The following is a 115,343-nucleotide window of genomic DNA, read 5'->3' as shown; positions in this document are numbered from 1 at the left end:
GCTTCAAACTGCTGGGCAACTGACATGGATTGACTACAGACCTGCGTTGGAGAAAAGACACAAGATAGTGTCATGCGTGCATGACAAATTTATGAATTGAGACTCCCGGCGAATTAACAAATAGATACAATCTATTAAACATATTGCTTTGCCAGCCGATGACAGAGACGACTATATTGACACCCCTCTTTAGCATGATAGGCTGCGGGTTACGCAATAGGAGACGTATTACATTGCAAACAATTGTCAGAGCCCAGCAGCACGAGGGCGCTACGGGTTGTGGCCAATGCCGCAAGAGTGCTACAGAATTTGACCTGAGCTTTGCCTTTCAGCCGATTGTAAAAGCCTCCACACGAACGGTCGTGTCTTACGAGGCTTTAGCGCGAGGAAGTAAGGGCCAGGGTTTTGCGCACGTGGCTGCGCAACTGAATGACGATAATCTTTATCACTTCGATCAGCGTTGTCGCGTCAGGGCAATCGAACTGGCGACACGACTTGGTCTTCAGGTCGACCTGAACATTAATTTTTCCCCGAATGCTGTATATCGTCCGGAATTGTGCATACGCACGACGCTGGAAGCAGCTGAGAAATACGGTTTTCCTGTCGAGCGCATTCATTTTGAAGTCACTGAAAGCGAGGAGGTCCGCGAGAAGGCCCACCTGACTACCATTCTCGCCTACTATAAAATGCTCGGATTCACGACTGCCATTGATGACTTTGGCGCCGGTTTCTCCGGGCTCAATCTGCTTGCAGAGTTTCAGCCGGATTACATCAAGATCGATCGTGTACTGATCGACCAGATAGATCTGCACGCCGTCAAACAGGCAATCGTTGATGGCGTACTGCATACCTGCAACAAGCTTGGCATCGGTGTACTGGCTGAGGGTGTCGAGAGACGTGAAGAGTATCAGTGGCTGAAAGGAGCCGGCGTGGACCTGTTCCAGGGTTACTATTTCGCACGTCCAGGGTTTGAACAGCTGCCGCAGGTGCCCGCAGAACTTTTTGATTAGATCTCTTTATTAACCCCCCGCCCGAACTCCGCCTGATCCCCTGCGACAAGCCAGCCTTAAGTTGGTGAAAAAACCCACAAAAAAGCCGCCGGACATAAACTTGTGTCCGGCGGCTTTGTTACGTGGATCAGAACTGCATCAGAACCCGTGCATACAGTCGACGGCCACGACCGTCAAACTGATAGGCATCGTAGTTCAGTGTGCCTGCATAGTGGAACGGCAGCTCTGCGTTGAAGGCATCCAGCGCGCCTACCGTCAGTGTTGTGGTGCCCAGGTTCTGATTGGCCCACTCATGCACGTAGCTGTACTGGATATCGACGCTGTGATAGCTGTCGATGTCACGATTGACAATGGAGCGCACATAGTCGTTACCGTTGTCAAAGGTGTCCTGGTAGGACAGGTTCTGATACTGACCTACGAAGCGGTTGATTACCGCAACCGAGTGTCGTGTATCGGCACTGTTCCAGGACAGCGTGATATTGCCTTTGACATCGGGCAGTGAGCGCACCAGCAGACCATCACCAGTGGTGCCAGCGGCATCGAAGATACCGGTTTCGCGCAGACCCAGCTCCAGGCCCGGTACATCAGACAATGTGTACTGACGTACATAGCTGAAGTCAGAGGCAATGCGGAAGCGGCCCAGATCGGTATCCCACTGATAGCTGGCCTTCAGGTCAACACCGTCAGCAGTCACTTTACCGGCGTTGATGGCAGCAGAACTGATGGTGATCAGGTTGGCTGTTGTGCTGCCTGCCGCACGAACCACACCGGATACCTGGTACAGACGGGGATCCACCACACAATCCAGACGTGACATCGGAATCACCTGGCCGGCAGGCGTCTTCGAGTTGTCCGGATTGCTGCCCCACTGCGCTTCGAGTGCATTTGGGTCACAGGAAGTGTAGGGGTTCATGCCGCCGTAGGCCGCAGACGGACTGCTTGAGACAGTGCCGTTGAAGACATAATTGTTGGGATCCGCTGCCGCCGCCTCGAACGCGGCAATTTCGCCGCTGATCGCGGAAATACCCGGTTGCGGCATCACGCGGTCTTCCACCTCAAAGCGCCAGAAATCAGCACCGATACTCAGACCCTGCAGGGCGCCGGCAGGCGTCCAGATAAAGCCGGCACTATAGGTATCGGCGTACTCATTGCCGATATCCGGTGCTGGAGAACCCACCGTATAGGTAGTTTCCGGCTCAGCATTGTCGTTGTTGGCAGGCACCATGTTGGCGCGCACCGCCTGGTTGCTGATCGGATCACGGAAGGTCACCGAGCTCGACTCCAGGCCTTCCAGCTGAATGCCGATGTTAGGCGCTCTGAACGACTGAGAGAAGGATCCGCGGAACAACAACTCGTCAGTCGGACGCCAGCTCAGCGCAACTTTTGGTGTCAGCTCGCCGCCAATCCGGCCGCCGTAGTCCTCATAACGCAGAGCAATCTGGGATTCGATGCTGTCCAGGAAGGGCAGCGACAGTTCCATAAATGCCGCACGGGTGCTTCGCGTGTGATTGTAGTTAAAGATACATTCGGAACACTCAAAGTTGTTCGATACATAGCGGTATTCGTTCGGTTCGCCGTTGGGGCCAAAGCCAGCGATTGCATTTAGACCCGGCTGGTTCATCGCCGGCGCAATCGACGCCGCGTTCTGCTCCCGGTGCTGCGCACCCACAGCAAACTGGGCCATGCCGCCGGCCATCTCAAACATCTCGCCTGAAACGACGGCATCAAATACGGCAAGCTTGTTGCGCTTGTCTGCCCTGCGAATGGTCGGCATCATCCAGTCGATCAGCTCCTGGGAATTGGCCAGATCCGGGTTGGACTGGCGCGTCAGGAAGGGGTTGTAGAATTCACAACCACCTTTGCCGTGGTTGTTACTGGTCAACGCATAAGACAGCGACTCGTAGGTATTAAATACGAAACCGGGGAAGAACAACTGCGTCATGCTGCTGCCAACAAAATCCCATCCAGTCGGTATGAACGGAGAGATATGTCCGCGAGCGCTGATAAAGTCAAAGTCTGGTACGCCGTTGGGCGTACAGTTGGGCCCACCAAGACCATTGGCCGCCAGGTGTGCGCGATCGCGCTGGAAGGTTTTGTATTCCAGTTCAAAGCTGGTACCACTCCATGAGTAGCTGACATCGTAGTTAAAGCGGCGGTTATTGAACGCGGTAAACTCACCGCGCAGGCCCGCCTGTACCCCGGTCGCCTCAGTGTGACTCATCTGGTTGCCACCACCCATACGCGGGGAACTGCCGATGTTCATATTGGCATAACTCGGCGCATTGATACCGCCATTGCGAATATCGGTAGGTGCGTTGGTAATGTCTGCGGCGGTGGGCCGCGCGAGGCCTATCGCAGGCGCGAAATAACCCAGTTCCATGGGCTGACCAATTGAGTAGCCGCCCCAGGCCGGATTGCCCTGATGTGCGCCGGGCTGGGCCAGAAACATGGTCGGACCCCGGCTGGTATAAGTGCCTGAGTCAGAACGTTCGATGTCGCTGCTGGAGTGCTGGGCGAATGAGTAGAACTCCACGGAATCATTGAAAACATGCTCAAAGGCACCCGCAACACTGTCGCGCTCCATACCTACATTCAGCAGGTCCCACTCGAAACTGTTTTCACGGCAACTGGTGTTGGGGTCACCGCGCTCAGACGTCCTGGTGCCTGTGAAATAAGGAGTGCCATCGGCCGAAGTCAGCGAGTAACACAGCGGGTCAGTGTAGCGAGGGTCGGCAGTACCTCCCTCTGCGATGGCTTGCGCAACCGCTTCCTGATTCAAATAGGCAGGATTGATACGCGTACCAAAAGCCGCATTGGCAATGGGTGTACCCAGCCCACCTACCGTACCGGTAAACTCAGAGCGATCATCAAAGTAACGTGCAGCGCTGACCGAGACCGGATCGCGGCGGAATATTTCCCCAGACAACACAAAGTGCGTCGATCCGGTTTCGTTTGACCAGCCCCAGATGGCACTGAGTGTCTGGTCCTGATTTTCCATCTCTTTTTCGATGGCCTGCACGTCGCCGTAAAGCTCAAAGCCTTCAAACTGGGTACGCATGATGACGTTGGCAACACCTGCCACCGCATCGGAGCCATATAGAGCCGAGCCGCCGTCAGTGAGGACCTCAAGACGCTCCACCATCACCAGTGGGATCGTGTTGATATCGACAAACTCACCGCCTGTCGGCGTCGCAGTCGCTGCTGGGGCGAAGCGCTTGCCGTTAATCAGAGTCAGCGTTGAATTTTCGCCAAGGTTACGCAGGTTGATGTTGGCCATACCGGAGACGTTACCCATCAGGGCATTACCGCCATCGGCACCTTCGTTGCTCACCGAGCCGGAGTTGACTTCCAGGTTTTTCACAACATCCCAGATCTGCGCCGCACCCTGGGCCTCGATGGACGCACGGTCTACTACCTGTACAGGTGATGGAGCATCAAGTGGGCTGCCACGCAGATAGGAGCCGGTGACTACCACTTCTTCTACTTCAGGTTCGGAATCCTGGGCAAAGGCAGGTACACAAGAAATTGCAGATATGATACCCAGGAGTAGAGAATTCTTTCGGAAACCAGGTCTTGCAGACATGGACTGTTCCCCCGTGATTCTTATTGTTAGATCGGAATGTTGCGCTATACGCATCCTGCGCAGTCAATTCGATACTACACCGACCCACTTCCTTGAGAACGGACCGGTACTTCAGGGAATCTCCGTTGACTTTAGCCAATTGAAATAGGCAATGCAAACAAAATTGAATCACTTCATTACTTTGGAGCTCCTCCTGCCCAGCTCTGATAAAGCAGAACAATATTCATCATTAACAAGACTGATATAAGAGTCATGAGACATAAAAAAACGGGCCTTGTCTCAGGCCCGTTTTTTTAAAGGATTGCCAGGCGGCTGTATCAGAACTGCAGCAATGCCCTGGCGTACAATCGACGACCCCGGCCATCAAAAACACTGGCGTCGTAGTTCAGTGCGCCCTGATAGCGGAATGGCAGCTCAGCATTGAATGCGTCCAGCATACCAACGGTGAGCGTGGCACTGCCCAGATCGGGGTTGGCCCATTCATGGCGATAGCTGTACTGCAGGTCAACACTGCTGTAGCTGTCGACTTTCTCCTGCACTACCGATCGCACATAGTCATTGCCTGCCTCGAATGTGCTCGCATAGGCCAGATCATCGTAAGAGCCAATAAATCGGCCGATCACCGAAACACTGTGCGCCAGGCTGTTGCTTGACCAGCCCACAGTTACATTGCCCTTCAGGTCCGGCAGCGAGCGGACCAGCACGCCATCACCTGTAGTACCTGCCGCGTCGAATACGCCGGTCTCCATCAGGCCCAGCTCCAGCCCAGGCACATCAATCAGCTCGTAGCTGTTGACGTAGGTAAAGTCAGAACTGGCACGGAAACGACCGACATCAGTCTGCCAGTCGTAGGCCAGCTTCAGGTCCACGCCATCCGATTCTATTTCACCGGCATTGATTGTGGAGCTCTGAATGGTTATCAGCGCAGCCGTAGTGCTGCCTACCGATCGAACAACATTGGGTACGACATAGGTAGCCGGGTCAACGACGCAGTCAAGCCGGGAGCCCTCTATGACGCCGCCCGCGGCATTGCGTGAATTGTCCGGATTACTGCCCCACTCCGCTTCCAGCGCCGCAGGATCGCAGGCCACGTTGCGCACCGCGGCATCACTGCCCAGTGAGCTGTTGAACACATAGTTGGCAGGATTCTGGGCCGCTTGCTCGAAGGCAGCTATTTCGCCTTCAATTGACGAAATACCCGGCTGAGGCAATACCCGGTCTTTCACCTCAAAACGCCAGAAGTCAGCGCCTACCGACAGGCCATCCAGGGCACCAAAAGGTGTCCACTGAAAACCGATATTATAGGTATTGGCTGACTCGTTACCAACATCAGGCGCTGGTGCACCCACTGAATAGGTCGTGTTTGGCTCGGCGAATTCATTGGTAGCAGGCCGCAGTCCGGCGCGAACCGCCTGATTTCGAATCGGATCACGGAAGGTGATTTCGCCAGCCTCCAGGCCCGCCTCGACCACACCCAGGTTGGGCGCACGGAACGACTGCGAGAAAGAACCACGCAGCAGCAGCTCATCTGTGATGCGCCAGCTTGCTGCCACTTTCGGCGTCAGCTCGCCACCGATGGAACCGCCATAGTCTTCGTAGCGAAGCGCCAGTTGTGTTTCAACGTCTGCCAGAATCGGCAGTGAAAGCTCTGTGAATACGGCACTGACATCACGATCGGTGTCGTAATTGAAAATACACTGAGAACACTCGTAGTTATTGCTGACGTAGTGAAACTCATCCGGCACGCCGTTTTCGTCATACCCCAGAATCGCATTGGGGATACCGGGCAGGTTGATGGCTGGTGCATTGGATTTATTGTTCTGCTTGCGCAGCTGTGCACCCACCGCGAATTGCGCGGTACCACCTGTCATTTCGAACATTTCGCCGGAGACTACTGCATCAAATACCGCAAGCTGGTTACGTTTGTCGGCACGCTTGACGGTCGGCATCATCCAGTCGACCAGTTCCTGAGAGTTGGCCAGATTACTGTCAGTCATCTGTGTCAGGAACGGGTTGTAGAACTGACAGCCGTCCTGCCCCTGGTTGTTACTGGTTAGCGCCAGCGACAGACTCTCGCGAGTCGTCAATACGAATCCTGGGAAAAAGGTCTGCGTCAGACCGGCTCCGTAGGCTCCCCAGAAAGTCGGGATTTGAGGCGCTATCCCAAGCCGGGTAGCCAGGGCATTGGCGGCCTGAAACGCGGCGGGGTGCTGCGCACCCGCGCTGATAAAATCAAAATCTGCGCGCCCGTTGGGAGTGCAGTTGGGACCACCAAGGCCGTTTGCTGCCAGTTCGGCGCGGTCACGCTGGAAAGTCTGGTACTCCAGTTCAAAGCTCGTGCCACTCCAGGAGAAACCAACATCGTAATTGAAGCGACGGTCGCCAAGAGCATAAAACTCACCCTTTAATCCGGCCTGGATTCCGACAGTCTCGGTTTCATTGCGGTTTTTATTGCCGCCCAGGCGAGGCGCATTGCCAATATTGACATTGGCATACATCGGCACATTGGGCCCGCCGTTATAGCCTGCGATCGGCGCATTGGGTATGGAGGAAGGTGCATCCAGACCGATCAGAGGCGCCATGGAGCCCAGCTCGGCATAACGGCCGATACTGTAATTGGCAGGTGCGCCGAGCGGAATCAGCGGATTGCCCTGATGCGCTCCCGGCTGCGCCAACATCACTGTGGGACCACGGGAGCTTACGGCACCAGAGTCAGAGCGCTCAATGTCGCTGTGTGACCACTGCATGAATGAATAAAATTCGGCCTTCTCACTGAAGCTGTGACTGAAGGCACCCGCAATACTGTTACGCTCCATGCCGACCGCCAGCAGGTTCCACTCGTAGGAATACTCGCGGCAGCTTGAGCTGGGCTCACCTCGCGGCGCAGTGTTGGTGCCGACAAAAAACGGTGTGCCGTCTGCAGAGCTTAATTCGCTGCACAATGGATCTGTGTAGCGAAGCGAGGCGTCACCGCCCTCGGCAACGGCCTGATCGATCGCCGCCTGATTGATATAGTCTCTGTTCAGCCTGGCCCCAAAAGAAGACTGATTGATGATGGTGCCAAGTCCACCGACTGTCGCTGAGAACTCAGAGCGTTCATCAAAGTAGCGGGCATCTTCGACACTGACCGGATCACGGCGGAATGTCTCACCTGCCAGGACAAAATTGGTGGCACCGGTCTCGCTCGCCCAGCCCCAGATCACACTGCCGGTCTTGTCAAACTTGTCCCCGGCTTTTTCGATACCCTGAATATCACCGTAGACTTCAAGTCCTTCGAAATCTGTGCGCATGATGATGTTCACTGCGCCGGCCACGGCATCCGAACCGTAGAGTGCTGAACCACCGTCGGTCAGAACTTCCAGCCGCTCCACCATTACCAGAGGTATTGTGTTGATATCAACAAATTCGCCACCGGATGGGGTGGTTGTTGCAGCAGCGACCTGGCGCTTGCCGTTGATCAAAGTCAGTGTGGAATTTTCGCCCAGGTTGCGAAGGTTGATGTTGGCGGTGCCGGACAGGGTACCTAGCGCTGCGTTACTGCCTTCTGCGCCTTCATTGGAAATGGAGCCAGAGTTGATTTCGAGATTCTTGACAACGTCCCATATCTGGGCCGCGCCCTGGGATTCTATAGAGGTTCTGTCGACGACCTGCACGGGGGATGGCGCATCAAGCGGACTGCCGCGCAAGTAAGAACCGGTTACTACGACTTCTTCAACTTCCTGTGCTTCATCTGACTGCTGGGCAAAAGCGGGCATAACAACAGCACCTGTTGTCAAGCCAGCTATCGCGCAAGCCAGACTCTTTTTGACAAGCCATCTGGACATGAGAGACTACTCCTCATTATTGTTATGTAAAAAACCTAAACAGCGGTTACATGTTGCTGATTTCACTAGGCCGTTCAGAACTAAACCGGGTCTTCGGCCAGCAACAGGCAGAGAAAAGACACACGGTACCACTGAGAAAAGCGCTTCAACGATAGCCAAACCCCCAATGCATTGCAAACGAATTAACGGCGAAAATTGTCGCTTTATCCTGTATAAAACCCGAGAATATTGCCTATCATCCTTTGTGATCTTTGCGTGTTGAACCGGTCTGATGAACATGACCTTAAGTAGCGCAGCGCCCAGGCGACAGAATGAGCGGACCGGAAGCAAAATTGAGCAAACTATTGAGAAAAATTCGCAACTTTATACTGACCATCGCATTGCTGGCAGGCTTGATCGCTGTTTCATTACCCGGGCTGATTGGTCTGGGCGTGCGTCATCAGATGTCAGCGCTGTTGACTGCGGCGACCAACAGCAATCCATACAGCGCCCTGCTGTCCGTGCATCTGGACAGGATTGAACCCGGCTGGTTCACCAGCAATTACTACCTGACGATTGCGGGGCCTGTATTGTCCGCTGATGGCTCACAAACCGCCACGCAACGTACACAATTGTCAGTCACTCACGGCCCCATTATCCGGCACTTGCGTGACACGCCTTTGGCAATTGCGGAATTTCAATTGATCAACCTCGATCCAGTTACCGGGCCGGACACACCGCATTTATCCGGGTCAGCGGTGCTGACCATGGAGTCGCCTACTATTGCCGCGCTCCGGGGTATCGCAGGATTCAGCGCCCTCGGCGGTGAACACTGGCTGGAATCACGTGGTCATTGGTCGCTCCCTGCTGTTCTGACCAGGGCTGCAGACGAACCGATACCCGGCAACCTTCAACTCTACCTCGATGCCGATGCCGATGCATTGGGCGCCGGGGCTGGCAAAGACCTGTTGCAGATCATTCAGTTACAGGGCTGGACTCGCATCAGCAATGGCCGTGCGCTAAGCCATATATCTGTCATTGATGGCGCCGTCACGGTTAACGGACAGTCACTGCGACTCAGTGTGGGGCCGGCTGATGGCGAATAATGACCGTACCGACAGACCTATTTGAGGTACCGCGCAATAAGCGACGCAGTTCTCCGGTCAGGTGCGCAATACAGCATAGCGCCAGCTTCAGGCTATCATTCATGTCAGGGCCACAATCGTGTAGAATGGCGCTGAATTTCTCAGGTATCCCGCGCCGACATGTCCGACTCAAGCAAACCGCCACATCTGTTTTCATATCCGCGTTACTGGGCCGAGTGCTTTGGCACCGCTCCCTATCTGCCCATGTCACGGGCGGAGATGGATGCGCTGGGCTGGGACAGCTGCGATATCATCATCGTTACCGCGGACGCTTATGTCGACCACCCCAGTTTTGGCATGGCTGTGGTTGGACGTTTGCTGGAGGCTCAGGGCTTCCGGGTGGGCATCATTGCGCAACCCGACTGGCAAAGTGCAGAGCCGTTTAAAGCCCTGGGCAAGCCGAATCTGTTTTTCGGGGTCACCGGCGGTAACATGGACTCGCTGATCAACCGCTACACCGCGGACCTGCGTATCCGCAGCGACGATGCCTATACACCGAATGCAGAACCGGGCAAGCGTCCCGATCGGTCGGTGATCGTTTACAGTCAGCGCTGCCGTGAGGCATTCTACGACACGCCTATCGTCATCGGTGGCATAGAGGCAAGCCTGCGCCGTATAGCACAGTATGACTATTGGAGCGACCAGGTTCGCCAGTCCATACTCATCGACTCTAACGCCGATATTCTGCTCTATGGCAACGCTGAGCGGGCGCTGGTTGAGGTTGCTCATCAGATCGCAAATGGCAGGGATCTGGCGACGATGACCGATGTGCGTGGTACGGCTATTGTGCGCAGAGATGTACCGGCTGGATGGACCGAGATTGACTCGACCCGCATCGACTGGCCAGGCCGCATCGACAATATTCCGAACCCTTACGAAGTGCCACACGACCAGGCGACCGACACCAAGACACGCGAACTCGCCAAAGCCGGGCAGACTGTGAGCATGGCCGGGGGCGACGCTGTAGCAGTCAAAGCGCCTGTGCCTGATGCTGAAACCGTAACGACGGTCCGCATCATACCGCTGCCGCTGCACCGACAGTTCGACAGCGATCCTGAACGCACATATATCCGGCTGCCGCCATACCACAAGGTGAAAAAAGACCCTGCACTGTATGCGCACGCCTCAAGGGTATTGCACCAGGAGTCCAACCCCTACAATGCCAAGGTACTGGTTCAGAAGCACGGTACGCTGGACGTATGGGTCAATCCACCACCGATTCCGCTGGAAACAGACGAAATGGACGGGGTGTTCGACCTGCCCTATCAGCGTCGCCCGCATCCGTCATATGGCAATGCCCGTATTCCTGCCTACGATATGATCAAAACCTCGGTGAATATCATGCGGGGCTGCTTTGGCGGCTGTACCTTCTGCTCGATAACAGAGCACGAAGGACGCATTATCCAGAGCCGGTCAGAGGGTTCCATTCTTCGCGAGATTGAAAAAATTCGCGACCAGGTGCCTGGATTCACCGGCACGATCTCCGACCTTGGCGGCCCGACTGCCAATATGTACAAACTCAACTGTAAGTCCCAGGAGATCCAGAAGCGCTGCAAACGCCTGTCATGCGTCTATCCGACCATCTGTCAGCATCTGAATACGGACCATAGCCCTACGACACAACTTTACCGCAAGGCGCGCGCCATTCCCGGGGTAAAACGTGTGGCGATCGCCTCAGGCCTGCGCTATGACCTGGCCATCAAGGATCCGGAATACGTTGAAGAACTGGTGACACACCATGTTGGCGGCTACCTGAAGATCGCACCGGAGCACAGCGAAGACAAAACGCTTTCCAAGATGATGAAACCCAGCATCAGCGCCTACGATGAATTCAAACGCATGTTTGATCACTTTTCGGCCAAGGCTGGCAAGGAACAGTACCTTATTCCCTATTTCATTGCTGCCCACCCCGGCTCCGATGATGAAGACATGATGAATCTGGCGCGCTGGCTGAAGAAGTACAAGTTCAAGCCCGACCAGGTGCAGACCTTCTATCCATCACCGATGGCGCTGGCTACGGCGATGTACTATTCCGGCAAGAATCCACTTAAGAAAGTGACCTACAAAAGTGAATCGGTCACGGTCAGCAAGGACATCGAGCAGCGCAGACTGCAAAAAGCCTTCCTGCGCTACCACGACCCCAAGAACTGGCCGATGCTGCGCACGGCCCTGCGCAAAATGGGACGTGACGACCTTATCGGCAGCGCGCCACACTGCCTGGTGCCGGACGACAAACCCGCGAGGGGTGGAAAATCCGCACCGCGCGCTGCGGCGAGACATGGCGCAGGTGGACGGCGACACACTGCTGGTGGCAAGCTGGGCAGAAAGTCCGTCAAACGCCGTATCCACTGATCCTGGAAACCCTCTGAGGCTCATTCTCAAATGCGATTTACGTTGCTAACGAGAATGATTAACACTATGATTGGCGCAATTTTTTGCATTCGTCATGCGCTCAAAGAAATCGCAGGCAATGCGCCAACACCATAGGACGATACTATCCTCAGGGGAGTTATATGAAGATTCGCAACAAGCGTCTGCAATTTGCTGTGTCCGCCATCATCATGGGATCAACTGTCGGCGCCCACGCCTCGAATGTCGAGGAATTCCTGATCATTGGCAGCCGTGAAGACGCCCGCACCGTGGCCGGCTCCGGCGCTGTGATTGATGGAGAGCAGATTCGCATTGAAGCTGCCACAGATATCAACCAGCTTCTGAAAACCGTGCCGGGTGTCTACATCCGTGAAGAAGAAGGCCTGGGACTGCGCCCGAATATCGGTATCCGCGGCGCCACATCCGAGCGCAGCAGCAAAGTCACCATCATGGAAGACGGCATCATGATGGCACCGGCGCCCTACGCCGACCCGTCAGCCTACTACTTCCCTACCGCGACCCGTCAGTCCACCGTTGAAGTCCTGAAAGGCGCGCCACTGCTTCGCTATGGTCCTCAGACCACCGGTGGCGTAGTCAATCTGGTCAGCACGCCCATTCCGCAGGAAAGTGCTGGCAGCGTGCAAACCGTGATTGATGAGCGCGGCAGCGTCGATCTGCATGCCTGGGCAGGTGGACAGGGCGAATCCATGGGCTGGTTGCTGGAAACCGTACAGCGCGATGGTGAAAGCTTTAAGGACACCGATCGCAGCAACGATGCCGGCGACTATCGTATTGAGGATTACGTTGCCAAGCTTGGCTGGCAATCCACAGAAGGACCGGCGCAAAGCCTGCTGCTAAAACTGCAGTATTCAGAGGAAACCTCTCTGGAAACCTATCTGGGTCTGACCGATGCCGACTTCGAAGCCAACCCCAACCGTCGATACGGCCTGTCATCCATTGATGATATGAGCAATCGTCACTCGTCGATCCAGCTCAGCTATGCTCTGGCGCTAAGCGACAACACAAGCTTGAGCGCGAATGCCTACCAGAACAATTTCAAACGTAACTGGTTCAAACTCGACGGCGGTGGTGCGTACATTGATGCTGCCAACCGCGGCGATGAGCGTGCCCAGGCAATTCTGGACGGATCAGGGAACGTGAATGGACTGCGTTACAAGAACAACAATCGTAGTTACGAATCACGCGGTGTTGAAGTTAATCTGACGCATAACCAGGGCGATCACTTGATCGAGTTCGGTGCGCGCACTCACGAAGACGAATCAGACCGCTTCCAGCCCGTTGATGTTTACAACCAGGCCGGCGCAAGACTGATCTACGACCGCCGTATCCAGCCAGGTTCCGGCGACAATCGTGTAGGTTCTGCAGATGCAGTGACCTTCTGGCTGACGGATACCTGGCAGGTCACGGACGCGCTGACCGTCAACGCGGCATTGCGACACGAAAACGTCACCACCAGCGAACATCGTTACGCAACTCTGGACCGCAGCTCGCTGAACCGTATTACCAACAACGAAGCCAGCGAATGGTTGCCAGGCGTGTCACTGACCTATCAGATCAGCGACAGTTTCCAGATCCTGGCTGGCGTGCATCGCGGATTTTCTCCACTGGGTGCAGGCGCACAACCTAACGAAGACCCGGAAACCAGCGATAATTATGAAGCCGGCTTCCGTTTCCAGAGCGGCACCCTGTTCGCTGAACTGATCGGTTTTTACAGCGACTTCTCGAACAAGAGTGAGAACTGCTCACTGGCCAGCCCCTGCAGCAACGGCGAAACTAGTGGCTCTTACACTACTGGTGAAGCAGTGATTCAGGGCCTGGAAGTTCAGTTTGGCAACCGGTTTGCGGTAGGCGACGCGTCTGTGCCCTTCGATTTCAGTTACACCTTGACTGATGCCGAGATCACACGTACTGATGCAACGGCTGGTGTGAACAAGGGTGACGAGCTGAAAGACGTACCACGTAATATCTTCAGTGTCCGTAGTGGTCTGGAGCTGGCCAATGGCTGGAACAACTACATCGTCGGCAAGCTGGTGCACGAAATGTGTGTGTCAATCGGGTGTAACAACTCGGTCAGCCCATACGCTAGAACTGACACTCTGTTCGTTACCGATCTGATCAGCCGCTACACCATCAATAACGGTGTTGAGTTATTCCTTAAAGTAGAAAACCTGTTCGACAAACAGAAGATTGTTTCACGCGATCCCGACGGCGCGCGCCCGAACAAGGCACGTACCGCGTCAGTTGGTTTCCTGTACGAGTTCTGATCAACTCCCAGGTGTTTACCGAACAAAAAAGGCAGCTCAACTGAGCTGCCTTTTTTTTATTCAGACTCATTGTCCAAAAAGTAACACAAGCTATTTCTTGTTCTTGAGAGCCTGCTCAAACAACGCCGCCATCGTACCGGTCTGACGCTTGTTGTCAGCCGCTTTTCCAAAGTCCTTCTTGCCACGGGTGGATGTTGCAGCCCGGGCGCCACCACGCGAGGAACGACTGCCATCGCTTTTCTCGCCAGGTTGCGGCAAGGGATCATCCAGACGCATGGTCATGGCGATTCGTTTTCTTTCACGATCAACTTCCAGCACTTTGACTTTGACAATCTGGCCGGCACTCACCACTTCGTGCGGATCCTTAACAAACTTGTCTGACAGGGCTGAAATATGCACCAGGCCATCCTGATGCACCCCTACATCAACAAATGCACCGAAGTTGGTGACATTGGTGACAGTGCCTTCGAGTATCATGCCCGGCACCAGGTCTTTTATTTCCTCAACACCTTCTTTCAATTCCGCTGTTTTAAATTCGCCACGCGGATCACGACCGGGCTTCTCCAGCTCTTTGAGGATATCCTGAACAGTGGGCAGACCGAATTTCTCGCTGACGTAATCCTGGGCCTTCAGGCCGCGCAGAAACGCAGCGTCACCGATCAGTGACTTCACGTCGCGATTGTTGCGACGTGCGATTTCCTCAACCAGCGGATAGGACTCAGGGTGCACTGCGGACCCATCCAGCGGGTTCTCACTTTCATGGACACGCAGAAAACCAGCTGCCTGTTCAAATGTCTTATCCCCGAACCTGGGCACCTTCTTCAATTGTTCACGCGACCGGAACTGACCATTCTGGTCCCTGAATTCCAGAATATTGCTGACCAGCGACTGATTGAGACCGGACACCCTTTTTAGCAATGGAGCCGACGCTGAATTGACATCCACACCCACTGCGTTCACACAGTCTTCGACCACTGCGTCCAGACTTCTGGCCAGCTTCACCTGACTGACATCGTGCTGGTACTGACCAACACCAATCGACTTGGGTTCGATCTTTACCAGCTCGGCCAGAGGATCCTGCAGTCGGCGCGCAATGGACACGGCGCCGCGGATGGTGACGTCCAGATCCGGCAGTTCCTGTGAGGCAAACTCCGAAGCTGAATACACGGATGCACCCGCCTCGTTGACCATGACTTTCTTGAGCTTGAACTGCGGGAACTGTTTGCAGAAATCACCCACAAACTGGTCGGTTTCACGCGACGCGGTACCATTGCCGATACTGATCAGTTCAACCGGGTATTTATCACAGAGCGCTTTTAATACGGCAGCCGCCTCCGCCTTGCGATGCTGAGGCGCGTTCGGAAAAATTGCACCGTGGTCCAGCACTTTGCCAGTCTGATCCACAACGCAGAGTTTAACGCCGGTGCGCAGACCCGGATCAAGACCGATCGTGACTTTCTTGCCAGCTGGCGGCGCCAGCAACAGATCCTTGATATTGCGGGCAAACACATCGATGGCGCCCTCTTCCGCCTGCTCACGCAATTGAGTCAGAAAGTCCGTCTGCAGGTGTGTATGTACCTTGACGCGCCAGGTCCAGCGCACCACATCTGCCAGCCACTTGTCAGCTGCCCTGCCCTGATCATTGATCTTCCAGTGCGAGGCAATCATACCCTCGCAGGCGTGACGCGCTGGTGGTGCGTTTTCGTCGACCGGGATATCCAGCTTCAGATTGAGGATGCCCTCGTTTCTGGCACGGAACAGGGCCATCACGCGGTGCGAGGGAATGGTCGTAACCGCTTCCGAAAATTCAAAATAATCCCGGTACTTGGCACCTTCCTGTTCCTTGCCCGGCACCAGCTCCGAGATCATATGCGCGTGCCCCCAGAAGAAGTCCCGCAGCTTGCCCAGCAGATTTGCATCTTCGCCAAACTGTTCGATCAGAATGTGACGGGCGCCGTCCAATGCTGCTTTTGCATCGGCGACCCCCTGGTCGGCATCAATGTATTTCTCAGCTTCCAGTTCCGGGTCCAGCGTCGGGTTGTCGTAGAGGCTGTCGGCCAGCGGCTGCAGGCCCGCCTCTCTGGCAATCTGTGCCCTGGTGCGGCGCTTGGGCTTGTAGGGCAGATAGAGATCTTCCAGAGCAGTCTTGGTATCCGCCTGGCGGATCTGAGCTTCCAGCTCCGGCGTCAGCTTCTCCTGCTCGGAGATGCTCTTGAGAATGACCTCTCGTCGATCTTCCATCTCACGCAGATAGACCAGGCGCTCCTGCAATTTGCGCAGCTGTGTGTCATCCAGGCCTCCGGTCACTTCTTTCCGGTAGCGGGCAATAAACGGGACTGTCGCGCCGTCATCCAGCATGGCAACAGTGGCAGTTACTTGTTGGGCTTTCGCGCCGATCTCCGCGGCAATCTGTTCATACATCGCTGTTAACACTGAATAGGGTTCCTGCACTTGATTTTGGGTTGTTGTGTTGGGGGGTTCGATAGTCAAAAGGTCACTACGCAGCGGAGTCATCCCCGGCATCATTGCGATTGGCACGTTTAACGTGATCATCAATGTAGGTCAGCACGCCGCGCAGTATGTTGATTTCCATGGCGTCCGGACGTATCCGACCAAACAGCCTGCGCATACGTGGCATCAGCAAGCGCGGGTTTTTGGGATCGTGAAAGTCCATGTCAGTCAGCACCTGCTCAAGGTGGGCATAGAACAGTTCCAACTGGTGGTTATCTGCCTTGGGCACATCCCAGTACTCATCTTCAACGCTGGCATCGTAAAAATCACCACTGTGAACCGGTTGTGCCGCCTCACCTGCCGACAGCGCATCCAGCATGGCAACCCGCACCTCATAACAGATCACCACCACAGCCGCCGCCAGATTGAGCGAGCTGTACTCTTCATTGGCGGGAATCTGTACGTGATAATGGCAGAGCTGCAGCTCTTCGTTATTCAGACCGCTGTCTTCACGGCCAAACACCAGCGCAACTTTGTTGCGACCGGCGTCTGCTGCCACATGATTCGCGCACTGTCGGGGGCTGAGCACCGGCCATGGCATCCGGCGTGACCGGGCACTGGCGCCAATCACCAGTCCGCAATCCGCAACAGCCGTCTGCAGATCGGGAAACACCTCTGCCCTATCCAGCACGTCAGTGGCCGATGCCGCACGCCAGGTTGCGGTATCACTGGGATAGTCCCTGGGATCGACCAGGCGCAGGTTGGGAATCCCCATATTTTTCAAGGCGCGCGCGGCGGCGCCGATGTTGCCGGGATGTGAGGTATTAACCAGCACGACCTGGATATTGGAAAATTCGGGCAGGCTCAAAGATCTCTCCGCGTCCGTTGATGTTTATAAAATGGGTCCGGATTATAACAGCCTGATAACAAACTATCTGCGTTGCTCTCGTTTTGCTATCATTGGCGGCTGATTCACTCCCGATTGTCGAGACTATGCACCCAGTTATCAATATTGCCCTCCGCGCCGCCCGCAGCGCCGCCGAACAAATCGCCCATGTCAGCGACCGCCTGGATCGCGTCAATGTTGTTGAAGACCATGGCGGCAACCTGGTGACCAGCATGGACCTGGATGCGGAGCGAACCATCCTCTATCACCTGCGCAAGGCTTACCCTGATTTCAGTGTCGAATCGCGCATCAGTGGTTATACCGAGGGTGCAGATCGTGCCAACACCTGGCTGATAGACCCTATCGTGGGCAACCGTAATTTCTATCGTGGCGTAGGAGCATTCTGCGTTTCCGTAGCGCTGAAAACCAGCAAGGGCATTACTCAGGGCGTACTCGTCAATCCGGCTACCAATCAGGAATTCACAGCCAGCAAGGGCGACGGTGCCCAGCTGAATGCGACACGTATCCGGGTTGGCAAGGCCAGTGAGCTTGAGCAGTCCATGATCGCGCTGGATGGTGACCCTCAGGGCGAGACCGTCATCATGCAGAAACTCCTGGCCAGCCTGCAGGCGCTGCCGGCGTGGGTTCAGATCAGCGGATGTCCAGCTCTGGACATGGCGCATGTCGCATCCGGACGACTGGATGCTGCCTGGTGCGCACAGCAGCCGGAAACCGCCATTGCTGCCGCCCGCCTGATTCTTCTTGAGTCTGGTGCTCTGCTGGGAGATCCTCAGGGCAATCCGCAGGTACAACAGAGCAAAGAGCTGCTTTTCAGCAATCCCAAATGCTTCAAACAACTCCTGAAAATACGCCAGACCCTGACAAGCTAAAACAACAAAATAACTCATCAGAACCGATGGTCGGACATGGCAGAACCCAGACGCAGTAATCGCCACAAACTGACAGAAGGCCCCATCGGTCAAACCCTCATCAATATGACCATGCCCATGATTGTTGGCATGGTCATGATGTTCAGCTTCAATCTGGTTGATACCTTCTTTATCAGTATGCTCGGCACCGAGCCACTGTCTGCCATCAGTTTTACTTTCCCCGTCACCTTCACCATCATGAGTCTGGCCATCGGTCTGAGCATCGGCACATCTGCCGTGGTCGCCAAATACATTGGTCGCGGTGAAACAGAAAAGGCCAAGCAGGCGTCGACAGTGACAAACTACGTCGCCATGGCATTGGCTGGCGTGCTGGCGATTGTCGGTTATATTTTCATGGACAGCATTTTTCTGCTGATGGGTGCACCAGAATCCATGCTGCCGGCGATTCGCGAGTATATGGACATCTGGCTACCCACCAGTGTGCTGCTGGTCGCCATCATTTGTGCCAACGCCGTGCTGCGAGCCAATGGCGACACGAGAACGCCCAGCATCCTGATGGCGGCGGCCGGTCTGATCAATGCGGCACTGGATCCCCTTTTCATTTTCGGTCTGGGACCGATTCCTGCCATGGGCATTCAGGGTGCCGCTTATGCAACGCTGGCCTCATGGATAGCCGGTGTCTGCTTTCTGTTCTATTACCTGGCCATTCGCCATGAACTGATCTATCGCGGCCTGCCCACGGGTCCGGTGTTCAAGAACTCAGCGCGCGAAATGCTGCGCATTGGTATTCCCGCCTCGGGCGCCAATATGATGACGCCGCTGGCTGCCGGCATCATGACTGCCATCGTAGCCTCATACGGAGAAACCGCAGTTGCTGCGTTTGGTGTCGGTTCGCGTCTGGAATCAATTGCCTGCCTGGTCATCCTGGCTCTTTCCAGTACCCTCCCTCCGTTTGTCAGCCAGAATCTGGGCGCCGGCAAGCTCGAACGCATTCGCGAGGCATGCCGGCTTTCCATGCGCTTTGTGCAGGGCTGGCAGTTACTGATCTATATAGTCATGGCACTCGGGGCATCGCTGATCGCCTGGGTGTTTACCCGCGACGCGGAGGTCGCCGGGATAATTCGTCTATACCTGTGGATCATGCCGTTGAGCTACGGCATGCAGGGCGTGATCATCCTCTGTAACTCTGCGCTGAATGCCCTGCACAAACCCATGGTGGCGCTGTATCTGAGCTTTGCCCGCTTTTTTGTATTTTATGTGCCACTCGCCTGGGTTGGCAGTCAACTCTACGGTTTACCGGGGTTCTTTATAGGCGCATTTACGGGCAACCTGCTGATGGCCATCGTTTCCTGGCTTACATTCCAGCGTGTACTGGCCGCCGAGCAGGCCCACATGCAACCGGCCAGCTGAAGCCCGGGCAGGCATATCCTCCCTTTGCCCACTGCGGCTTTTGTTTTATGCTTCGGAAAAACACATAAAAGGGGATTCCACATGACTAAACAGACGATGGCAGACAGCCTAACCAGTCGCACGGCCAATACTGCTGATGCAGCAGTGCGGCAGTTCTGGTCCACCCGATGAGCAAGATTACCTCCAGCTACAAAGATGCCCTGCAGGTACTACACCAGCGGGTTTCAGTATCGCGGGTCAGCGATCCGGCTCCGGATCAGGCCACGCGTGAAGCGATATTTCGTGCCGCGCTGCGGGCCGCCGATCATGGCCTCTTGCGACCCTGGCGATTTCTGATCATTGAAGGTGAGTCCCGGCACCGCCTGGGCGAGTTGTGGGGTAAGGCGAGCAAGGCTGATAATCCCGAGATGACGGAAGCAGATGTGTTGTCCGCGCAGAAAAAAGTGCTGCGGGCGCCAATGATTGTAGTCGGCATTGTCAGCCCAAAAGCCCACCCCAAAGTCCCCGAGGCAGAACAACACCTTGCCGCCGGAGCGGCCATGCAGAATATGCTTAATGCGGCGTACGCACTGGATGTTGGCGCAATCTGGCGCACCGGGCCAATGGCGACCCACCCTGTGATGCGCGAGGGGCTGGGCCTGCAAGCCCACGAATCGATTATCGGTTTTTTATATCTCGGCAGCATCGATGGCCCCGTGCGCAGCGTGCGCGAAGAGGCACTGATCGACTTTTTCCAGGAGTGGTAAATGACTCAAGCCACCGAAGCTCACACGATGCAGATTCGCAAGACCACAGTCTTCTGCACGCCCTTACTGACAGCTCTGTTACGCGGCCTGGCGACGATGATTCTGTGGATAATTGGCTGGCGGCCTATAGGCAAACCGCTCAACGACCAGCGCTTTGTTCTGATCGGCGCACCACACACCAGCAATTGGGATTTCCCCATCATGCTATTGGTTGTCCTGAAGTTGAAGCTGCGCCTGCACTGGATGGGCAAGAACTCACTGTTCAAGTTTCCATTTGGTGGGCTGATGCGTTGGCTGGGTGGCATCCCGATAGATCGTTCCCGCCACAACGGCATGGTCGATCAGGTTGTTCAGCAGTACAGAGATAACCCGGAGCTGGTGGTTCTGATTCCACCCGAAGGCACAAGGGCCAAGGTCAAGGACTGGAAGACCGGATTTTACCATATCGCCAATAACGCCGGAGTTCCGATTTTGATGGGTTATCTGGACGCAGATAAAAAAGAAGCTGGCCTGGCCGACTTCTTTTATCCGACCGGAGATCTGTCGGTCGATATGGCTGAAATTCGAAAGTTCTACGCCACCAAAAAAGGCATCAGGCCAGAGAATGCTGACTGACCGAGTCAGAGGCCTCCGCCTGGTCTGAGTTTTGACTGGCAGGTGCCTGGTAATCCAGAGCACTCAACACATGTGAAAACGCAAAATTGGCAAAAACATTGATGTCTGATTTCAGGTGCTGGAACTTCCAGCGCTTGAGATACCATTGTTGCAGTATTGCGGTGGTTGCTGCCGACAGCAGTGCCGTGTCGCCCTGATAACGGAACACACCCGCATCAATGCCATCCTGGAAAATAGATTGCAGCCGCTGGTCAAACTTCAGCTCCATCTGCATGGCAGCTTCCCGCTGGCTGCGATCAAGACCTTTGGCTTCGATAAAACAGAAGTAGTACCACTGATGCATGATGTCGTTCATGTACAGGTCTGCAAACAGTACAGCCCGGAGGTGTTCGTAAGGTGGCAGATTGTGGCTGTGAATATCCGACATGACGTCATCAATAGACTGCCGCACCACCGATTCAATCGCAGATGCCAGGTCGCTTTTGCTGCCAATATATGCGTACAAACCACCCATGCTGATCTGAGTCTCTCGGCTCAGGTCACGGAGGCTCATGGAATGAAAACCCTGGCTGTTGGCCAGACGGAATGTGCAGGTAAAAATCTTCTGGAGATTACGCAAGGCAGTCTTGCCATTTTTAATCTGCATGCGTTCGTGGTGAACAGCGAATACTCGTTCCCACAATGGTTCGCCTTCCAGCACCCAAGCCTGTTTGAACGCTTTTAGCGAAGTATTGTGTGGCCACTCAGCTTTAAGCTTGTCTTCTGACACGCCTGACATGCGCAGTCACTCCTTGATCAATGCAGGCAACGCTGCTGTCGTTGGGCACCCTCTGTTCGAGGTTCAGTGCCAGTCAACTCGCGCTTTCGATTCGCTGCCCTGGTTTATTGTTATTTCCGGCCCGTAAGGCCATCTGGAATGGATAGCACAGCAGTTTACACCAAGCTGCCGCCGTTCACCAACGCACTGATCACGGCGTAGAGTCCGGATATCGCACACAATATCAGCGAGCCACCGCGGATGACCTGAGGCGACAGACGGCCCATGGTCTGTCGTGCGACCCAGAATCCGGCGACGGTTGCGGGGATCAGAGGCAAGGACAGCATGAAGTGGGACCAGCCGAAATGTCCAACCGGCGCGAGCACAAGCAGGGAGATCAGGCAGCTGACGACAAAAAACGCAGCCAGATTGGCCCGTATCAATGCGACATTCTGATGCTGCCAAAGCAGCGCCATGGGCGGTCCACCGATGGATGTGCTGGTGCCCATGAAGCCCGAGAGAAAGCCAGCAGCAACCATCCTGCCGTTGGTAGGACTCCAGCGCAACGAACTCAGACTGACCGCCACGGCAAACAACACCGAGAGCCCTATCCACAGCGCCAGCATGTTCTTGTCCATCCACAACAGCAGCCCGGCGCCAGCCAGAGAACCGGGGACACGCCCGACCACCGCCGCCTTCAATCCGCTCAGAGACACTCCTTCACGGAAATACCAGGCATTGATCAGCGAGAGCACCAGTGCGCAGACCGTCACGGGCGCCGGTACATAGGCGGGATTCACGAAGAACAGCACTGGCGCAGCAATCACAGCCAGGCCGAAACCAACGGCGGTCTGTACGTAGGCACCGACAAAAACCAGTGCGATTGCTATCAGTATGTCCATAAGGATTCCAGAATCTGACTCAGCTCAGCTGCAGGCGCCACTGACTATAAGAAAAACCGCGTATTCTACGCCTGTTATGCCGCCTCTGCTATAATCCCGCCCCATGTATCCAATGTCCTATATCGAACCGGTTTTTCGCCCACCCAGTGAATGGAAGTCCCTGATCCTGCAGGTGACCAACGGCTGCTCCTGGAATAAATGCACTTTCTGCGACATGTATACTGCCCCGCAGAAACGCTTTCAGCCCCAATCAATCGAGGCCCTTGAGTCACAGGTGCGTGACATCATTGAGCGCGGCCTGCCTGTCTACCGGGTCTTTCTGGCTGATGGTGACGCAATGACGCTGTCAATGCGCCGCCTGAACGAAATACTGGACATGCTCAATCGATGGTTGCCACACAAACCAAGAATCAGTGCTTACTGCCTGCCGCGCAATCTGCGCAACAAGACGGTGGATGATCTGCGAGAGCTGCGCGCAAAAGGCCTTAGTCTGCTTTACGTGGGCTGCGAGACCGGCGACGACGAATTGCTGCAACTGATAGAGAAAGGCGAAACTTTTGACAGCTCACTGGACGCCCTGCAGAAGATGAAAGCGGCTGACATCAAGAGCTCGGTCATGGTACTCAACGGCCTGGGTGGCCCTGAACTGAGTGAGCGCCACGCTATCAACAGCGCCCGACTGATGAACGCCGCCCAGCCTGATTATCTCTCAACGCTGGTGGTGGAACTGCCCAATGGCACACAGCGCTTTACAAAACACTTTGGTGATCGCTGGCGCAAGCTGGGCAAGCTGGAACTGTTTCGTGAAATGGAAGTCTTTCTGGAACACCTGGAACTTAACAGCACCATCTTCCGCAGCGATCATGCGTCCAACTATCTTGTTCTGAAAGGTGTACTGGGCAAGGACAAGGACAGCTTGCTGCGAATTGTGCGCACTGCTATTCATCAGCCAGGGCAAATACCCTTGCGTGAGGAGTGGCAACGGGGGCTGTAATCAGCCCGCAGTATCCAGGTAGAACCAGCGGCCCTTGATGCGCAGGAAGCGTGAGCGCTCGTGGTGAATCTGAACCCGCCCGGTTTCGTCGCGCCAGTGCGCTTTGAACTCGACCATGGCTGTAACGCCTGACTGATTTGCGTCCAGTATCTCCAGTCTGATCCAGTCTGTGTCCTTTGCGCCCAGTTGTTCGGCGCTGACAGCTGGACGGGTGTCCGGGTGCCAGGTCTGCAGCAGATAGTCTCCCAGCCCGCCAATCGCAAAGGCACTGTAGCGCGAGCGCATCAGCTGTTTTGCGGTGCGCGCGAATTCTTTGCCCGCATGCAGGCTGCCGCAGCATATCGAGTAGCGTTTACCGCTGTCGCAGGGGCAAATCTCATTTTTAGCGATGTTTTTAATATCAGGTGTCATGAAACGTAACGGCAATCAGCTTTTCGATTTTTTCTGGCCAAGCCCCGCACTCATGATCAGGCGCAGCGCATCACCCGCGTCAATATCTGCGGGTTCGACACAGTCTCTGGGCAATACCACCATATACCCGCCAACCTGATAACTCATCGGCAGATACACGGCAATTTCCTGATCACTGATCATCTGTCCCAAACGCGAACATTCGTCGTCGCCCTGTTTTGTCACCACGCCCAGCAATTTGTACGGCGTGTCGGGCATTCTTACCCAGACGACTTTCTGGTCACTGAAATTCTGCCCGCCAATCAGGTCAAAGAAATCCTTGATGGTGTTGTAGAGGTAATTAAGAACGGGAATTCGATCGATCAGTCGGTGTCCCCATAACCAGAGCGGTTTGATGATGCGCACACGGAAACTGATGCCAGTGACCACAGCCAGCGCCAGAAAGCTCACAATCGCCAGGCCCGGAATGTACCACTCAGCCGGCAGCACCAGATCCCAGACCTGCTTCAGCCATTCTTCGACCGTTGTCAAAACCCATATCAACAATTGAATCGACAACACAATGGGCAGCAACAGCGACAGGCCCGTCAACAGATCTTTACTCAACTTCTTCAAAATTCTCTCCCCGTTTGGCATCGGCGCGCCGCGGCATCATGGACTTATAATATCGCGTTCAACGTTGATCATTCCTCATAGCGAGGACGGCGCTGATTACTCCCCGCCCTTACCCAGCCGGTTTTAACAATGGGTTTGATACCGATATCGAGATACTGATCGTTGTTATCCAGGCGCGGCCAGCGCCAGGATTTTCCAAGCCGCTCGAAAGCCGCCTCATCCAGATTGGGATCGCCGGTTTCAGCAAACTGTACCAGCATAGACATAAACGCTTCGGAGACCCAGTCGTCTCGATAATCCAGTCCCGGATCCGCCGGTATATCCTGACGCGGACCAGGCCGAAACAGGTTGCCGTAGTGGCCCGCTATGTTTTCCAGTACACCGAACAGATAACTGACATCTCCACCGTGATACGCCAGTCCGCCGTTGCTGCCCCAGCCGTATGGCAAATGCGTAAACACATAGGCGTAGACGTCACTAAGAGGTTCAACGGCCGGTGTCAGGGCTCTGGCAATATACGGAGGCGAGGTATCAGGTTCTTTTTCGCTGCCCATCAGCCCCAGAATGATTGGCACATCATGTTGCGCAGCAAGTCCCTGGAGTGACCAGTTGTCCAATGTAAACACCGAGCGGTATCGCCCTTCGCGGCTGGCTGCGGTGGTGACCAGGTCCTGCCAGCTTGTTGCCCGCATGCGCTCGAGGGTCTGCTCGCTGCTGTCAATGCCAATCCTGCTGAGCAGATCCACCCCGGCCTGCTCGGTCCGTTCAAGCGGCACATTCGCTATGCCACCACTCATGACCAGCGCACGATGGAACAGGCCTTCTGCCAATGGAGAGGCCATCAGGAACAGGACCTTTTCACCGCCGCCCGATACGCCGGCAATGGTGACCCGATCAGGATCGCCACCAAAGGCGGAAATATTGTTTTGCACCCATTGCAACGCCGCTATGGTATCCAGACTGCCGTAGTTACCAGACACACCCAGTGGCGATTCCGCTGATAATGCCGGGTGTGAGAAGTAGCCCAGCGGCCCCAGGCGATGGTTGACGGACACCACCACGACGCCCTTGCGAGGCAAAGGTGAGCTGTTGGGCGCATGGGAGTTCCCCCAGCCCGAGGTCAGACTGCCCCCATGAAACCACACCAGCACCGGCTGACGGGCTTCCGGCGACTGCGCTGCCGAGGTGACATTCAGGTACAGGCAGTCCTCACTCATGCCGGACTCCTGAATCCTGTCATTGCCACGACCAGAGGGAAAATTCTGTGCACACATCGCACTGAAAGTGGTCGCATCGCGATCGCCCTGCCAGGCGGCCGCAGCTTGCGGAGGACGCCAACGCAGCTCGCCGACAGGTGGTGCCGCATAGGGAATACCACGATAGCTCATGACATCTTCGTGGACACCGGTACCATCCTGGGTCGGCAACGCCATACCTGTCACGGCGCCTTTGTCCGTCAGGATTCGTTCCGGAAGTGCCGCCTGCACCGGCAGCGACTTTATTAAAAACAGGGGCAACAACAGTATCAGGGCGCGCCCGTTTGAAAGAATTGTTTTGCTCATCATGTGATTCTACCTTGAACCGGGCACTTGTCCGAGGGCATAGTGACCTAAACGCGGTCGTCATATTTAGCCTGAAAACGCTGGATGGACACAATCGCAGCAATACTGTATAAATTCACAGTTTCTCACTTAATCCAGACCCGATTTCCATGCCCAAAACTGACTCCAAGTCCGCCAGACACAAATCACCGGTGATTGATTCGATTGTCCTGCGCGGTGCCCGCCAGAATAACCTGAAGAACTTAAGCCTGGAGCTGCCGGTCAACAAACTGATTGTGATCACTGGCGTCAGCGGTTCGGGTAAGTCCACACTGGCTTTCGATACTATCTACGCCGAAGGCCAGCGCCGCTATGTGGAGACTTTCTCTGCCTATGCGCGGCAGTTTCTGGATCGCATGGACAAACCGGCTGTCGACAGCATAGAAGGCATTCCACCTGCAATTGCCATCGATCAGACCAATCCGGTGCGCACCTCACGCTCTACTGTCGGCACGATGACCGAGCTGAACGATTATCTCAAGCTGGTGTTTGCACGGCTGTCACATCTGCACTGCCCAGGTTGCGGGCGCGAGGTCAAACGAGACTCTACACAAAGCATAGTTGCCGAACTGCAGGCCAGCCTGCCCGCCGAGACCAGGCTGCATGTCTGCTTCCCGGCATCGGTGCCCCATAATTTCAGTGAACAGGAAGTGCGCCAGTGGCTGAACCAGCAGGGTTACACCCGCATTCAGGCCAGTCACGAGAGTAAGGTACATGTAGTGCAGGATCGTCTGCGGCTGCGTAGTGACAATCTGGCTCGCCTGGCCGAAGCGGTAGAAACAGCATTGCATCATGGCAGCGGACATGTGCTGGTTTACGCCGAACCCGAGCAGCCTGAGCAACAGATCAAAGCGTTCTCCAGCCACCTGCACTGCCCGGACTGCGAACGCGAGTTCAGCGATGCAGGCGCCGGTGCATTCTCGTTCAACTCACCAATAGGTGCCTGTGAGACCTGCCGCGGATTTGGTCGCATCATTGACGTGGATTTTGACCTGGTCATCCCCGATCACAACAAAACGCTGCGTGAAGGCGCCATCAAAATCTGGCAGAGCAAGAGCTTTCTGGAATGTCAGTTTGACCTGGAGAAACTCGCCCGCAAGCGCGGCATTCCGCTGGATACCCCCTGGCGGGAGATGACTGCTGCCGACCGGAATTGGGTACTGGAAGGCGAAGGAGACTGGGCAAAAGATGTCTGGTACGGCGTTCGGCGCTTTTTTGCCTGGCTGGAAAGCCGTGCCTACAAGATGCACGTGCGCGTGCTTCTGTCACGTTACCGTGCCTATACCGAGTGCCATGCCTGCCACGGCGCGCGTCTGAAACCTGAGTCATTGTGGTGGCGCCTGCATCAGCAGCCGCAGGCGGCCGGAGAAACCGGGATTCCTGACAATAGCTACACCATCAATGAGCTTATGCAGTTCCCATTACAGGACTGTGCTGACTTTTTCGAGAAACTGCGACTGCCCGGCAAGCTGGATGCGGCCACCGAACTGTTGATCGGGGAGATCCGGTCCCGCCTGGGATATCTGCTCGATGTTGGACTGGGATACCTGACGCTTGATCGTCAATCACGCACACTCAGTGGCGGCGAGGTACAACGTATCAACCTGACAACGGCGCTGGGCACATCGCTGGTCAATACATTGTTTGTGCTGGATGAACCCAGCATCGGGCTGCACACTCGCGACATGCAGCGCATGGTCGGGATACTGCATCGCCTGCGTGACGCCGGCAACTCCCTGATCGTTGTTGAACACGACCCACAGGTCATGCTGGCCGCCGACCTGATCATCGACATCGGACCCGGACCGGGCAAGCGTGGCGGTGAAGTACGGTTTATGGGTACACCGGCACAGTTGCTCAAACACAAAGATTCACTGACAGCAAAGTACCTGAGCAGCGAGTTGCTGGTGGCCGAAGCAGCTGATGAGCCCCTCGACGCGGTTGCTGAGCCTGCTGCAGTGTACGATTTTAAAAAACGCGTCAGCTCTGGGCAACAAGGTTCAACACTTCCTCTAATCTGTATTCGCGGCGCACGTGAGAACAATCTCAAGGGCGTTGATGTTGACATTCCCCTGCGTGGCCTGGTCTGCCTGACCGGTGTCAGCGGCTCTGGCAAATCGACCCTGATGCGCGACATTCTGTACCGCGGTCTTTGTCGTGAATTTGGTATTGCCACCGAAGCACCGGGTGTGCACGACAGTCTGAGCGGTTATGAACACATCAGTAACATTGTGTTTGTCGATCAAAGCCCGCTGGGCAAGACCACACGTTCAATCCCGGCCACGTATGTCGGTGCGTTTGACGTTATTCGCAAACGTTTTGTTGATCAGCCTCTGGCACGCGAGCGCGGATACAAACCCGGCATTTTCAGTTTTAACTCAGGCAATGGTCGCTGTCCGGTCTGCGCTGGCAATGGTTTTGAACATGTGGAGATGCAGTTCCTCAGCGATGTCTACCTGCGCTGCAGCGAATGTAATGGCAAACGCTATCGCCGGGAAATTCTCGAGGTGACACTGCTGGACCCGCATGACAGTCGCCGTGCCCTGTCCATTGCCGATGTGCTGGAATTGACAGTTGAAGAAGCACTGGCGTTTTTTGACGGTGATGCCGAGGTGCAGAACTGCCTGCAGCCACTACTTGATGTCGGACTGCACTACCTGCAACTGGGCCAGGCGGTACCAACGCTCAGTGGTGGTGAATCACAGCGCCTGAAACTGGCCGGACATCTGGCCCAAGTTAGTCACAAAAAGCTTAGTAACAAAAAGCCTGCGAGCAAAACGGTTGCCGGCAAGAAACCCTCTGGAAACAAGACATCAGAAAAAGGCATTCTGTTCCTGTTTGACGAGCCCACCACCGGGCTGCATTTCCACGATATCCATGTGTTGCTGAAAGCGTTTCGCAAACTGCTGGACGCAGGCCATTCACTGCTGATCATTGAGCACAATCTGGACGTAATCCGTGCAGCAGACTGGCTGATAGAGATTGGCCCGGAAGGTGGCGCTGAGGGTGGGCAGCTGATTGCTGCGGACACACCGAAACAGTTCATAGCCAGCGGTAAAGGCCATACAGCTCATGCGCTGAGAGACTACGAAGCCGAGTTAAAACGCAATCAGGGTAGCGGCAAAAAGCGAAGCACTGCCTTAAAAACACTATCGGGCACATCAAGCACCAGTAAACGCGTCAAGCCAGTACAGGCGATCCAGATTCACCATGCCCGCGAACACAACCTGAAGAATATTGACGTCAGCCTGCCATGGAATCAATTCACGGTCATCACCGGCGTCAGCGGTAGTGGCAAGAGCACACTGGCGTTTGATCTTGTATTTGCTGAAGGCCAGCGCCGATATCTGGAATCTCTGAATGCATACGCCAGGCAGTTTGTACAGCCAGCAAGTAAACCTGATGTGGATGCCATCCATGGCATCCCGCCTACTGTTGCCATTGAACAACGCACCAGCCGTGGCGGTCGTAAGAGTACTGTGGCCACACTGACCGAGATTTATCACTTCCTGCGCCTGGTGTTTGTCAAGCTGGGCACACAATACTGCCCGGATTGTGATGTACCCATAGAACCTCAGAGTCAGGACATGATTCTGTCACGGCTTCAGTCCGAATGGCAGGGGCGTCAGGTCACCCTGCTGGCCCCGGTTGTGGTCGGGCGAAAGGGTTTATACAAGGAACTGGCTGCCTGGGCCGCCAACAAGGGTTACACCCATCTGCGCGCCGACGGCAAGATACTGCCCAGTAACGACTGGCCCGTCCTGGATCGCTACAAGGAACACGACATCGAAGTCGTGATAGGCGACTGCGCTGTCGACAAGAAAAACGAAGCTGAATTAAACCGCCTGATCGGTGAAGCGCTGGCCGTTGGCAATGGTCTGTTGAGCGTCACCGAAGTGACAACCGGAAAGCGTCGCAAGAAGGTCAAGGCCGATGCCCTGTTTTCGACGCGACGCGCCTGCCCTGGCTGTGGCAGCAGCTTTGATGACCTGGATCCCCGACTGTTCTCGTTTAATTCCCGGCATGGCTGGTGCACATCCTGCTTTGGCACCGGCGAACAACTGGCCGATTTTAATGAAGAGCTGACTGGTGAAGAAGAAAACTTCCTGGACAAAGACGACAATGCGCAACCCGCCAAAGTCTGCCGCAGCTGTAACGGCAGCCGTCTGAACCCGACTGCGCTGGCGGTACGATTCCAGAACCAGAGTATTGCTGAACTGACACGGCTGTCCGTCGATGCGGCTGCCACCCACATTGGCAAAATCAAACTGGATACCAAGCAGCTGGCCATCGCCCGTGACATACTGCCCGAGCTCAATGGTCGATTGCACTTTCTGCAGAAAGTCGGACTGGGGTATTTAAGCCTTGATCGTGCCGCGCCCACGCTCAGTGGTGGCGAGGCTCAGCGAATCCGGCTGGCCTCACAGCTGGGCTCCAACCTGCAGGGCGTCTGTTACATTCTGGATGAACCCACTATCGGTCTGCATGCCCGCGACAATGCCCTGCTGATCGCGACGCTGCGCGAACTGCAGCAACACGGCAATACCGTAATTGTTGTTGAGCACGATGATGCCACCATGGCCGAAGCGGACCACCTGATCGATGTCGGCCCGGGCGCTGGTGTCAATGGCGGTGAGATTGTGGCAACCGGCACGCTCGATCAGCTCAAGAAGAATAAAAAGTCGCTGACCGGGCAGTTTCTGGCCAATCCCATGCGCCACCCGTTGCCTGATCTGCGCGATGACACGCTGCGTCAGCAGCAGGAAAAAGAAACACTACAGATACGCGGCGCCAGTCAGAACAACCTGCGGAATGTCGACATCGATATCCCACTGCGACAACTGGTGGTGGTCAGTGGCGTCAGTGGTGGTGGCAAGAGCACACTGATTCGTGGTGTTCTGTATGACAACCTGCGTGATCTGGTAATCGCCAACAATAAACGCGGCAAGGCCAAAGGAAGTAAACGCAAGAGCAGCTGGCAGGGCTGCGAATCCATTGACGGCTGGCAGGGTATCAACAGCGTGCTGCAGGTGGATCAGACGCCGATTGGCAAGACACCGCGCTCTTGCCCTGCAAGTTATATCGGCATCTGGGACACAATCCGCAAACTGTTCGCTGACACTGTCGATGCCAGACTGCGCGGCTACCTGCCAGGCCGTTTTTCATTCAATGTTTCCGGCGGGCGCTGCGAGACCTGCAGCGGCAATGGCATGCAGAAGATCGAGATGAATTTCCTGCCCGATGTGCGCGTGGACTGCGAAGCCTGTGGTGGCTGGCGATTCAATGATGAAACACTGTCGGTGCAATACAAGGGCAAACATATCGGCGAAGTACTGGCCATGAATGTTGACGAGGCCGTCGACTTTTTTGAGTCAGTACCGTCCGTGCATCACCCTCTGAAGCTGCTACAGGATGTTGGCGTGGGCTATCTGACCCTGGGCCAACAGAGTCCGACACTCAGCGGCGGAGAGGCCCAGCGCATCAAACTGGTCGCCGAGCTGGCCAAGGCCAAACCACACCTGAGTCTGCGCGGCAGCAAGCCGCCGCACAAGCTCTATGTGCTGGACGAACCGACCGTCGGCCTGCACATGGCCGATGTCGAAAAGCTATTGCGCGTGCTGCACCGCCTGGTTGACGCAGGCAATTCGGTAATTGTCATCGAGCACAACCTGGACATGATTGCCGAGGCCGACTGGGTCATTGACATGGGACCGGAAGGCGGCGACAAAGGCGGCAAGGTGGTAGCGCAGGGCAGACCTGAGAAAGTGGCTCGCAGCAAGCGATCGCATACCGGCCGCTACCTGGCGGAAATGCCGCTTTAATCGCATTGACTAAGTCATTGGCGCAGCTGGGCAATACCGCCCCTGCGCCACCGTTGGAGCTCACGCGATTTTCAGCATACACTGTCCGGACAGACGAGCTTCTATTCCTGAACGGCGACCATTTTTTGATATGAAACTTTGCTCAATGATTAGCTCTATAAAACATGCCACAGCAAAGCTGTCGCTACTGAGCCTGCTGACCATACTTACCTTTACATCGCACGCGCAGCCAACCGAACTGCCTGGCCCGGTGCGCGTCGTCGTTGATGGTCACCAGTTCCCCAGCGATGCCTACGCACTACTGGTCCAGGAAATCGGCAGCGACACGCCGCTATTGTCTGTCAATGCAGAGCTGCCGCTGAATCCGGCATCAACCATCAAGACACTGACAACGCTGGCGGCACTGGACATACTGGGACCCACTTACACCTGGCGCACTGAACTCTACGCGCTGGGTGCCATATCTGACGGCACGCTTAATGGCGACCTGCTGCTGCGTGGCGGTGGCGATCCCTTCCTGGTTGAAGAGCACTTCCGCAGCATGCTGAAGACACTGCAACGTCGCGGCGTTCAACACATCTCCGGTGACCTGCTGATCGATGCCTCACTTTATCATCCTTCTGTATCACAGGAAGAGAGCCTGGATGCACAATCCAATCGCGCCTATAACGTGCTCCCACATGCCGCCATCACCAACTTCCAGGCCGTGACGTTTTATTTTTATCCTGCTGCCAACGGCCGGGACGTGCGTGTCAAGGCCGACCCACCCCTTCCCGGACTGAACATCGACAATCGCCTGCGTTTGCAGGCGGGTGCCTGTACCGGGTTTCAACGCGGCATCAGTTTCAGTGAGGATCGCAGCAACCAGACAGTGATATTCAGTGGCACGTTTCCGTCGCGATGCGATGAATATGCGATGACACGCGCGGTGATGGATGCGCCCACGTATACCTACGAACTGTTTAGGCAGCTCTGGGCCGAGCTGGGCGGCACATTGGCCGGCAGTTATCGACTGTCGGAACTGCCATCGACCGAATCACCACCTGCGGCAGAGCCTTTGGTGGTCTGGCAGTCACCACCACTTGGGGATGTCGTCACATCCATCAACAAGTACAGCAATAACACGATGACCCGGCAACTGTTGCTGACATTGGGGCTTCATCACAGCGCCCCGCCTGGCACAGTCGACAAAGGCATCGCTGCCATTAACGACTACCTGGATAAGCTGCAAATCGACCGCAGCACACTGAGCATTGCGAACGGTTCCGGTCTCTCCCGCGACACGAGGCTGTCGGCCAGGCTGCTGGCTGACCTGATGCTGCATGCATGGCAGCAGCCCATCATGCCTGAGTTCATCGCCTCGCTCCCATTGGCCGGCCTGGACGGCACCATGCGGGACAGACTGTCCGATGAGTCTGCCACCGGAAGAATTCACGTGAAGACAGGTTCACTTAACGGCGTCGCCGGAGTCACCGGCTACGTGCTGGGCGCGTCGGGTAAACGTTATGTGGTCGCAGCACTGGTAAATCACCCGGGCGCCGACCGGGGCACTGGCCAGGAACTCGGGGACGCTCTGTTGCGATGGGCAGGCCAACAGTAGTAGCCTGCATCGGGAACTGAAACTCGAAAGGCAGGTCAAACTCAGCTGTTTCCCCGCATTCGGCCAGTTTTATGGATGATCGCCAACTCCCCACGCTGCAGCTCCCCGACATCGGGTCGAGTGGCGATCAGGATTGGGATTTTGATGAGCGCAACGACAGATTATCAGTCGTCAGAGACCGTCGCTTTCTGGGATTGCTACTGATCAGTGTCTGTCTGCACGCAACACTTATAGGTCTGTCATTGCGCTTCGGCCTGAACCCATCATCGATTCCAGAGACCGAATCTTTCAACCGCATTCAGATCACGCTTGTAGCGCCTGGGCCTGAACAACAGGCAGCGGTCGAGCCTCAAGCGACCATCCCGGAGTCTGCCGAAGCTGCCCCAGTGGAGCAGCCGACAGAACAAATTGCATCAGAGCCAACACCACTAGCTCCAGCTGCGGAACCACCAGCAACGATTGAAGTTGTCGAATCCGTACCAAGCATCAGCGAGCCCGAGCCCTCAGATGCACCCAGACTGCTGGCACCCACCATGCCGGACATTCGCCGCGCAGTGCAGCGCAGCGAAGCCATTCGATATAACAACAACATCGACTGCGATACACGGCAGCGCTTCAGCGAACTGATCGACTGCGGTGATGAAGATCCGAACTACGATTTCGCCAGCGCCGAACAACACCCCGCCGCCCTGCTGTTCGCAATACCACTGCCGACCGAGCCCGTTGAAACCGGTGAGGAGTTCAGCGAATCGCGAGCGCGTGTGCAGGACAACATCAATGTCGTTGACAGCACCCTCAGCTCAACCCGCACCCGCCGCGCCGTGATGGGTCAGTAACCCACTCCCTTGAATCGCAGAATACACGCTGGCTGCTTGTCGCTTCCGGCATCAGGATTACATTCTTACCAGGACGGTCCGGGAAGTGGGTATCAGATCTCGCCCGGATCGCATACTTTCACCTGTCGCCCGGCGGGGCGGAACTCGACCTCGCACGCTACGCGTGCTCGGGACTCAGACAGTCCTCCCGCTGATCGGGCGACAGGCAAAAGTATAAACGCGACCTGATTGGGCTCAATTCTGATACCCACCTCCCTCCCCTTGTGCCAGCGTCAACCCTAGACGCACTGAACCAGAACCCGGCGCCGGAAGTGGCAATACGGCCTAATCGATGTGCCGGAAGTGGCGGGAAAGGGAGCGACGAAAACTTGAGGAGGACCTTCCCGCTGATTCCGGCGCCGGACGCACTGAACCAGAACACGGCGCCGGAAGCGGCAATACGGCCTAATCGATGTGCCGGAAGTGGCAACACGGTCTAATCGAGGCGCCGGGGATAAGGGGGCAAGGAGCGACGAAAACCTGAGGAGGACTGCCCCCTTAGTTCCGGTGCCGGAAGCGTTGAACCCGATTCCGGTGCCAGACGCATTGAACGCTTCGGTTAACCGTAGCGACCGGTGATGTAGTCCTCAGTCTGCTTCTTGCTCGGGTTCGTAAACAGCGTATCCGTATCACCAAACTCAATCAGCTTACCCATATACATAAACGCAGTGTAATCAGAGACACGTGCCGCCTGTTGCATGTTGTGGGTAACAATGATGATGGTGTACTGGTGCTTCAGCTCGTTGATCAGCTCTTCGATCTTCAGCGTTGAAATCGGGTCCAGCGCCGAGGCCGGTTCGTCCAGCAGAATGACTTCCGGCTCGATGGCAATGGCGCGGGCAATAACCAGACGCTGTTGCTGACCACCTGACATGCCGAATGCGTTATCCTGCAGACGGTCTTTGACCTCGTCCCAGAGTGCTGCCGCACGAAGGGACTTCTCGACAACTTCGTCCAGCACACGGCGTGACTTCACACCCTGCAGTCTCAGGCCGTAGGCAACATTCTCATAGATTGATTTCGGGAATGGGTTCGGCTTCTGGAATACCATACCGACGCTGCGGCGCAGATCGGCCACATCCACATCGCGGTCGTAGATATTCTTGTCGTCCATGCGAATCTCGCCTTCGATACGGCAGATATCAACGAGATCGTTCATACGGTTGAAACAGCGCAACAGCGTCGATTTACCGCAGCCTGAGGGCCCGATAAAAGCGGTTACTCGCTTTTCCGGAATGGTCAGATTGATATTGTGCAGCGCCTGGTCATTGCCGTAATAAAGATTGAGGTTGTCGACTGTGATCTTCGGCGTTTCCTCCTCGATCGCATAGGATTCGCGCTCGGTCACTGAACGCGCGGATGCTGCAGACACAGTTGGCCGTTCCGTACGATTAATGCTGCTATCGGCGGTGCCTGGGTTTTCTGCTGTCATGTTTGTAGATCCTGTCATCTTTGAATCGGGTTGGCCGTGGTATACATTGCTACGCATAGGACTGCTTAGTCACCAGCACTGCGGTAACGCTCACGCAGATGGTTGCGGATACTGATCGCAGTGAGGTTCAGAATCACAATCAACATTACCAGTATCAACGCAGTGGCATAAACCAGTGGTCTGGCAGCTTCTACGTTGGGGCTCTGGAAACCCACATCATAAATATGGAAACCCAGGTGCATGATCTTACGTTCCAGGTGAATGAACGGGAACGTGCCATCAATCGGCAGTGTCGGTGCCAGTTTGACCACGCCTACCAGCATCAAAGGTGCCACTTCACCCGCAGCACGTGCGATTGCCAGAATCAGACCAGTCATCATCGCAGGCGTGGCCAATGGCACGATCACCTTCCAGAGCGTCTCTGATTTGGTCGCACCCAGTGCAAGGCTACCCTGGCGAATGGTGCTCGGAATACGCGACAACCCTTCTTCTGTGGAGACTATCACGATGGGCAGGGTCAGCAGCGCCAGCGTCAGCGATGCCCAGAACAGGCCTGGTGTGCCAAAGGTTGGTGCGGGCAATGATGCCTCGTAGAATAACTGGTCAATGTTGCCGCCCAGAAAGTAGACAAAAAAGCCCAGACCGAATACGCCATAAACAATGGACGGCACACCGGCGAGGTTATACACAGAGATACGGATGATGCGCGTCATGGTGCCCTGCTTGGCGTATTCGCGCAGATAAATCGCTGCCAGAATGCCAAACGGTGTCACGATGATAGACATCACCATGACCATGGTGACGGTGCCAAAGATGGCAGGGAATATACCCCCTTCAGTGTTGGCTTCACGCGGCTCGTCGGTCATGAACTCCCACAGGCGTTCAACATACTGCACTGACTTCTGGAACACCGACATGGTGTTGGGTGCAGTCACACGCATGATGTGAGCAAAAGAAATATTGACCTCATTGCCCTGACTGGTCTGCATGCGCAGTGTGTCACGCTCGGTAGAGTCGTAAAGCGCGTCCAGTTCCTGACGCAGCAATGCATATTCGGCTTCCAGCTGGGAACGACCGGTGGCGATTCGCGCGCGCTCCAGAGCTTCCATTTCTGGCGAGAGCGGATTCAGTTCAAGCGTGCGTTCATCCAGGCGAAGTCGCTCAAGTGCAGTATTGATGCGACCGATCTCTCCACGTTCCAGCTCATGGATTCGATCATAGATCTGCAGACTGCGATCAATGGCTGCCTGCAGTGATGACCAGAATGCATCATCTGATGGCGTGCTGACAACATTACCATCCTGCAGCAGGGCAACAGGTGTCCCGTAAAAATTACCCCATTCGCGACGTTCGACTACAAATATATTGTCCGGGTACTGCCAGGGTTCCATGTACAGGTCGAGATGCCAGACGAAATCCTGGCCAGTCTGGTCACGATTACCCACCTTGATAAGGTGACGAACAACCAGCTCTTCCGATTCCGGTACCACTTCACCAGAGTCTCTTGCAACTGCGGCGGGAACGGTCTGACTGCGAACAAGCTCACCAATCAATTCCCGTCGCTCGCCATCGGCGCCGACCATGGCGATTTGCGCAACATCCGCCGGCCAGAAGTGTCCAAAGCCCCGGATGGCGATCAGACCAATCAGGCCAACCACCATGATCATACACAGGGACACGGCACCGGCGTTCAGCCAGATCCACGGTGAGCCACTTTTAAACCACTGTTTCATGCAATTGTCTCTCAGTCGTCGTTCAGCCAGACCAGCGCGCGCTTACAGATTGCTGTAACGATGCCGCAGCCGCTGTCGAATTATTTCTGCCAGTGTATTTACTACAAAGGTAAGCGCCAGCAGAACCAGTGCTGCCAGGAACAACACCCTGAAGTGAGAGGACCCCACCGCGGTTTCCGGAAGCTCCACTGCTATATTGGCAGACAGTGTGCGCATGCCTTCAAAGATATTGAAGTTCACCACCGGGCTGTTGCCGGTTGCCATCAGCACAATCATGGTTTCACCAACAGCGCGGCCAAAACCCATCATCACGGCGGAAAAGATACCGGGGCTGGCAGTCGGCAGCACGACGCCGACCACAGTCTGCCAACGCGTGGCTCCAAGCGCCAGTGACCCCTGGGTCAGGTGCTTGGGTACTGTAAAGACGGCATCTTCAGCAATCGAAAAGATGGTGGGGATGACGGCAAAGCCCATGGCAATCCCCACAATAAGAGCATTGCGCTGATCATAGTTGATACCAATATTGGTAAACCACTGACGCATGCTGCCGCCGAACATCCAGACTTCCACCCAGGGGCTGGCAGCCAGACAAAGGTATCCAAAAATCAGGATAACCGGCACCAGCAGCGCTGCTTCCCAGCCTTCAGGAACCCGACTGCGGATGTTGACAGGCAATCTGGACCAGGCGTAGGCGAAAACCAGCAACATGACCGGCATCAGGAAAAGTATACTGAACACCGCCGGCAGATTGCTTTCCACAAATGGCGCCAGCCACAAACCAGCCAGAAAACCCAAAATGACGGTGGGCAGTGCTTCCATGATTTCAATACTGGGTTTGACCACTCCACGTAGCTTGGGCGTCATGAAGTAAGCGGTATAGATGGCCCCTGCGATACCCAGCGGCATGGCAAACAGCATCGCGTAGAATGCAGCCTTCAGTGTTCCAAGACTCAAAGGCACCAGACTGAACTTGGATTCGAACTCATCAGAACCAGAAGACGACTGCCAGATGAACTCCGGATCTTCACGTCCCTCATACCAGACCCGGTTCCACATGGCTGCCCAGGACAGTTGTGGATGTTCATTCCACAGCTCGGCTTCGGTGACCGTGCCCTGCTCGTCCATGTAGAGAACGCGTTGATTGATCTGGGAAACAGCAACATGAGTCAGGGGTACATCTGAAAATTCGTCGAGCAGCAATGTTCGCGACGAGGTTCCGTAGTGAATGCCTATCTGGCCGGCACGATCGACAGCAATGAATCCCTTACGTGTGTGTTCCGGGGCGATGGCGGTAATTTCCGCTCCATGGGAGTCAAAGCGCCGAATCTCTTCAAGCCGAAAATTGTTCTGCTCATTGCGGACCAGAAACCATTGACTCAATTCACCGCTCTCGGTACCCAGAATCAGCGACACCGTGCCAACCAGAAATGCCGCCGCTGTAATACGCTCACCGTTTCCTGCATCAACTGTCTGCACCAGTCGTGCCGCTGTTGGTGTGGAAATATCATAGTAGTGAACACTACCGGTGGTATCGATGACAAAGAGATTGCGCAGTGACTTATCCAGCAGCAGTTGTTGTGGCGTTGCAGGCAGGTCAGGCAACTCATAGGTCACTGACGATATCTGCACCTGTCCGGTCAACAGGTTGTTGCGGGAACTCACCGAGGTGAGCAGCATGCGCCCGTCACGGGTGTAGGCCGCCAGTGCACTGGCCGTGACGCCACGGGTATTGGTCTCCACTGCAACCAGATCCAGTGGCTGCCCTTCGGTATCAACCGTAAGGGGCTGCTGCCCCAGTGGGTAAGCCAGTCGCGGTGTCAAAACACGCTCGTCTACCGGGAAACTGATATCGAACTGATGCTGAACGACCTGAGCCTGGCCGTTACTGAGACCGTACACATGCATATTGGAAATGGGCTCGGCGGCGTAGAAGCTGGTTGCTTGCGCGCCATCTGGCAATGGCACGGCAAAACGCTGAAGGGTTGCTCCCGTGTCAGAATCGAAAAAGACTACCTCAGCATCATCGGTGTATTGCACACCCATGGTTTGATAACGTTCCAGCAACAGTTGACGTGTTTCAGCCTCGGATACCGCAGGTTGATAACTAGCACCTGCATCGACGGTGGCACCGCGAAATATCGGCGCTACCTCGTAAAACAGGTATATGAAGATGGTAGCCAGTGCCAGAACGACACCATAACCCGCCGCCGTAATGCCCCACTTGGACAGCTTGTCACGACGTGCACGCCGTTGACGCATGAGCTGGCGTTGTTCCGCGCCGGGCAACAGACTGACCCTGGGTTTGTCGGGAGTTGGGATATCCGGGGCAAGATCAGACATGAGTGAACGCGGTCCTGTGCAGGTGGTCTGTAAAGGCTCTGATTCTTATTTAAGCAATGCCCGGCTGAACGATTCAGCCAGGCATTTATTCAACGGCGCGCAGTCTACGACAGTATTGTGACCGTTTTATGACAAAACTGTCTTATTCGATTCCCAGCTCAGCCAGGTAACGATCTGCTACTGCGGCAGGCAGTGTCACGAAGCCATCGCGATCAACAATTTCCTGGCCTTGCTTGCTATAGACCATCTTGATGAACTCGCGGGTCAGGGGATCCAGCTCGCGATTCGGGTGTTTGTTGATGTAGATAAACAGGTAGCGCGCCAGCGGGTAATCACCAGTCGCGGCGTTGTCTGGCGTCGGCTCAAAAGCCTGGCCACCGTGACTTGCAGCGATCGGCAGAGCGCGCACACCCGAGGTACGATAACCGATGCCGGAGTAACCGATACCGTTGATAGATTCGCTGATACCCTGCACTACAGATGAGGAACCGGGCTGCTCATTGATGCTGGACTTGAAGTCACCGCCGCACATGGCGTTGTCCTTGAAGAAACCGTAGGTGCCTGATACCGCGTTACGGCTGTACAGTGCAAAATCACGGTTCGCCCAGGCGTCGCCCAGACCCAGTTGTCCCCAACGGGTGATATCTTCAGCAAAGCCACAACGACGGGTCGCAGAGAAAATAGCGTCGATCTGCGGCAGGCTCAATGATTCGATGGGGTTATCCCGGTTAACAAAAACCGCCAGCATGTCGACTGCAACCGGCAACTCTGTCGGCCGATAGCCGTGCTGTGCTTCGAACTCCTGAATCTCGGACTGACGCATACCACGGCTCATTGGAGCCAGCATGGCAGTGCCCTGTGTCAGAGCGGGCGGTGCAGTGGAAGAGCCAGCACCCTGAATCTGCACGTTAACATTAGGGTAGTAGGTGTTGAAAGCCTCTGCCCACAGCGTCATCAGGTTGTTCAGGGTATCTGAACCGATGCTCGACAGATTGCCAGACACGCCTGAGGCGCGTTCGTAATCCGACAGAGCAGGATCTACATCGGCCAACAGCGATGCTGAGAATGTCGCGGTACCAGCAAATGCGACAACAGCAAACAGTTTTTTCAGTGGGGCAAATTTCAGAGGGGTCATACGTCAATTCTCCGTTCCGTTGTGGATTCGAATCCAACAAATTTCGGTCTCGGACTATACCGACTGCTTATGACAATTATGTGACAGCATTGTTACGCAGTGATCACTTTCCAGCCTGATCACTACCAGCAAGCTGCGTTTCATCCCGGCCGGATTTACGGACTTCCGGCAGCGACTGCGCCAGCTCCCGCATGCGGCTGGCAATGCGCGTTACACGCTCGGCCACTCGCAGCAGAATGCGCAGATTATCAATCGCAGGGTTCAGACTTGCAACCGGAAGTTGCCGATTGGCCCCAGCCTCCAGCAACTCTGTCTTGAGCGCCCGCCACTGCTCGCGCAGCGACTGATAACGCGCTTCCATGTCGCTGACATCAAAACCTGGCAGTTGTGGATCACAGTACTCAATCATGGCGACGACCGCCTTTTGATAGTCGATCACCTGGTCACGCATGACGCCCTTCAGCAAAACCTTTACATCCTCATGGTGCTCGACGTTTTCCTGTGCCTGCGCCACCGCTTCATCAATATATCCGGCAATGCGCAACACCTGCGGCAACTGACGCGCAATATCAGAATGCAGGCGGTCTGTTTCCAGCCGTGTCACAGCCATCTCCACGGCCTGGGCCAATTGCCGCAGACCGTCATGTTGGTCCTGCAGCGACTCCAGGTCCTTGGCCTGATGACTGGCTGCCATCGCCGCGTGTTGTCGGGTCAGGGCAGCCATACGCTGCAGTTCAAGTAAAAACGCGTCCATGGCCAGGCTGGGTGAAGCGATCACGTTTCGGTCAAGATACTGAGGCCTTCCGAGTTGTTCCACAAAGTTTGTAAAACGTCTCGCCAGCCAGTTGCTGAATCGTCCACTCAGGGGTTGCTGCAGAATGACGCCCAGGGTATTGAATACGGTGTGAAACAGCGCAACTGCCATGGCCGGGTTGCCTGACAGGCTGCCGCCTGAATTAAACGCCATGATCGCCAGTGGCAACAACGCCAGTCCCACCATGGCATTAAAGCTGTTGATCAACACATGACTGGCAGCAACCCGTTTCGCATTGGGTGTGGCGCCGATCACCGCAAGCGCCGAAGTGGAAGTCGTGCCCACAGTAGCCCCGATGGTGGCGGCCGCCGCCTCCGGGAACTGAATCAGACCACCTGCCATTGCTGTCAGCGCCAGAGCAATTGCGGCGCCAGAGGATTGTGTCAGCACGGTGGTTACCAGCCCAATCAGCACAAACATTGCTATGCCCATCAGCCCCTGGGGACGCAGGGACTCGAGGTCGATGCTGGCAGACACATTTTCGAAAGCATCACCCAGAAAATCGACCCCGATAAAAAACAGGCCGAAGCCTGCCACCGCCTCCCCTACTGCGCCCAGCCGTCTGCTGGGTCCAAAAAGGCGCATCATCATGCCCAGCCCCACCATCGGCAGCGCAAAGCTGGCAATATTCAGATCAAAACCAACAATCGACACCAGCCAGCCCATCATGGTGGTTCCGATGGTAGCCCCGAGAATAATGCTCATCGCCTGTTTGAGACCCAGCAGCCCGGCATTGACAAAGCCTATGGTGGCAATTGTCACTGCGCTGGATGACAACACCACACTGGTCAGCAGAAATCCCGATGCTATACCTCTGACTGGTGTCCGCGTCGAACGCGCCAGGATATCTCGCAAGGCCCGTCCTGCCGCCAGCTTAAGACCATCCGTAATCATCGACACGGCCAACAGGAAAATACCCAGGCCGCCCAGCAATGTCCCTAGTGTCACCAACATCCTATCGTTATCCCTGTCTCAGTATGGCGCCAACTGTGGTCACCAGTGTACTCGCTGCCATCCGGGAATTGCCAGCCTCGCCCCTACTGGTATAGATTGGAAGGCCGGGCTGACGTCTTCAAGGCACTTATGTCCAGATACGATCTGTGGAACCTCTTCCTTTGCGCGGTGCTCCTGCTCACCGGGCTGGCGATTTCATCTCTGGCCGCCTGGCAGGTATCCACCAACGACCAGCGTCTCTGGCAGCTGCAGTCTGTAACCAATGCCGAACGCCTGAGTGCCGAACTCAGATTCCGGATTCTCGCTAATCGCGAACCACTGATAGCCATCGCAAGCCTTTACTCCGGTTCCGACGACGTTACCCAAAGCGAACTTGTTGCTGCGCATGAACTTATCCTAGAGACAACGGATAACCAGATCGCCCATTCCGTTGCATTCGTCACAAACCAAAACGGAGACTATCTGGCCGAGCAGGCAAACGGCGAGCTGGCACTGCTGCCAACTCGCGCCAGCAGCCCGCTGGACACGCAGTTGCGGGCAGCTGTCGACGCAGCCAGGATGATGCCTGGCGCTGTGGTGATTCATGCTCCGATACGGAAAGATGGCGACAGCTATCTGCCAATGGTGCTGACTGCCAGCAACGGCGACACTGGCGGTGTATTGATGCTTTTGCTGGACTTCAGTCGACTGCTGTCTATTGTCATGAGTGATGTACTGAACGGTCACACAACCGTCAACATCTACCACCCACTGACGCCAGGTGTGAATCACGCCAATCTGCCGCCGCTGAGTACCGAGGCTGAAAATCGACATACTGTGCGTGTACCAGTCGGCCTGGATATCTGGCAACTGGAATGGCTGTTTGACGCCGATCAGGCACCTGACATTGATATCAGCCAGGCTTATCTTGTGCTCTTTGGCGGTATATTGATAAGTATGCTCTTAAGCCTGGTTTTCTACACCCTTTTGCAGCAAAGAGCAGTGGTCAATCAGCAAATATCGCAGCGTACTGAAGAGCTCAGACAGACACAGCACCAGTTGTTGCAGAAAGAAAAAATGGCAGCCCTGGGACAACTGGTCAGCGGTGTTACCCAGGGACTCGACAGGCCGATCAACCAGATACGGGAAACAGTCACAGAGCTGGAGCAGCGCCTGGCCGGTGACTCAAAAACAGGCAGCGCACTGACCGCGCTTGACCAGAATGTGCGACGGGCCATAGTGATACTGAATGGGTTTCAGCGCATTGCCAGTGACCAGAGCACTGAACAAAGACGCAGTTTCAATCTGCTTGAAGCGATAGAGGAACTGGCAGAAACGCTGGGGCCGGGGCTGCAGACCAATAAGCTTAAATTGCAGCTTGATGTACCGGGCAATATCATACTGGACAGCTATCCGGGCGCGCTTTATCAGGTGCTCAGTGCCTTGATAGGCAATGCATTGGTCCACGCCTATCCCCCCGGACACAAGGCTGAAGGCATCCTGTCTCTGTCCGCAGAGCTGCAACGCCAGTCAGTGAGCCTGCGCTTTGCCGACGATGGTGTCGGCATTCCTGCAGAAATGCACAATCGCATTTTCGAGCCGTTTTTCACCACGCAGGCAGCCGCTGGCAGCGGCCTGGGGCTTCATATCGCTTACACGCGAGTTGTAGATTTGCTGGGCGGCTCTATCTGCCTTATCCCCAGCGAAACGGGTAGCTGCTTTGAAATTATTCTGCCGCTGTCGGCGCCCATGCGGGCCGACGGACATTAAACCTGCCAGCCTGGAAAGCCTGCTGCCTATTTGAACACGACGGTCTTGTTGCCGTTGACGATAATGCGATGCTCGCAGTGCCACTTTACTGCGCGGGCAAATGCCGCACACTCTGCATCCCTGCCGATCTGCATCAATTCATCAATGTCGAAATTGTGATCAATGCGTTCAACCGCCTGTTCAATGATTGGACCTTCATCCAGTTCGGTGGTGACGTAGTGTGCCGTCGCGCCGATTATCTTGACGCCTCGCATATAAGCCTGACGATATGGATTGGCACCTTTAAATCCGGGCAAAAACGAGTGATGAATATTGATGGCCCGACCCGCCATGGCCTCGCACATGGTTGGTGAGAGAATCTGCATGTAGCGCGCCAGCGCCAGCAGATCAACCGACTTGTCGCGGATGATGTCGAGAATCGCGGCTTCCTGCTGCTGCTTTGTTTCAGCGGTCACAGGCAGGTGATAATAATCAAGGCCATACCACTCGGTGATGCCCCGCATGTCATCGTGATTGGATACCACACCCACCACGTCTGCCGGCAGTGCCCCGCTGCTCCAGCGATGCAGCATATCGATCAGGCAGTGCCCGTGCTGGGAAACAGCCAGCAGGACTCTGGGCCGCTTTCTGAGGTCGAAAAAACTCCATTGCATGTCGAACCGGGCGGCAAGCTCGGAAAAGTCTTCATCAAGCTTTTCTGATGACGGCAGATCTACCTCGACCTCTTCGAATTCAACACGCATGAAGAAGCGATCAATGACAGGATCTCGATGCTGTGCTGCCTCGCTGATTGTTGCCCCCCGCTGATAGAGGAAATCACTGACGGCACGCACTATGCCATTGGCTTCGGGGCAGGAAACTGTCAATACGTATTTGTGGCGGTCATCTATGCTCATCTTGCTCAAATCTACTCGTTTTCGGGGCAGCCGCGAATAGTAGCATTTTTTGCAGACGATGAAACTTACCCCGTTTTCCGCCCCCTTTTCAGGGGGTGCCGGCAATCAGTGCGATTCCTTACGCTATGTCGTCACTACACTTAGGAATTCTGGAGTTAACGTAATGAAGCTGTTCAACCGATCTCTCGTCGCCGCGGCCATGCTGCTTAGTGGCAGTGCCGCCTTGGCTCAGACTGCTGCCACTATCCCCGCGTCCATGCAGGGCACCTACAATGTCACATTCGGCTCCGCACAGCCGGGCGCGCCATTGACCAACGGCACCACGGCCACCATGGTCATCGCTCCGGGCGGCGCCATCTGCATCGCCGAGTACCTGTTCTCTAATCCAGTGCAGGCAGACAACTCCACTGCAGAAGCTGTCTACACCTCAGCAGCGCTGGGTCTGAAACTGCGCCTGTCCAACATTCAGAGCGGCAGCTTCAACGAACTCAACGTCATGTCATCTTCTGACGCTTTCCTGGGTCAGCTGAGTGGTTCCAAAGTCAGCAACGAAACCAGCTGCGCCATGCTGGGTGGCACACCACCCGACATGAGCACGATTGCCGATATCTTCAAATATGCCGAACAGGCCTATGCATCGCTATTCCCGAACGCCCAAGTGGATAACACTTTTGAGATTATCGACGGATTTATTGCCCGCAGCTATGCCTCAACAGGCACTTATATTGGCATACGCAACGGCACTGTTTATGTGCTCGGCGGCGAATTTGGCAATCAGCCAGTCACAATCGGTACCGTCGCTAACACACGTGCACAACTGATCTCTACGGTGACTGGTGAGCCTGTGACGCCGGTTGAAGAACCCAAAGTTGACATTCCCTCAGGTGATTACAAACTGACCATCTCCGGTGTTGTTGGTGCCACCGTGTTTGGTGTTACCACATCATCAAATTTTGGTCTGACCATCGACTCTATTGAAGCCCCTGACTCAACCACGGTCGAGGAACTTGAGAAGGATGTCAAGGATGCCTTTAAGGAAGTCGAGAACGTGGATGTTGCAACGTTTACTGACTTCCAGATCAGCGAAATCAGCGTTGGCGACAACCGTGTCTTCTTCCGTGCGCAGTTCAAGGCAACCACCACGTCATCGGGAGTCACTGTTAACCAGTCCTACAACATCACTTACGAGTACTTGAAAAAGTAAGTGTATCGGGGCTTGTCAAAAAGGCTGCGGCATCCACCGCAGCCTTTTTTTATGCCTTGTCGCACGCTATGCTTGCGGTCTGTTGTCAATCAGGACGCAAGACATGACTCGCACATTTATATATCACCGACACGTGACTGCATTGATATTGCTGACCCTGAGCAGCCTTGGCATCGCTGACGAAGGCCTGCCATCGCTGGAAGGCCGCTGGCAGGGAGAGCTTGTTGCGGCGCGCTATCAGCCGATACCGCTGATACTGACCATCACCACCTCGGCAGATGACCAGTACACCGGCGCCCTGGACATCCCCTCGCAGTTTCAGGCCGGTGTGCCGGTTAATCCATTCTCGCCCCGCGGAAACAATATTACGCTTAGGGTCCCAGCTCTTCAGGTTGAATTCTATGGCAACCTGGTTCTGAATGATGCTGGCACCGAAGTACTTGCGATTGAGGGGGACTGGAGCCAGTCTGGCGAATATGTCCCGCTTCGCCTGACACCAGCAGCAGACTGATACCAAAGCAAACCGAGACGTTTGAGGTTGATACTATGAAATACCTGCACACCATGGTCCGCGTCAGCGACCTGGATGAGTCGCTGGACTTTTACTGCAACAAACTGGGCATGCGTGAGATACAACGCAAGGTCAATGAAAAAGGCCGCTTTACCTTGGTGTTTCTGGCCGCACCCGGTGATGAAGATGCTCAGATCGAACTGACCTGGAACTGGGATCCGGAGGAGTATGGCGAGGGTCGCAACTTCGGCCATCTCGCCTACCGGGTAGAGAACATCTACGAGCTGTGCCAGTCACTGATGGATCAGGGTGTCACCATCAACCGTCCACCAAGGGATGGCCGCATGGCCTTTATTCGATCACCGGATAACATCTCCATTGAGCTTTTGCAGGCAGGCGACCCTCTGCCTTTGGCGGAGCCCTGGGAAAGCATGCCAAATACCGGCAAATGGTAAGTGCATTCAGGCACTTGCCAGCTTGAGACGAAAGCAGTGCTCGTTTAATATTGCGACCTTTCAAAGATGGGTCAACGGCCAGGGGCAGAATCATGCAATTACTCGACGGAAAACAGACAGCTGAGCAGATAAAAGCCGAGATCGCGCAGCAGGTCGCCGAGATCAAGGCAGCGGGTGGAAAAGTGCCCCACCTGGCGGCCATTCTGGTCGGCAATGATGGCGCCAGCGAAACCTACGTCAATGCCAAGGTGCTGGACTGTGAACAGGTGGGCTTTGATTCCACACTGATTCGCTTGCCCGAAGATGTCTCTGAAGCAGCCCTGCTGGCAGAGATCGCCAAATTGAACGAGAACGATGACATCGATGGATTCATTGTTCAGGTACCGCTGCCCGCCCATATCGACGAGACTCGCGTCACCTTGACCATCGACCCTGCCAAAGACGTAGACGGCTTTTCTCCGGCCAGTGTGGGTCGTATGTGCCTGAGTCTGCCAACGTTTATCTCGGCGACACCCAATGGCATCATGGAGCTGCTCAAGCGCTACAAGGTCGAAACCAGTGGCAAGCACTGCGTGGTGGTCGGTCGCAGCAATATCGTTGGCACCCCCATGTCCATTCTGATGTCGCGCAACAGCAATCCGGGTAACTCCACAGTGACACTGGTGCACAGCCGCACACCGAACATGGTTGAGGTATGCCGTAGCGCTGACATTCTGATTGTCGCCATTGGCAAGCCGGGTTTTGTAACTGGCGACATGGTCAAGGATGGCGCCGTTGTAATTGATGTCGGCATAACCCGTGTACCAGACGAAACCCGCCCGCGCGGCTTCCGGCTGACTGGCGATGTCGACTTCGCCTCGGTCAGTGAAAAATGCTCGTTTATCACTCCCGTGCCCGGTGGCGTCGGCCCGATGACCCGGGCATCCCTGCTCCAAAATACCCTGAAGGCGCAACAGTTGCGCGGCCAGTTCTAAGGACCACATCATGTTCCAAAACACCAAAAGCCTGCCCGCAGATCCGATTCTTGGCCTGCTGGCCGCCTATCGCGTTGACAGCAATTCACACAAGATTGATCTGGGTGTAGGCGTTTACAAGGACGAGAACGGCAACACGCCGGTGATGCGTGCTGTGAAGGCTGCGGAGCAGAAACTGCTGGAAACCCAGGACAGCAAATCCTATGTTGGCCCGGCTGGACAGGAAGCATTTAACCACCTGACCGCCGGTCTGGTGCTTGGTGATAGCCTGCGCGAATCTCTGGGCGCTCGACGCGTGACATTCCAGACGCCGGGAGGCTGCGGTGGTCTGCGCCTTGGTGCCGAGTTCATTCAAAAGGTTAAACCTGGCGCCAAAATCCTTGTCAGCGATCCAACCTGGGCCAACCACATTCCCCTGCTGGGCGAAGCCGGCCTGCAGATTGAGAAGTACCCCTACTACGACTACCAGCAACATGCGATTCGCTTTGACGACATGATGCAGGCGCTGCAAAAAGCCGGCCCGGGCGACCTGGTATTGTTACATGGCTGTTGCCACAATCCCTGCGGGGCAGATCTGGATCAGGATCAGTGGCGCAGTGTCACCGATCTGGCAGAAAAGAACGGCTTCACACCGTTTATCGATCTGGCTTATCAGGGCCTTGGCGACGGCATTGATGCCGATAGTTTTGGTGTCCGCCTGATGGCTGAGCGGCTGCCGGAATTGATCGTGGTCAACTCCTGTTCAAAGAACTTTGGCCTGTACCGTGAGCGCACCGGTGCCTTGACGGTAATCACAGACAATGCCGACGCCACCCGCGCCGCTGCCAGCCAGATTGCGGCAACCGCCCGCGGCATTTACTCAATGCCACCGGACCATGGCGCAGCAGTTGTCACAACAATACTGCAGGACTCTGCCCTGAAACAGGACTGGGACCTGGAACTGAAAGAGGTTCGTGAGCGAATCAATGCGCTGCGCTCCGAGTTGGTCAACGCTTTGACTGCAGAGGGCGTAGACCGGGATTTCAGTTTCATCGAACGCGAAAAGGGCATGTTCTCGTTTTTGGGGCTGAGCGTTGAGCAGGTTCGCAGCCTGATTGACGATTACAGCATTTACCTGGTGGACTCCAGCCGTATCAATATCGCTGGCATCAACCACAGCAATCTTGCCTACCTGACTCGTGGCATCGCAGAGGTGCTGACTCGATAAGTTCGAGCCAGCACACTCCAGCAGCTACTTACTGTTTAGTCGAGGACTGCTGGGCTGTTTAGACGCGGACGGTCAGGATATCGCAGGGTGTGCCGTGCAGGACGGCGTTTGCGGTTGAGCCCAGCATGGCCCTGACCGGGTTCTGGCCGTGGGTGCCAATTACGACCAGATCAACGCCCAGCTTTTCAGCCAGCGCCTTGATTTCGGTAGCTGGTTTCCCTCGCAGAAAGTGTATGTGATCTGCCTTGACGGATGGAAAGCGAACAGCCAGCTCGGCAGTCATTTTCTCAGCCACCTGAGCCTGGTGGTCCTGCTGGACTTTTTCGAAGTCTGCCATGTTCAATTCGAATGAGTAGCTGCCCAGCAGGGGCTCGAATACCATTACAACATCGACCTGCGCATTACTGTCGGCAGCAATAGCCAGGCCTTTGTCCACGATCCTGGCTGATTCCTCGGAACCATCGACGGCAATCAGTACTTTCTTGTATCCAGCCATGTCTGCTCTCCTTTTTTAAGTGTCCACCCTTGAGGTGTAACTTCATCATAGTGAAAAGCTTGAGGTCGATCAATTTTTGCAGCGTTCCTGCAAATCTGTTGCTGAACTCGTTGATCCAGATCAATTCCGGCAGTCCTCGGTGGTATCAATATGACATCACCGACAGGCAATTAACCGGAGTTAAAAAATGGAAGACAAGATTGTATTGCGCAACATGGGCATCGCTATTGGTACTATCGCACTGGTCGCGGTGATGCTTATTACCATTTCCACGCTGCTGGGAAATGCAATTGGCTGAATCCGGGATGCATCAGGAACTGTTTGCCAGGGCCGGTTATCGACGCCCTGGCAATACGGGTTTCAGCGCTGCCGCCAGCTTACGCAAGGCAGCCTCCGTTGCTGGCCAGTCGATACAGGCATCGGTGATTGAAACGCCGTAGCGTATTTCTTCCAGATCATCGGGAATGGGCTGATTACCTGCGTGAATATGACTTTCCAGCATCACACCGATAATGGACTGGTTACCATCCACGATCTGCTTCGTTACATCCTCCAGCACCGACACCTGACGCTCATGCTGTTTGCTGGAATTTCCGTGACTGCAGTCAATCATGATGTTTTCTCTGATCGCAGCCTTGCGTAGCTCCTGCTCACAGACCTGCACATGCTCAGCCTGGTAGTTGGGCTGCTTGCCACCACGAAGTATGACATGACAATGCGGGTTGCCTGAGGTCCGAAACGCCGCCACCTTGCCTTCATCAGTAACGCTGATAAACGTGTTGATGGCAGACGCTGCGCGAATGGCGTTCACGGCAACAGTCAGACCACCATCAACGTTATTTTTGAAACCCACGGCTGAGGAGATACCACTGGAGAGCTTGCGATGAGTGGGCGATTCTGTGGTACGGGCGCCAATGGCTGTCCAGCTCACCAGATCCTGCAGATACTGCGGGGAGATCAGATCAAGCGCTTCAACACCAATAGGCAGTCCCAGTTCATTGATATCCAGCATCAATTGTCGACCGATGCGCAAACCATGCTCGATGCGATGACTGCCATCAAGATAGGGATCGTAAATCAGACCTTCCCAGCCCACGGTTGTGCGCGGCTTTTCGAAGTAGACGCGCATCACAATCATCAGTGTGTCTTTCAGTTCTTCGGCGAGTGGCTTGAGAAGTCTCGCATAGTCCATCGCCACCTTAGTGTCATGAATTGAGCAGGGGCCAACAATCACCAGCAATCGCTGGTCGTTGCCGTCCAGAATATCCTTGACGCTCTTGTGCCCGTACAGCACCGTATCGAGCGCCCTGCCCTGCAGTGGCATTTCTTTCTTCAACTGCGCTGGCGTCGGCAGCTCCTCGCTGGCAATGATATGCAGATTTTCGACCTGAATTGCGGATTTGGACATGTTGGACTCTCAAGCAAATAGTTGTCTTTTGCCAATAATGAAGGCAGGTGGGGCCTGTTTCAAGCGCGTGAATCAGGCGTGACGACGAAAATGCGCCACGCGCATCCCGGTCATAAACAACATCAGTGCGTATAACGCCATGCCGCCAAAACACAATAAGGCCATCACGCCCGCCTGGTGCCAGGTGCTCCACACAAGCCACTGCTGCCAGTCACCCGCCAGCCAGACCAGAAACAGGCACATCATTGTGTTGGCAAACGCTACGCGCAGCGCAAAGACCAGCCACCCTGCCTGGAACTGGAACACCCCCTCTTTGCGCAAGCCTGCCAGAAGCAGTCCGGCATTGAGAAAAGCAGCCAGGGATGTCGCCAGCGCCAGACCTGTGTGGGCCATATCAAAGACGAACACCAAAATGACATTCAGCACCATGTTAACGACCATCGCAACAATGCCGATTCGCACTGGTGTGCGGGTATCCTGGCGGGAGTAAAATCCCGGCGCAAATACTTTGATAGCCATGAAGGCGACCAGTCCCAATGAGTAGGCCTGCAGACTACTGGTCACCTGGATGACGTCATTGGTATTAAAGTTATCACTGCCAAACAGGGTGATGATGATCGGTTCTGCCAACAGAACCAGCGCCAGACTGGCCGGTACTGCGATCAGCAGAATCAGGCGAAATGCCCAGTCCAGCAAAGCCGCAAAATCCTCAACAGAACGATCAGCATGTCGGCGGGACAGGCTGGGCAACACAACTGTCGCCACTGCCACCGCAAATATGCCCAACGGCAGGTCCATCAGGCGCTCGGAAAAATACAGCCAGGAGACACTGCCGGCCACCAGCAAGGAGGCTATGAATGTGTCGAACAGAAGATTGATCTGGCTGACTGACACGCCAAACATGGCGGGTATCATCAGTTTGACGATCCGGCTCACGCCCTCGTGGTGACGGATCAGGCGGGGGCGCGGCATCAACTGCATTCTTACCAGGAATGGCAACTGGAACAGCAGCTGACTGATACCTGCGAGCAGCACCCCCCATGCCAGCGCAACTTCCGGCTGGGCAAAATAGGGGCTCAGCAGCAGTGCCGAGCCAATCAGGGAAAGATTCAACAGCGCTGGCGTCAGAGCTGGCACAGCGAAACGGTCGTAGCTGTTAAGTATTGCGCCACAAAATGCCGTCAGAGATATCAGCAGCAGATAGGGAAAGTTGATGCGCAGCATGTGCACAAACAGATCAAATTTTTCGGGATCAGAGGTAAACCCGTAGGCTATTGGCCAGGCAACGAAGGGAGCAGCCGCCACCACGGCGACTGTGATCAGCAGCAGTACCGTGCCCAGATAACCCGCGACGGCATCAATCAGTTCCCGAATCTCTTCACGTGATCGCTGATTGCGATACTCCGACAACACCGGCACAAAAGCCTGATTGAAAGCACCCTCGGCAAAAAGCCGTCGCAGAAAGTTGGGAATCTTGAAGGCCAGAAAGAAGGCATCAGCGCCATCGCCGGGGCCAAATGCACGGGCCAGCACCACGTCACGCACCAGCCCCAGAATTCTGGAGACAAAGGTCATACTGCCGGTGACGGCGCTTGAGCGCAGCAGTCCGCGCTTCTTCGGCGGTGAGGTCCCCTGCGACTGGGACGGCGGTTGTTCAGTCAAAGCTTACTGGTTCCTGTTAGGTCTGTACCGGCGCTCGGCATTCCATTATGCTGCGTCTGGCGCATTATCGCACTGCCGGACACTCCGGCGCACCCACGATCTGCGCTGAACATGACGACTTGGAAACATTAAAGAACAATAACTATGGATACATCTCGAATACTGGAACGCTGGCGTGCAACCGGACCAGGGCTGGTGATGGCGGCGGCCGCGGTTGGTGCTTCACATCTGGTCGCCTCAACCCAGTCTGGCGCGCTGTTTGGCTGGCAGCTATTGTGGCTGATTGTTGCCGTCAACATTCTCAAATATCCTTTCTTCCGCTTTGGAGTCCAATACACCCTGCTGAATGACGAAAGCCTGGTGGAAGGATACCTGCGCAAGGGTCGTGGCTGGCTGATCGCCTTCACCTTACTGAACCTGCTGGCGGCCGTGGTCAATACCGCCGGTGTCCTGCTGTTGACGGCCAGCCTGCTGCAATATTTCATTCCGGGCAATCTGTCGCTGACGCTGCTCTGTCTGCTATTGCTGGCGATCTGCCTGTTGATCCTGCTGGCGGGTCATTACCGGGTGCTGGATGGGCTCTCACGTGTGCTGATGCTGGTTCTGACCGTATGTACCTTCGTGGCCCTGGCGATTGCCTGGCAGAACGGACCTATGGCGCCGCCAGATTATGTCAGCCCATCACCCTGGCAGCTGTCGGCACTGGCATTTATTGTTGCCACCATGGGCTGGATGCCGGTACCCATCGAGCTCTCGGCGATCAATTCGATGTGGCTGCGTTCCAAGCAACGGCTGGCTAAAGTCAGCCTGAGCGACGGACTCTTTGACTTTAACCTGGGATATGCGGTTGCCATAGTGCTGGCTGTGGTTTTCCTGGCGCTGGGAGCACTGCTGCAACACGGCACCGAGCAGGAAATTCAGATGGCCGGAGCGGCGTTCGCGCAGCAGCTGGTGGCTATGTACTCGGCAACCATCGGGGACTGGGCACGGCTGTTTATCGCCTTCATCGCGTTCATGTGCATGTTTGGTACCACGCTGGCGGTGCTGGATGGTTATGCCCGCACACTGAACGAGTCATTTTACCTGCTCAGTCGCAAAGACAAAGATCGACCTCGCTGGCCGTTGAGCGCCTGGATTGTTGGACAGTCCGCCGCAGGCATGGCCATCATTCTGTTTTTTCAGACTGCGCTGAGCCCCATGCTCACCTTTGCAATGACACTGGCCTTTCTGACTACGCCTTTCTTTGCCTGGTTGAACTTCAGTCTGGTGAGACGGAATCAAATTTCCAGCGGTATGAATGTACTGGCCTGGGTGGGTATGGTGTATCTGACGGGCTTTGCGCTGGTTTATCTGGTCTGGTACCTGTTCTTCTGAACAGGTACCAGACGCCGCAGAACAAATGCCTGCTTACTTATTGAGAGCGCGCAGCATCCACGCAGTTTTTTCGTGAATGCGCATACGGTCGGACGCGAGAGCCGCGGATGACTCGTCATCGCCCTGCTGCGCCAGCTTGACGACTTCCCGACAGGTTTTAACGACCTGCTCATGTCCTTTGGTCAGCAGATCAACCATCTCCTTGGCTGACGGAACACCGTCGACTTCCTTGATAGAACTCAGACGGGCAAACTCTTTATACGTACCTGGCGCGGGTACATCGAGCGTGCGAATACGCTCGGCAATATCATCTACCGCCTGCGCCAGCTCCACATAGTGTTCTTCGAACATCAGGTGCAGCTCACGAAACGACGGTCCTTCCACGTTCCAGTGGAAGTTGTGTGTCTGCAGATAAAGGGTATATGAGTCGGCCAGCAGGCGTTTGAGACCGTCTGCAATACTCTCTCTGTCAGCCTGTTTGATTCCGATATCAATCTTACTCATGAATCATACTCCTTGGGTCATGGGTTCTGTGAAATCACACACCTTGTCTGGTAGCTTAACATATGAGACCAGCCTGATAAGCGTGAATTCGGCCTTGACAATCGGAAGCTGAATCGGCATAGTACCGCGTCTTGAATTTTGCCACACGTTGACAGTATCGTAAGGAGCATCAGTTGGCCAACACTGCACAAGCCCGTAAACGCGCGCGGCAAAATGAAACCGCACGCCGTCACAACGCCAGTTTCCGTTCCATGGTTCGCACCTACATCAAAAAAGTAGTTGCTGCCATCCAGGAAGGCAACTATGACAACGCCACAGCCGCCTACAACAAGGCTGTGCCTGTCATCGACCGCATGGCCGATAAAGGTATCATCCACAAGAATAAGGCTGCTCGTCACAAGAGCCGTCTGAACTCTGCCATCCTGGCTCTGAAAGCTTAAAAACCAGCTTTGCAGAACAGCATCGGGGACGCCTCCGGCACTCAATATAGAGTATCCGGCAGCGTCCCCGATTTCGTTTTATATTCAGACGGTGTCTTGTCTGTCAGTTGTCTGTGATGACCATGTTATCCCGATGGATCATCTCGGGATCCCCGGCATACCCCAATAAGGTCTCGATCATACGGCTCGGCTGACGCGCCAGCTGTTCGGCTTCGCGGCTGTTGTAGTTAACCAGCCCGCGCGCGATCTCTTGACCAGTCTCATTGACACAGGCGACCACCTCACCGCGGTCAAAGTGCCCCAGCACCGCAACCACACCAACTGGCAGCAGACTGCGACCTGACTCCCGTAAAACTTTTTCGGCACCAGCATCAACGGTCAGCTGACCTTTTACTTTCAGTTGTCCTGCTAGCCATTGCTTGCGCGCGGCCATGGGCTGCTTTTTAGGCAACAATAGCGTACCAATCGACTCACCGGCCGCCAGGCGCAATAAAACGTCGTCTTCCCGCCCAGAGGCGATAATGGTGCGTGCTCCGGAGCGCGCGGCCAGTCTGGCCGCAGTGATTTTTGTGGCCATGCCACCACGACCAAGACTGCCACTGCCTCCAGCCATGGCCAGCAGGCGACGGTCATCAGCCATGGCCTCGGTGACCAAAGGGGCATCTGGCTGAGTGCGCGGATCGGCCTCATACAGGCCTTTCTGATCGGTCAGGATAACCAGCGTATCTGCACCCAGCAGGTTGGAAACCAGAGCGCCAAGCGAGTCATTGTCACCGAAACACAGTTCAGCGGTCGCAACCGTGTCATTTTCATTGATGACAGGCACCACACCCATTTCGACCAGGCCGGTCAATGTGCTTCGGGCATTCAGGTAACGACGTCGATGAGCAAGGTCATCATGAGTGAGCAGTACCTGGGCCGTGTGGACTCCATACTGCTGAAAGCTGGTTTCATAGGTCTGGATCAGCCCCATCTGGCCGACAGCAGCGGCTGCCTGCTGCAGATGAACTTCCTTGGGACGTGATTTCAGCCCCAGTCTGGCAACACCTTCTGCCACGGCACCGGAAGATACCAGCACAACCTCTATTCCCTGCTTCTGCAGCCCCACCAACTGGGCAACCCACTCACCTATGGCCTTGCGGTCGAGGCCAGTGCCATTATTGGTAATCAGGGAGCTGCCAATTTTGACAACCCAGCGGCGCGAAACCATCGATTCAGATTGCTGCATACTCATTCACGTCAGTCGTCATAATCATCAAAATCGTCGAAATCGTCTTCAGCACTTTGACGTGCTGCCGCATGCTGCGCGCGAGCCCGCTCGACGCTCTGACGAATTTCCAGCTCCATGGCGCGATCGCGCTCTTCCTGCTGCTCTCGATAATTTTCGTCGCCCTGCATCAGTTCGCGGTGTTTTTCGACGGAAAGCATGATGTCATGACACAGCTTCTGACAGCCGGTGCCGCTGATTGCGGCGATACGGTAGACAGGCAGATCCCAGCCCAGCTCATCGATAAATCTTTGCTGTAACGCCAGAATATCCTCTTCTGCCACCAGGTCAGTTTTATTGAGCACCAGCCAGCGCTCTTTGCTGGCAAGTGTCGGGCTGAAACTGGCCAGCTCGTCAACAATCGCACGCGCCTGCTCAACCGGATCCGAATCGTCGAGCGGCGCAGCGTCAACCATATGCAACAGAACGCGGGTGCGCGCCAGATGTTTGAGGAATCGAATACCCAGTCCGGCACCTTCGGAAGCCCCCTCAATCAAGCCAGGGATATCTGCCATAACAAAGCTGCGCTCCAGCTCGATGCGAACAACACCAAGCCCGGGAACCAGGGTCGTGAACGGATAATTGGCAACCTTGGGGCGCGCAGCCGATACCGCGCGCAGCAATGTCGATTTGCCGGCATTTGGCATTCCGAGCAGCCCGACATCGGCGATAACCTTCAACTGCAACTGCAGCGTTCTCAGTTCGCCTTCGGTGCCTTTGGTTGCCTTGGTAGGAGAACGGTTGGTGCTGGATTTAAACCGGGTATTGCCCAGGCCGTGAAAACCACCCTTGGCGACCATAACGGTCTGGCCGGGTTCAGCGATGTCAGCAATAAGCTCTTCGGTATGCTTGTCGACTACCGAGGTGCCGACGGGAACCCGCACATACAGGTCTTCACCCGCCTTACCGGTACAATTACTGCCCATGCCCTGCTGACCTGACTCGGCCTTGTAGCGCCGCTGGTAGCGAAAGTCGACCAGTGTGTTGAGATTGGCGTCGCCAACCAGGTAGACACTGCCACCATTGCCGCCATCTCCACCATCGGGACCACCCTTGGGGATGAATTTTTCTCGACGGAAACTCATGCAGCCGTTGCCACCCTTGCCGGCTTCAACGGTTATCTCGGCTTCATCAACAAACTTCACGTGTTTTCCTGTCCCATTCGCTTGTGGGGAAAAATCTACCCATATAAAAAAGCCCTGTCGAGTGACAGGGCTTTTATCCGTGACGCATCATGCCACTGGTCTTGCTAAACCTCTGTTACACCGCCCGACTGGCAGCGCAGCATGAGGACTGCCTATCAGGCAGTGACGATGCTGACAAACTTGCGGCTGCGCGAGCCTTTGACTTCGAACTGCACTTTGCCTTCCGCTGTTGCGAACAGAGTGTGGTCCTTGCCAATGCCTACGTTTTTGCCAGCGTGGAAACGTGTACCGCGCTGACGCACGATGATGTTTCCAGCCAGAACGTGTTCACCGCCGAACTTTTTGACGCCCAGGCGTTTGGAAATGGAATCGCGACCGTTACTGGTACTGCCGCCTGCTTTTTTATGTGCCATTTTCTACTCCCGGCCCAATCAGGCCTTGATACCTGTAATACGAACTTCCGTAAACCACTGACGGTGGCCCTGACGCTTACGGTAGTGCTTACGACGATTGAACTTGATAATGGTAACTTTCTTGGCGCGGCCCTGAGCGACGACTTCAGCAGTAACCTTGCTGCCTTCAACGTAGGGAGCGCCGATCTTTACAGATTCGCCTTCACCCACCATCAGCACTTTATCAAAGTCGATTGATTCGCCGGTTGCCACTTCAATTTTTTCCAGCTTCAGCGTTTCGCCCTCAACGACTCGATGCTGCTTGCCACCACTCTCAATAACCGCGTACATAATTAACTCCAGAATTTGGTCACGCCGGGCCCGGCAGAAACTTCAGGCCTGATGCTTTAAGGGCGGGCATTTTACGAGAATAGGAGATTGCAAGCAAGTGTTTGTGCCGCATTAATTGCAGCTTTATGGGATTGAGGCGCGTCAACCCGCTTTTGTCCACTGCAGTTGCTTGACACCGCATGGCAGCCCCCCTAGCATTGCGGCGCATCCCGGCACTTCAACAGCAAGGCAATTCAAAAGCAACATACCCATGCACAATCAGATTCGCGCAACTGTGGCAGACGATTTTGACGCCGTCAATGCGTTCATTATCGAACAACTGCACTCCCGGGTAGACCTGGTAGAGAACATTGGCCACTACATTATAGGCGCCGGCGGCAAACGCATGCGCCCGCTGCTGGTATTACTGGCCGCGCGGGCCTGCGGAGCCCGGGATGACCGCCCGGTAAAGCTGGCCGCCGTCATAGAGTTCATTCACACCGCCACCCTGCTGCACGATGATGTGGTGGACATGTCCGCCATGCGCCGTGGCCGCCCGACAGCCAATGAACAATGGAACAACCCGTCCAGCGTGCTGGTCGGTGACTTCATTTATTCGCGTGCTTTCCAGGTCCTGGTTGCACTGGGCCACCACCAGATCATGCAGGTGATTGCCGATACGACCAACACCATTGCGGAAGGCGAGGTCATGCAGCTTCTGAACAAGCACCGCATTGAAACCTCCGAAGAAGACTACATGCGGGTGATCCGCGATAAAACCGCTGTGCTGTTCGAAGCGGCGGCGCACTGCGGCGCACTGATCGCCGGTGCGCCGGAAGCAAGCTGTCAGGCACTGAAGAGTGCCGGCCTGCACCTCGGCCTGGCCTTCCAGCTTGTCGACGATGCACTGGACTATGATGGTAACGCAGAGGATCTGGGAAAGAATGTCGGCGACGACCTGGCGGAAGGCAAGCCAACCCTGCCACTGATCCACGCCATGCAGCACTGCTCCGAGGATCAGAAGGCTTTGTTGAGCCAGGCGGTGCAGAGCGGTGGCAGTGAGCATCTGACAGAGGTCATCGGCATCATCCAGCAAAGCGGTGCTCTGGAATACACCCGCAGGCTCGCCAATGAGCAGGCCGATCTGGCACGTGCACAACTGTCCGTGCTGCCAGCGTCCGACTATCGTGACGCCATGCTCACCATGTGTGATCTGGCCGTAGCTCGCGTCAACTGAGCCAGATTCGAACACTATCTGACTGAACAGTAGTTTTTCACGGCCAGGTATGTTAAATCATTTCTGATCGCCCGCGTCCCGACACCTGGACTACAGGACCCGGAAAAAAGGAGATGATAAGAACATGACCCGGCCCATGCTGGACACCCTGGCAGATATAATCGAATTCGAAAAACAACCCCTGGCTAAGCGCTTCCCGTTGACCAATGCCCTCGCCCTGATTGAGGAAAGCGCTGAAAAGTATGGCAGTGATCCTGTCATAGATTTCATCCTCACCGGACGTCGCGACGATCCGTCGGTCACCCTCAGCTACAATGACCTTCTAAGCCAGACCCGGAAAACGGCCAATCTGCTGGGCCATCTGGGCTTACAGGGAGATCAGGCGGTATCCATCATTCTGCCGACCCTGCCGCAGTCTCACCCACTGATACTGGGAAGCCAGGTCGCGGGTATCGCCAACCCGATCAATCCACTGCTGGAGCCAGCTCATATCGCCGAGATCATACAGTCGGCAGGCGCCACCATGGTGGCATGCCTGGCCCCGTCACCACACAGCGATCTGTGGCAAAAGCTGAGCAGCATACTGCCATCTCTGCCTCAGGTGCACACGGTACTGGTGATTCACCACCCGGGGCTGACCGACCCGCATGCCAGCACGGCCCTGCCCGGAAACGTCAAGACCATCGACTACAACAGCGCGGTTGCGGCGCAGCAGGGTGACTCACTGACCCACGCCCGCAAGCTTGACAAAAACACCATCGCCGCCTGCTTCCACACCGGTGGCACGACTGGCAAGCCCAAAATAGCTCAGCTTACACATGGCAACATGGCCTATCTGGGCCAGCTAGCCCGTGTCCTCAACGCCCATCTGGGAAGACAGACGGTACTGTGCGGTCTGCCGTTGTTTCATATCTTTGGCGTCATTATTCTGGGTATCGGAGCGTTCTCGGCGGGTAATCGCATTGTGCTGATGACACCCTCTGGCTTTCGTAATCCCGAGGTAATCAAGAACCTCTGGCATCATGTCGCCCGATTCAAGGCCAACAGCTTCTCTGCCGTGCCAACTGTGCTCGCGGCGCTGTCGCAGATTCCCGTAGGCGACGAGGATATCAGCAGGCTGCGCCGCATCAATTCCGGAGCCGCCCCGCTGTCACCCGCCTTCGAACAGCGCTTTGAAGAGAATTTCAATGTGATTGTCACCAATGGTTACGGCATGACCGAAACAACATCCCTGATCAGCCGTGCCCCGGATCAGCAGCCGCCCGGCAGTGTCGGGCTGCGCCTGCCCTATTCGCAAATTCGTATTGCACATCTGGACGGAGTCCAGGTCACGAAGGATTGTCCACTGGGAGAAAGCGGTGTGGTACTGGTCAAAGGCCCACAGGTGTTTGCTGGATACAAAAGCGAGGCGGATAACGCCGAAGCGTGGATTGATGGGGAGTGGTTCAACACTGGAGATCTGGGTTATCTGGACAAAGACGGCTTCCTTTACCTGACTGGACGCGCGAAAGACCTGATCATCCGCAGCGGGCACAACATCGACCCTGAGACCATCGAAGAACCACTGAATGGCCATCCCGATGTTGTCAGCGCTACCGCGATCGGTATGCCTGACCCGTATGCCGGTGAGTTGCCCATGGCATTTGTTGTACTGAAACCTGGCAGCGAGACAACAGCTGAAGAGCTGCTGACCTACAGCGAAGCTCATATTCAGGAGCGCGCCGCTATCCCCAAACGCCTGGAAATCATTGAGGCCATGCCCATCACCGCCGTCGGCAAGATTTTTCGGCCCGCGTTACGGGAGAAGATTACTTCAATCGTGCTGACCGAACACCTTGAGCGCGAAGGTATCAATGCCAGTGTCAGCGCGCGAATGGATGGCAAAAAAGGCATGCTGGCCAGCGTGACGCTCGATGACCGCACCCAGCAGCCAGCCGCACAGGCACTGCTCGAGACTTACAATGGCCTTCGGAGTGACTTCGCGAACACCTGATCAGTTGGCGACTTCGATGCGGATGCCGGCACTGCTCGAGCGCAAAATGGTGCGACCATCGAGGCGGCGCACCCGGCTCTGGGTTGACCGGTAGGTCTGATCCCCCAGCTCCAGGATGGCGGTTGCCAGCTGTATCGCCTCTTCGGCCGTCTCCTCGTCACCCAGTTGCCGGTAGGTGCTGCCGAGTGCGAAATAGAAGTCTGGCTCCAGATCATTGCGCCGAATGGCGCGCTGAAAATGGGTCAGCGCCTGCTCGAAGTTCTCCTGCTCGAATGCAATATTCCCCTGCACGTAGTGAAAGTAGGGATTGCGCTGATTGTAGGCCTGTACTGCGCGCCGATACCGCTCGGCTTCATCCTCATTACCCTGCATGGAATAGAAACGGGCCAGGTTGTTGATGACACTGGCGCTGCTGCGATTCAGTGATGCTGCGCGCTGATAGCTGTATTCAGCGAGATCAAAGGCTTCCTGGCGGTTCAGAATACTGCCCAGGGTGTTCCAGGCGATATCCAGCTCCGGGTCAGTGACGATGGCGTAACGGCCATACTGCAGAGCCTGCTGCAGGTCGTTCTCCAGCAGACTCTCCACTGCCATATTGTTGAAGTACAGCGCCAGTGCCTCTTCATCGCTGACCTGCTGGGCGGTGTCGCGCTGCAAACGAATCTGCGGTGTAAAATCGACAATGTAGTGGTCATAAACACCCAGCCGACCCAGTGCATTAACGTGCTCACTGAGTATCAGAATCTCGCCCCGCCGGTCCCAGACCGGTCTGACCTGCACTGTCTGATAGTTCACCTGCAGACCAAAGTGCCGTGCCATGGTGATGTAAAGCCCAACCAGTGACAGGCAATTTGCGCGTCTCTCCTGAAAGGCCTGCGCAGCCGTCAGATTGGCTGCATCATCGTACTGGATATTCAGATACTCTGGGTCGAACAGCAACTCCTGCAGGCGACTGACCAGATCCCAGCCCCTAAGCCTCTCGTCTACATGTTCATCGAGATAGGCCTGCAGCGCCGGGTCCATATCAAGCAGCCCCACTTCGGGCACATCCAGGGGTTGATCACCCAGAATGCGCCGCTCCAGTTGTGGATCGGGTTCGAAATCAGGATTGAGGTTGAATACCTGACAGGCAGCCAATGAGACAGCAAAACCTGCCATGGCAACAGATTTCAGGACGCGCCCGGTCAGCGCGGATGGACCTGGTAGTGACAACGATGCTAGCAACTTCATTCTCCTCCCGCCTCTCTCCCCAGAGAGCGGGTCGATGAAAACCGCCCCGGCCATTGCGTCCCTCCATGGCCATCCCCATAGTCAAGCGATTCTCGACGCTCTGATATCAGACCGTCAATCCTGAAGTTTCATTCCAGCAAGCCTGGCGCAAGTGATGCGACGACCTACATGTTTGGATAGCTTGGACCGCCGCTGCCCTCAGGGACTACCCAGCGAATATTCTGCGCCGGATCCTTGATATCACAGGTCTTGCAGTGCACACAGTTCTGCGCATTGATCTGGAAGCGGCGCGTACCATCGCTTTCCTCCAGAACTTCGTAGACACCGGCCGGGCAGTAGCGCTGCGCTGGTTCGTCATACAGCGGCAGATTGTGCTTGATTGGCACTTCCGGATCGATCAGCTGCAAATGGCAGGGCTGATCCTCTACATGGTTGGTATTCGAGAGAAACACGGAAGACAGCTTGTCGAAAGTAATCTGACCATCCGGCTTGGGATACTCAATCTTGCGGCACTGATCGGCTTTTTTCAGCTGGGCATAGTCCGGTGTCGTGTCATGGAAGGTCATCGGAAAATGACCAGCAAAAATATTGTGCTCGATGAAGGTCAGACTGCTTCCAATCCAGAAACCGAACTTGTGGAAACCAGCACTGAAGTTACGGGCCTTGTGCAGTTCGTCGTGCAGACTGGACTTGCGGAAGCGTTCGCCGTATTCAGTCAGGTCCTGACCGGTTGCAACTTCATCCTGCTTGAGCGATTCCATGATCGATTCGGCGGCCAGCATGCCAGAACGCAAGGCTGTATGGCTGCCCTTGATTTTGGCAGCGTTAAGAGTGCCGGCATCACAGCCAATGATCAGACCACCCGGGAAGCTCATCTTTGGCAGCGAATTCAAACCACCCTTGTTGAGGGCACGCGCGCCGTAGCTGATGCGTTTGCCGCCTTCCAGGTACTGTTTGATGACAGGGTGAAGCTTGTACTTCTGAAACTCGTCATAGGGGCTGATGTGCGGATTCTGATATCCGAGATCGACAATAAGCCCCACATAAACCTGATTATTTTCAGCGTGATACAGGAAGCCGCCACTGGAACCAGCATAGCTGTCACCGATCATCGGATAGCCGGCGGTGTGCACGACTAGCCCTTCCTTGTGTTTTTCCGGCGGAATTTCCCAGACTTCTTTTAGACCTATACCGTAATGCTGTGGATCGCTGTCCTTGTCCAGCTCAAATTTGGCGATCAACTCTTTGCCCAGGTGTCCCCGGCAGCCTTCTGCGAAAATTGTATACTTGGCGTGGAATTCAAAGCCGGGCTCGAAGGCGTCTTTCTTTTCGCCATTCGCGTCAACGCCCATGTCACCCGTGGCGACACCCTTCACCGAACCATCTTCATTGTAGAGAATTTCGGCAGCGGCAAATCCGGGAAACACCTCGGCGCCAAGCTCCATGGCCTGGTCAGCCAGCCAACGGCACAGGTTACCCAGTGAAATGATGTAATTGCCGTGATTGCGCATGGGTTTGGGCACAATCATGTCAGGAAAACGCACGGATTTCTCTGCTCCGGGCAGGTAATATATGTCATCGCCTGTGACGGCGGTATGCAAGGGCGCGCCTTTTTCCTTCCAGTCTGGAAACAGTTCAGTCAGTGCTGCAGGTTCGAAAACCGCACCTGACAGAATGTGAGCACCGACTTCAGAGCCCTTTTCCAGAACGCAAACCGATATCTCTTTCTCTGCTTCCTGTGCCAGTTGCAATAACCGGCAGGCAGTCGCCAGACCCGCAGGACCCGCTCCTACGATAACGACATCGACTTCCATAGATTCGCGCTGCATAAACTCACTCCCCCTGACTTTCGCGGCATTACGCGTGATGGCCCTTACATGGGCAGCGTATTATCCTTAATTCAACCCTAAATCGCAAAGGCAGGCCTGTAGCGCCCCATGGATTTCCGGGTATTGAAATGTAAAACCGGCATGTTCGAGCCGTGCCGGCAAAACCTGCTGCCCTTTCAGCAGCAGCTGGTCACCCATCTCGCCAAACATCAGCAGTACCATGGCGGGAGGCTGGTGGAACACAGCTGGACGGCGCAGCAGATCCGACAGAGTATCATTAAACTTACGGTTGCTGACCGGATGCGGCGCTGTGACGTTGAATACACCTGTCTGCTCGTGGTCCTGCAGAACCCATTGCAGCGCGTTTATCAGGTCAGTTCGATGAATCCAGGACAGCATCTGTTCACCGTGCCCCAGGCGACCACCCAACCAGAATCGATAAAACGGCAACAGACGCGCCAGCATACCGCCACCAGCTCCCAGCACCACACCAAAGCGCATCAGGCAAACTCTCACTCCCAACGACTCCGCTTTGCGGGCTTCATCTTCCCAGCGCTTGCACAGCTCATGCGAGAACCCACTGCCTCCACTGTCTCTTTCGGTCAGCGGTCGATCACGCTCGGTCCCGTAATACCCCACGGCGGAGGCGTTGATCAGACACTCGGGTTTGTGGTCGAGGCGTTGAAGCAGCTGAATGACCTCTCGCGTTGTGTCCAGCCTGCTATTCATCAAAACCTTCTTCCGCGCAGCTGTCCAGCGTTTTGCCGCAATACCTTCTCCCGCCAGATTGATGACAGCGTCAAAGTGTTCGTCCTGCCCCAGCTCATCGAGGTTGCGAACCAGTTCCGGGCCAGCACCCAGTTTGACTCTGGCAGCCGCATAATCGCGCACCAGAATGGTCAGTGAGTGGCCCGCAGCAAGCAGTTCACGAACCAGCACCTGACCTATAAAACCAGTGCCGCCTTTCATCAGAATCCGCATTCAAATTCCTCCGTTGCCGCCTCAGGCAGCTTGCCAGAATTATGCCCACATTATGGCAATTCGCCCTCAGAATCTCACAAATTGTCACAACAGTGCGATGCATTTTTTTGATAATATTCGGATTATTCTAAATTACACCCCGTAGATTCGATCCACGACTAACCCGAATAGCCGCATCTTTTTGGAGTATTCATGACGCGCCAGATCATTATCTCGCCTCTAATTCGTGCCAGTGCACTCAGTCTGGTTGCATTCAGTCTGGGCGCGCTGGTTAACCTTGCCTACGCCACCGAACAGAATCCAGATCTCGAAGCACAGGACGAATCGTCCACCGTTATTTACCCCGCCTCATTTTTTCAGCCCTACAATCCAGTGTCGGTCAACGACATGATAGACCGGATACCCGGTGTAAGCATCAGTGGCAATTCCGGCGGCCGGGGTCTTGGCAGTGGCGGCGACCTGCTGATTAACGGTCAGCGTCTGGCTGGCAAGGACAATTCTCCGAGAGATCAGCTTAGCCGTATTGCGGCACGTGAAGTAGAACGTATTGAAATTATTCGTGGCACCTCTGGCGAACTCGCGGTTCGAGGCTCTGGCCAGGTGGTCAACGTTGTTCTACAGGACAGTGGAGCGCGTGCTTCCACTTCTGTGGAGCTTAGTACTGATCGCCAGATTGACGGCTCTCTGCAGCCCGGCGGATCCATTTCACACAGTCGTCAAAGTGGCGGCCTCAGCGTCATGCTGAGCGCTGCAGCAGACCCGCAGTACTGGCATGAAGAGCGTCTGGAGCGCAGTTTTGCGCCAGACCTGACACCCACCCAGCTGATGGAAGAAGACAAAGTCCGTGATCGCATGCGTTATCAGACCAGCGCCATCATGGGCTACCAGATGAACCAGCACCGCATGCAGCTCAATGCGCTGTACGCCACCGCAGACCACCCCGTCGATGTAGACCGAAGTTATTTTGCCCCAGGCACCAATAATCAACTGACGCGCCTGGAGCGGGAGCAGTTCGATAACGTAAACAACAACTGGGAAGTCGGTGGCGACTACGAATATACCTTCGACGACGGTTCGCGTGCCCTGCTTCTGTTCATCGTGAACAGCGACACTAATGACTACACACGCAATCGATTTGACAACGACGCACCCGGCCAGATTGATGGCGAAGAGCGCAAGACGCTGTTTATCGACTCTGACCGACAGACTCAGGAACGCATTGTGCAGACAACCTACAACTGGGGTCTGACGGATACGCAGGACATGCAAGTGGGGGTTGAACGGGCTCAGACCATTCTCGATTCAGCTCTGCTGATCGGTCGCGACAGCGGTTCTACGGCGCCATCACCAGAATTCGGGGGCCTGCGCCCGGCACTGGGTGTCTCCAACCTGGGGTCTACCGTCGAAGAAATGCGCTACGAGGGTTTTGCCGTTCACAACTGGACACTCAATGACCGTATGACACTGGAAAGCAGTGTTGAATATGAGACTTCTGAGATATCTCTGTCCGGCAGCGCCAGCAACTCGCGCGAGTTCAGTTTTATCAAGCCTTCTGTGGACTATCGTTTCAATATCACTGAGGCACTGCAGCTGCGTGCGACTGTTGGCAAGGAAGTGCAGCAGCTTAGTTTTGAGAATTTCTCGGCCACTGCCAACACCTCAGACAACGAGCAGGACGCCAATGCTGGCAACCCTGATCTGGTCCCGACCCAAGAGGTTCGCTATGAACTGACGCTTGAGTATCGCCTGCCCAATGAAACAGGCGTTGTCAGTTCACGCTTTTTCCTGAGAGACCTGGAAGACCAGATCGGCCGTGTTGACGCGACCGTGAACCCCAGCTCGCCGATCTCTGCTGCCGGCAATATCGGTGACGCAAAACGTTGGGGTGTTTATCTCGATGGCAGCACACGGCTGAACATGCTGGGCCTGCCAGATGCGCTGATTTCCACCAGCCTGTATCTGTTTGACTCGGAAGTGACCGACGCATTGCTTGGCACGACAGAGCGCATCAATGGGCGCGGGCGTTTTCAGCTGGGATTCCAGCATGATGTTACACGCTGGAATTTCAATTACGGCTTTAATTACGGCATGCCATTGAATGGCGGCAATCGCAATGTCGACATCAGCAGCATTGACTGGTCACACGATCCGACCAGCCTGACCATGTTTGTATCCACCGTGATGTTTGATGATGTAACGTTCCGTCTGGAATCTAACAACACACTGGGTGACGAATGGTGTCGTAACCGGGTTCGCTATGATGGTACGACAGCGTCCGGCCAGATCCGCGAACTTGAGGACGCCTGCTGGAGTGCTGGCCAGAAACTGGCGCTGAAGGTAAGAACAACGTTCTGAAGAATGCTCCGGTTCTGATCCTGTGGTTCAGAACCGGAGCAAGCAGACGGGCCTTGCGGCGCTGAACTCTCAGGTGCAGCGCCAAACCGAATCAGGACTCTGGCTTGGAGAATACGAACATATGCTGCCAGGGCAAGAAGTCCAGCGTGTCGTCCCATTCCAGACCAAATACACTCATTTCCCGCACCACCTGCTCCACACTCATCTTGTGAAGTGGTCGAATTGGCACCGTATCGTCTTCCGCGCGATATTCAACCAGAAATACACGACCACCCGGACGCATGGCGTCATAAATAACCTGCATCATTTCAAACGGGTGCGAAAACTCATGGTAGGCGTCAACCAGTAGCACAGCATCTACACTATTGGGTTCCAGGCGCGGGTTATCCACTTCACCCAGTACCATTTCCACATTATCCAGCCCCGTTTCTGCCTTGCGCTGCTCGATAATGGCCAGCATTTCTGGCTGAATATCCACAGCGATCACCTTGCCCTGTGGTACCTGCTGTGCCATGCGGAAGGAAAAATATCCGGTGCCAGCGCCAATGTCTGCCACCACATCGTCGGGTTCCAGATTCATATTGGCGACCACTTCATCTGGCATTTCTTCGTGTGTGCGCTGGGTGCGCTCCAGCCAGCCGGCCCCTTGATGCCCCATCACACCGGAAATCTCGCGTCCCATGTAGAACTTGCCGATTCCGCCCTGGCTTCGGCCTGGATCGTGCTCATAACCCGGGTGTTCCGCTGACTGGGCTGACGCGGCAAGAAGGCCGGCAGCGATCAGCGCAAACATGCCCATCTGTCGCGCGATTAGTTTCTTCATTAGCAATACTCCTGTGTGAACCGGACCCTGATTGTAATGCAAACACCTGACTAGAGTCCTGTCTGGTTAGTTCGCATAGTTTCAGAGTGATTGTCAGCTGCCAGGACTCTGACGAGACACCGCACAGACAGCCATGGACTTGCCATGAAAGTCAGCTGTAAAATCGAGCGCTTGTCTTATGACCATTCGAGTCAACCACAGCCGAGGAAGAAGAAATCATGAGCAAGGTGTTGGAAGGTATTCGTGTACTGGACTTCGGTCGCTATATTGCAGGGCCCTTTTGTGCCAGCCTGCTGAGCGATATGGGCGCGGAGGTCATCCGCATTGAGAAAGTTCAGGGCAGCGAGGACCGCTTCCTGTCGCCAGTCTCAGATGCGGGTGACGGCGCCCTGTTCATGCAGATGGGCCGCAACAAACTGGGAATGACCCTGAACCCGATGAAACCGGAAGGCCGCGAGATTGTCCGCAAGCTGGTCGCCAGTGCCGATGTTGTAGTCGCGAATCTGCCCCCCGATACTCTGCAGGCCATGGGGCTGGATTACGAGAGCCTGAAGGCAGTAAAGCCCGATATCATTCTGACCATGATTTCCGCATTCGGTACCGGTGGCCCTTACAGCAATCGGGTAGGGTTTGACGGACTGGGCCAGGCCATGTCTGGCGCGATGTATATGTCAGGTACACCTGATCAGCCGGTTAAGTCCTATGCGCCATTTATTGACTTCGGCACCGCCAGCCTGAGCGCTGTCGGAACCATGGCAGCCCTGCTAGAGCGACAGAAGACCGGTCGTGGCCAGGTTGTCGAAGCCTCGCTGTTCAATACGGCCCTGACCATGATGAATGGCACGCTGATCGAACAGGCCATGATTGCACCCGATCGCGTCGCCACTCTCAACCGCTCGCAGACCTCCGGACCCGCAGACACGTATCGTACCAGGGACGGCTGGGTGCTGGTGCAGTCAGTAGGCGGGCCATTGTTTGAACGCTGGGTCGAACTGATGGGCGAACCGCACTGGCTGGAGGATCCCCGCTTCAAGGACGACATCAGCCGTGGCAACAACGGTGAGGTGATCAGCGAGCGGCTGGCAGCCTGGTGCGCTGAGCGCACATCGGCCGAAGTACTCGAGACCATGGAAAAGGCGCGTATTCCTGCCGGGCCGGTCATGTCACCCCAGCAGGTGCTGGACGACCCGCATGTTGCAGCAAGACAGATGTTTGAAAAACTGAGCTATCCGGGGGCAGATAAGCCCGCGCCAGTCATGAAGACGCCATTCAGTCTCTCCGCGACGCCACCATCAGTGGAACGCCGCGCACCGACGCTGGGCGAGCATACTGATCAGATCATGGCTTCTCTGGGTTATGATGCTGCCCAGATTGACGAGCTACGTGGCAAACGGGTTATCTGATCAGAAAGACAACTGTCGCTGTCACTTGAAGTCGAAACCCTGCTCGGCCAGAAATCCTCGCATATGCGGCCTGGATTTTTCGCTGAGCAGTGTTGAAACCTGCTCGCTCCAGCAAATGCCGTGTCCACCGCCCGTGCGGTTACGATAATACTCGCGAACCGCCTCATCATAATCCTCAATAAGCGCCGCGTCCTCACTGTCGTCGTAGGTATCCTGCTTGAGTATCACTGGCAGAGGCAGACGAGGCTTGGTTTCAGGGTCCTGATCCGGATATCCGAGACACAGGCCAAAAACCGGATACACTCCGCGTGGCAGTTTCAGCAGGTCCGACACCTGACGTGGGTTGTTACGTAAACCACCGATATAACAGATGCCCAGCCCTTCCGATTCAGCGGCTACCACAACATTCTGTGCGAACAGGGCAGCATCAACCGTTGCGATGATAAATTGCTCGGTATATTCGCCCGAAAATGGCTTCTGGTACTTTTCACAGCATTTGCCGGCGCGACGCAGGTCGGCACAGAACACCAGAAACTCTGCCGCCGCAGCGACATAAGGCTGGTTGCCGGCGTAAGCGGCCAGCGCCTGACGGCTTTCCTGGCTGGTGACGCGAATGATGGTGGCACCCTGCAGGAAGCTTGATGTTGCCGCGCACTGCCCGGCCGTTATGATCTGCTCAAGCAGGCCATCGGCCAAAGGCTGATCTTTGAATTTTCGTATGCTGCGATGCGCCTGCAGCAATTCCATGGTTGCATTCATTGTGATGTCACTTCTGCCAGAACGGTATCAAGAAACTGGGGCACAACGTCATTGGCCAGTGAGGTCGTGGCATTAAACAGCACGACCATGCCGACGTCGTATTCGGGGATCAACACCATTTCCGAACGGAAACCGCGAACACCACCGCCATGGTGCACAATCCTCACCCCATCGTAGTCCATGATGCGCCAGCCCAGGCCGTACCAGGCCTTCTGTACCTTTGGCCAGCGGTTGAAATAGTTGCCGTAGGGGGTTTCCACAACCGGAGTATGCTGCATGGCCAGCAGCTCCGGGGATAAAACATCCGGTACGCCGCCCAGATTGGCCTGGACCCAGCGCGCCATATCAACAATCGTGGCATTTACACCGGCAGCCGGGCCGGCTGTGTAGTAGGCAGGATTGGTTGTGCTGACGCGCCAACCGCCTCGCCCACGCTGATGCGGCTCACTGGCATACGGGTTATTGATATAGTCCTCGTAGCCCATGGAGGCCGAGCGCATCTGCAGCGGAGCAAAAATATTCTCACGCACAAAATCGTCATAGTGGGTCTGCAGACTGGCTTCTACGACATCGGCAACCAGCGAGAACACCACATTCTGATAACCGTAGCATTCCCCGGGTGCACAGACTGTGGGAATCTCGTGAAATTTTTCCTGAATCTTCTGATAGGCCACGCCAGCATCAAGCATGTTGGAAAATGCATGCGGCATCAGCCCAGTTGAATGACTTAGGACGTGACGCAGGGTCATACTCTGCGTGGCAGGATCGGTGCCAATCGAGTATTGCGGCAAAATACCAGCGACAGGGTCATCCCAGCTGAAAATATTATGGCTCACCAGCTGTGAGGCCACCGTACCGGCAAAGGTTTTTGACACCGAGGCGATGCGGAACACTGTTTGGGCGTCTACTGTCTCATTTTCTGCAACACTGCGCACGCCAAGCGTCTGGACATCAATCAGCCCTCGCGAAGAAACGATTGCCAGAGCGACACCCGGGATTTCCAGCTCATTGACCTGGGCCTGTAACCAGTTTTTGTAGGCACTGTAGTCCAGCTGCTCGGCCGGCGATACGGGTTGTGGTAATTGCCCTGGCGATAACTGCTGAAACGTGGCCGGGCGATAGTTACCGGTGCCTGGAAGTTCCTCAGCGTGTGTCATCCCGGAGATGGAGAGGCCGGCAACCGCTGTCAGCATCACTGACGCCAGCAGTCGCGCCGAGCCATGCGTTCGGCCGCGCCTTGAGCCCGGATTATTCGCAGAAATGTGATGGAACGGTTTTCGGGGCAAAAACAAAATACCAACCTGCCGGGCGAAATCGAGTTGCCATGGAAAATACCATGACAAGCAAATATTGCAAGTGTGAGGCTGCGAATGGGGCGATTTTGGGGTGCCTGACAGTCACAAAAAAAAGGCCAGTCGGCGGCAGACCGACTGACCTGAAACGGGCAGAGAGCATCTATCAACACGCTGCTATATGCCCATCACAACGTGCCTCTTGCGGGATTCAGCTTGCCTGTCAGGGCATGATCACCAGAATCTGCTGACCGTCACGCTCTACTGTCAGTGCCATGACCCGTGGTTCAGCGTTGATCAACTCGTTAATGTCAGACAGGGCGTCCACCGGTTGACGGTTGAAAGCAGTGATCAGGTCACCAGGCCGCAATCCAGCGGCGAATGCCGGGCTTCGCTGATCAATATTAGCCACACGAACGCCGTCCGATGTCTCATCCAGCAGCGCACCAAAGAAGCGATTGTCATTCAGGTCGCGACCCTGGTCGGCATCACCACCGCTGTTGTCGGCGATCGCACTGCCGCCCCCCGGAATGGCAACCACCACATCACGGGCACGACCATCACGAATCACTGACAGGGTCAGCTCACGTCCAACACCTGCCAGTCCGACAGCATTGCGCAGATCACGACTGCTGGCCACCGGTTGACCTTCAATGGCCACCACCAGATCCGACACCTGCAGGCCTGCACGCGCCGCCGGAGAATCCGGGGCGATCTGCATGATCAGCGCGCCCTGTTCGGCACCCAGCCCCAGACCTTCTTCCAGTACCGGGGTATGGTCGCGGATGATCACACCAATCTGACCGCGGCGAACCTCACCATCTCGAATCAGGTGGTCCATGACCGTGCTGACCATATTGGCTGGCACAGCAAAGCCAACACCTGAGTTGGTGCCCGAGCCAGATATGATTGCGGTGTTGATGCCCACCAGCCGTCCATTGAGGTCGACCAGCGCACCGCCGGAGTTACCGACATTGATGGCGGCATCGGTCTGAATGAAGTCCTCGTAGTTCTCATTGTTAATGCCGGCGCGACCCAGCGCACTGATGATGCCCGAGGTCACAGTCTGGCCGATGCCAAACGGATTACCGATAGCCACTACGTAGTCACCAACCCGGTAGTCATCTTCGGAAACGAAGGACAGTGCCTGCAGATCATCGGCATCAACCTGCAGCAGAGCGATGTCGGTGCGCTCATCACTGCCGATCAATTCCGCTTCAAAGACGCGGCCGTCCTGCAGTGCAACACTGATGGTATCCGCGCCGGTCACTACATGATGGTTAGTAATGATGTGTCCCTGTTCGGCATCAACCACGACGCCAGAACCGGCACCGCGCGATCGACGCACGGGAGGCTCACCGGAAGGACCACCGAAGAAATTGAAAGACTCGGGCAGCCGCTGGGATTTGACCACAGCAATATTGACGACTGCTGGCGTGACCTGTTCAAGCATGGGGGCAAGCGATGGCATGGGGCCTGCCACGCGACCCTGTACATCAAGCTCTGCACGTGATGGCGTGGTGACTCCCAGGCCGACCACCAGCAGTGCGAACAGTACTAGTGTTGCGACGCCTGAATGTCTGATATTTGCTACTGACTTCACTTTGACCATGAATTGCGTCTCCCGTTGATATTTCGACGCTTGTCAGAATACGGACGGCCATCAGTAAATAACTGAGGAAAAGCGGAAAAAAACATCCAGAAAATGTGAAATTGCGGCGATTGCAGGTGAAGGACTGCCAAAACAATCGCCGTTATGTTACAAATATTCACAACAGGAACTTTGCCGCATGGCCAATGCCTAAGCAGTACTATGAGTAAAATCAGCCACCTGGAAAACAGCTCGGTAGACAACAGCATGAATTCACAGAATTCGCGCCTGTGCGACCTTGAAGGCTTCTGGCTGAACAGCTGGTGGGTGGCACCCGAGCACCATACATTGACGCTGGTGACTGGCGGTGCCAAAGCATCGGCTCAAGGTTTCGGCGACCTGCAGGTGCTGTGTGAACGCACACTTGAACCACGCCTGATGAAACTGCTGTGCCGCCTCGCAGAACAGCCTGGTCGTGTGGTCAGTCGCGAGACACTGGTCGAATACCTGTGGCCCCGCGTCATCGTCAATGATAATTCTCTGACGCGGGCAGTCTCCGATCTGCGCAGAGCGCTGACGTTGCAGACCGCATCGGTCACTGACTCCTCTGTCAATGCTGATGCGGATACCCGGCCAGTGCGGATTGAAACCGTCCCCAAGCGCGGGTACTCCCTGTCTGGCACTGTCGTCGTGCCAAACAATACCAGTCAGGGTAGCCCTGCCGGGCATTGGAGCGACAACGGCAGCAGCGAAACCGTTAACAATCTGGCAGGCACTGGCCACGCCCTTAGTGTTGGTTTGCTGAGCAGCAGGGTCTGGCGGTGGTTGCCGGCTGCGGCAGCGGCAGTTCTCCTGACAGGCAACATTGCGCTGGAATTGTTCTCTCAGTCGAACCAGAACCCGGTTGCTCCGCTGGCCTCCGGACAGCCTGCGCAAGTGGTGCCAGGTGAGACATCACCCGGCATGCTCGACGAAGTTCGCAGCAATCGGTCATTGCCAGCCCAGGCAAGCTCTGCGTCGATGATCGATTCAGCGGCAACGGCCACCATGACAGGCAGCGAGCTTGCATCAGGCGCACCGACGCTGCATCTTTCTCCATCCCCGCTTCTGTGGGAAAGCGATCAACATGATTTCGCGATCGAGGGTGATGCCTTACACCAGCTGACAATGCTGGCACCGGATGGACATATTCTGGCCTATGTGGAAAAACAGGGCGGTGTGTCCAGCCTCAAACTGAAACCCGCGTTTGCGGAATCAACGGAAACCTGGGTCGCCTTCACGACAGACGAACAGATTACATCAATGCAATGGTCTCCGTTGGGTGACGGCATCCTGTTCACCGTCGTCAACAAGATGCTGGAAGCCAGTGACGCGGCATACAAGCGATTGATGCTGCTCGATATGGGAACGCTCGCGCTGCACGAACTATACCGAAAACCGGTAACACCAGTGCAGCTGCATGAACCTGAACAGAGTGGAAAGTTGACCTGATACCTGCCTAGCTGACGACGGCCTCAGGTGCCCGGCGACTTGTCGCGTCGTGAGCCGCCGATTGGCGCTCACTCAGTCTCGTCACCACGCGCAGCGCGCTGACCACCCCATCCTCATGAAACCCCTTGCCCCACCATGCCCCGCAGTATGATGTGGTCGCGGTATTGATCTGCTCCCAGCGTCCCTGTGCATCAGCCGCAGCACGGGTGAAAACCGGGTGTGCGTAATCATACCGGCCAAGAATCTGCGTCTCGTCTATCCGGTCCGTGTCATTCAGACTCACCAGAAAATTCACGGGCGCATCGATGCCCATCAAACGGTTCATATCGTAGGTGACTCTTGGCAGCCCTTCTGGTTGTGCCGGCAGATAATAATTCCAGCTGGCCCAGGCGCGCCGATTGTCCGGCATCACCCGGACATCGGTATGCAGTACAACATCGTTGGCCTGATAGCGGATCGCCGATAGCACATCTGACTCAGCAGAGCTGGCATCTCCCAGGATCTCAAGGCACTGGTCGCTGTGACAGGCAAAAACAACATGATCAAAATGCTCCTGCCCGCGAGCACTGCTGACCAGAACGCCTCCCTCGTAGCGACGCACCTGTGTGACGGGTGTGGATAGATGAATACGATCCGAGAATGGCGCTGACATTGGCTTCAGGTAGGCCTGCGAGCCACCCACCAGTGTCCGCCAGCGCGGTCGGTTGTGCACATTCAGCAAGCCGTGCCGATACATGAATGGCAACATGAAGCGCACTGGAAATTCGTACATCTGCAGAAACGGTGTCGACCAGATGGCCGATGTCATTGGCACCAGATACTGATCACGACAGCGATCACCGATACCGATATGCCTCAGGTATTCAAGCAGTGTCATGTCCGGAATTGTGTGGTTTTCAACATCAGCAATTGCCGCCTTGTTAAATGCAAGTATGTCCAGCAGCATCTTGATATAGGCGGGTGAGAACAGATTGCTGCGCTGAGCAAACAGACCGTTGTACATGGCGAACCTGCCAGTGACACCTGCATACTGAAGTCCCGTCTGCTGACACTGCACCCCGAAACTCATGTCTGATTCGCGCCAGGCGATCCCAAGCTCGTCCATAAGCGCAATAAAGTGCGGGTAAGTCCAGTCGTTGAAGACGATAAACCCGGTATCTACCTGGTAGTGTTGACCATCAAGTTCCACGTCAATGGTCGCGGTGTGACCACCGATACGGTCGGAGGCTTCGAACACCGTCACGTCATGATTTGGGTTTAACTTGTAAGCGGCAGTCAGGCCGGCGATACCGGTCCCAATAATGGCAATTTTCAACGCAGCATTCCTTGTAATTCTGGCGACTCGATGGATACGTCACAAATCTCAGCTTGGACTAGCGGCACAAAAAAACCCGGTCGGTAAATACCGCCGGGTTTTCTTTATTCACACACCAACGCGCGTGGTCAGGGCGTCAATCGCGGTGCTTTAGTCGCGGTATTGGGCGAGCTCCTTGCGGGCCACAACGCGTCGGTGCACTTCGTCCGGGCCGTCGGCCAGTCGCAGCGTACGCTGTGATGTCCACAATGCTGCCAGCGGGAAGTCCTGTGACACACCTGCAGCGCCATGTACCTGGATAGCGCGATCAATGACGCGCAGCGCCATGTTGGGCACGGCCACTTTGATCTGGGAAATGGCATCACGTGCAGCTTTGTTGCCGATGGTGTCCATCAGGTAGGCAGCGCGGAATACCAGCAGACGACACATTTCTATCTCGATACGGCTATCTGCAATAACATCGTAGTTACCGCCCAGCTCGGCCAGCGGCTTGCCAAATGCTTCCCGATCAACTGCGCGTTTACAAAGCAGCTCCAGCGCCTTTTCAGCTGCACCAATCGAACGCATACAATGGTGAATGCGACCCGGCCCCAGACGTCCCTGAGAGATCTCAAATCCACGGCCACGGCCGAGGATGATATTTTCTTTTGGCACACGCACGTTAGTAAAACGGATGTGCATATGGCCGTGCGGTGCATCATCATGCCCGAATACACACATTGGCCGCAGCACTTCTACTCCGGGTGTATTCATAGGCACCAGGATCTGGGACTGACGGTTGTGCTTGGGCGCATCCGGGTCCGTTACCACCATCACGATCATGATTTTGCAGCGCGCGTCGCCAGCACCGGAGATGTAGAATTTCTCACCGTTGATGACCCACTCGTCGCCATCCAGCACAGCGCTGGTTGAGATATTGGTGGCGTCTGATGAGGCAACGGCCGGCTCTGTCATTGCGAAGGCAGAGCGTATCTTGCCCGCCAGCAGTGGCTTGAGCCATTGTTCTTTCTGTTCCTCGGAACCATATCGCTCCAGAACTTCCATATTGCCAGTGTCCGGTGCGCTGCAGTTAAACGCCTCAGATGCCAATCGGCTGCGGCCCATGATCTCTGCCAGGTGAGCATATTCGAGATTGCTGATGCCGGCTCCGCCCTGACTTTTTGGCAGGAAGAAGTTCCACAGGCCCAGAGAGCGTGCTTTTTCTTTCAGACCTTCCAGGATTTCGTCCTGTCTTGGCGTGTGCGACCAGCGGTCACCGACACTGACCTCAGCCTGGTATTCTTTTTCTACAGCGGCTACATCTTGTTCAACAAAATTGCGGATTTTCTCCCGCACTTCCTGCATTTCTTCGGACAGGCCCAGATTCATGGTCAATTCCTCAGTACTTGATTGGATAGTCGTGTTATTTGTTTGTTCGGGTGGTTAACCGGTAATGGTGCCACCGCCGTCTATGACGATTGTCTGGCCAGTCGTAAAACTGCCGGCCGATGAGGCCAGGAAGATTGCTGCTCCGGCGATTTCATCAGGCTCACCAATTCGCCGTAGCGGATATTTGGATACCGTTCTTTCGTAGGTCTCAGGGTTTTCCCACAAGGCGCGCGCAAAATCAGTTCGAATCAGGCCGGGTGCTATACAGTTCACCCGTATGTTGCTCGGACCCCACTCGACGGCAAGGTTGCGTGCTATCTGCATGTCGGCAGCTTTGGAAATGCCATACGCTCCCAACACATCGCTGCCCTTGAGTCCGGCGATCGAAGACACGATGATCGCCGCCCCGCCGCCATTGGCGGCCATGCCTGGCAGCACCATCTGGCAAAGGCGATGGGCGCTGCCAACATTCGAGCTCATGATTTTGTCGAAGGCTTCGTCGGGAATATCCTGAGATTTTCCATAAAAAGGATTCAGGGCTGCATTGATGACCAGAATATCGATACTGCCATAGTGCGCCAGAGTCTTGTCTACCAGCGCCTGCAGCTGCTCCTTGTAATTAATGTTGCAGGCTATTGGCAGTGCTTCGCCACCGCTAGCCTTGATCTCGGCTGCCACTTCGTCACAGGCATCCTGATTTCGACTGGAAATAACAACTTTGGCGCCCGCGTCAGCCATTCGCTCCGCGATTGCCTTGCCGATGCCCTTGGTTGAGCCAGTAATCAAGGCGACCTTTCCGGTCAGATCGAACAACTCCATTTTGCCACCTCCTCCAACATGATTTTAGTTTTATTGCTTGCCCGTTGTGACAAGTATCTGAGCGCCAACAACATTATAAACAAAGTGAATATAACCACCTTGGATTATAAGTCAGACCTCACGCGGATTCAAAGGCACATTTTTCTACAAGGAAGCTAGACAACCCGCATGACAGATCAGACATCTTCATGCATCCATGGTCTGCTGCCTTTGCTTATATGCGTTCCGCCGTCCACAGGAACAACTGCACCTGTCGTATAAGCGCCAGCTCGTGTGACCAGATAAAGCAGCACACCGGCAATTTCTTCAGCCTGCCCTGCCCGGCCAAGCGGGCTGTCTGCGGCGATATCATCACCATATTCAGACAGAACGTAGTCTGTCATGCGGGACTGAAAAAAGCCGGGTGCAACGGCGTTCACCGTAATATGACGCGCCCCAAGGTCGACAGCCAAAGCACGCGTCAAATGATGCAGCGCAGCTTTACTTGCCGAATAGGCGAATGTCGGCACACGCTGAACAATCGGGACATGCAGCCCATCCATTGAGCCAATATTGACAACGCGGGCAGGATCCTTCTCGTGCGCCGCGCGCTGCAGTGTCGGCAGCAGATCACGCGTCAGAGAAAACACCGCATTGACATTAGTGCTCATGACCTTGGCAAAGGCCTCATCGGGGTAGTCCTCGATGCGCGCCCCCCAGTTGGCGCCTGCATTGTTGACCAGAATATTCAGGCCCTGCTCACCGCACCATGAATCGAGTTCCTGCACCAGGAGCTGCCGATGATCTGCCGCAGTCACATCGGCCACTACTGCCTGACAGTCGCCAAGCGGCGCCAGCATGGCCAGCGCCTCATCACAACGCTGTTGTTTGCGCGAGGCAATCATGACCCTGGCTCCGCCGCGCAAAAGAGCTTCAGCCATAATGAGACCAAGCCCACTGCTGCCACCGGTCACCAGCGCTGTTTTGCCTTTTACCGAAAACAGCGATGTTACACTCAAATCCTGGCTGTTCATGTCATTCATCTGCGATTTTCACGAGTTGCTTGCCAAAATTGCGCCCTTTGAGCAGCCCCCTGAACAACTCGGGAGCATTCTCCAGGCCTTCACCAACAGACTCTCGATACTTGATTTTGCCAGCGTTGACCCATGCGCCAAGCTGCTCCGTCGCCTGCTGCCATTGGTCCTGCCACTCGGTAACCACAAAAAAACGATGCTCAGGAACGTGTCTGGCAGACTTGAGAATCTGGAACGGTGTTTCTGCTTTGGTGATATCCTGGTCGTTGTAGTTGGAAATGTAGCCGCAGATCGGCACACGTGAACCTTCATTCAACAATGGCGCGACCGCCCGGGTAACATCCCCCCCCACATTCTCAAAGTAGATATCGATACCGTCAGGGCAGCATTCCTTTAACCGCGCAGACAGATCCTCGTTTTTGTAATCAATGCATTCGTCAAAGCCGAGTTCTTCCCTGACGTACTGACACTTTTCAGCACCGCCTGCGATGCCTATGACACGCAGCCCCTTGAGTTTGGCAATCTGACCCACTACCGAGCCTACTGCGCCTGACGCTGCAGCCACAACAAGTGTTTCTCCTGCCCGTGGCTTGCCTACTTCCATTAAACCAAAATACGCCGTCCTGCCGGGCATTCCGACCACCCCAAGATGCGCGGAAAGGGTGCCGTTTTTCAGATCGACCTTCATCAGGCGCGGCTCATCATCATCAGCAACAATCAGGGACTGCCATCCCATATGAGCAGTAACATAGTCACCTGCCTTAAATCGCTCAGACTTTGATTCAAGCACAATGCCGGCCGACTCACCTGTCATGACGTCGCCAACTTCCAGCGGTTTTGCGTATGACTTCACGTCATTCATGCGACCGCGCATGTAAGGATCCAGGGACAGCCAGATAACCTTGATCAAAATCTGCCCCGTGGCGAGCGGCGCAACGTCTTCCTCAACCAGTCGAAAACACTCGTCTGCTGGCTCGCCCAAGGGGCGCTTGGCCATTAACATTTTCTGATTTTTCATAACTGCTCCCAATGAATCGTGATTTTCAGGCTGACCGCATACTAGCCCACTGACCCTGAGCCCACAAGTTTCCCAGCGCGAGCTCCAGCAGCCCGACACCCTGCTGCCACTCGTCATTCGTGATCAGCAGCGAAGGTATCAATCGAACAACACCATTTCGCGTCGGCGTTACCAGCAGACCCTGATCCAGGCATTGCTCTGAGAATGTCCAGACATCCACCGAAGCAGTCAGCTCCAGTGCCAACAGCAGACCTTCGCCACGGACCTCCTGGATCAGATCCGGATATTGCTGCTTGAGTCGTTTCAGATCTGCCAGAGCCCGTTCCGACAGCCTGGCGACACGCCTGGACACCTGCTCTTCTCGCAAGTACTTCACGACAGCCGCTGCGACAGCAGACACCAGTGGGTTACCGCAGTACGTGCCGCCGTGGTCGCCCAGTTGCACACGGGCAGCAATCTCGGGACGCATCACCAGTGCAGCAAATGGCAGACCGCCCGCAATGCCTTTACCCAGGGTCATCATGTCCGGGGTCAGCGCAAAGCGGTCGCAAGCGAAGAAATGGCCAGTCCGGCAAAAGCCGGTCTGCACTTCATCAACTATCAGCAGACAGCCGTGCTGTTTGCATTTTTCTTGCAGGGCGTTGATATAGTCCGAGGTAAGTGGGCGGACACCACCCTCCCCCTGAACCAGCTCCACTATTACTGCGGCAACGGAGCCATCTATCAATTGCTCGAGCTCTTCGATGTTGTTGAGCTCGGCGAATCGATGATCGGGCAGTCTTGGCAGATATCGGGCCGCATTGTCGCTGCCTCCTGATGCTGACAAAGTGGCCAGAGTCCGCCCGTGAAAAGCACCACCGATTGACACAATCGCCTGACGCCCCGTCACCTTTCGGGCCAGTTTTAGTGCGGCATCATTGGCTTCCGCACCACTGTTGGCAAACCACATTTTGGACAGTCCCTCCGGCAGGACTTTGGCCAGTTCCTGCATCAGGGCTGCGCGCGCTGGCGAATAGGTGAACCCTGAATTGGGATTCTGCATTACTTTGGCACTCTGTTCGGCGATGGTGTTTACCATCACAGGATGACTGTGACCGAGGCAGGTGACACCCCATCCGGAGGTAAAATCCACTATTTGACGGCCATCCTGATCCCACACCCAGACCCCCAGCCCGCGCTCCACAACCAGAGCTTGTCTTCGGCACACAGACAGCCCGTAATAATCCTCAACTTCTTGAACATTCATGCTTTTTCTCCTCGTCTACAGGTTAGAGTCCTGACGAAGTCACCTCTGGACAGGCAAAAAAAAACCTCCGGGGCCTATGGCCCCGGAGGTTTTTGGTGCTTAGTCAGTCTTTGGTTTTAACTACTTAAATCGACTATGCTGCAATCCTCAACCCCGGTGCCACTGGCATACGCGCACGCGCTGCCGCACGCGCACGACGTGCCGCTGCTGCCAGGGCAACAGTTGCAGAGACGGGCATGAAACAGCTGAAAGAGGTCATTTAAACGTCTGATTTAGGTAAGTCCAGGCGCGGGACTGTATTTGATCTGAAGCGAACTTGTCAATAAATTCTATTTAAAACCAGTGGACTGTGTACATACGCCTGTAGCCCTGTGTTAAGGAAAATAGTACATTAAACCTGACAACCTGTGTCGCAAACCTGCCAGGTGGCCTTTGTGATGACACGATTACCAGCCCGTCGACAACCACGCTTGACCCGAACTAAAAGGGCCACGCACTCTCTCGCCTCGATAGCATCAGCTATCGCGTTAAGCACACTCATACCCATTGCCGCCCAAACAGTCGACCCTGCTGACACAGAGGCTCTTATTGCTCAGCTTAATGAGCAGCGAGACGCACTTGCGACCATGCAACAGGAACAGGGCACATTTGGCCAGAACAGCGATGATATGCTGGCTCTACTGCAATCTCTGACAGAGACCCTGCTGCTGGCGAGGGCAGAAGGTGAGGCGCTTGAAGCTCTGGATCAACAATTGCAGATTATCAAGGTACACGACGGACTCTATTCAGACGCACAGATTCCGGTCCTGCTGCAGATAGTGGATGTGCTCGCTGGCCAGCGGCAATGGGAGGAAGTTTCTGATCGCCTGGATTATATCCACTGGATGCTGCCGCGCGCCCCAGAGATGCCGCTGGAAACAAAGCTCACTGTTCTGCAGCAGACAGATGAACGCCTGCGCTTTGCATTACTGCACGGCCCGCGCGAGCGCGAAGCCCGTTACCTGCTTCAGCTTCGGGAACAGCGTGAACAGGCCCTCGAACTGGCCCTGGATGCAGGCAACACAGAACAGATAGACGCATTGCAATACGACCTGGCGCTTGCCGAGCTGTACATTGGACTGGCAATGGTCACAACCACAGACACCAGCCAGGCGCTGATTAATGAAGAACACGGCATTCCGTCGACGACGCCATTGCGGCCACTTCAACGCATAACATCTGTCAGTGACCTGGAAACAATGTACGGCTCGCGGACGACAACCGTCATTGAGCGTGCTCATCGATCCGCCATGACACGTCACTATCAGTTGATCGAAGAAATTGGTGAGCGACAGTCAGAGGAACCCGAAGTTCAGGCGATGCTGAAATTGTATCTTGGCGACTCGGTGTTACTGCGCCAGCAATACGAGTTACGCACCGGCACACTGATCAGCGATGCACGGGGCAGCAACAACATAGGTAACGCCGCAACCTATTATCGAGACGCCTGGGAACTGTTCAAAGAGGCCGGGTACAGCGACTCAGAGCTAAATGCCTACTTTGCCTGCCCCGCTCTGCTGCCCCTGCAAACGCTGTCACTTGAATTGACAACCGGGAGCAGCCACTGTGAGATCACTGATGAAGATGCATTGATGACGATTAACAACGTCGTCATGACAGAGGGCGCATTGCCTGCATTTGCCTACGAAGAGTTGCCACAGACCCAGCGTGAAATGACCACGGACGGCGTCAAAACCCTGTTGGAGTTTCGTATCGGTATCAATGGACAGGCAGAGAACATCGACATTATCGACGCAACACCGGACACGACTGGTGCCCGTATTCAGGGAAGGGATGCTTTACGAAGCCTGCAGTTCCGACCAGTCCTGATTGATGGCGAAGCTCAGCGACGGCAAAATGTTCGACTGACCCTGATCAGTCTGAATCAGGATTGATCAGATACGGAACCCGGCCTTGGGTCTGGCCGAGGTCTTCTGCTTTCAGCGCTTTCGTTGCGCCGGCACAACACCGCTTGACTGAAGCTCATCAATCTCTGAATCCGAATAGCCAATTGCGGCCAGCAGCTGACGACTGTGCTGACTGAAGACAGGAGGCAATTCCCGAACAGAACCTGGGGTCCGCGAAAACTTGATCGGTATTCCTGTCATTTTATACCAGTCATTATCGATAAACATCTGGCGATGGCGCGTGTGCGCATGCTCAACCACCTGCGCAGTGTTGTATATCGGTCCTGCCGGCAAGCCCAGGCTCAGAAGCTTTTCAGCCAAAGCTGCACCATCGATTCGCATCAGTCGCGACTCCAGCTCGACCTTGAGTGCTTCGCGGTGCTCACAGCGACTGGCATTACTGGTAAATCTGCCATCATCCAGCAATTCGCGCGCGTCCAGGGCAGAGCAAAGTTTATCGAAGGCGCGGTTGTTGCCTGCGCCGATAAAAATATCGACAGTGCGCGTGCGGAAGGTTTCATAGGGACTGATGTTGGGGTGTGCATTACCGGTAGGCTCAGGCACTTTGCCCGACATGGCGTAATTGACGACATGAGGGTGCATCAGCGACACCGCACAATCATATAGCGTCATATCAATATACTGGCCGTGCCCGGATCGCTGACGCTCTATGACAGCCATCAGTATGGCAACCGCGGCGTACAAGCCGGTTCCCATATCAACCATGGCTACGCCCAGTCTTGTCGGGTCACCGCCTTTGATACCATTGACACTGAACCAGCCAGCCATCGCCTGCACTATGGCGTCGTACCCTGGATATCCACCTAATGGACCATCCGCACCAAAGCCGCTAATACGGCAGTGAACAAGACGGGGAAAGCGTTTACTCAGGGTCTCATGGTATCCAAGGCCCCAGCGCTCCATCGATCCCGGTTTATAGTTTTCTATCAGGACATCTGCGTCGGCCAGCAGTTCGAGTAACAGCTGCTGGCCGCGCTCGCTGGACAGATCCAGCGCCATGGCGCGCTTGTTGCGATTGACACCTATAAAGTAGGCAGCGTCCTCACCATGGAAGGGAGGCCCCCAGTCACGCACTTCATCGCCCTGCGGAGGTTCAATCTTGATAACCTCGGCGCCGTGATCGGCCAAGACCTGTGTGCAATAAGGCCCACCCAAAACACGTGTCAGGTCGATTATCTTGATGCCATCCAGGGTGCCCATTTACTAAATCTCCATGTTGACAAGATGATAGCGCATTTCTGGCAGAAAGAATTCAGCGACCAGTAACGGGCGCTGCTGCAGAGAAAACAGGGATCGACGTCCCCAACATTCACTGGATCGCGTAATTTCTGGTGGCTGTCGCGACAGGTCAGGCTGTTCGAAAAGAAATCCACCCAATGGCTTGTCCCGAAGACGTGACAGCTGTCGCAGATGACCGCGCATGCTGTTATAGGGAATCAATGAATGCGCGGCAACCCAGGCTTTACCATAGAGGCATAACTCGACGTGCCGGCTCCAGAGCCAATGCCCCGGCCTGTGACTGCCCAGCAACTGCATTTGATGGCTGCTGCCTCTTATCCAGCCCTCCGCAAGCACCCTGACCTGAAACGTATCATCAGATACAGCCTGCAGACGGCGTGTCAGTGAGCCTGATTCGAGCAACCAGTCACGCCAGAAGGCATCGGGACCGGGCAGGCATTGTTGGATTGGCCGCCAGGCCTGATTGAGGTCGGCCCTGAAGGGTCTGTGCTTTAGAACATCCTGCACGGCATCTGCTCAGCTAAAGCAAAACTCCCTGCCACCGCGTCGACGGTAGCAGGGAGTTCGCTGTCATATCATGTTTGCCTGACAATCAGTTGCGCAATTGCGGACGCTGAACTGTTGTCGACATTACGCTCTCAACGCGACGGTTTTCTGCGCGGCCAGCTGAGGTGTCATTGGTCGCAACAGGCTGGGATTCGCCGTAGCCACGAGCCGAGATACGCGCAGGATTGACATTGAAACGTTCAATCAGCACGTCACGCACAGCATTGGCGCGACGCTCAGACAGGCCCAGGTTGTATTCGTCAGTACCAACGCTGTCAGTGTGGCCACCAAGCTCTGCCATCACATCATCGTGCTCGCTCAGGAAATCTGCCACCTGGCGAATGTCGTCGAAGTATTCAGGCTTGACGACTGCCATGTCAAAGTCGAACTGGACATCAAGCGTGATTCGCGCCACTTCTTCCAGCATGATCGGACAGCCACGGTCATCCACAGCGTAGTTGCGCGGGGTGTTCGGGCAGTCATCACGGCTGTCTGGAACGCCATCACCGTCGGAGTCGCGTTCAACCGGTGCAGGGGTAGGCTCTACTGTGGCCGGCGCAGGGGCCGCACCCAGATGGAACACCAGACCTGTGTCGATACCAAAGTCGTAAGTCTTGTCGTCAAAACCGTAGAAAGTGCGGGCTGCAGCTCTCCACTCGACGCGATCGCTGAAGCGGTATTTTACACCAGCGCCAAGATTTGCCGTGGTGTCGTGGTTGGTGTCGAACTTGGTATCACCAAGGCCAGCTACGAAGAACGGAGAGAAATCACCGATTTCATTGCTGACATTGTAAAGGACATCCAGTCGCAGCGCGCGCAGACGATCACGTCCGGCAAGAGTGTTCATGTTGATACGGGAGTAAGTCAGCTCAGTTGACACATGCTCTGACAGACCATAACCGGCACCCAGTGAGTATCCAGTTTCGTGATCCGATTGACGCGTGCTGTCGAAGTCCATCCACTGAACGCCAGGCACGATGTAGAATCGCCCCTCATCTGCAGCAGCAGACTGAACACCGAGCGCAAGCAGCCCTGACGCCATCGCGGCTGCCAGACCAATTGCTCGTAGTGGTTTTGTAATCATGACTTCTCCTCTGCCCCCAGGGCACTTCGTACATAAAATGGTGGATCTGCATCGGTGCAAATCCGGACCGGCATTATATATCAGCAGAATATCTAATACACATATGTGTATCGTTTTTACGCTTCAACTCACAAATAATCTTTGTTTTACCAGCGTGTTGGCGAATATTTGCCACTACTCCGTCATAAAATTGTAATATTTCAATGTCTACAATGCGGGCATCACAAATAGATTGCAGGACGAATCAGATGACGACCGAGCCCACCATTCTTATAGTTGACGACGAAGCCGCCATACGCGACATGATCGGCGTTGCTCTGGACACGGCCGGCTTTAACAGCATGGAGGCTGAAAGCGCGCTGGAAGCCCACGTCAACATTGTGGATAAACGCCCCGATCTGGTGCTGCTCGACTGGATGCTACCCGGTGGCAGCGGCATCGAGCTCGCCCGCCGACTGAAGCGCGAGGAGCTTACGGCTGACATTCCAATCATCATGCTGACGGCCAAGACCAGTGAAGACAACAAAGTCCAGGGACTTGACGTGGGTGTTGATGACTACGTTACCAAACCCTTCTCGCCGCGCGAGCTGATCGCCCGCATCAAAGCGGTGCTGCGCCGAAGCACCGGCAATCTGCGTGACAAGCCGATTCGCGTTTTTGACCTCGAACTCGATCCAGCCAGTCATCGTGTGACCATCGAAGAAAAAGCAGTAGACATGGGGCCCACTGAATATCGATTGCTGAACTTCTTCATGACACACCCCGAAAAAGTGTTTTCCCGCGACCATATTCAGGACCAGGTCTGGGGCGCCAATGTGTACCTCGAAGAACGCACCGTTGATGTCCATATCGGTCGCCTTCGCAAAGCGCTGACGTCAGCTTCGAGCCCCGGTATCAACTACGCTGGTCTTATCCAGACCGTGCGCGGCGCCGGCTATCGCTTCTCGACAAAACCCGAATAAGCGCCTACGCTTTACAGTCATTTAAAACAATCACTGGATGTAACGTTTGTTCTCCGACTGGTATTCCGCACTTCGTCGACTTTTGTTGATTTTTTCGGCATTGCTGCTGGCTGGCTGGCTGATTGGCCAACCAGCACTGGTGGTGCTGGTTGGCACACTGATTTACCTCGTTTATCACCTGCTGCAACTGCGTCGACTTTACAACTGGCTTAAGCGCAATGAAGGCGCACAACCCTCACCACCCCCTGAGGGCCGAGGTATCTGGGGTTATGTCTTTGACGCCATGTACCTGCTGCAGCGACGTGAGCGCGAAGCCCTGCTGGAGCAAAAGAGCATTATCGACAAAGCCCAGGAGTCGACATCAGCGCTGGAAATGGCAGTAATCATGATAAGCGGCAAAGGGTCTCTGGTCTGGTGGAACCCCGCTGCCAACCGACTGCTGGGTCTGCAAAGCCCCAAGGATCGTCACCAGCCGGTTACTAACCTGATTCGCGAGCCGCAGTTCATTGAGTATTTCAATCGTGGACTCTACAAGAACCCCCTCAAGCTGAACTCCCCAGTGAAACCGTCCGTCATGCTGGAATTCCAGATCACCAGTTTTGGCGAAGGTGAACGACTGATGCTGGTACGGGATATTTCCCAACTGCATCGACTGGAGATGATGCGCAAGGACTTTGTGGGCAATGTGTCGCACGAACTGCGCACCCCCATCACGGTCATTACCGGGTATCTGGAAACCATGCTGGACGACAGAGACAATCTACCAAAACGCTGGGTACGCCCAATCGAACAAATGGCGCAACAGTCACACCGGATGGAAAACATAATCCGTGACCTGTTGACCCTTTCGCAACTGGAGACCCGTTCAGCATCCAAACAACAGAGCGCCATCAACCTGCTGTCGCTACTGCGGGATATAAAACAGGATGCCGAACAGGTGTTTGCCGAGAAAGGCCAGACCTTTTCGCTGAACTGTGATGATGAACATTACCTGCGCGGAAATCTGAATGAACTGTACAGCGCCGTGTCCAACCTGGTGCTTAATGCCGCCAAATATACTCAGCCGGGCGGACAGATCAGTCTGACAGTCGTCATGGGAGAACGCGGGCTGGATGTCAGCGTTGCTGACGATGGGCCGGGGATCGCACCGCATCATATTCCCAGGCTGACTGAGCGCTTCTATCGCGTCGACGAAAGCCGTTCAACTGATACGGGTGGCACAGGCCTCGGCCTGGCCATCGTAAAACACGTACTGGCACGCCACGATGCTACGCTGGAGATCAAAAGCCAGGTTGGAAAAGGCAGTCAGTTTATCTGTCATTTCCCCATCGAACGCCTGAGTAATGGCAGCGAGCAAAACCCCGAGAAACCTCAGGGTTGAATCGGATTTCAGGATGGGCGGGAAAACCGGAGTGCAGGCAAATCAGAGCTCTGACTTGACCTGCTCTTCCATACCGGTGAGGCCGGCGTGACGTACGTCGGTACCCATGACCATGTACACCACGTGCTCAGCAATGTTTTTGGCGTGATCGCCGGCACGTTCCAGCGAACGCAATGCCCAGATTATATTCAACACACGGGTGATACTACGCGGGTCTTCGATCATGTAGGTGATCATTTCGCGCATGGCGCTGCCGTACTCCATGTCAACGTTGACGTCTTCCTTGGCCACCGCCAGCGCCGCCTCGGCGTCGTAGCGCGCGAAGGCGTCAAGTGCCATATTGACCATGTGACGGACGCGTTCGCCAATATGACGGATTTCGACGTAACCTTTTGAAGATTCATCCTGTGAGGCCAGTTCCATCGCCAGCCTGGCAATTTTAGCGGCCTCGTCGCCAATTCTTTCAAGGTCGTTGACCGCCTTGATAATACCCATTACAAGTCGCAGATCACTGGCAGCAGGCTGGCGACGCGCTAGAATACGATTGCAGGCTTCGTCGATGGTCAGCTCCATCTCATTGACAACGTCATCGGTCTCACGCACCGTATGACCCAGATCGCTGTCGGCGGTAATCAGGGCAACCAGGGCATCGGCCAATTGCTTCTCCACCAGGCCGCCCATCTCAAGCATACTGCTCTTGATTTCTTCCAGCTCGATATTGAATTGTTGGGAAATATGGTGGCTGTGAACGCCGGCATCGGTTTTCATGATAGGGATCCTTGCAGTTTGCACCGCACTATAACGCTGAAATATGACACTTATGTGACAACGACTGACAAAAAACTGTCACACCGTAACAGTGTGTATTGATCGCCCACTACGTTAGAATACATCGTTAAACGCCACCTGGTAAGCCCTTTCAGGAAGTACGCATGAGTACCCGCGATCAAAGTGAACGTATAGAGCCACAACCACTGCCCGATGCACCGGAATCGATTGGCTGTCCTGCTATCGCCGAGGATATTGATCTGGATGACAGTGCCTATTATCTGAATCGCGAGCTGAGTTATTTGCAGTTCAATCTGCGCGTCCTCGATCAGGCGCGCAATACCAGGCATCCGCTGTTGGAACGACTGATGTTCCTGCTCATCTTCAGCTCTAACCTTGACGAGTTCTACGAGATCCGCGTTTCTGGCCTGAAGAAGCAGTTGGGATTTGGCCGCCAGCGACCTGGTCCCGACGGAAAATATCCTCAGGAAGTACTCAGCGAAATTCACGCTACAGTGCGCCAGGCCCTGCAGGAACAGTATCGAATACTGAACGAAGAACTGCTGCCTGCCATGGCAGGTCAGAATATTCGTTTTTTGTACCGCCATGAATGGAGTGCCAGCCTGACAGAATGGACTCAGGAGTACTTTCGCAATGAGGTCCTGCCTGTCATCAGTCCGCTTGGTCTGGATCCGGCGCACCCCTTCCCGAGGCTGGTCAATAAAAGCCTGAACTTTATCCTGTCACTGGAAGGCAAAGATGCCTTTGGTCGTGACAGTGGGCTGGCTATCGTACCAGCCCCGCGCGCGCTGCCACGTTTGATCAAGGTCCCATCACATATCATGCCCGATGGCGACAACTTCATCTTCCTTTCGTCGGTCATTCATGCCCATGTCGAGGAGTTTTTCCCGGGCATGCGCGTCAAGGAATGTCACCAGTTCCGGGTCACACGCAATTCGGACCTGGAAATGAGTAATGTGGAAGTTGAAGACGTTGCCAGTGCATTGCAGGGAGAGCTGCACATGCGCCGCTTTGGCGCCGCCGCAAAACTCGAAGTCGGATCTGGCTGTCCTGCCGAATTGACGGACTTTTTGCTTGAACGTTTCAATTTGACTGAAGAAGAGTTGTTCAGGCTTGACGGCCCCGTCAACCTGCAGCGGCTGATGGCACTGAACAGCATGATTAACCGCCCCGACCTACAATTCCCGCCGTTTTCGCCAGGGCTGCCGTCGGCACTGGAGGAGAATAATTGCATCTTCACTGCGGTGACGCGTGAGGATCAACTGCTGCTGCATCCATATCAGTCATTTATTCCCGTTATAGACTGGGTTCGTCAGGCAGCACGAGACAGCGGCGTCATCTCCATCAAACAGACACTGTATCGAACCAATGAGTCTTCAGAACTGGTAGAGGCGCTGTCCGAGGCTGCTCGCAATGGCAAAGAAGTTACCGTGGTCATTGAATTGCGAGCCCGATTTGACGAAGAGGACAACATCCAGTTTGCCAGCATCCTGCAGGAAGCTGGTGCCGTAGTGGTTTACGGCGTCATGGGTTACAAGACACACGCCAAGATGCTTCTGATTGTGCGACGTGAGAGCGGTCGACTGAAGCGCTATGCGCATCTGGGCACCGGCAATTATCATCGCAAAAATTCCTTGATCTACACTGACTACAGCCTGATGACCTGCGATGAAACTTTGTGCGCCGATGTTCACAAGGTGTTCCAGCAAATCACTGGCATGGGAAAAAAGATCTCTCCTGACCTGATTCTGCACGCGCCATTCAAACTGATGAAGGGTCTGGTGCAATTGATTACGCAGGAGAAACAGGCAGCCCTGGATGGCAAACCGGCGCGAATCATTGCCAAAATCAATTCCTTGACCGACCCTGCCATCATTCGCGAATTGTACTGCGCCTCTCAGAGTGGCGTGAAAATCGATTTGATCGTACGCGGCATTTGCTGCCTGAAACCAGGTGTACCCGGCGTTTCAGAGAATATACGGGTTGTGTCTACCATCGGTCGATTCCTGGAGCATTCTCGAGTCTATTACTTCTCCAATGCGACCTGCCCGCTCTATTGCTCAAGCGCGGACTGGATGGAGCGCAATCTTATCCGACGAATCGAAGTCGCCTTCCCGATTCTCAAGAAGAAGTGGATCAACCGCATCGTAGAGGAAATGGAACTGCACCTGTCTGACAAGCGACAGACCTGGGAATTACAATCGGATGGCACCTACCTGCGCCCGGATGTTGACGGTGTCGAGGAAGTCGGCGACGGGGTGCAGAACCAGCTGCTTAATTCGCTCTCAATTCATGCAACGGTGAATCGCCGCTGATCGCAGCTTTGACCATGTAGTGCAGCATGCCCTCGCGCAGAGCTGATGGGCTGAAGCGCAGCGATTGCACACCTGTCGCCTGCATGAATCCACACAACACCGCCCAGCCTGGCAGCACCAGCTCGCGTCGGCCATTTTTCAGACCGGGGAGCACATATGTCGGGTCACAGGCCACCTGCAGAATGTCGGGTTTAAAAGACTTCAACAGGGGCAGGTTAACTGAATTCGGCGACGAGCCCCCCATTCGCTGTGCGCAGACACCGGCCAGCATCTTGGCCGTGCCGGATGACGCATAAACGTCTGACCACGGATTGGCAGCCAGCGCCTGGGTAACTTGAGCAAAGACCTGTTCAGCACTTTGCAGAGCGAGATCGAGACGTTTTTCCAGCTCATTCGCGTCTGCAGGCTGTTCGGCGAACCAGCGGTCACGCCAGCTGATACAACCTATTGGCATGCTGTGCGACTGCAGTCGCGTGTCGTCCTGGCCTATGACCAACTCCGTGCTTCCACCACCGATATCAATGATCAGGCGAGGTTCGGGCGATTCAGGCAATGCTGAGGTAACACCGGCATAGACCAGCGCTGCTTCTTCAAGCCCACTGACGATGTCTATATTGATACCCAGCTGAGATGCCGCTTTGAGAAACTCGTCGGCATTCGACGCAATGCGCAATGCGTTGGTACCAACTGCCCAGCAGTGCTGGATGGGGTAGCGATCAAGAGCATGTCGAAAGGTATGCAGACAGCGCAAACCACGAGCAAAGGCGTCATCAGTCAGCCTGCCGCCGTCAGCCAGACCCTCACCCAATTGGACTTTGTCACTGAAGCGCTCCACGATATCATGCCGACCATCGTGCCAGTTGGCAATCAGCAGGTGGAAACTATTGGACCCAAGGTCAATGCATGCGTACATTTGCTGGTTTTCTGCCTCCAAACAGCGGTGATTAAAGCACGTTAGCCAAGCAGCCTCAACCGGAACACTCACAATGCAACCAAGCCAAGCCAAACCAACTCTGTTACTCGTTCTGATCGCCCTGACAGGCAGCATTCTGGCCACCAAACTGGCACTGGCTTTTCGGCTTGAGCTCTACAGCGATGAGATATTCTACTGGCAGGCATCCCAGTTTCCCGCGCTGGCATACAGCGACTTGCCCTTCATGACAGCCCTGCTGGCAGGACTGGGCGCCGACCTGGGCGGCAATCATGCCTGGGCAGTTCGTATACTTTTTCTTGTCATGGGGAGCAGCCTGCCGCTGCTCATTTTCTGGCTGGCACAGCCTGTAACCGGCAGCAGACGCGCACTCGAATCCGCCATTCTGACGCTGTGCCTGCCCATGGCTGCCTTTCTTGGGCTGCTGGCAGTGCCAGATGTACCTTTGATTTTCTGGGGCATATTGTTCATCGGGTTTACTGAGCGTGCTACGCGTACCAACAGAAAAGGCTTCTGGCTCGCGGCGGGTATCGCGGCAGCGCTGGGGCTCAGCAGTCACTATCGATTTGTCCTGTACCCGGCTGCCGCTACCCTGTTTCTGCTAGTAAGCAAAAGCCATTGGTGGGTCTGGCGCCAACCAGTTGTTTGGCTGGCAGCCCTGATTGCGACGGCCGGTCTGTATCCGGCACTCAGTTTCAATTTGACCAATGAGCTGAGCGGGCTTGACTACCATTTGCTTGACCGGCATCCGTGGCAGTTTCAGACTGAAGGGCTGTTGCATCCGTTCATCCAGGCAGCGGTCGTCACCCCGCTGATGTATGCGTTTTGCTGGTACACGCTCTGGTATCTGTTCCGGCTGGCTCGTAAAGGCGACTCCCGTGCAGGCCTGCTGCTGAGCTTCTCGGCGTGTAACCTGGGAGTCTATCTGATTCTGGCGCCCTGGAGTGATACCACACGAACAACCCTGCACTGGCCCCTGTCGGGTTATCTGCCGCTACTGGTTGCGATGCCTCTGGCTGCCCGTCAGTTGTTCGCCTCACTTTGCGGGCACTGGCAGCAATCTACAGCCCGACGCGCCGTTTACGCTATCCCGGTGACCGGCTTTATTGGCTCCATGCTGGTTCTTGCCGGTATTGGCTCTCAGGGTTTTAATGACCAGTTACAGCAAATTGTTGGCAGCAACGTGCTGTCCAACAAAATGGCTGGCTGGCAGCCGCTGACGGATGACCTGCGGACACTGCATCAACGCCATGCAATCGCAGAAAATTCGCTGATCGTAACAGATAACTATTACACCCAGGCGCAGATACGCTTTGCCTTGCCCGACACTTTTACCTACACCATTGATGAGGATAAAACCGTTCGCGATGGTCGCTACACACAATATGCAATCTGGCAGTTGGATACCCAGGGGCTCTTGGCGCGTCACACGGGCCGGTCGGCAGTGCTGGTCACTGAAGACAGCACTCTGGATATCAACGAGAAAACAGCAGTCATGACACGTGCCTGCCAGACCCTGGGCAGTCTGGTATTTATTGACCAGCTTTCTCTGTATCAGGGAGACAAACGCTTCAGCTATTACTATGTCCCGTCACTTGGGTCAGACAAAGACGCCGGCCAGCCCTGCCCGCTGCCGACAAGTGTGTGGCTTGATAGCCCTGCTGCGAATGCGACCCTCAGTGGCACCGTAACCGTCTCGGGCTGGGCCGTGGCGCCGGGTTACGGCGTTGAGCTTGTCAATGTTCTGCTGAACCGTGAAATAGCAGCACAGACTGAAAGACAGATATCACGCGAGGATGTTGTGGAGATCGCCGATGGCGGCAGTGACCCGCAGGCCCCCCTGCTGGGTTTCAGCGTAGAACTGGATACCAGGGAGTTTGCGAACGGGCAATATGAGCTGGCGGTGGAAACCGTATCCGGCATCGGGCAGCGTGAGCTGGCTGCCATACGCCGGATACGGATCGAGAATTGACGATTAACCCAGTTTGAACTGACTGACCAGGTTGTCCAGCGACGCCAGCAACTGGTTGATCTCCGAGTTGTAACGCTTGCACTGCAGGTAGTCTTCGGTGTTGGCGCGGCCGTCACCTGCAATCTTGACACTGCTTTTGGCAATGCCATCGGTTACTTCAGACTGCTGCTTGACGGCATTGGCAATATCCTGACTGCGGTCGGTAATCAGCGCCACTGAAGACAATACTGACTGCAGCAGCTCATTCGCAGAGTTTGCCGTGCCCACACACTCTTTTGACAGACTGACACCGCCATCCATTGCTGTGACGATCTGAGCCGTGTTGTCCTGCAGGTTTTGAATGATGGTGTTAATTTCGTGCGTGGAAGATTGAGTTTTCTGCGCCAGGCTGCGGACTTCGTCAGCTACCACCGCGAAACCACGACCCTGTTCACCGGCACGTGCTGCCTCAATCGCGGCATTCAGCGCCAGCAGGTTGGTCTGCTCGGCAATACCCTGTATCACCTCAAGAACTGAATGCACTTTTTCGTTGTGATCGCGCATATCATGTACCTGCTGCTGAATCTGCGCCAGGGAGCCTGCCAGCTGCTCAACAGAGGAGCGGGTCTTGGACACAACCTGAGTTGCCTTCTGTGTTGCACCGTTGGCTTCGCTTGCCGCGCTTACACTTGCCTGGGCGCCGTCCGCCACATCCGCGAGCGAAGATGACAACTCAGTGGTCGAGGATGCCAGCAGTTCAGTCTCCTCCAGCTGGGCCGCAGAACGTCCAGCAGTACGCTCGATCATGTCAGAGAACTGGGCAGACTTGCCACTTACCTCGGCGCTGGTCGACAGAACCTGTCCGATGATCCCCGCCAGCTTGCTGACGAAGGTGTTAAAGCTGGCGCCCAGCTCTGAAATCTCGTCTCTGCCGTCATCGGCAAGACGCTGGCTCAGGTCGCCAGAACCCTGGGCGATATCCTGCATGTAGCTCTTGGCCTTGACCAGCGGTGAAGTAATGGAAATTGACAGGTAGTATGCCGCCGCGATCAGAATGACCAGAATCACTATGACCATCATGGCTGCAGTGACCACCCACTCCATGAACATCGCATTGACGTCCTCTTCAAACAGGCCATGGATGACCACCCAGCCCCAGGGCTCGAAAAGCTCTGAGTAGACTGTTTTTACTTCCGCCAGCGGGTGTGCGAGAGGATCATCGGTGTAGGTCAGGAACCTGCGGCCAAACTCTGGCTCAGGGTAATACAGGTATTCAGCGAAACCAGTGTAGCTGTCCCCCGTGAAACTATGAATGATTTCTGTCATTGTCGGGGTTGGTTCGCGATAGCCGAGTTCGAGCATGCGCTGTTCAGGCGTGGTTGCCGTCGACGCCAGGTTTGCACGCACCTGAGCCTCTGTGTCGAGGGCAGCATCGACATTACGCAGTGGGTGGGCCAGAATAACGCCCAGCTCGTGGTAGAGCAGCAAATAATTGCGCTCACTGACCATGGTATTGTTGATCAGGAAACGTCCCATGCGCTTGGCTTCGGTTTCGGTCATGACGCCTTGCGACACTTGCTGATTCAGGCCTTCCAGGGCATCAATGACCATCTGGACCTGATTAACACTACCTGTGCGTAGCTGTCCCATGAACTGCTCGCGCGCCTGCATGAGCATTGACACGCTCAAGCCGATAATCGAGAGAACGCTGATCAGGACGATAAGACCGATACGAGAGCGAATAGTGAATTTACTGAACATGAGAACTCCTGCCTTACTGAGCCTGGCCCGCTGACACGGGCACTAATGGTGTTATTATTGTCAGTTAACGGCATTTGGCTGCGAAACATTAGCGATATTTTAAGGACCAAAAACATGGCAGCCTTATCGGGCACATCATGAAACCGGTTACGCTGACTGAAACGGCAGAAGTCTTTGGTGACACGCCGGACGTGCGTCTGCTCTGGCAATCGGAGCAGATAAAAGCTATCTACGCGGACATTATCCAGGCACTCAATGAGCGCACCCCGCTGTTAAAGGTAATCGCTGACGCTGGCACCGGTAAAACACTGCTGTGCAGAAAGATGTTCTTCAGTCTGAAAGCGCATGCCAGCCGATATGACGTCGATCTGCTTCCCTATCCTGCCATTGAAGCCACGGAGCTGAAAATTCGCCTGGCCGGACTCAGCGACTCCCGCCACTCCGTGATCCTTATCGACGAAGCTCAGGCCGTTTCAAACGATGCACTGCTGGTAATCAGCAAACACCTGGCCAAAAATGACAACTTATCGCTGCTGATGTTTGGACAACCACTGTTGGAGGAAAGGCTGGCGACTGCCAAACTGGCCAGACTGAGCGAAATATTGCAAAAGTGTTATCATCTGCGGGCACTGACCCGAGAGGAAACAGAGCAATATATCCTGGCCCGCCTCGCGCTGGCGGGATTTACTCCTGAAGGCGAATGGTTAAGCACCAAAGTGATCGAAAGCATTTATTCACTCAGCCACGGAGTACCCAGGGTGATCAATACCCTGATGCGCCGCTCAGCGGCTATCGCTTCTCAGTCGGAGGCTGCTGGCATTGAGCTGGCTCACCTGCAGCAGGCAAGCAATACGCTCGAGCTGCAATACGTGTAAGATGCGCGGATCTGCTGAGCAAACACGCCACACATCCACCAATAGAGCAAAGTAAGCGGTTTTATCTATGTCTGATACGATCTGGAACGAATTACAGGCGGAGGCGCGTGAGCTGATCGCCAGGGAACCCTTGTTGGCCAGTTACGTCTATGCCTGCGTACTTAACCACAACAGCCTCAGCTCATCACTCAGCTACCTGCTCGCACACAAACTGGCAAATTATGTGATGTCCGCTGTCGCGATTCGGGAGCTGTTTGATCGTGCATTTGCGGACAACCCGCAGATAGTGGATTCCGCCGCAGTGGATATAAAAGCAGTATATGAGCGCGATGCCGCCACCAGTGCCTATTTGCCGGTCATTCTCTACCTGAAAGGCTATCAGTCAATACAGGTACACCGCGTTGCCCACCACCTGTGGAAAAGCGGCCGTAAAGACCTGGCACTGTATCTGCAAAGTCGCAACTCGGAAGTCTTCGGCGTGGATATCCACCCGGCCTGCATTATTGGCAAAGGCATCATGTTCGACCACGCGACTGGAATCGTGATCGGCGAAACAACCGTCATTGAAGATGATGTTTCCATCATGCAGTCGGTCACTCTGGGTGGCACTGGCAACGAAAAGGGTGATCGCCATCCAAAGATACGATCTGGTGTACTGATTTCGGCAGGCGCAAAAGTGCTTGGTAATATTGAAATCGGACGCAGCGCCAAGGTCGGCGCTGGCAGTGTTGTTCTAAAGGATGTTCCGCCGCATACAACAGTTGTTGGTGTACCTGCACATCACATCGGCAAACCCTGTCCCGACAACCCGTCTCATACCATGAACCAGCTTGTTGAAAGCGAGTAGCGTCGGGTCTTACAGATACTCTTCCGCATAGGCTGCGAGTGCCGACCTGGGCACTCCCTGCAGCTGCAGGTTGCCGCCGTGTGCAAAATGCTTGAACCGTTCAGTCAGATAGGTCAACCCCGAACTGATGGGCGTCAAGTAAGGTGTATCGATCTGCGCCAGATTGCCCAGACAGATCACTTTGGAGCCATTGCCCGCCCGCGTTACAATCGTCTTTATCTGGTGAGGTGTAAGGTTTTGAGATTCATCAATCAGGATAAGACTGTGCTGAAAACTACGACCACGAATGTAGTTCAATGACTTGAACTGCAGAGGAACTCGCGACAGGACATAGTCGATACTGCCCGCACTATTCTCATCGTCCATGTGCAGGGCCTCCAGGTTATCCGTAATTGCGCCCAGCCATGGCTCCATTTTTTCTGCTTCGGTGCCAGGCAAAAACCCGATATCCTCATCCAGTCCCTGCGTGCTGCGAGTTGCAATGATGCGTCGATACAGCTTGTCGGTCAGCGTCATTTCGATAGCCGCTGCCAGCGCAAGAATTGTTTTGCCGGAACCGGCCGAGCCCGTCATGTTGACCAGATGCACATCCGGATCGAGCAACAGGTTCAATGCCATGGCCTGGTAAATATCTCTGGGTTTCAGGCCCCAGGTTTCCTGTGACATCAACCGTTCGCGATCCAGATGCTGCAGGACTATTTGGGTGTCTGTGAGAGCCACGACCCGTGCAACGAATCCGGCGTCATCCAGGAAAAACTGGTTGGGAAACACATCATGATTGATGCTACTGCGCGGAATACGATGGAAGGTCTGTCCACTGTGAGTCTGTTCAGTTTCAACATCGCCAATCTGGGACCAGAACCCCGCACCGAATTCCAGGTAACCCTTGTAGAGCTCGTTGATGTCAGTGACCAGATGATCAGTATGGTAGTCTTCCGCATCGATGCCGCAGGCCCTAGCCTTCAGCCGCATATTGATATCTTTGGTTACCAGCACCACGCTGCGCTTTGGATGCAGATGCTTGAGCAGCGCGACCGCATTGAGAATTTTATTGTCGTTAAGGTGGGGCGGCAGTATCTGCTGATCGATTGGTGTTTCGCCGGTCAGAACCGACATCATGCCGCTGGGTTCACTCTGTTTACCACCACGCTGGATGGGGACTCCCTTCTCCACAGCCTTAGGTGCAGCGTCGCCCAGGATACGGTCAATCTCGCGAATGGCCTGCCGACTGTCGGCGGCCACAGCACCGCGACCACTTTTCAGATTATCCAGTTCTTCCAGGACGGTCATGGGTATGACCACATGGTGCTCGTCGAAATTCCAGACAGCGGTGGGATCGTGTATCAGAACATTTGTATCGAGTACGTAGTAAATAGCGCGCAGTGGCACAGCAGATGTCTCGGTCATGAGTTCGTGGGATTGACACTAAACTGCCAAATTGACACCAGTGTGACAGAGGATTCCACACCAGACAAGCGTGTGTAATCCTCAAAAGCATGAACGTAAAGATTTACTGGAGTGCGCTAGCCAGCAATCTGAATCAGAATACCGGCAGCCACGGCCGACCCGATGACACCTGCGACATTGGGACCCATCGCGTGCATCAGCAGGAAGTTGTGGGGATTGGCCTCTGTGCCCAGTTTGTTGGCCACTCGTGCAGCCATCGGCACTGCAGATACGCCGGCAGCCCCGATCAATGGGTTTATCTTGCTTGCAGATAATCTGTTCATGAGTTTTCCCATCAGCACGCCTGACGCGGTACCAATCGAGAATGCCACGATGCCCAGCGCCAGGATACCAAGTGTACTGGGCACCAGAAACTCATCTGCAATCAGGCGCGAGCCAACAGCAAGTCCCAACAATATGGTCACCGTGTTGATAAGCGCGTTCTGGGCGGTTTTGGTAAGTCGATCAACAACACCACACTCTCGCATCAGATTGCCGAGACAGAACATGCCCAGCAGAGGCGCAGCGCTTGGTATGACGAGCGCAACAAGTACCAGAAGCACCAGCGGGAAAAGTATTTTCTCGCGCTGCGACACTGGCCGTAGCTGTTTCATCTCGATTTTCCGTTCGCTTTCTGAGGTCAGCGCTCGCATGATGGGCGGCTGTATCAGCGGTACCAGTGCCATGTAAGAGTATGCCGATACCGCAATGGCACCCAGTAGTTCCGGAGCCAGTATGCCGGCGACGTAAATGGCGGTTGGGCCATCTGCCCCACCAATGATTCCTATCGCAGCGGCCTGCTGCAAGCTGAAGTCAAACAGCCCCAGATCACTCAGCAATAAGGCACCAAGTACGGTGGCGAAGATACCGAACTGGGCGGCTGCACCCAGTAACAGTGTTTTGGGATTTGCCAGCAAAGGACCAAAATCGGTCATACTGCCAACCCCCAGAAAAATCAGGAGCGGAAAAATACCGGTCTGCAGGCCCATGGCGTAAAACTGTGCCAGCACGCCGGTACCAACTGCAATTTCAACGCCCGGAATGTTGGCAAGCATGCCCCCAAAGCCAATCGGCAATAACAACAGTGGCTCAAACTTTTTGGCGATTGCGAGATAAAGCAGCACCAGGCTCACAAGGATCATGATGAACTGCTTCAGCTCAATTTGATAAATTCCTGTGGAATGCCACAGCTCGATCAATTGTGACATGGCTATTACTCCAGCGTGACCAGGACATCGCCGGAACCGACGCTGTCGCCTTCATCGACGAGAATCTCCTGGACCACACCGGAGTGGTTGCTGCGAATTTCTGTCTCCATTTTCATGGCCTCAAGAACCAGCAGTACATCGCCGTCAGCCACTTCATCTCCTTCAGCTACCATCAGCTTGTGCACGGTACCTGACAATGGCGCCAACACGTCATGTGTTTCACCGCCTGATGCCTTTGCAGCTTCCTGTTTCGTCGCGGCCTGCGAGTCGGCCGACTGCTTGCGTTCAGCCAGAGCGCTGACATCACCACCTTCAGAGACCCGGACCACATAGCTGCGACCATCCACCTCGACGGTGTAGACACCACTATCTTTGCCAGTCTGTTTGCTCTGACCAGAAGAAGACTTGCTGGATTCGGTTTTTGGCTGCTCGGCTTCTGGCACCGGTTCAAACGCGTCAGGATTGTTGCGATTGCGGAAAAACTTAAGAGCCACCTGGGGAAACAGCGCATAGGTCAATGTATCGTCGATATCGTTGACCAGCTCAAATCCTTCTTCCTTTGCAATCTTAAGAAGCTGAGTCTGCTGTTTTTCAAATTCTGCCTCAATCAGGTCAGCAGGACGGCAGGTGATGGGCTCTTTGCCAGCCAATACGCGTTTTTGCAGCGTTTTATCAACCTCTGCCGGTGTTGCTCCGTATTCACCCTTGAGCACCCCTTCCGTCTCGCGAGTGATGTTTTTATAGCGCTCTCCGGACAGGACATTGAGCACTGCCTGGGTACCCACGATCTGTGAAGTCGGTGTTACCAAGGGGATAAAACCAAGATCTTCACGAACGCGCGGAATTTCTTCCAACACCTCATCCAGCCGGTCCGAAGCGTTCTGCTCTCGCAGCTGATTTTCCAGGTTGGTCAGCATCCCGCCAGGCACCTGCGCCACCAGAATGCGTGAATCTATCCCCTTCAGCGCCCCCTCGAATTTTGCATACTTCTTGCGGACCTGCCTGAAGTAGGAGGCAATTTCCTCCAACAGACCAATATCCAGCCCAGTATCCCGTTCGGTCCCCTGCAACATGGCGACCATGGTTTCTGTGGGTGTGTGACCATAGGTAAGACTCATTGACGATATTGCAGTATCCAGATTATCAATCCCCGCCTCGACCGCCTTGATGTAAGTGGCTGTCGACAGACCGGTCGTGGCATGACACTGCATGTGCACCGGGATGGAGATCGTTTTTTTCAGTCCGCTGATCAACTCGTACGCGGTGTACGGCGCCAGGAGTCCTGCCATATCCTTGATACACAGCGAGTCCGCGCCCATCTCCTCAATCTGCCGGGCCATCTCCAGCCAGCTGTCCAGGGTATGCACGGGACTGACCGTATATGACATGGTGCCTTGAGCATGCTTTTCATGTTTTTTGACAGATTTGATTGCCATTTCCAGGTTACGAACGTCATTCATCGCGTCGAACACCCGGAAAACGTCCACGCCATTCACGGCCGCACGCTCTACAAACCGATCCACAATGTCATCGGCATAATGTCGATAACCCAGAATGTTCTGTCCCCTGAACAACATCTGCTGGCGCGTATTGGGCATCGCTTCCTTGAGCTTGCGTATTCTCTCCCAGGGATCCTCACCCAGGTAACGAATACAGGCGTCGAATGTAGCGCCACCCCAGGACTCGACTGCCCAGAAGCCAACGCGGTCCAGTTTGTCTGCGATCGGCAACATGTCATCCAGTCGCATCCGGGTTGCCAGCAGGGATTGATGGGCGTCACGCAGGATGACGTCGGTTATCGCAAGAGGTTGGCTGGAGTGGCTCATTGAATCTGTCCCTTAGCTTATTATTTTCACGATTGTTTTAAATGATGGGTGCGCAACTATCCGCGCCGCGTGTTCTGGTGCTGTTTGATGGCGGCGCTTATAGCCGCCACTACGCGCTGCTGCTCATCATTTGACGATGCGCTGGATTTATTGCCTTTAGCGGGCTTACGTCCACTACTTCGGGGGGACACCGGAACAACCGGTGCGGGGAAATAACGGGCTACGATGGCAGACATGGCAGTGGTCAGGCCGACCAGCACAATAAGAAATACAAACACGAACCCCATGCCATAAAGGGCCAGGTTCAGCCCTTCCATCATTAAATCAGACATGTCATTCCCCCAGAGTTTTGTAGTTTTGTCCGCATTCTAGCGATTTAAAGGCGCTGCGTCATTGCGCAGTCGCCCACGACTTCGATATTCTGCACGGGATACCCAGCAGACACAGGATGAGCCAACATGATAATGCTAATAACGGGCCTGGTGATTTTCTTGACCACGCACTCCGCCTCAATTCTCTATCCGTCGCTGCGCAGCCGCATGATCGAGCGAATGGGCGCTGGCGGCTGGAAAGGCGTTTACTCCGTGCTGTCAGTTGTATCCCTGGTGCTGATTGTCTACGGTTACGGTATCGCCAGACAGACGCCATTCTGGCTTTGGCAGCCGCCAGCGGGCTTGCGGCACCTGGCACTGCTACTTACGCTGCCAGCATTCATTTTGCTGGTTGCGACTTACGTACCTGCCAATCGAATTAAAGCCCGAATCGGGCACCCGATGTTACTGGGTGTAAAGTTCTGGGCCTTGGCGCATCTGCTGGCCAACGGCTCACTCGCGGATATCCTGCTCTTCGGCGGCTTCCTGGCATGGGCTGTGATGGGGTTCGTGATTTTGCGACGTCGCGATCGTGTCAACGCAGTGACTTATAGCAGTGGTACGCTGAAAGGCGACATCATGACCATCGTTATCGGCATCGTGTCCTGGGCGGTTTTTGCCATGTATCTGCATGTCTACCTGATCGGTGTCAGCCCCATGCCAGGCTAGAACCATACCGGCGACGCCAGGTTTTTCTCGTTAACAGGAGGTTTGCCATTACTGAGGCTAACGAGCAATCACCGGACATCCATGACCTGAAGGACATGCTGGAGTGCCTTGAGACGATGGCGCAACAGCGGCAGGTCGTCTCAGTTGATAATGCCATGGATGTGATAGGTACCCGGACCTTCGGCCCAGTCCTGCTGCTGGCAGGTTTGATTACGATGGCACCGATTGTCGGCGACATACCGGGCGTACCCATCACCATGGGTCTGATTGTCATACTGATGATCGGGCAGGTTTTATTCAGGTCAGAGCATTTCTGGCTGCCAGACTGGCTGTTGCAGCGCTCGATTTCCGCAGACAAACTGACCAAAGCCATTGGCTGGTTCAAGCGCCCCGCCAATGCCATTGACAGCGTGCTGCGCCCCAGATTCACACTGCTGGTTCACGGCGTCGCCGCCTATATCATTGCGATCATCAGTATTCTGGTGGCGATGACAACACCAGCGCTGGAATTCATTCCGTTTAGCGCCAACATAGCCGGAACCATCTGGATGGCTTTTGGGCTGGCATTGATTTCAAGAGATGGCCTGCTCGCATTCCTGGCTTTCGGTATGACGGGCGCCCTGCTGTACGTGATACTGATCAATATCTAGTGATAGCCAGGCAGACACTGATTTGCCAGTTGTCCCGAGTTTAATTAGTATGAAGAAGCAAGTCTGAGGCTACATCCACGCCAACTCGCAAAAGGAGAGCTGTTATGGCGACTGCCAAGAAGCAAGGATCGGAAGCAGACATCAGCGTGAGCAAGATTGAGGCACGCGAAGCATTTGAAAAGCTGCTGGAGGCGAAAGCGCATTTTCGGGAAGCTGCCCGTTCGGCAGGACTAGAGCTTAAAGAAGAGGCTCTTGATGAACTGATCAAAGGTAGCGAAAAAGCCGAGGATATTGCCAAGTCTATCAGCGACTACGCTCGCGAAAAGCCCATAAATGCGCTGGCCTTCGCGTTCATCGGCGGGTACCTGTTATCTCAAGTGTTCTTCAAACGCTAGGGCGCATACGCGCATGAGCGATCAGTATCGCGATTCGCCGGAAGACGAACAGGCCCAGGCGCGCGCGACACAGCGCAGTGAGATCGACATCTGGTTCAACTGGTTGAATCAGCTTATTGTTCTCGCACGCACACTGGCGCGCCTGTTCGAAGCAGAACTTCGGCTGGCCGCCGGTGATCTGAGCCGTATGCTGTTATGCGCCTTCCTGTTAATTCCACTGGTTCTGTTGAGCTGGTTGGGTTTATCTATATTTTTATCATGGCTAAGTTACTCGTATTTTGAGGCACCCTGGGTCGGCTTCCTCAGCTTTTTTCTGATCCAGTGTCTGACTGCGTTGTTACTGATACGATTGATCTCGGTGTACCGTCGCTCACTTTCTCTTCCAGTGACACGCAAACATATCCGCGAGATGAGCAAGGACTTCTCAAATGAACCGCAAAGACCGACAGGATCACATCAGGACTCTTGAGTACCAGGTTCTGGCCGCCAGAACGCAGTGTTGGATTGGAGGCCGGCGCCCCTTGCAGCTGATCCACCGTCATTATGGGTGGCTGGCTCCTCTCGGTGGAATAGCGGCAGGGTTGATTGCCAGTAAAGCAACCGGACGCGCACGACTGTCAGCACTTTTATCAGCAGTAATTACTGCCAAGCGTTTACAGCCGCTGCTGATAAGGATTATCAACCCAATTTAGGACCCCCGTTACTCATGGATGCAACGGACAAAAAGCGACCGTCCAGCAGACGAATGTCTCCCTCGCGGATAACCGCAAGGTCTTTGCAGTTACTCGCTGCACTGGCATTTATTTACACACTGTATTTCGCAAAAACCCTCCTGGTGCCGATAGTAGTTGCATTGCTGCTTACCTTGCTGCTCGGCCCAGCCGTGAAGGCCCTGCGACGCTTCCATGTACCAGGTGTGGTGTCGGCGGTCTCACTGCTTTGTATTCTTGCGGTCCCATTTACGCTGCTGGGCATGGAACTGGCTGAACCGGCGCAAAAGTGGGCCCAGCGAGTGCCAGAACTGTCTGCGCACTTCACACAACAGATAGACACATTGACCTCCGCGCTTGAAGGCGAGACACAGGAGTCCAGCGAAAATGATCCCTCCCGGGATTTTTTTTCCAGATTGTTCGGACGTGATGACGCAGACGAAGAAGGCGCTGAGGACGACGGCAATAGCGCGGTGACAGAGAGAATCACACAGGGTGGCGTAGAAATTGTGGTCTACCTGCTCGGTGTAGCCCCGGTTTTTCTCGCGCAGCTGATAACCTGCCTGACCCTGACGATATTTCTGCTCGTGTTTGGCCCTCGACTGTTCGATTCTGCCATCACATACCTGCCACAAGTGAGCGATAAAGATGCCGCACACGGCCTGGTGGACACCATCGAAGTTGAGCTGTCCCGCTACATACTGACGGTGAGTATCATCAACGCCCTGCTCGGATTAACGACTGCTGCCGCGCTTTGGATAATTGGAGTAGAAGATGCGCTGCTTTGGGGAGTTCTTGTTGGACTGTTCAACTTCGCACCGTATGTAGGGATGTTCATCAGTCTGACTGTCCTCACATTGGCTGGGTTGGCTCAATATGGATTCACGGCATTCTCGGTCGTGCCTGCACTGATCTTTTTTGCCATCAATGGTCTGGAAGCTCAGTTTGTCACGCCCACAATTCTTGGCAAGCATATGCGGCTGAACCCTCTGGTCCTGATGCTCTGGCTGATCATGTGGGGCTGGCTGTGGGGCTTTATCGGCGTCCTGCTCGCCGTACCATTGCTGGTATGCATAAAACTCGCCGCCAGCCAGCTAAATTTGCCAATTCACTGGGTTCGCATTATCGAAACGCGGGCCTGAACACTGACACCCGTCGGCCAAAGGGGAGGAAACGACAGCACCTACAGCAGCATGAATTCAGATTCCAACCATCAATTGCGGAGGTTTTTTTATGCCAAGCAAACAGGTTATCGGTATTGTTCTTTTGGTCCTCGGTGTACTGCTGTTATTTTTTGGCTGGCAGTCATCCCAGTCTGTGGGAGAGCAAGTAACAGAGGCAGTCACTGGTCGCTTCACTGATGAAACAATGTGGTATCTGATTGGCGGTGTGATTGCGGTCGTACTGGGCGCCATCTACGCGTTTCGAAAGCAGTAAACATGACACGTGCGGGGTGGTGATTCTATTCACCATCCCGCGCCTTGGGCTTTGACTCAACGGTTGAGACAATACCAGGCCGCGCAACCCTGAAGACCAGGCCAGTCAGACTGCAGCAGGCCTACCGGGATCGCCCGGCACCAGTCTGCATATTGAGCCTTGTCATGAAAAGCCTCAAGAAACAGTCGTTCATCGAAGCCTCTACCCAATGAGGCAATCAGCTGGCCGCTGACCAGAAAGGCTCCTCGACAGCCATGCGCCAATGCCAGATCGCCACATACAGCCCCGAGAATTGAGCTGAACATGCTCATGGTGTTTACAGCAAAGGAGGTCGAGTCGACAGATTGTTTATCGTCGATCAACTGCCAACTGATGGCTTCCGGAGTCGGAGCCTCGCGCGGCGTCATTGGCTGACCTCCAAGGGTGCTGAGTGCTGCATAGATATTTGCAATCCCCGGGCCAGAAACCAGATGCTCTACAGTGACCCGCGGATACCACGACCACAACTGGGAAAGGAGCCTGACCTGCTGCTGATTCTGCGGGGCGAAAGCGACATGTCCGGGTTCACAGCTAATCACCTCGCCACCACGACTCAGGCTTGCGGCACCGAAACCGGTACCCGGGCCCGCGGTGGTGCGAAGTCCTTCGTATGCAGACTGAGCACCTTCCTGTAACCAGCGCACGGGCAGATGTTGTATCCATGCAAGTGCGTAGGCTTGAGCTTCAAAGTCATTAAGAATCTTGACCGATAGCTTAAGCTCGGCGGCCAACTCAACGGTATCAAATTCAAAGGCGGAGTTGGTGAATTTTACTTTTGACTGGTCGATTGGCGCCGCTACCGCCAGCACAGCTTTTTCAGGCGCAGTATGCTTCCTGACTTCGGGTAGTGTCAGATAGGCATTAATAACGCCCTGAATTCGCCCAAAATCAGCGCAACGCAATTTCTCGACGCACCATAGCTGGGCAGCAGCATCTTCCTGTGGCCTGGAATGCGGATAGAACAACGCTAGCCTGGCATGTGTGCCGCCAATATCGGCCAGCAGTACTGGAGCGGACATATCAGGATTTCCTCACATTAAGCTGATCCAGAAACTCAACCAGTTGTCGCGCCCGAGTTTCAATGGCCTGCCAGTCACGGTCCGCCAGCAGATCCTTTGGCACCATCCAGGAGCCGCCGGCACAGATGACATTGGGCAGCTTCAGATAGTCTGCCAGGTTCTCCCGATTTATGCCTCCTGTTGGACAGAAGCTGACTCCCTGGAATGGGGAACCAAAAGCGCTGAGTGCTGCGGCGCCGCCACTGGTTTCCGCGGGGAAAAACTTGAATGTCGTATAACCAAGCTCCAGCCCCCCGAGGATTTCCGAAGCCGTGCTGACCCCCGGCAGAAATGGCATGCTCAGATCTCGCGCGCAGTCGGACAGCAGTCGCGTCAAGCCCGGACTGACGGCTATGTCGACACCCACCGCAGCGACTGACTCCATATCGCGAGTACTGTTGACAGTACCAGCTGCAACCATGAGATCAGGCAGGGTTTTCTTTACCGCGCTGATGGCTGCCAGCGCAGCCTTTGTTCTTAATGTGATTTCAACACCTGTCAATCCACCGGCCTGCAACGCCCGGCACAAACCAACTGCCTGCTCCTCAGACTCGACCTGCAGAACCGGCAGCACCCGTACACCATCAAGCTGCTCACGAAGGTAAACCATGATTGCCATACTCCTGTTCAAGCATGCTGATACAACGTTTACAGGCTGCTCGCGCCCAGATTGCCTGGACCGACCACTGCCCGCATATTGGTAAACAACTGCCTGCCCAGGGAGGTCTGCAAGAGATCTTCTGGTGGCGGGCTCGCCAATGGTCGCTGCGCCAATTCCTGATCATCCAGGTGCACTTTAAGCTCTCCTGTCACGGTATCCAGGGTCAGCACATCTCCGTCGCAGAGTCTTGCCAGTGGACCGCCGTCCAGCGCTTCAGGGCTCACATGAATTGCTGCAGGCACTTTGCCGGAGGCGCCAGACATTCTTCCATCTGTGACAACCGCAACCTGCTGGCCATTGTCGAGCAGCGATCCCAGCACTGGTGTCAGTTGGTGCAGCTCGGGCATTCCGTTGGCGCGTGGCCCCTGAAAGCGAACAACGGCCACAAGGTCGCCGGTCAACTCGCCGTTTTTGAACGCTGCACCAAGCGCCTCCTGCGAGTCGAATATACGACAGGGCGCCGTCACGCGCCTATGCTGCTCAGCCACTGCTGAGGTTTTGACCACTCCTTCGCCAAGATTTCCCTGCAGCATTTTTAATCCGCCTTCGGACACGAAGGGATCACTGATCGGGCGCAGGACGTCATGGCGCGTGCTCGCTGCCTCGTGGTCAACCCAGCTTACCTCCCCTGAGTCCTGTAATACAGGACGTCTGGCGTAGTCGGCCATACCCTCTCCCATCAGGGTCACAACATCCTCATTCAGCAGACCTGCGCCGCGCAACTCTCTAACCAGAAAAGCCATGCCGCCAGCTGCCTGAAATGTATTCACGTCCGCCTCGCCATTGGGGTACACGCGAGCCAGTAAGGGTGTTACACGCGACAGACGGTCAAGATCCGACCAGCGCAGAGTGATACCCGCAGCGGAGGCAATCGCCAACAGGTGGAGAGTGTGGTTGGTAGAGCCACCCGTTGCCAGCAGTGCAACGGCAGCATTGACCAGCGATGACTCCGTCACCAGCGCGGCGAGTGGTCGACTGTGCTGAGAGTTGGCTGAAGCAGCGACCACACGTTGCACCGTGGCCCGGGTCAGAGCATGACGCAGAGGGTCGTCCGGATGCACAAACGAAGCTCCCGGCAATTGTACTCCCAGCATTTCAACCATTACCTGATTGCTGTTGGCGGTGCCGTAGAAAGTACAGGTGCCATGACTGTGATATGAACCAGACTCTACAGCCAGCAGCTCCTCGCGGTCTGCCTTGCCTTGCGCATAGCGCTGGCGAACCATGGCCTTTTCTTTGTTCGGAATACCCGAGCCCATTGGGCCAGCCGGGATAAATCCCGCTGGCAGGTGGCCGAACTGCAGTGCACCAATAAGCAGACCCGGAACAATCTTGTCGCAGACGCCGAGACACAAAACCCCATCAAACATATTGTGCGACAGGCTTACTGCGGTAGCCATGGCGATCACATCCCGACTGAACAGACTAAGCTCCATGCCGGGCTGTCCCTGAGTCACGCCGTCACACATGGCTGGCACACCACCAGCTACCTGAGCCGTGGCACCAATTTCAGCGGAAAACTGTTTGATCCGTTCTGGATAGTCTTTCAGAGGCTGGTGTGCGGAAAGCATATCGTTATATGCCGTAACCATCCCCAGGTTGGGCTGCTGCATGCTGGCCAGCACCTGTTTCTCATGCGAGGCACAAGCCGCCCAGGCATGAGCCAGATTTCCACAGGACAAGCCTTTGCGCGGAGGCAAACGCTTCATCGTTTCTGACATCTGGTTCAAATAACGTTGCCGCTGCTCTAGGCTGCGCTGACGGATATCTGCTGTTACAGCCTCGACTTCCGGATGAATCGTCACCATGGTGAACCCCCTGTGCCTTCAGTCTTCTGGAGTGTAGAAGATATGTGTTGTGATGCCCGGAGAATGCAGGATGGCTCTCACCGGTAGCTCTTCTACGGCGCCGGGCTGGAACGCCTGCTCAAGTACCTGGAGCTTGCGCTGACCGGTTACATAAAGAAACCGGTAACGAGCCGTCAGTAGACTTCGTAGTGTTAAAGTCATGCGCGGATAGGCCATGCCCTCAACTTCGATGACGCTACAGAACTCTGTCCGGGAAATATCCAATGCCTCACTCAGCCCCCTGGCGGACGGAAACAATGATGCCGTATGGCCATCTTCGCCCATGCCAAGCAGCACGATATCCAGCGGCATGACATGCACGCGCAGCAATGCATCCAGCTGCGGCCGAGCGGCGTGAGCCTCCGTTGTCGACAGCTTCATCGGAATAAAGCGCGCCTCGCCGGCTGCTCCGCTGAGCAGTGATCGACGCACCAGCGCAGCATTGGAATCTGCGTGGTCTTCGTCCACCCAGCGCTCATCCACCAGGCTTACTATCACATCAGACCAGGGCAGTGGCTGAGTAGAAAGTTTCTCGAAAAGCGGCACGGGTGTCCTGCCACCAGACACCGCTAAAGATACATGACCATGTGCAGCGGCGGCGGTTTTGATCAGCCGTACGACACGATCGGTCAACTCTGTGACCAGGCTGTCGTTGTTAGAAAACTCATGCAGGTACCAGCTCATCATCAATCCTGCCAGTAGCGGCCATCGCGTGCTATCAGTGCCACACTCTCCGTGGGACCCACGCTACCTGCCGGATAGAAAACCGTTTTCTGTTTGCTGCTTTGCCAGCCACTGCGAATATCGTCAACCCAGGACCACGCGGCTTCCACAAGATCCGCGCGCATGAACAATGTAGAGTTGGCTCGCATCACATCATACAAAAGCCTTTCATACGCCTCTGGCAGTCTGCGGTCCGTGAATGCTTCAGTTAACGAAAGGTTAAGAGACACCGGCTCAAGCGGATTCTGTTCGTCCAGCCCTGGCACTTTGTTGAGTAAATGCAAACGGATACCTTCCTCAGGTTGAAGTCGTATTACCAGTCTGTTCGCATTTCCTGCCCCAGTCTGATCCGGGAAGATCGCATGCGGAAGTTCTTTGAACTGCACCACGATCTCGCAGTAACGGCGAGCCAGCCTCTTCCCGGTGCGCAGATAGAACGGAACGCCAGCCCAGCGCCAGTTATTGATATGCGCCTTGATGGCCACAAAGGTCTCAGTGGCGGATCTGCCTTCTGCACCCTCTTCCTGAAGGTAGGCAGGAACGATCTTGTTGCCAATCGAACCCTGGCTGTACTGAGCCCTGACAGTGTGCTCAGCGACCGCCTTGCCTTTCATTGGTGCCAGGCTTCTTAACACTTTGAGTTTTTCGTCGTGTACTGCATGCGGGTCGAGTGAGGCCGGCGGCTCCATTGCCAAAAGACAAAGCAGTTGCAGCAAATGATTCTGGACCATATCACGTAGCGCACCGGCTTTATCGTAAAAAGACCAGCGACCGCCCACACCGACTGTTTCCGCGGCGGTAATCTGCACATGATCAATGTAAGTATGGTTCCACAGGGGCTCAAAAAGTGCGTTTGCAAACCGCAATGTAAGAAGATTCTGGACAGTTTCCTTACCAAGATAATGATCTATCCGGTAAATCTGTGACTCATCAAAGATCCCCATCAGGCTTTCGTTAATTTCCAGAAAGCTTTCACGATCATGTCCCAGGGGCTTCTCTATCACCAGACGCATATTGGGGCGTACCAACCCTACAGCCCAAAGTGACTGACAGACAGGCGCGAAAATTCCTGGAGGGGTAGCCAGATAAACTATCAAATCCCTTTTTGTATCAGTAAACACATCCCGGCTCAGAACCCGCAGCTCAGTCTCGCTGGTTGCATCAACGGCATAACTGAATAGACGCAATGCGAAATTTTGCGCATGTTTAGAATCTACGGCCTCAACATCCAGATATTCTGAGAGCTTTTCCAGCACTTTATCTCTGAATGAGTCGTGCTTGTCCTGAGTACGGGAGACACTGACAATCTTCAGACAGGGAGACAAACATCCGGCTACGTGCAGATGATACAGTGCTGGATACAGTTTTCTGTAAGCCAGATCCCCATCGCCCCCAATAACTAACATGTCACAGATCATAACGACCCCCCGCGCAGAATATTACTCTCTGAGTGTGACAGGTACTGATACACCAGAGACCAGGTACGGACTGACAGGCAATGCACAGCGCGTACGAAAGGACTACTAGCCAATAATCAGGCAAATAGCGAGCCAAGATTGATAAAGAGCGTCAGGAAGGATGGTTTGAGAGGTATTGCAGGAACGGAGGATATGGCTGACGGGCCGGCTCAGTAGCTGAGCATTTCTAGCCGACCCGGTTCAGAAAAGTGATTCAGGCTCAAACCTTAATCTCACAGATACGAACCTTGTCACCGCTTTCTGATTCGAGCAGTTTACTTAGTTCTCTCTCACTGTCCTCATCGATTATCCGTACAAACAGCAATATATGTCCCTCATCAATCTGTTGCTGCAGATAATCTGCGTCACTCTGATGGATAATTTTGCCAGCAAGAGCTCCCACCAGACCAACGGCGAGGATGCCGCTTAAAGCCGCCATCAAGGCACCACCCAGCACAGCGGAAGATGCGACAACCCCGCCCATTGCACCTGTGGTACCTATGAAGAACAGACTGCCACCAAAAGAACCCTGCTCTGTCTCGCCGTCTTTCTTGCCGACGAAGGCAGTGACAGGCTTTTGACCTGCATCCTGACTGTCATTGGTTCTGTGGTAAAAATCGCCCAGGGAGGCTTTGATGGAGTTTTCGCTTGCCAGCAAACCAATCTGATCGTTGGTGTAACCGGCTTCAAGCAAGGCATTTACGGTCTTTTTCAGTTGTTCACCATCGTAGAATACTGCCACTGCTTCTCTAATGGTCTTGTTAGTGCTTCCAGAGGTCATAAGCGTTCCCCATTGATCGTGGTCCAGTAATCTGGATGTTCACGTTGCGTGGATTTAGCCTGTATGTCACCTGAACGATTCTCGAGGATAAACGTCCTTAGTAAAATAATCCAACCAGAATCAGCAACTAACTTTATACGAAATGAGAAATCGAATTGGATTAAAAACAAAAAACCCCTACCGGCAGTGTCGATAGGGATTTTTGCTTTTTTTTAATGCCTGACAAAACGGCAGGACTGCCGTTTTGGACGCCGTTCACGGCGCCCCGAAGGGGTGAGGCCCAAGGATGGGCCGAATCACTATGGCCGACGGACATCGGCAGGCTTTGCAGAGGCGCAAAAAAAATCCCCAGCCTCAGAAGAGACCGGGGATTTTCGCTTTTTGATGCCTGACGATGTCCTACTCTCACATGGGGAGGCCCCACACTACCATCGGCGCTGAGCGGTTTCACTTCTGAGTTC

The 115,343-nt window shown here is 55.1% G+C and carries 91 protein-coding genes and 1 pseudogene (1 of these 92 running past the window's edge); 38 read left to right on the top strand and 54 right to left on the bottom strand.

The features are described 5' to 3' along the window. Positions 1–26: the 5' portion of a bifunctional diguanylate cyclase/phosphodiesterase gene (locus tag QGM61_RS13545; RefSeq protein WP_237134535.1), read on the bottom strand. 1,774 nt of this gene lie to the left of the window's left edge; only the first 26 of its 1,800 coding nucleotides appear in the window; it begins with the start codon at positions 24–26; the stop codon falls past the left edge of the window. A 207-nt stretch (positions 27–233) separates the two neighbouring features. Here QGM61_RS13545 and QGM61_RS13540 point away from each other — a divergent pair, with 207 nt between their 5' ends. Next, entirely contained in the window at positions 234–1,010 is a 777-nt protein-coding gene (locus QGM61_RS13540) for an EAL domain-containing protein (RefSeq protein ID WP_281133269.1), read from the top strand. Positions 1,011–1,137: 127 nt separating this feature from the next. On the opposite strand, the gene QGM61_RS13535 is transcribed toward QGM61_RS13540, so the two are convergent. Together QGM61_RS13535 and QGM61_RS13530 are read right to left on the bottom strand one after the other, a co-directional pair. Then, on the bottom strand, positions 1,138–4,593 hold the full coding sequence (locus tag QGM61_RS13535; protein ID WP_237134537.1) for a TonB-dependent receptor: 3,456 nt from the start codon (positions 4,591–4,593) through the stop codon (positions 1,138–1,140). A 317-nt stretch (positions 4,594–4,910) separates the two neighbouring features. Then, the gene (locus tag QGM61_RS13530) at positions 4,911–8,417 is read right to left on the bottom strand and encodes a TonB-dependent receptor (protein WP_281133268.1); all 3,507 of its coding nucleotides are present in this window, start codon (positions 8,415–8,417) and stop codon (positions 4,911–4,913) included. Between the two features lie 332 nt (positions 8,418–8,749). Here QGM61_RS13530 and QGM61_RS13525 point away from each other — a divergent pair, with 332 nt between their 5' ends. From QGM61_RS13525 to QGM61_RS13515, 3 genes and pseudogenes are all read left to right on the top strand, one after another. Beyond that, positions 8,750–9,502, top strand: a complete 753-nt coding sequence (locus QGM61_RS13525) for a hypothetical protein (protein ID WP_281133267.1) — start codon at positions 8,750–8,752, stop codon at positions 9,500–9,502. A 159-nt stretch (positions 9,503–9,661) separates the two neighbouring features. Next, a pseudogene (locus QGM61_RS13520) lies at positions 9,662–11,806 on the top strand (YgiQ family radical SAM protein); the annotation flags it as partial. A 248-nt stretch (positions 11,807–12,054) separates the two neighbouring features. Continuing rightward, positions 12,055–14,196 (top strand): TonB-dependent receptor family protein, encoded by a 2,142-nt coding sequence (locus tag QGM61_RS13515; protein WP_281133265.1) that lies wholly within the window; start codon positions 12,055–12,057, stop codon positions 14,194–14,196. Positions 14,197–14,286: 90 nt separating this feature from the next. On the opposite strand, the gene QGM61_RS13510 is transcribed toward QGM61_RS13515, so the two are convergent. Further along, positions 14,287–16,617: a Tex family protein gene (locus QGM61_RS13510; RefSeq protein WP_237134684.1), complete on the bottom strand. Its 2,331-nt coding sequence runs from the start codon at positions 16,615–16,617 to the stop codon at positions 14,287–14,289. 76 nt (positions 16,618–16,693) lie between these two features. Continuing rightward, complete coding sequence (locus QGM61_RS13505; protein WP_237134542.1) at positions 16,694–17,515, bottom strand: RNA methyltransferase; 822 nt, start codon at positions 17,513–17,515, stop codon at positions 16,694–16,696. A gap of 125 nt (positions 17,516–17,640) precedes the next feature. Here QGM61_RS13505 and QGM61_RS13500 point away from each other — a divergent pair, with 125 nt between their 5' ends. From QGM61_RS13500 to QGM61_RS13485, 4 genes are all read left to right on the top strand, one after another. Beyond that, on the top strand, positions 17,641–18,423 hold the full coding sequence (locus QGM61_RS13500; RefSeq protein ID WP_281133264.1) for an inositol monophosphatase family protein: 783 nt from the start codon (positions 17,641–17,643) through the stop codon (positions 18,421–18,423). Between the two features lie 36 nt (positions 18,424–18,459). Next, positions 18,460–19,833 carry an MATE family efflux transporter gene (locus QGM61_RS13495; protein ID WP_281133263.1) on the top strand — a complete coding sequence of 458 codons (1,374 nt, stop codon included), beginning with the start codon at positions 18,460–18,462 and terminating at the stop codon, positions 19,831–19,833. Between the two features lie 167 nt (positions 19,834–20,000). Then, on the top strand, positions 20,001–20,579 hold the full coding sequence (locus tag QGM61_RS13490) for a nitroreductase (RefSeq protein WP_237134545.1): 579 nt from the start codon (positions 20,001–20,003) through the stop codon (positions 20,577–20,579). Further along, positions 20,580–21,194 (top strand): lysophospholipid acyltransferase family protein, encoded by a 615-nt coding sequence (locus tag QGM61_RS13485; RefSeq protein WP_237134546.1) that lies wholly within the window; start codon positions 20,580–20,582, stop codon positions 21,192–21,194. It begins immediately after the preceding gene. On the opposite strand, the gene QGM61_RS13480 is transcribed toward QGM61_RS13485, so the two are convergent. Beyond that, the gene (locus QGM61_RS13480; RefSeq protein WP_237134547.1) at positions 21,172–21,972 is read right to left on the bottom strand and encodes a TetR/AcrR family transcriptional regulator; all 801 of its coding nucleotides are present in this window, start codon (positions 21,970–21,972) and stop codon (positions 21,172–21,174) included. The genes QGM61_RS13485 and QGM61_RS13480 overlap by 23 nt on opposite strands. Positions 21,973–22,127: 155 nt before the next feature. Next, positions 22,128–22,853 (bottom strand): sulfite exporter TauE/SafE family protein, encoded by a 726-nt coding sequence (locus tag QGM61_RS13475; protein WP_237134548.1) that lies wholly within the window; start codon positions 22,851–22,853, stop codon positions 22,128–22,130. Between the two features lie 103 nt (positions 22,854–22,956). On the opposite strand from QGM61_RS13475, the gene QGM61_RS13470 reads away from it, so the two are divergent. Then, a complete protein-coding gene (locus tag QGM61_RS13470) occupies positions 22,957–23,847 on the top strand; it encodes a radical SAM protein (RefSeq protein ID WP_281133262.1) in 891 nt (296 codons plus the stop codon). On the opposite strand, the gene QGM61_RS13465 is transcribed toward QGM61_RS13470, so the two are convergent. The 3 genes from QGM61_RS13465 to QGM61_RS13455 form a co-directional block, all read right to left on the bottom strand. Next, the gene (locus QGM61_RS13465) at positions 23,848–24,258 is read right to left on the bottom strand and encodes a YchJ family protein (protein ID WP_281133261.1); all 411 of its coding nucleotides are present in this window, start codon (positions 24,256–24,258) and stop codon (positions 23,848–23,850) included. A 15-nt stretch (positions 24,259–24,273) separates the two neighbouring features. Further along, a complete protein-coding gene (locus QGM61_RS13460; protein ID WP_281133260.1) occupies positions 24,274–24,873 on the bottom strand; it encodes a DUF502 domain-containing protein in 600 nt (199 codons plus the stop codon). Between the two features lie 68 nt (positions 24,874–24,941). Further along, positions 24,942–26,438 carry a carboxylesterase/lipase family protein gene (locus QGM61_RS13455; protein WP_281133259.1) on the bottom strand — a complete coding sequence of 499 codons (1,497 nt, stop codon included), beginning with the start codon at positions 26,436–26,438 and terminating at the stop codon, positions 24,942–24,944. A 146-nt stretch (positions 26,439–26,584) separates the two neighbouring features. On the opposite strand from QGM61_RS13455, the gene uvrA reads away from it, so the two are divergent. The 3 genes from uvrA (at position 26,585) to QGM61_RS13440 (ending at position 34,732) form a co-directional block, all read left to right on the top strand. Further along, entirely contained in the window at positions 26,585–32,296 is a 5,712-nt protein-coding gene (gene uvrA, locus QGM61_RS13450; RefSeq protein ID WP_281133258.1) for an excinuclease ABC subunit UvrA, read from the top strand. 145 nt (positions 32,297–32,441) lie between these two features. After that, entirely contained in the window at positions 32,442–33,896 is a 1,455-nt protein-coding gene (gene dacB, locus QGM61_RS13445; protein ID WP_281133257.1) for a D-alanyl-D-alanine carboxypeptidase/D-alanyl-D-alanine-endopeptidase, read from the top strand. 71 nt (positions 33,897–33,967) lie between these two features. Continuing rightward, the gene (locus QGM61_RS13440; RefSeq protein WP_281133256.1) at positions 33,968–34,732 is read left to right on the top strand and encodes a hypothetical protein; all 765 of its coding nucleotides are present in this window, start codon (positions 33,968–33,970) and stop codon (positions 34,730–34,732) included. 598 nt (positions 34,733–35,330) lie between these two features. Here the strand turns inward: QGM61_RS13440 and pstB are convergent. From pstB to QGM61_RS13415, 5 genes are all read right to left on the bottom strand, one after another. Further along, a complete protein-coding gene (gene pstB, locus QGM61_RS13435) occupies positions 35,331–36,203 on the bottom strand; it encodes a phosphate ABC transporter ATP-binding protein PstB (protein WP_237134556.1) in 873 nt (290 codons plus the stop codon). Positions 36,204–36,268: 65 nt separating this feature from the next. Then, a complete protein-coding gene (gene pstA, locus QGM61_RS13430; protein WP_281133255.1) occupies positions 36,269–37,936 on the bottom strand; it encodes a phosphate ABC transporter permease PstA in 1,668 nt (555 codons plus the stop codon). A gap of 42 nt (positions 37,937–37,978) precedes the next feature. Beyond that, on the bottom strand, positions 37,979–40,276 hold the full coding sequence (locus QGM61_RS13425; protein ID WP_281133254.1) for an ABC transporter permease subunit: 2,298 nt from the start codon (positions 40,274–40,276) through the stop codon (positions 37,979–37,981). Positions 40,277–40,418: 142 nt separating this feature from the next. After that, positions 40,419–41,411 carry a PstS family phosphate ABC transporter substrate-binding protein gene (locus tag QGM61_RS13420; protein ID WP_237134559.1) on the bottom strand — a complete coding sequence of 331 codons (993 nt, stop codon included), beginning with the start codon at positions 41,409–41,411 and terminating at the stop codon, positions 40,419–40,421. A gap of 103 nt (positions 41,412–41,514) precedes the next feature. Then, positions 41,515–43,179, bottom strand: coding sequence for a Na/Pi cotransporter family protein (locus tag QGM61_RS13415; protein ID WP_237134560.1), 1,665 nt, complete (start codon positions 43,177–43,179; stop codon positions 41,515–41,517). 129 nt (positions 43,180–43,308) lie between these two features. On the opposite strand from QGM61_RS13415, the gene QGM61_RS13410 reads away from it, so the two are divergent. Beyond that, the gene (locus tag QGM61_RS13410; RefSeq protein ID WP_237134561.1) at positions 43,309–44,928 is read left to right on the top strand and encodes a sensor histidine kinase; all 1,620 of its coding nucleotides are present in this window, start codon (positions 43,309–43,311) and stop codon (positions 44,926–44,928) included. 26 nt (positions 44,929–44,954) lie between these two features. Here the strand turns inward: QGM61_RS13410 and purU are convergent, their stop codons facing one another. Further along, the gene (purU, locus tag QGM61_RS13405) at positions 44,955–45,824 is read right to left on the bottom strand and encodes a formyltetrahydrofolate deformylase (protein WP_237134562.1); all 870 of its coding nucleotides are present in this window, start codon (positions 45,822–45,824) and stop codon (positions 44,955–44,957) included. A 163-nt stretch (positions 45,825–45,987) separates the two neighbouring features. On the opposite strand from purU, the gene QGM61_RS13400 reads away from it, so the two are divergent. The 5 genes from QGM61_RS13400 (at position 45,988) to QGM61_RS13380 (ending at position 50,175) form a co-directional block, all read left to right on the top strand. Then, positions 45,988–47,028 (top strand): hypothetical protein, encoded by a 1,041-nt coding sequence (locus QGM61_RS13400; protein WP_237134563.1) that lies wholly within the window; start codon positions 45,988–45,990, stop codon positions 47,026–47,028. A gap of 103 nt (positions 47,029–47,131) precedes the next feature. Continuing rightward, positions 47,132–47,539 (top strand): hypothetical protein, encoded by a 408-nt coding sequence (locus tag QGM61_RS13395; RefSeq protein ID WP_281133253.1) that lies wholly within the window; start codon positions 47,132–47,134, stop codon positions 47,537–47,539. 35 nt (positions 47,540–47,574) lie between these two features. After that, a complete protein-coding gene (locus tag QGM61_RS13390; RefSeq protein ID WP_281133252.1) occupies positions 47,575–47,994 on the top strand; it encodes a VOC family protein in 420 nt (139 codons plus the stop codon). Between the two features lie 92 nt (positions 47,995–48,086). Continuing rightward, on the top strand, positions 48,087–48,968 hold the full coding sequence (locus QGM61_RS13385; RefSeq protein ID WP_281133251.1) for a bifunctional 5,10-methylenetetrahydrofolate dehydrogenase/5,10-methenyltetrahydrofolate cyclohydrolase: 882 nt from the start codon (positions 48,087–48,089) through the stop codon (positions 48,966–48,968). A 10-nt stretch (positions 48,969–48,978) separates the two neighbouring features. Continuing rightward, positions 48,979–50,175 carry an aromatic amino acid transaminase gene (locus QGM61_RS13380; RefSeq protein WP_281133250.1) on the top strand — a complete coding sequence of 399 codons (1,197 nt, stop codon included), beginning with the start codon at positions 48,979–48,981 and terminating at the stop codon, positions 50,173–50,175. Positions 50,176–50,233: 58 nt separating this feature from the next. Here QGM61_RS13380 and QGM61_RS13375 read toward each other — a convergent pair whose 3' ends face one another. From QGM61_RS13375 to murJ, 3 genes are all read right to left on the bottom strand, one after another. Further along, positions 50,234–50,671: a universal stress protein gene (locus tag QGM61_RS13375; RefSeq protein WP_281133249.1), complete on the bottom strand. Its 438-nt coding sequence runs from the start codon at positions 50,669–50,671 to the stop codon at positions 50,234–50,236. 334 nt (positions 50,672–51,005) lie between these two features. Next, complete coding sequence (locus QGM61_RS13370; protein WP_281133248.1) at positions 51,006–52,079, bottom strand: 3-deoxy-7-phosphoheptulonate synthase; 1,074 nt, start codon at positions 52,077–52,079, stop codon at positions 51,006–51,008. Positions 52,080–52,151: 72 nt separating this feature from the next. Beyond that, positions 52,152–53,741 (bottom strand): murein biosynthesis integral membrane protein MurJ, encoded by a 1,590-nt coding sequence (murJ, locus tag QGM61_RS13365; RefSeq protein ID WP_272907285.1) that lies wholly within the window; start codon positions 53,739–53,741, stop codon positions 52,152–52,154. 144 nt (positions 53,742–53,885) lie between these two features. On the opposite strand from murJ, the gene QGM61_RS13360 reads away from it, so the two are divergent. Further along, entirely contained in the window at positions 53,886–55,115 is a 1,230-nt protein-coding gene (locus QGM61_RS13360) for an NRAMP family divalent metal transporter (protein WP_281133247.1), read from the top strand. A 33-nt stretch (positions 55,116–55,148) separates the two neighbouring features. Here QGM61_RS13360 and QGM61_RS13355 read toward each other — a convergent pair whose 3' ends face one another. Next, positions 55,149–55,619, bottom strand: coding sequence for a Dps family protein (locus QGM61_RS13355; protein ID WP_237134571.1), 471 nt, complete (start codon positions 55,617–55,619; stop codon positions 55,149–55,151). A gap of 173 nt (positions 55,620–55,792) precedes the next feature. Here QGM61_RS13355 and rpsT point away from each other — a divergent pair, with 173 nt between their 5' ends. After that, positions 55,793–56,059, top strand: coding sequence for a 30S ribosomal protein S20 (gene rpsT, locus QGM61_RS13350; RefSeq protein ID WP_237134572.1), 267 nt, complete (start codon positions 55,793–55,795; stop codon positions 56,057–56,059). 103 nt (positions 56,060–56,162) lie between these two features. Here the strand turns inward: rpsT and proB are convergent, their stop codons facing one another. The 4 genes from proB to rplU all read right to left on the bottom strand — a co-directional run bounded on the left by proB (position 56,163) and on the right by rplU (position 59,214). Continuing rightward, positions 56,163–57,287 carry a glutamate 5-kinase gene (gene proB, locus QGM61_RS13345; RefSeq protein ID WP_317622195.1) on the bottom strand — a complete coding sequence of 375 codons (1,125 nt, stop codon included), beginning with the start codon at positions 57,285–57,287 and terminating at the stop codon, positions 56,163–56,165. A gap of 11 nt (positions 57,288–57,298) precedes the next feature. Beyond that, the gene (gene cgtA / locus QGM61_RS13340) at positions 57,299–58,471 is read right to left on the bottom strand and encodes an Obg family GTPase CgtA (RefSeq protein WP_281133246.1); all 1,173 of its coding nucleotides are present in this window, start codon (positions 58,469–58,471) and stop codon (positions 57,299–57,301) included. A 155-nt stretch (positions 58,472–58,626) separates the two neighbouring features. Next, positions 58,627–58,884 (bottom strand): 50S ribosomal protein L27, encoded by a 258-nt coding sequence (gene rpmA, locus QGM61_RS13335; protein ID WP_237134575.1) that lies wholly within the window; start codon positions 58,882–58,884, stop codon positions 58,627–58,629. 18 nt (positions 58,885–58,902) lie between these two features. After that, positions 58,903–59,214 carry a 50S ribosomal protein L21 gene (gene rplU / locus QGM61_RS13330; protein WP_237134576.1) on the bottom strand — a complete coding sequence of 104 codons (312 nt, stop codon included), beginning with the start codon at positions 59,212–59,214 and terminating at the stop codon, positions 58,903–58,905. Between the two features lie 250 nt (positions 59,215–59,464). Here rplU and QGM61_RS13325 point away from each other — a divergent pair, with 250 nt between their 5' ends. Beyond that, the gene (locus QGM61_RS13325; protein ID WP_281133245.1) at positions 59,465–60,430 is read left to right on the top strand and encodes a polyprenyl synthetase family protein; all 966 of its coding nucleotides are present in this window, start codon (positions 59,465–59,467) and stop codon (positions 60,428–60,430) included. Between the two features lie 124 nt (positions 60,431–60,554). Further along, positions 60,555–62,423 carry an acyl-CoA synthetase gene (locus tag QGM61_RS13320; protein WP_237134578.1) on the top strand — a complete coding sequence of 623 codons (1,869 nt, stop codon included), beginning with the start codon at positions 60,555–60,557 and terminating at the stop codon, positions 62,421–62,423. On the opposite strand, the gene QGM61_RS13315 is transcribed toward QGM61_RS13320, so the two are convergent. From QGM61_RS13315 to QGM61_RS13305, 3 genes are all read right to left on the bottom strand, one after another. After that, positions 62,424–63,653 (bottom strand): tetratricopeptide repeat protein, encoded by a 1,230-nt coding sequence (locus QGM61_RS13315; RefSeq protein WP_281133244.1) that lies wholly within the window; start codon positions 63,651–63,653, stop codon positions 62,424–62,426. 164 nt (positions 63,654–63,817) lie between these two features. Next, on the bottom strand, positions 63,818–65,482 hold the full coding sequence (locus QGM61_RS13310; protein WP_237134580.1) for an electron transfer flavoprotein-ubiquinone oxidoreductase: 1,665 nt from the start codon (positions 65,480–65,482) through the stop codon (positions 63,818–63,820). A gap of 66 nt (positions 65,483–65,548) precedes the next feature. Further along, positions 65,549–66,463: a TIGR01777 family oxidoreductase gene (locus tag QGM61_RS13305; protein WP_281133243.1), complete on the bottom strand. Its 915-nt coding sequence runs from the start codon at positions 66,461–66,463 to the stop codon at positions 65,549–65,551. A gap of 192 nt (positions 66,464–66,655) precedes the next feature. Between QGM61_RS13305 and QGM61_RS13300 the strand changes: the two genes are divergently transcribed. Further along, a complete protein-coding gene (locus QGM61_RS13300) occupies positions 66,656–68,818 on the top strand; it encodes a TonB-dependent receptor plug domain-containing protein (protein WP_281133242.1) in 2,163 nt (720 codons plus the stop codon). Between the two features lie 91 nt (positions 68,819–68,909). On the opposite strand, the gene QGM61_RS13295 is transcribed toward QGM61_RS13300, so the two are convergent. Further along, positions 68,910–69,641 (bottom strand): class I SAM-dependent methyltransferase, encoded by a 732-nt coding sequence (locus QGM61_RS13295; RefSeq protein ID WP_281133241.1) that lies wholly within the window; start codon positions 69,639–69,641, stop codon positions 68,910–68,912. A gap of 218 nt (positions 69,642–69,859) precedes the next feature. On the opposite strand from QGM61_RS13295, the gene QGM61_RS13290 reads away from it, so the two are divergent. After that, on the top strand, positions 69,860–71,044 hold the full coding sequence (locus QGM61_RS13290; RefSeq protein ID WP_281133240.1) for a CaiB/BaiF CoA transferase family protein: 1,185 nt from the start codon (positions 69,860–69,862) through the stop codon (positions 71,042–71,044). Between the two features lie 21 nt (positions 71,045–71,065). Here the strand turns inward: QGM61_RS13290 and nfsA are convergent, their stop codons facing one another. The 3 genes from nfsA to QGM61_RS13275 all read right to left on the bottom strand — a co-directional run bounded on the left by nfsA (position 71,066) and on the right by QGM61_RS13275 (position 74,707). After that, positions 71,066–71,803 carry an oxygen-insensitive NADPH nitroreductase gene (gene nfsA, locus QGM61_RS13285; protein WP_281133239.1) on the bottom strand — a complete coding sequence of 246 codons (738 nt, stop codon included), beginning with the start codon at positions 71,801–71,803 and terminating at the stop codon, positions 71,066–71,068. Then, a complete protein-coding gene (locus tag QGM61_RS13280; protein WP_237134586.1) occupies positions 71,800–72,996 on the bottom strand; it encodes a serine hydrolase domain-containing protein in 1,197 nt (398 codons plus the stop codon). Before QGM61_RS13280 ends, nfsA begins: the two co-directional genes overlap by 4 nt. A 322-nt stretch (positions 72,997–73,318) precedes the next feature. Then, complete coding sequence (locus tag QGM61_RS13275; RefSeq protein WP_237134587.1) at positions 73,319–74,707, bottom strand: Do family serine endopeptidase; 1,389 nt, start codon at positions 74,705–74,707, stop codon at positions 73,319–73,321. Between the two features lie 201 nt (positions 74,708–74,908). Between QGM61_RS13275 and QGM61_RS13270 the strand changes: the two genes are divergently transcribed. Beyond that, on the top strand, positions 74,909–76,177 hold the full coding sequence (locus tag QGM61_RS13270) for a transcriptional regulator (RefSeq protein WP_281133238.1): 1,269 nt from the start codon (positions 74,909–74,911) through the stop codon (positions 76,175–76,177). Positions 76,178–76,184: 7 nt separating this feature from the next. Here the strand turns inward: QGM61_RS13270 and QGM61_RS13265 are convergent, their stop codons facing one another. From QGM61_RS13265 to QGM61_RS13240, 6 genes are all read right to left on the bottom strand, one after another. Further along, on the bottom strand, positions 76,185–77,492 hold the full coding sequence (locus QGM61_RS13265; protein ID WP_237134589.1) for an NAD(P)/FAD-dependent oxidoreductase: 1,308 nt from the start codon (positions 77,490–77,492) through the stop codon (positions 76,185–76,187). Between the two features lie 150 nt (positions 77,493–77,642). Then, positions 77,643–78,860, bottom strand: a complete 1,218-nt coding sequence (locus tag QGM61_RS13260; RefSeq protein WP_237134590.1) for an acyl-CoA dehydrogenase family protein — start codon at positions 78,858–78,860, stop codon at positions 77,643–77,645. A gap of 54 nt (positions 78,861–78,914) precedes the next feature. Then, positions 78,915–79,679, bottom strand: a complete 765-nt coding sequence (locus QGM61_RS13255; RefSeq protein WP_237134591.1) for an SDR family NAD(P)-dependent oxidoreductase — start codon at positions 79,677–79,679, stop codon at positions 78,915–78,917. A gap of 176 nt (positions 79,680–79,855) precedes the next feature. Continuing rightward, the gene (locus tag QGM61_RS13250; protein WP_281133237.1) at positions 79,856–80,692 is read right to left on the bottom strand and encodes an SDR family oxidoreductase; all 837 of its coding nucleotides are present in this window, start codon (positions 80,690–80,692) and stop codon (positions 79,856–79,858) included. A gap of 1 nt (position 80,693) precedes the next feature. Next, complete coding sequence (locus tag QGM61_RS13245; RefSeq protein WP_237134592.1) at positions 80,694–81,710, bottom strand: NADP-dependent oxidoreductase; 1,017 nt, start codon at positions 81,708–81,710, stop codon at positions 80,694–80,696. Positions 81,711–81,735: 25 nt separating this feature from the next. Further along, positions 81,736–82,956: an aspartate aminotransferase family protein gene (locus QGM61_RS13240; protein ID WP_281133236.1), complete on the bottom strand. Its 1,221-nt coding sequence runs from the start codon at positions 82,954–82,956 to the stop codon at positions 81,736–81,738. Positions 82,957–83,393: 437 nt separating this feature from the next. Here QGM61_RS13240 and QGM61_RS13235 point away from each other — a divergent pair, with 437 nt between their 5' ends. Continuing rightward, entirely contained in the window at positions 83,394–84,890 is a 1,497-nt protein-coding gene (locus tag QGM61_RS13235; protein ID WP_281133235.1) for a hypothetical protein, read from the top strand. A 45-nt stretch (positions 84,891–84,935) separates the two neighbouring features. On the opposite strand, the gene QGM61_RS13230 is transcribed toward QGM61_RS13235, so the two are convergent. From QGM61_RS13230 to QGM61_RS13220, 3 genes are all read right to left on the bottom strand, one after another. Continuing rightward, positions 84,936–86,123 (bottom strand): CaiB/BaiF CoA transferase family protein, encoded by a 1,188-nt coding sequence (locus QGM61_RS13230; RefSeq protein WP_237134595.1) that lies wholly within the window; start codon positions 86,121–86,123, stop codon positions 84,936–84,938. A 3-nt stretch (positions 86,124–86,126) separates the two neighbouring features. Then, positions 86,127–86,669 (bottom strand): chorismate--pyruvate lyase family protein, encoded by a 543-nt coding sequence (locus tag QGM61_RS13225; RefSeq protein WP_281133234.1) that lies wholly within the window; start codon positions 86,667–86,669, stop codon positions 86,127–86,129. 85 nt (positions 86,670–86,754) lie between these two features. Further along, positions 86,755–87,792 carry an OmpA family protein gene (locus QGM61_RS13220; protein ID WP_281133233.1) on the bottom strand — a complete coding sequence of 346 codons (1,038 nt, stop codon included), beginning with the start codon at positions 87,790–87,792 and terminating at the stop codon, positions 86,755–86,757. 248 nt (positions 87,793–88,040) lie between these two features. Here QGM61_RS13220 and phoB point away from each other — a divergent pair, with 248 nt between their 5' ends. Further along, complete coding sequence (gene phoB, locus QGM61_RS13215) at positions 88,041–88,754, top strand: phosphate regulon transcriptional regulator PhoB (protein WP_237134598.1); 714 nt, start codon at positions 88,041–88,043, stop codon at positions 88,752–88,754. A 46-nt stretch (positions 88,755–88,800) separates the two neighbouring features. After that, the gene (gene phoR, locus QGM61_RS13210) at positions 88,801–90,135 is read left to right on the top strand and encodes a phosphate regulon sensor histidine kinase PhoR (protein ID WP_281133232.1); all 1,335 of its coding nucleotides are present in this window, start codon (positions 88,801–88,803) and stop codon (positions 90,133–90,135) included. Positions 90,136–90,177: 42 nt separating this feature from the next. Here the strand turns inward: phoR and phoU are convergent, their stop codons facing one another. Continuing rightward, positions 90,178–90,903: a phosphate signaling complex protein PhoU gene (gene phoU, locus QGM61_RS13205; RefSeq protein WP_237134600.1), complete on the bottom strand. Its 726-nt coding sequence runs from the start codon at positions 90,901–90,903 to the stop codon at positions 90,178–90,180. A gap of 164 nt (positions 90,904–91,067) precedes the next feature. Between phoU and ppk1 the strand changes: the two genes are divergently transcribed. Then, on the top strand, positions 91,068–93,239 hold the full coding sequence (ppk1, locus tag QGM61_RS13200; RefSeq protein ID WP_281133231.1) for a polyphosphate kinase 1: 2,172 nt from the start codon (positions 91,068–91,070) through the stop codon (positions 93,237–93,239). On the opposite strand, the gene QGM61_RS13195 is transcribed toward ppk1, so the two are convergent. Further along, positions 93,199–94,152, bottom strand: a complete 954-nt coding sequence (locus tag QGM61_RS13195; RefSeq protein ID WP_281133230.1) for a hypothetical protein — start codon at positions 94,150–94,152, stop codon at positions 93,199–93,201. The two genes, ppk1 and QGM61_RS13195, sit on opposite strands and share 41 nt — an antisense overlap. A 73-nt stretch (positions 94,153–94,225) precedes the next feature. Here QGM61_RS13195 and QGM61_RS13190 point away from each other — a divergent pair, with 73 nt between their 5' ends. Continuing rightward, complete coding sequence (locus QGM61_RS13190) at positions 94,226–96,142, top strand: glycosyltransferase family 39 protein (protein ID WP_281133229.1); 1,917 nt, start codon at positions 94,226–94,228, stop codon at positions 96,140–96,142. Between the two features lie 3 nt (positions 96,143–96,145). Here QGM61_RS13190 and QGM61_RS13185 read toward each other — a convergent pair whose 3' ends face one another. Then, positions 96,146–97,882, bottom strand: coding sequence for a methyl-accepting chemotaxis protein (locus QGM61_RS13185; RefSeq protein WP_237134604.1), 1,737 nt, complete (start codon positions 97,880–97,882; stop codon positions 96,146–96,148). A 137-nt stretch (positions 97,883–98,019) separates the two neighbouring features. On the opposite strand from QGM61_RS13185, the gene QGM61_RS13180 reads away from it, so the two are divergent. Both QGM61_RS13180 and cysE read left to right on the top strand, forming a co-directional pair. After that, positions 98,020–98,757, top strand: a complete 738-nt coding sequence (locus QGM61_RS13180) for an ExeA family protein (RefSeq protein WP_281133228.1) — start codon at positions 98,020–98,022, stop codon at positions 98,755–98,757. Positions 98,758–98,824: 67 nt separating this feature from the next. Beyond that, positions 98,825–99,604 carry a serine O-acetyltransferase gene (gene cysE, locus QGM61_RS13175; protein WP_237134606.1) on the top strand — a complete coding sequence of 260 codons (780 nt, stop codon included), beginning with the start codon at positions 98,825–98,827 and terminating at the stop codon, positions 99,602–99,604. A gap of 9 nt (positions 99,605–99,613) precedes the next feature. Here cysE and QGM61_RS13170 read toward each other — a convergent pair whose 3' ends face one another. The 4 genes from QGM61_RS13170 to QGM61_RS13155 all read right to left on the bottom strand — a co-directional run bounded on the left by QGM61_RS13170 (position 99,614) and on the right by QGM61_RS13155 (position 104,416). After that, a complete protein-coding gene (locus tag QGM61_RS13170; protein WP_237134607.1) occupies positions 99,614–101,011 on the bottom strand; it encodes a PhoH family protein in 1,398 nt (465 codons plus the stop codon). Between the two features lie 116 nt (positions 101,012–101,127). Continuing rightward, positions 101,128–102,258, bottom strand: a complete 1,131-nt coding sequence (locus QGM61_RS13165) for a sodium ion-translocating decarboxylase subunit beta (RefSeq protein ID WP_237134608.1) — start codon at positions 102,256–102,258, stop codon at positions 101,128–101,130. A 5-nt stretch (positions 102,259–102,263) separates the two neighbouring features. Then, the gene (gene oadA, locus QGM61_RS13160) at positions 102,264–104,084 is read right to left on the bottom strand and encodes a sodium-extruding oxaloacetate decarboxylase subunit alpha (RefSeq protein WP_237134609.1); all 1,821 of its coding nucleotides are present in this window, start codon (positions 104,082–104,084) and stop codon (positions 102,264–102,266) included. A gap of 56 nt (positions 104,085–104,140) precedes the next feature. Then, entirely contained in the window at positions 104,141–104,416 is a 276-nt protein-coding gene (locus tag QGM61_RS13155) for an OadG family protein (RefSeq protein ID WP_237134610.1), read from the bottom strand. A 126-nt stretch (positions 104,417–104,542) separates the two neighbouring features. Here QGM61_RS13155 and QGM61_RS13150 point away from each other — a divergent pair, with 126 nt between their 5' ends. The 6 genes from QGM61_RS13150 to QGM61_RS13125 all read left to right on the top strand — a co-directional run bounded on the left by QGM61_RS13150 (position 104,543) and on the right by QGM61_RS13125 (position 108,316). Then, positions 104,543–105,124: an NnrU family protein gene (locus QGM61_RS13150; RefSeq protein WP_281133227.1), complete on the top strand. Its 582-nt coding sequence runs from the start codon at positions 104,543–104,545 to the stop codon at positions 105,122–105,124. A gap of 95 nt (positions 105,125–105,219) precedes the next feature. Then, complete coding sequence (locus QGM61_RS13145) at positions 105,220–105,774, top strand: exopolysaccharide biosynthesis protein (RefSeq protein WP_237134612.1); 555 nt, start codon at positions 105,220–105,222, stop codon at positions 105,772–105,774. Positions 105,775–105,878: 104 nt separating this feature from the next. Further along, positions 105,879–106,169 (top strand): hypothetical protein, encoded by a 291-nt coding sequence (locus QGM61_RS13140; protein ID WP_237134613.1) that lies wholly within the window; start codon positions 105,879–105,881, stop codon positions 106,167–106,169. A 13-nt stretch (positions 106,170–106,182) separates the two neighbouring features. Further along, positions 106,183–106,638 carry a hypothetical protein gene (locus QGM61_RS13135; protein WP_281133226.1) on the top strand — a complete coding sequence of 152 codons (456 nt, stop codon included), beginning with the start codon at positions 106,183–106,185 and terminating at the stop codon, positions 106,636–106,638. 306 nt (positions 106,639–106,944) lie between these two features. Beyond that, positions 106,945–108,021 (top strand): AI-2E family transporter, encoded by a 1,077-nt coding sequence (locus tag QGM61_RS13130; protein ID WP_237134615.1) that lies wholly within the window; start codon positions 106,945–106,947, stop codon positions 108,019–108,021. A 91-nt stretch (positions 108,022–108,112) separates the two neighbouring features. Next, complete coding sequence (locus QGM61_RS13125) at positions 108,113–108,316, top strand: DUF3185 family protein (protein ID WP_237134616.1); 204 nt, start codon at positions 108,113–108,115, stop codon at positions 108,314–108,316. Between the two features lie 56 nt (positions 108,317–108,372). On the opposite strand, the gene QGM61_RS13120 is transcribed toward QGM61_RS13125, so the two are convergent. The 7 genes from QGM61_RS13120 to QGM61_RS13090 form a co-directional block, all read right to left on the bottom strand. Beyond that, the gene (locus tag QGM61_RS13120; protein WP_281133225.1) at positions 108,373–109,374 is read right to left on the bottom strand and encodes a glucokinase; all 1,002 of its coding nucleotides are present in this window, start codon (positions 109,372–109,374) and stop codon (positions 108,373–108,375) included. 1 nt (position 109,375) lies between these two features. After that, positions 109,376–110,023: a bifunctional 4-hydroxy-2-oxoglutarate aldolase/2-dehydro-3-deoxy-phosphogluconate aldolase gene (eda, locus tag QGM61_RS13115; RefSeq protein ID WP_237134618.1), complete on the bottom strand. Its 648-nt coding sequence runs from the start codon at positions 110,021–110,023 to the stop codon at positions 109,376–109,378. Positions 110,024–110,061: 38 nt separating this feature from the next. Next, positions 110,062–111,873, bottom strand: a complete 1,812-nt coding sequence (gene edd, locus QGM61_RS13110) for a phosphogluconate dehydratase (RefSeq protein WP_281133316.1) — start codon at positions 111,871–111,873, stop codon at positions 110,062–110,064. Positions 111,874–111,900: 27 nt separating this feature from the next. Then, a complete protein-coding gene (pgl, locus tag QGM61_RS13105) occupies positions 111,901–112,608 on the bottom strand; it encodes a 6-phosphogluconolactonase (protein WP_281133224.1) in 708 nt (235 codons plus the stop codon). After that, the gene (gene zwf / locus QGM61_RS13100; protein WP_237134620.1) at positions 112,608–114,050 is read right to left on the bottom strand and encodes a glucose-6-phosphate dehydrogenase; all 1,443 of its coding nucleotides are present in this window, start codon (positions 114,048–114,050) and stop codon (positions 112,608–112,610) included. Before zwf ends, pgl begins: the two co-directional genes overlap by 1 nt. A gap of 271 nt (positions 114,051–114,321) precedes the next feature. Next, a complete protein-coding gene (locus QGM61_RS13095; RefSeq protein ID WP_281133223.1) occupies positions 114,322–114,882 on the bottom strand; it encodes a hypothetical protein in 561 nt (186 codons plus the stop codon). A gap of 160 nt (positions 114,883–115,042) precedes the next feature. Further along, positions 115,043–115,343 (bottom strand): hypothetical protein (locus QGM61_RS13090; protein ID WP_281133222.1); only part of this gene is annotated, 301 nt, incomplete at its 5' end.

Source organism: Pseudohongiella sp. SYSU M77423 (assembly GCF_029911965.1).
Taxonomy (GTDB): Bacteria; Pseudomonadota; Gammaproteobacteria; order Pseudomonadales; family Pseudohongiellaceae; genus Pseudohongiella.
This window is presented reverse-complemented; position numbering and strand designations above follow the sequence as displayed.

What these genes read in the sequence shown, in the direction of transcription:
- QGM61_RS13535 (WP_237134537.1), bottom strand. Translation starts at nt 4,593, where the DNA reads ATGTCTGCAAGACCTGGTTTCCGAAAGAATTCTCTACTCCTGGGTATC.
- QGM61_RS13530 (WP_281133268.1), bottom strand. Translation starts at nt 8,417, where the DNA reads ATGTCCAGATGGCTTGTCAAAAAGAGTCTGGCTTGCGCGATAGCTGGC.
- QGM61_RS13515 (WP_281133265.1), top strand. Translation starts at nt 12,055, where the DNA reads ATGAAGATTCGCAACAAGCGTCTGCAATTTGCTGTGTCCGCCATCATC.
- QGM61_RS13510 (WP_237134684.1), bottom strand. Translation starts at nt 16,617, where the DNA reads ATGTATGAACAGATTGCCGCGGAGATCGGCGCGAAAGCCCAACAAGTA.
- QGM61_RS13500 (WP_281133264.1), top strand. Translation starts at nt 17,641, where the DNA reads ATGCACCCAGTTATCAATATTGCCCTCCGCGCCGCCCGCAGCGCCGCC.
- QGM61_RS13495 (WP_281133263.1), top strand. Translation starts at nt 18,460, where the DNA reads ATGGCAGAACCCAGACGCAGTAATCGCCACAAACTGACAGAAGGCCCC.
- QGM61_RS13490 (WP_237134545.1), top strand. Translation starts at nt 20,001, where the DNA reads ATGAGCAAGATTACCTCCAGCTACAAAGATGCCCTGCAGGTACTACAC.
- QGM61_RS13485 (WP_237134546.1), top strand. Translation starts at nt 20,580, where the DNA reads ATGACTCAAGCCACCGAAGCTCACACGATGCAGATTCGCAAGACCACA.
- QGM61_RS13480 (WP_237134547.1), bottom strand. Translation starts at nt 21,972, where the DNA reads ATGTCAGGCGTGTCAGAAGACAAGCTTAAAGCTGAGTGGCCACACAAT.
- QGM61_RS13475 (WP_237134548.1), bottom strand. Translation starts at nt 22,853, where the DNA reads ATGGACATACTGATAGCAATCGCACTGGTTTTTGTCGGTGCCTACGTA.
- QGM61_RS13470 (WP_281133262.1), top strand. Translation starts at nt 22,957, where the DNA reads ATGTATCCAATGTCCTATATCGAACCGGTTTTTCGCCCACCCAGTGAA.
- QGM61_RS13465 (WP_281133261.1), bottom strand. Translation starts at nt 24,258, where the DNA reads ATGACACCTGATATTAAAAACATCGCTAAAAATGAGATTTGCCCCTGC.
- QGM61_RS13455 (WP_281133259.1), bottom strand. Translation starts at nt 26,438, where the DNA reads ATGATGAGCAAAACAATTCTTTCAAACGGGCGCGCCCTGATACTGTTG.
- uvrA (WP_281133258.1), top strand. Translation starts at nt 26,585, where the DNA reads ATGCCCAAAACTGACTCCAAGTCCGCCAGACACAAATCACCGGTGATT.
- dacB (WP_281133257.1), top strand. Translation starts at nt 32,442, where the DNA reads ATGATTAGCTCTATAAAACATGCCACAGCAAAGCTGTCGCTACTGAGC.
- QGM61_RS13440 (WP_281133256.1), top strand. Translation starts at nt 33,968, where the DNA reads ATGGATGATCGCCAACTCCCCACGCTGCAGCTCCCCGACATCGGGTCG.
- pstB (WP_237134556.1), bottom strand. Translation starts at nt 36,203, where the DNA reads ATGACAGCAGAAAACCCAGGCACCGCCGATAGCAGCATTAATCGTACG.
- pstA (WP_281133255.1), bottom strand. Translation starts at nt 37,936, where the DNA reads ATGAAACAGTGGTTTAAAAGTGGCTCACCGTGGATCTGGCTGAACGCC.
- QGM61_RS13425 (WP_281133254.1), bottom strand. Translation starts at nt 40,276, where the DNA reads ATGTCTGATCTTGCCCCGGATATCCCAACTCCCGACAAACCCAGGGTC.
- QGM61_RS13420 (WP_237134559.1), bottom strand. Translation starts at nt 41,411, where the DNA reads ATGACCCCTCTGAAATTTGCCCCACTGAAAAAACTGTTTGCTGTTGTC.
- QGM61_RS13415 (WP_237134560.1), bottom strand. Translation starts at nt 43,179, where the DNA reads ATGTTGGTGACACTAGGGACATTGCTGGGCGGCCTGGGTATTTTCCTG.
- QGM61_RS13410 (WP_237134561.1), top strand. Translation starts at nt 43,309, where the DNA reads ATGTCCAGATACGATCTGTGGAACCTCTTCCTTTGCGCGGTGCTCCTG.
- purU (WP_237134562.1), bottom strand. Translation starts at nt 45,824, where the DNA reads ATGAGCATAGATGACCGCCACAAATACGTATTGACAGTTTCCTGCCCC.
- QGM61_RS13400 (WP_237134563.1), top strand. Translation starts at nt 45,988, where the DNA reads ATGAAGCTGTTCAACCGATCTCTCGTCGCCGCGGCCATGCTGCTTAGT.
- QGM61_RS13395 (WP_281133253.1), top strand. Translation starts at nt 47,132, where the DNA reads ATGACTCGCACATTTATATATCACCGACACGTGACTGCATTGATATTG.
- QGM61_RS13390 (WP_281133252.1), top strand. Translation starts at nt 47,575, where the DNA reads ATGAAATACCTGCACACCATGGTCCGCGTCAGCGACCTGGATGAGTCG.
- QGM61_RS13385 (WP_281133251.1), top strand. Translation starts at nt 48,087, where the DNA reads ATGCAATTACTCGACGGAAAACAGACAGCTGAGCAGATAAAAGCCGAG.
- QGM61_RS13380 (WP_281133250.1), top strand. Translation starts at nt 48,979, where the DNA reads ATGTTCCAAAACACCAAAAGCCTGCCCGCAGATCCGATTCTTGGCCTG.
- QGM61_RS13375 (WP_281133249.1), bottom strand. Translation starts at nt 50,671, where the DNA reads ATGGCTGGATACAAGAAAGTACTGATTGCCGTCGATGGTTCCGAGGAA.
- QGM61_RS13370 (WP_281133248.1), bottom strand. Translation starts at nt 52,079, where the DNA reads ATGTCCAAATCCGCAATTCAGGTCGAAAATCTGCATATCATTGCCAGC.
- QGM61_RS13360 (WP_281133247.1), top strand. Translation starts at nt 53,886, where the DNA reads ATGGATACATCTCGAATACTGGAACGCTGGCGTGCAACCGGACCAGGG.
- QGM61_RS13355 (WP_237134571.1), bottom strand. Translation starts at nt 55,619, where the DNA reads ATGAGTAAGATTGATATCGGAATCAAACAGGCTGACAGAGAGAGTATT.
- proB (WP_317622195.1), bottom strand. Translation starts at nt 57,287, where the DNA reads ATGCAGCAATCTGAATCGATGGTTTCGCGCCGCTGGGTTGTCAAAATT.
- rpmA (WP_237134575.1), bottom strand. Translation starts at nt 58,884, where the DNA reads ATGGCACATAAAAAAGCAGGCGGCAGTACCAGTAACGGTCGCGATTCC.
- rplU (WP_237134576.1), bottom strand. Translation starts at nt 59,214, where the DNA reads ATGTACGCGGTTATTGAGAGTGGTGGCAAGCAGCATCGAGTCGTTGAG.
- QGM61_RS13325 (WP_281133245.1), top strand. Translation starts at nt 59,465, where the DNA reads ATGCACAATCAGATTCGCGCAACTGTGGCAGACGATTTTGACGCCGTC.
- QGM61_RS13320 (WP_237134578.1), top strand. Translation starts at nt 60,555, where the DNA reads ATGACCCGGCCCATGCTGGACACCCTGGCAGATATAATCGAATTCGAA.
- QGM61_RS13315 (WP_281133244.1), bottom strand. Translation starts at nt 63,653, where the DNA reads ATGAAGTTGCTAGCATCGTTGTCACTACCAGGTCCATCCGCGCTGACC.
- QGM61_RS13310 (WP_237134580.1), bottom strand. Translation starts at nt 65,482, where the DNA reads ATGCAGCGCGAATCTATGGAAGTCGATGTCGTTATCGTAGGAGCGGGT.
- QGM61_RS13305 (WP_281133243.1), bottom strand. Translation starts at nt 66,463, where the DNA reads ATGCGGATTCTGATGAAAGGCGGCACTGGTTTTATAGGTCAGGTGCTG.
- QGM61_RS13300 (WP_281133242.1), top strand. Translation starts at nt 66,656, where the DNA reads ATGACGCGCCAGATCATTATCTCGCCTCTAATTCGTGCCAGTGCACTC.
- QGM61_RS13295 (WP_281133241.1), bottom strand. Translation starts at nt 69,641, where the DNA reads ATGAAGAAACTAATCGCGCGACAGATGGGCATGTTTGCGCTGATCGCT.
- QGM61_RS13290 (WP_281133240.1), top strand. Translation starts at nt 69,860, where the DNA reads ATGAGCAAGGTGTTGGAAGGTATTCGTGTACTGGACTTCGGTCGCTAT.
- nfsA (WP_281133239.1), bottom strand. Translation starts at nt 71,803, where the DNA reads ATGAATGCAACCATGGAATTGCTGCAGGCGCATCGCAGCATACGAAAA.
- QGM61_RS13280 (WP_237134586.1), bottom strand. Translation starts at nt 72,996, where the DNA reads ATGCTGACAGCGGTTGCCGGCCTCTCCATCTCCGGGATGACACACGCT.
- QGM61_RS13275 (WP_237134587.1), bottom strand. Translation starts at nt 74,707, where the DNA reads ATGGTCAAAGTGAAGTCAGTAGCAAATATCAGACATTCAGGCGTCGCA.
- QGM61_RS13270 (WP_281133238.1), top strand. Translation starts at nt 74,909, where the DNA reads ATGAGTAAAATCAGCCACCTGGAAAACAGCTCGGTAGACAACAGCATG.
- QGM61_RS13260 (WP_237134590.1), bottom strand. Translation starts at nt 78,860, where the DNA reads ATGAATCTGGGCCTGTCCGAAGAAATGCAGGAAGTGCGGGAGAAAATC.
- QGM61_RS13255 (WP_237134591.1), bottom strand. Translation starts at nt 79,679, where the DNA reads ATGGAGTTGTTCGATCTGACCGGAAAGGTCGCCTTGATTACTGGCTCA.
- QGM61_RS13250 (WP_281133237.1), bottom strand. Translation starts at nt 80,692, where the DNA reads ATGAACAGCCAGGATTTGAGTGTAACATCGCTGTTTTCGGTAAAAGGC.
- QGM61_RS13245 (WP_237134592.1), bottom strand. Translation starts at nt 81,710, where the DNA reads ATGAAAAATCAGAAAATGTTAATGGCCAAGCGCCCCTTGGGCGAGCCA.
- QGM61_RS13240 (WP_281133236.1), bottom strand. Translation starts at nt 82,956, where the DNA reads ATGAATGTTCAAGAAGTTGAGGATTATTACGGGCTGTCTGTGTGCCGA.
- QGM61_RS13235 (WP_281133235.1), top strand. Translation starts at nt 83,394, where the DNA reads ATGACACGATTACCAGCCCGTCGACAACCACGCTTGACCCGAACTAAA.
- QGM61_RS13230 (WP_237134595.1), bottom strand. Translation starts at nt 86,123, where the DNA reads ATGGGCACCCTGGATGGCATCAAGATAATCGACCTGACACGTGTTTTG.
- QGM61_RS13220 (WP_281133233.1), bottom strand. Translation starts at nt 87,792, where the DNA reads ATGATTACAAAACCACTACGAGCAATTGGTCTGGCAGCCGCGATGGCG.
- phoB (WP_237134598.1), top strand. Translation starts at nt 88,041, where the DNA reads ATGACGACCGAGCCCACCATTCTTATAGTTGACGACGAAGCCGCCATA.
- phoU (WP_237134600.1), bottom strand. Translation starts at nt 90,903, where the DNA reads ATGAAAACCGATGCCGGCGTTCACAGCCACCATATTTCCCAACAATTC.
- ppk1 (WP_281133231.1), top strand. Translation starts at nt 91,068, where the DNA reads ATGAGTACCCGCGATCAAAGTGAACGTATAGAGCCACAACCACTGCCC.
- QGM61_RS13195 (WP_281133230.1), bottom strand. Translation starts at nt 94,152, where the DNA reads ATGTACGCATGCATTGACCTTGGGTCCAATAGTTTCCACCTGCTGATT.
- QGM61_RS13190 (WP_281133229.1), top strand. Translation starts at nt 94,226, where the DNA reads ATGCAACCAAGCCAAGCCAAACCAACTCTGTTACTCGTTCTGATCGCC.
- QGM61_RS13185 (WP_237134604.1), bottom strand. Translation starts at nt 97,882, where the DNA reads ATGTTCAGTAAATTCACTATTCGCTCTCGTATCGGTCTTATCGTCCTG.
- QGM61_RS13180 (WP_281133228.1), top strand. Translation starts at nt 98,020, where the DNA reads ATGAAACCGGTTACGCTGACTGAAACGGCAGAAGTCTTTGGTGACACG.
- cysE (WP_237134606.1), top strand. Translation starts at nt 98,825, where the DNA reads ATGTCTGATACGATCTGGAACGAATTACAGGCGGAGGCGCGTGAGCTG.
- QGM61_RS13170 (WP_237134607.1), bottom strand. Translation starts at nt 101,011, where the DNA reads ATGACCGAGACATCTGCTGTGCCACTGCGCGCTATTTACTACGTACTC.
- QGM61_RS13165 (WP_237134608.1), bottom strand. Translation starts at nt 102,258, where the DNA reads ATGTCACAATTGATCGAGCTGTGGCATTCCACAGGAATTTATCAAATT.
- oadA (WP_237134609.1), bottom strand. Translation starts at nt 104,084, where the DNA reads ATGAGCCACTCCAGCCAACCTCTTGCGATAACCGACGTCATCCTGCGT.
- QGM61_RS13155 (WP_237134610.1), bottom strand. Translation starts at nt 104,416, where the DNA reads ATGTCTGATTTAATGATGGAAGGGCTGAACCTGGCCCTTTATGGCATG.
- QGM61_RS13150 (WP_281133227.1), top strand. Translation starts at nt 104,543, where the DNA reads ATGATAATGCTAATAACGGGCCTGGTGATTTTCTTGACCACGCACTCC.
- QGM61_RS13145 (WP_237134612.1), top strand. Translation starts at nt 105,220, where the DNA reads ATGCTGGAGTGCCTTGAGACGATGGCGCAACAGCGGCAGGTCGTCTCA.
- QGM61_RS13140 (WP_237134613.1), top strand. Translation starts at nt 105,879, where the DNA reads ATGGCGACTGCCAAGAAGCAAGGATCGGAAGCAGACATCAGCGTGAGC.
- QGM61_RS13135 (WP_281133226.1), top strand. Translation starts at nt 106,183, where the DNA reads ATGAGCGATCAGTATCGCGATTCGCCGGAAGACGAACAGGCCCAGGCG.
- QGM61_RS13125 (WP_237134616.1), top strand. Translation starts at nt 108,113, where the DNA reads ATGCCAAGCAAACAGGTTATCGGTATTGTTCTTTTGGTCCTCGGTGTA.
- QGM61_RS13120 (WP_281133225.1), bottom strand. Translation starts at nt 109,374, where the DNA reads ATGTCCGCTCCAGTACTGCTGGCCGATATTGGCGGCACACATGCCAGG.
- eda (WP_237134618.1), bottom strand. Translation starts at nt 110,023, where the DNA reads ATGGTTTACCTTCGTGAGCAGCTTGATGGTGTACGGGTGCTGCCGGTT.
- pgl (WP_281133224.1), bottom strand. Translation starts at nt 112,608, where the DNA reads ATGATGAGCTGGTACCTGCATGAGTTTTCTAACAACGACAGCCTGGTC.
- zwf (WP_237134620.1), bottom strand. Translation starts at nt 114,050, where the DNA reads ATGTTAGTTATTGGGGGCGATGGGGATCTGGCTTACAGAAAACTGTAT.
- QGM61_RS13095 (WP_281133223.1), bottom strand. Translation starts at nt 114,882, where the DNA reads ATGACCTCTGGAAGCACTAACAAGACCATTAGAGAAGCAGTGGCAGTA.